This window comes from Microbacterium sp. JAI119 (assembly GCF_013410135.1).
Lineage (GTDB): Bacteria > Actinomycetota > Actinomycetes > Actinomycetales > Microbacteriaceae > Microbacterium > Microbacterium oxydans.
On sequence record NZ_JACCCK010000001.1, the window covers coordinates 561,616 to 672,787 of the forward strand.

The following is a 111,172-nucleotide window of genomic DNA, read 5'->3' on the forward strand; positions in this document are numbered from 1 at the left end:
AGGACACGGGCATGTCGCACATCGGGTTCCGGCTCACCCGCTCCGAGTGAGACCCGCTGGGTTTCCGTGAGGGGAACTGTTTGGCTTCGACCGAGGGTGATCGCCCTCGCCTCACCGGTTGAAGCAAGGAGTCTCCCATGGCTGAGAAGCCCAACATCCTCATCATCTGGGGCGATGACATCGGCATCAGCAACCTGAGCACCTACTCCGATGGTCTGATGGGCTATCGGACCCCCAACATCGACCGGATCGCCGACGAGGGCGTGAAGTTCACCGACTACTACGGCGAGCAGAGCTGCACCGCCGGGCGCGCGGCCTTCATCACGGGGCAGAACCCGTACCGCACCGGACTCACCAAGGTCGGGATGCCGGGGGCGAAGCTGGGACTGCAGCCCGAAGACCCCACGATCGCCGACGCACTCAAGCACCACGGCTACGCGACGGGACAGTTCGGCAAGAACCACCTCGGTGACCGCGACGAGCACCTGCCGACGGCGCACGGCTTCGACGAGTTCTTCGGCAACCTGTATCACCTCAACGCCGAGGAGGAGCCGGAGCACCCGGACTACCCGACCGACGAGGAGTTCCCGGGCTTCAGCGAGCGGTTCCGTCCGCGCGGCGTCATCCATTCCTGGGCGAACGGCGACGGCACCCAGCGCATCGAGGACACCGGCCCCCTGACGAAGAAGCGGATGGAGACGGTCGACGAGGAGTTCCGCGACGCGGCGGCCGACTTCATCCGTACCCAGGCAGAGGACGACACTCCCTTCTTCGTCTGGTTCAACTCCACGCATATGCACTTCCGCACCCACACCAAGGAGGAGAGCAAGGGGCGTGCCGGCCGCTGGCAGTCGAACTACCACGACACGATGCTCGATCACGACGACGTCGTCGGCAGTCTGCTCGACCTTCTCGACGAGCTCGGCCTCGCCGAGAACACCATCGTGATGTACTCCACCGACAACGGACCCCACATGAACAGCTGGCCGGACGCGGGCATGACGCCGTTCCGCAACGAGAAGAACTCCAACTGGGAGGGCGCGTATCGAGTGCCGGCGATGGTCCGCTGGCCCGGACGCATCCCGGCGGGGACGACTCTCAACGGCATCGTGAGCCACAACGACTGGTTCGTGACGCTGCTGGCGGCCGTGGGTGACGGTGACATCGCGGAGAGGCTGGCAGCGGGGACCGAGCTGCACGGCGAGCAGTTCACAGTGCACCTCGATGGTCATGACCAGCTCGACTACATCACCGGCGCCGTCGAGCACAGTCCGCGTCGGCACTTCTTCTACGTCTCCGACGACGGCGATCTCACGGCCCTGCGCTTCGAGAACTGGAAGCTCGTGTTCCTCGAGCAGCGCGCCGCGGGAACGCTGCAGGTCTGGCAGGAACCGTACATCGAGCTGAGATTCCCGAAGTTGTTCAACCTGCGCACCGACCCGTATGAGCGCGCGGACATCACCTCGAACACCTACTGGGACTGGGTGCTCGACCACGTCTTCCTGTTCGTGCCGGCGCAGGCCTACGTGGGCCGGATGCTGCAGTCCCTCGCCGAGTTCCCCGCCCGTCAGAAGTCGGCGTCCTTCACGATCAATCAGGTGATGTCGAAGCTGGAGTCATCGACCGCGGGCGCCTCCTGAGGACTGCTCCCGTCGCGATATGACAGCCAGAAGTCGGACTGGGGCTGTCATATCGCGATGGGAGCAGTGCGCGGTGGGCCGGAGGAGCCCCGCACGATCAGCTCGTGCGTGGTCTCGATCGTGCGCGCCTCATCGCTCGCGGGTCGGAGGATGAGGGACACCGCGTGCTGGCCCATGTCGAACATGGGGATCCGCGCAGTCGTGAGCGCCGGGGCCACATCGGCGGCCACGGCGATGTCGTCGAACCCGACGACGGACATCTCCTCTGGCACGCGGATGCCGTGCTGTCGCAGCTCGCTGAGGATGCCGATGGCCATGGCGTCGTTGAGCCCGACGATGGCCGTGACGTCGCGATCGAGCAGCTCCCTTGCGCCCTCGATGCCGCCTTCGCGGGTGAACGCGCGCGAGATGACGGTGAGCTCCACGCCGGTGCCGTCGGTGCCCTCGCGCAGACCGGCGATGCGGTCGGCGACCGTGTTGAGGTCGAGGGGGCCGGCGACGACGCCGATCCTGCGGTGCCCCAGCCCGGCCAGGTGACGCCCGACGGAGACGCCGGCGCCGTGGTTGTCCGGCAGCACGGCGTCGACGGGGAGGTGGTGTCGACCGATGACCGCGGCGCGTCCGCCGGCGAGGGTGAAGTCGAGGAGCGCTTCGGACATGCCCTGCTCGCGATCGGAGTCGGCGTACCCGGAACCCGCGATGATGATCGAGCCGACGCGCTGACGCAGCAGCGACTTCACCTGGGCGAGCTCGCTGTCGGGTGTGCGGTCGGCCTGCGCGATCTGCACCGAGCGGTTCTCGAGGGTCGCACTGCGGATGACGCCGCTGGCGATGTCGGAGAAGTACGGGTCGCCGATCTCGTGCACCACGAGTCCGATGGTCGGCACGAGCCCGCCGGCCAGGCCCCGTGCGTGCATGTTCGGCTCATAGCCGAGCTGCTTCGCGATCACGCGCACGTGTGCCGCCACCTCGGGGGAGATGCCCGAGCCGCCGGTCATCGCTCGGGAGGCACTCGCCAGGGAGACCCCGGCAGCCTCGGCCACGTCGATGAGTCGTGGCGCGCCCTCACGCTTCACGAAGCCTCCCCCTGAGGAGCAAGATCGACGCTGATTGCGCTGTAGGTTGCTCTTCGTTCTTCCGTCCCACTATAGTGGCGGAAGCGCTTACGAAAGCGCTTTCGCTACGATGACGTAGGAGACTCGGATGACTGCACCCAGACACGGTCGACGGATCGCTGCGGCGATCGGAACGCTCTCGATCGCCGCGCTCACGGTTACGGCCTGTTCCGGAACCGGCGACCAGGGTGGGGGAGGTGGCGCCGACGATCCCATCGTCATCGGCATCTCGCTTCCCCTCACCGGAGACTTCTCGGAGCCGGGGAAGGGCGTCGAGCGCGGGTACGAAGCCTGGCGCGACATCGTCAACGAGAACGGCGGACTGCTCGGGCGGCAGGTCGAGCTGAAGATCCTCGACGACCAGTCCAACGCCGACCGGGTCGTCTCCGACTACGAGTCGCTGATAGCGCAGGACGGCGTCGACCTCGTGTTCGGCCCGTTCTCGACTCGTCTCGTCGTCCCCTCCGCCCGCGTCGCGCAGGAGTACGGCATGTTGTTCGTCGAGCCGGCCGGTGCCGCAGAGGAGGTCTTCGAGCAGGGCTTCGACAACCTCTTCTACGCCGCCCCCGCGATCGCGAACGACCACTACAACAACCTCGCCGAGTACCTGCTGGCCCTTCCCGAGGACCAGCGTCCCGAGACCGCGGCCGTCGCGGCGATGGACGACCCCTTCGCGCAGGGCACCGCCTATGGTCTGCGCGACAAGCTCGAGGATGCGGGCGTCGAGATCCTCGTGAACGAGGTCTATCCGCCCAACACCACCGACTTCTCCACGATCGCCGCGAAGATCGCGCAGTCGAACGCCGACATCGTGATCGGCGGGACGCAGTACCAGGACGCGGTCAACCTGATCATCGCGCTGCAGCAGCTGAACTATCAGCCCGAGCTCGCCGCGTTCTCCACCGCTCCCACCAACCCGGAGTTCGCTTCGGCGATCGGCGGCGCGACCGAGGGGATCCTGGCGCCGACCGGCTACTCGCCGAAGTCGCAGTTCCCGAGCAACGTCGAGTTCGTCGAGAAGTACACCGAGATGCACGGTAACCCGCCATCCGAGGATGAGGCGAACGCCTATACGACCGGTCAGGTCGTCGCGGCGGCGGTGGAGGCCGTGGGCTGCGCCGAGCAGGGCGACTGCCAGCAGAAGCTCATCGACTGGTTGCGCGACAACGAGGTCGAGACGGTCGTCGGTCCCCTCAGCTGGGACGAGACGGGCAAGCCCACCGGCGCCCACCTCATCCAGCAGTGGATCGACGGCGAGATCCTGATCGTCCTCCCCGAGGACGTCAAGGAAGCCGACTTCCTGTACCCGAAGCCGACGTGGTGATCTGCGCGTGAGTGGAGCACTGCTGCTGCAAAGCCTGATCCTCGGCATCCTGCTGGGAGGGCTCTACGCCCTCCTGGCGGCCGGGCTCACGCTGTACTTCGGGATCATGCGCGTCGTCATGATCGCGCACTCGGCCTTCCTCATCCTGGCCGCCTACCTCGCCTGGTGGTTCAACCGGGAGACGGGCATCGATCCGCTGGTGTCGCTCGTGGTCACCGTGCCGCTGTTCTTCGTGACCGGCGTCGTGATGCAGCGTCTGCTGGTGTCGAGGCTCAAGCCCCTGACGCTGACCATGATGTCGGTGCTGCTCACCTTCGCGGTGGCGCTCATCATCGAGGGAGCGCTCGGGTTCTTCTTCTCCGGCACCCAACGCCGCATCCCGCTGCCGTACGCGAGCGCGAGCCTCGAGGTCTTCGGCGCGCAGGTTCCGGTGGTCAAGCTCATCGCCTTCGGTCTCGCGGCCGTGGCCCTCGCCCTCCTGTTCGTGCTGCTCAAGTACACCAAGTTCGGCCAGGCGCTGCGGGCGACGATCCAGCACCCCGAGGCTGCACGGCTGGTCGGCATCAACACCGACCGCGTCGCCGGCTACGGATTCGGGCTCGGACTCGCGACGGCGGCGATCGGGGGCACCGCGCTCTCGCTCGACGCCACGATCTACCCCTCGCTGCACTGGCACTGGATCGGCCCGCTCATGGCGATCATCGTCGTCGGCGGCCTCGGCAGCATCCCCGGTGCCGCCATCGCCGCCCTCGTGCTCGGGGTCGCGCAGAGCCTGCTCCAGCTCCCGCTGGGGCCGACGTGGGCGCAGACGATCTTCTACGTCGCCCTGTTCGCCACGCTCATGTTCCGTCCGCAAGGTTTCTTCGGAGGTCGTCTTGCCCAGCGTTTCTAGCCGAGAGCCGATCGCCACCGAGACGGTCGTGATCGCTCCACCCGCCCCGGTCCGCAGGACCTCCACGAAGTGGGTGAACATCGTCCTCCTGATCGTGGGGGCGGCGCTCGTCCTCTCGTTCCCCACCATCGCCCCGAACCCCTACATCCTGTCGGCGGGCGTGGTGATCCTCAACTACGCCGTGCTGTCGACCGGGTGGAACTTCATGGGCGGCTTCACGGGGTACATCTCCCTCGGCCACGCCGCCTACTTCGGGCTCGGAGCCTATGGCACCGGGCTGCTGATCAAGTACCTCGACCTCCCGGGATTCCTGGCCTGGATCCTGGCCGCGGTCCTCGTGGCGGTCATCGCGATCCCGATCGGTATCGCGGCCCTCCGCGTGCGCGGAGCCTCGTTCGTGATCGTCTCGATCGCCTTCGTGCTGATCATGCTCCTGGTGTTCCAGAGCTGGCGGGATGTGACCGGCGGATCGGAGGGACTGAACGTCCCGCGTCCTTTCGACGTGCTGCGGCCGGAGCACCACCGCATCTTCTACTATCTGTTCGCCGGCCTCCTCGCGGTGGCCCTCGTGGCGTGGTGGATCATCGACCGGTCGAAGTTCGGCACGGCGCTGAAGTCCATCCGCGAAGACGAGGACAAAGCCCAGGCGCTGGGCGTGCCGACGACGAGGTACAAGCTGATCGCCTACGTGCTGTCGGCCCTGTTCGTCTCGCTCGGCGGCGGACTCTACGCCCTCTGGTTCGGCGACCTGGATCCGATCTTCCAGTTCTCGATCCTGATCGGCTCGTACATGGTGCTGATGGCGCTGCTCGGCGGGGTGCGGAACCTCCTCGGTCCCCTGCTCGGAGCGGTCGTCGTCGGCATCGCGCTGGAGTACTTCAAGCTCGAGTTCGGCGACACGCAGTTCCACCTGATCGCGACGGGCATCCTGCTCGGCATCGTCGTGCTCTTCATGCCGGACGGCATCATCCCGGCGGTGAAGGGCCTCTTCACCCGGTCGTCGAGCGCCGCCTCGATCCGTGAGGTGACCGCGGGCGAGCTGCTGGAGCAGAACAGGACGGGAACAGCGGATGCCTCGACGAAGGAGACGTCGTCATGAATGCCCCCACGGCTCAGCACACAGCCGCCCAGCCCACAGCCACGCTCGAGAGCCTCAGCACCGTCGCGATGACGAAGTCGTTCGGCGGCGTCACAGCGGTCGACGGCGCCACGGTCACGTTCCAGGAGGGCAAGGTCAACGGCCTGATCGGGCCGAACGGCTCCGGGAAGACCACCTTCTTCAACTGCGTGACCGGCATGATCAAGCCGGACTCCGGAGAAGTGCGCTATCGAGGACAGGCGATCACGCGCAAGTCACCCGACCGCATCGCACGCGCGGGCATCGGACGCAGCTTCCAGCTGTGCCGGGTGTTCCCCCGCATGACGGTGATGGAGAACCTGCTCGTGGCCGTGCGCAGCACGAGCATCCGTCAGCAGCTGCGCTCGGCCCACGACCCCGATGAGCTGGAGCGGGCGCGCGGTTGGCTGCGGCGCGTCGGCATCGACCACCTCGAGCACGCCGAGGCGCGCAACCTCAGCTACGGCCAGCAGAAGCTGCTCGAACTGGCCGGCGTGCTCATGGGCGAACCCGACACGATCATGCTCGACGAGCCGGCCGGAGGTGTGAACCCCGCCCTCATCGGACGCATCGCCACCCTGGTGCGCGAGCTCAACGACGAGGGCAAGACGTTCATCATCGTCGAGCACAACATGGAGATGGTCATGAGCCTGTGCGATCACGTCGTGGTGTTCGACCGCGGTCGCCAGATCGCCGAGGGAACGCCGGAGATCATCCAGCAAGACCCGCGAGTCCTGGAGGCCTACCTTGGAGTCTGAAACGAAGAACCTGCTCGAGCTGCGTGACATCGAGGCGGGCTACGGACGTGCCGCTCTTGTGCTCAGGGGTCTCACGGTCGAAGTGCCACCGGGATCGGTGGTGTGCCTGGTCGGCCCGAACGGCGCCGGCAAGTCGACCGTGCTCAAGGTGGCCAGCGGCATGCTCAAGCCCCGATCCGGACACATCACCGTCGACGGCCGGGACATCACGGGCGAGGGACCGCAGTCCATGCTGCGTCACGGACTCGCGCACGTCTTGCAGGGGCACAGCGTCTTCCGCGAGATGACGGTCGGCGAGAACGTGATGCTGGGTGCCTTCACCCTGAAGGACCAGAAGGTCATCCAGGAGCGCGTCGAGTTCGTGCAGAACCTCTTCCCCATCGTGGGGGAGCGGTGGAAGCAGCTCGCGGGCCTCCTGTCCGGCGGTCAGCAGAAGCAGGTGGAGTTCGCGCGGTCGCTCATGGTCAGCCCCAAGGTGGTTCTGCTCGATGAGCCGTCGATGGGGCTCGACCCGAAGACGACCGAGAAGGTGTTTGAGCAGATCGTGCGGATGCGCGACGCAGGGACCGCCGTGCTGCTCGTGGAGCAGAATGCGCGGCGGGCCCTCGAGACCGCCGACATCGGGTGCGTCCTCGACCTCGGCCGGGTGCACATCTCGGGCCCCGCGTCCGAGCTGCTCGCCGACCCGACCCTGGCCGCACTGTATCTCGGCGGCAAACCTTCGGTCGCCGACGCGGGCTGATCCTCGGCGGAAGGAGGCAGTCGCTGCCTCCTTCCGCCTTTCTCGTCCATTCGGCGGAAGCGCTTGCGAGAGCGCTTCCGCCCCGAACTGCATTACTGCTTCACGTCTTCCCCGCTGCAGTGCCGCCCCGGGGAAGGGGCACGAACCATCGGCACGACACCGCACGACGACGACGTTGAGAGGTTTCTGATGCACGAACGAATCATGCGACCCGCAAGCTCGAGCACCCGGTCGGCGGCACCACCCCCTCGATCCTTCGGGGTGCGACGAACAGGTGCGCTGGTCGCTGCAGCGGCCGTCGTCGGAGCCCTGCTGACCGCGACGCCCGCGACCGCAGCGGAGCCTTTCACCGAGCTGATCGACTTCGAGACGTACGAGCGCGTGGCGCTGAACGGCCAGGACGGATGGGCGGCGTCGGGCGCCCCTCGCGTGATCGCCGACCCGTTGAACGGCAACAATCAGGTCGTCGAGTCCGTCGGGGGAGGGCAGCAGTCGTACCGCGCCATCCCCGCCATCGCGGAAGGAGACACCGGCACGCTGTTCTTCCGGTTCCTGCGCACCGGCAGCGTCGACACCTCGTTCGGGCTCACCGACGTGGATGCCCCGAACGACTACGCGCACAGCCGGGCCTACGTGAACAACCAGAACGACGACGTGCTGCGCGTGCGCGACGGCGGCGCCTTCAAGCCCGCCGGCGTGTGGTCGAAGGACGCCTGGCAGTGCGTGTGGATCGTCGCCGACAACGCGACCGACAAGGTCACCGTGTACAGCCAGGGTGGCGCGTACGAGGCGCAGACCCGCCTCCCGGAGGGGACAGAGCAGCAGTTCGGCTTCCGGCAGGCCGTGAACGGCGCGCTCGACCGGTTCTTCTGGAAGAACGGCGCCACGAGCACGGGGCGCCTGCTCCTCGACGACGTCGCGGTCGACAACACCGGGGAGAACCTTGCGATCGCGACGGGCAACCCCGGCGACTGCGCGCCCGGCGACACGGCGAGCGAGCCACTGCTCAACCCGCTTCCCGACCCCGCACTCGCCGACCTCGGCATCGAGGTGACCGAGCTCGCGCAGCTGCCGAAGTCGCAGACGACGCCGGCCACGCAGGACCAGCGCCTGGTGCGCCACAACCGCATCACGCACCTCGATGAGGTGCCGGACGACTCCGGTCGGCTGATGGTCCCCGACAACAACGACATCCTCTACCTGGTCGACAAGGAATCGGGCGAGTACGTGCCGTACCTCAACGTCCGCAACGAGTTCATCGACAACTTCCACAACAGCGCGGGGCTCGGAACGGGTCTCGGATCCGCCGAGTTCCACCCCGACTTCGCCGAGAACGGGCTGTTCTACACCGTTCACACCGAGGGCGGCACGGCGCTGACCGAAGACACTCCCGACTTCCCGGCCTTCGGCACCACGGCATTCCACAGCGTGATCACCGAATGGAAGGCGAGCGATCCCTCCGCTGAGACCTTCTCGGGAACGCACCGCGAGGTCATGCGGATCCCCTTCGCCGGACGCGTGCACACCGTGCAGCAGATCGCGTTCAACCCGACCGTTTCCGCGGGCGACGCCGACTACGGCAACCTGTACATCCTCGTCGGCGACGGCGGCAACGGTGTAGGCAACGGCAACCCGCAGGACCTGGCGACGCCGCAGGGGAAGATCCTGCGCGTGAATCCGACAGGCGACGACAGCGAGAACGGCGAGTACGGCGTGCCGGGGGACAACCCGTTCGTCGACGAGTCCGGTGCTCTTCCCGAGATCTACGCCGTCGGCATGCGCGACCCGCACCGCATCAGCTGGGACACCGAGGGCGATCACACCATGTACCTCGCGCACATCGGCGAATGGCAGGTCGAGTCGATCTATGCCGTCGAACCGGGAGACAACTTCGGCTGGTCGGTGCGCGAAGGCTCCTTCCTGGCGGAGAACCGACAGATCTTCCCGCTGCCGGAGGACGATGCCGAGAACGGCTACACCTACCCGGTGGCCGCCTACGACCACAACCGCGACCCCGGTCAGACCGGCGATGCGGGAGTGGCCGTGAACGGCGGGTTCGTCTACCGCGGCGAGATCCCCGAGCTGCAGGGGCGCTACCTCTTCACCGATCTGGTGCGCGGCTGGGTGCTGTCCACCGATGCGGAGGAGATGGTGCGAGGTGACGGCGACATCGCCGACCTCGCCACGATCGAGGAGCTGCGGGTCTTCGCCGACGGCGTCGAGACCACGTTCCAGGAGCTGGTGGGCGACAAGCGTGTCGACCTGCGGTTCGGCTCCGATGCCGACGGCGAGCTCTACCTGGTGTCCAAGGCGAACGGCAAGATCTGGAAGGTGACGGGTGCGCGTTCGGTCGATGAGCCGGCCAACCCGTTCGTCCTCCCGGCGCTCGCGCCGAACCTCGTCACGCATCACGACTTCGATCACCCGGATGCCGCGAAGCCGACGGTCGAGCTCGACCAGGGACGCTCCGGCACCCCCATCTCGCTGATCAACGGCGGGGTGGAGATGCGGGTCGCGGATCGCGCCTACCCGGGTGCGGGCGAGGCGCTGCAGACGCAGCAGATGAGTCCGCGCACCGCCTCGAACGACGACTGGAAGGCGGGCATCTACGACGCGAAGGGTGTGGAGTCGCTCGACCGATTCGCCGATACCGACAAGGCGTCCGTCATGGGCTGGTTCAAACCGACCGGTGACCACCCGGCCCTGAACTCGGGGACCGCGAATCCCGACGACGTGTACAACGCCATCGGCCTCGCGGGCGTGCTCACCGGCACCTCCGACGGACATGCCGTGCGGGCGCTGCTCGAGGTCATCACCGTCGACGGCGAACTCAAGCTCGTGGCACTCGGGCGCCGCGTCGACGGTGCCGGCTCCTGGACGTTCGCGGCTGACCTGCCCTGGAACGAGATCCTCAAGAAGGGGCAGTGGGTGCATCTCGCCGCGACCTTCGACTTCGCCGCGGGTGAGATGAAGCTGTTCATGAACGGCGAGGAACTCGCGGGGAAGTACACCGCGGCGAATCCGTGGGGAGAGGGGTCCACGTCAGACACCGCGCCGGCCGGCATCAAGATCGGCGGGAGCTTCCCGCAGAACACGAAGGAGGCCAACCCGTTCAACGGACGGATGGATGACATCATGCTGCTCGACACGGTGCCGACGCCGGAACAGGTCGCCGCGCAGTACGCGCTGTACGCGGTGCCGCCCGTCGTGCCGCCGGCCCCGCCCGCGTGCACTCCGGACGGGGAGACCCTCACCGATGTGATGGCGAAGGACGACTGGGCGCCGCGGACTCCGGCCAAGTGGAGTTTCCCCGGTGACGAGGTCGTGCTCACCGAGGCGGGAACCAACCCGAACGACGGGATCCGCCGACCGTTCGAGTACGCCGTGCTCACGCAGGGTGAAGAGCTCGGCTCGTTCGACCTCACCGGGCAGGTGCGGCTGGACGAGAAGGCATCGGTCAACAACCGCGACGTCATCATCGTCTTCGGGTGGAAGTCGGACACGGAGTACTACTACGCGCACCTCTCGCAGGACAACTCGATCTACCCGCACAACGGCATCTTCAAGGTGGACAAGGCCGACCGGGAGCGGATCGACGACCAGTGGGACGGCGCTGTCGGTGCACCGCCGGCGGTCACCGACGAGGAGTGGCACGACGTGCGCGTGCTCCGTTGTGCCGACAGCGGCGACATCGCCGTCTACGTCGACGGGCTCGACACCCCGCTGATGACCGCGAACGACAAGACCTTCCCCGAGGGGCGGGTGGGCTTCGGCTCGTTCGACAACTTCGGGCGTCTTCGCGACCTCTCGGTCACGGCCGCTGCCGAGGACACCACCGCACCCATCGCGACCGTCAAGAGCGGGCCCGACTTCACGGTCGGACGTGACGGCGTCTACAGCAAGGTGTCGTTCAAGCTCCAGGATGCCGGCAAGATCGATCGGCTGACGCTCAACGGCGTCGAGAAGGATCTGACGAACGATGTCTGGTCCGACCTGAACGGCGTCGTGCCAGGGGCGTTCGGCGCAGTGGAAGGCTCGAACACGCTCGTTGTGCACGACGTGGCCGGCAACACGACCACCGTGAACTTCACGCTCGATGTCACCGCCCCCACGGTCACGGTCAAGGACGGCGGACAGTTCACCGTCGGGGCCGACGGCGCCCACAGTCTGGTGTCGTACAAGCTCCACGACGCAGGCAAGGTGGATCGACTGACCCTCAACGGGGTGGCGAAGGATCTGACGGACAACGTCTGGTCCGACCTCAACTTCGTGAAGCCCGGAGCCTTCGGAGCCGTCGCCGGGGCGAACACCCTGGTCGTGTACGACGTCGCGGGAAACGCCGCGACCGTCCCGTTCACGCTCACGGCCGCAGCCGGATAGCGGGCGTCCGGACAGCAGCAGTCCGGACAGCGGCAGTGGAGACTCGAGCCGGCACCGCCGGCTCGAGTCTCCACGCGCTCCGTCCTCGATAGCATGGCCGTTCCCCCCTTTCGCACGGCACACGAGGATGGTTCTGCGTGGCATCTCGGCTTTCGGAGACCGCGGAATCGTCGAGCAGACCGCTGTCCGCGTCGCGCTACATCCTCCGCTCCCGGCTCCTGCGCGGAGTCTTCATCAGCCTGGTCATCTCCGGTATCGGGATCTCCGTCACCGTCCCGCAGATCACGCTGTTCCTCGTGGGGGAGCTGCATCTGTCCACGGCTCAGGCCGGCCTCTACTTCCTGACCAACCTCACCGCGCCGATCGCCGGATACCTCGTGGGCTCACTGTCCGACCGCGCCGGCTCGCGACTGCTGGTCTTCCGGCTCTCCGCCATCGCGGGGTTCCTCGGATGGGTCCTGATGGCGGTCGCCATGCAGGCGTGGATGCCGTTCGCCATCAACATGCTGCTGCTGAGCACAGCCGGAGCGGGGGCGGCGCAGTTGCAGGCCGCGGTGCGGGACGAGCTCAACCGCAGGCCGACGCCCGCCGACAACGAGGTCGTCGCCGTGATGCGGATGGCCATGGCGTTCGGGTGGATCGTCGGGCCGGTCATCGGCGCCGTCCTTGGCGCTGTCATCGGTCTGCGTCCCCTGCTGCTCGTGACCGGCCTCTGCGTGCTGCTCTCGCTCGTGCCGCTCATCGGTGTGAAGTCCGACTCGGCCGCGGCACGGCGGGCGCTGTCCACGCCGATCCGTGAGCCAGGCCAGGCCGTCTCCTCGCCCACCGAGCCGCCCGTTCCGCACCCGCGCTCCATGTTGCCGCTCCTGGTCTTCACCGCGATCTACGTGCTCATCATGTGCGGTGAGACCGTGAAGCTCGCCTACCTGCCGCTGTACATGGACGGCGAGCTGCGCGTCGACGCCGGCGTGCGCGGGGCGATCATCGGCTTCCAGCCCCTCGTCGAGCTCCTCCTCATGCCGTTCGCCGCACGACTCGCGACGCGCTTCGGCCTCGCCCGCGTGCTCACGGCCGGTGCGCTGATGGCGGTCGCCGCGCACATCTCCTATGCTGCGGCGGGCCAGATCACGCCGCACATCGTCCCGCTCCTCGTGGGGCAGGTGCTGATGGCAGGCGTGATCGCGACCTTCGGAGTGCTGGGCATCACCGTGGCCCAACGCTTGGTCCCCACCCGCGTCGGCATGGCCACGAGCGTCTTCATGAGCTCCTATGCGATCAACGCCGCCGTCGGAGGCTTCGTGGGAAGCATCGGCTCGCTGTGGCTCGGCCTTCCCCAGTTGTTCTGGATCCCCGCCGCGATCTCCGCCGTCGGGGGCGTCGCGCTGCTCATCCTGAACTCCCGCGTCCCGCTCGATCCACCCGCACGCGACCACTGACCTGTCGCGGCGGCGCTATCTGACGTTCGGACGCACGCAGGTGTCCTGGGCCGCGCTCTGCCCGTCGACGTTCGACGGCAGGGTGTTCGCATCGGGGTGTGTCGTATCGTGCGGTGTCGTATCGGGCGGTGTCGTATCGGGCTTTGTCGTCTCCGGTGGCGTCGTCTCCGCGTCCTCGGAGTCGGCGGACGGCGGGGTGGCCGGCGGGGAGAGCTCGCTGCCACGGCCGGTGTGGTCGGAGCTGATGCTCACCGTCTCACCGGAGATCACCCGCTCCATCAGCGCGGCGGCCGACTGCTCGTCGGGGACGACGCGGTCACCCGCGGGAAGGTGCGGGTACGACACGAACGCGATGTTCTCGAGCGGCAGGTCGCTGAACACCTTCGCCATCGAGGCGAGCGTGCCGAGGTCGGCGAGCGGGGTCGACAGCGTCATATTCCTGGTCGCCGCGTCTGCGATGCCGTACAGCTTCACCGGGTCGGTCAGGGTCGACTGGTCACGGAGCGTCCGCACGAGCGAGGAGAGGAACACCTGCTGGGTCGAGATGCGAGCCAGATCGCTCCCGTCCCCGATGCCGTAGCGCGAACGCAGAAGCGCCAGGGCCTGCTCGCCGCTGAGGTCGTAGGTCCCGGCCTCGGGGATCTCCAGTCCGGAGTGGCGATCGTGGACGGGGCCGGCGAAGCAGATCGGCACGCCGCCGACGGCGTTCGAGGCATCGATCACGCCCGTGAAGCTGATCTCCGCCGCGTAGGCGAGATCGATACCGGTGAGGGCCGTGACCGTCGAGGCGACGCAGCCCAGCCCGCCGCGGGAGAGCGACTCGTTGAACTGCACCCGGTGCCCCGCAGCCCACGTCTTCCCGGTGTCAGGATCGCTGCAGGAGGGCATGTCGACGAGCAGATCGCGGGGGAAGGAGATCACGGTCGCCGCGTCGTGAGCGTCGTTCACGTGCAGCAGCAGGGTGACGTCGTTCCGGCTGCCTTCGACGTCTCCGCCCTCTCCGTACTGGGCTCCCTGCCCCGCGCGGCCGTCCGAGCCGACGAGCAGCACATCGAATGCGCCGTCGAAATCCGCCACGACGGGAGGCTCATCCGTACGGGCGGGGTGCAGTTCGACCGTGGTGACGTTCTGGGACAGCCGGAGCGCCGCGACGGCCACCGTGCCCCCGCCGATGACCAGGACCGCGACGGCGGCCAGGGTGAGGAAGCGCCGGAGGCGCCTCCGGCGCCGTCGGCTCAGAGCTGGAAGCGGGGGAAGACTCATGGGGAAGACCTCTCGGCATCGGCGAGCAGCCAGTGTCGAGCACGAATGTCACACGAGTGTCACAGCCGAGGAACGGTCACCCGGAAGGTCGCGCCCGGGGATCCGGACAGCAGCGCGAGATCACCGCCGAGGAGGCGGGCGTTGTCACGAGCGATCGCGAGTCCGAGTCCGGTCCCGGCGCCGTCTGAGCGCGACCGATCCGTCGTGACGAACCGGTCGAACACCCGCTCGCTGTCGGCGCCGGCGATGCCGGGCCCGTGGTCGCCGACGTCGATGTGCAGCACGTCACCGTCCTCCCGCACGCGGATGACGACCGGCGGGCGCCCGTGGCGGGAGGCGTTCGTGAGCAGATTGGCCACCACGGTGTGCAGTCGTGCCGCATCGGTACGCAGTCGCAGGCTCGGCGCGACCGACAGCTCGTCGACGTCGACTCCCGTCGTGTCGACCACATCGGCGAGCAGGTCGTGCAGCACCACGGTCGTGCGGTGCACGCGTGCGACTCCGGCGTCGAGGCGGGAGAGCTCGAGCAGGTGCTCGATCAGGGTGTGCAGTCGGCGCGTCCCCGTGCGCACGACCGCTGTGGCGACCGCTCGCTCCTCGGCCGTCGTCTGCTCGTCGTCGTCGAGCATCTCGTCGACCGCCATCATCGAGGTGAGGGGGGTGCGCAGCTCGTGGGCGACGTCGCTCACGAGCTGCCTCGACTCCGCCTCGCGCTGTCGAAGCCGCCTGATGGTGTCGCCCAGGCGTTCTGAAGAGAGGCGGAGTGCGTCGGCCACACGGTCGACGTCGTCGAACGACGGCTTCCACGCCGGAGGGCCCTCGCCGGAGCCCACAGCCCGCGCCGTGTCGACGAGGCGGCGGAGCGGACGCGTCAGCGCACCGCCCAGCAGGCGCTCGAGCAGGACGACGAGGACCACGACGCCCGCGCTGAGGAGCACCCCGGAGACGACCAGCTCCCGCACCTGCTCCTGCTGCGGCTGCATCGAGTACGCGGTGACCACGGCGAGGCGGCCGCTCGGGTCCTGGGGGAGGTCGTCGCGGACGACGGAGACGAAGAACACCTCTCGGTCGTCGAGCGTGGTCATCAGCGAGGTCACCTCGCCGGAGCGGCGGCTGTCGTCGATGCGCAGGGCGCCCGGCACCTGATCCGGTCGGAGTTCGCCCGCGCTGCGGCCACTGCCGAGGTCGATGATGACCGTCTCGCCGGGGAGGATCTCGGCATAGTAGCTCCACGTGTCTTCGGGAGACACCGTGGAGATGGACGTGAACAGGGCATCCGCCGTCGTCGAGAACTCATCGAGCAGACCCTGCTGCCTGGACTCGTAGACGATCCTGCCCGCGGTGAAGACGACGACGCCGGTGACGAGGACGGAGACGGCGACCGTGCTGCCGATGAGGGCGAGGGCGATGGCGGTGCGGAGCGTGAGCCGGCGACGGGCCGTCATCGCAGCCGGTATCCGATCCCGCGCACGGTCTCCAGCTGCGGAGTCGCGACGTTCGCAGCGGTCAGCTTCGCACGCAGCCGCTGGATGGCGGTGTCGACGACGCGGGAGGTGTCGGGCGGTGACTGCGCCCAGACGGCGTCGATCAGGCGCGAACGGCTGAGGGTGTGCCCGTCGTTCAGCGCCAGCTCATGCAGCAGGCGGAACTCGGTCGCGCTCAGCGGCAGGGCCTCGCCCCCCGCCAGGGCTTCCGCCGAGTCCTCGTGCAGCTCGAGGGATCCGACCCGCAGCGGCTCCGCGGTGAGCCGGGAGCTGCGACGCAGAACCGTCCGAAGACGTGCCTCGAGCACGGCCACGCTGACCGGCTTGGCGATGTAATCGTCCGCTCCCGCGTCGAGACCGACGACGACGTCGGCATCCTCGTCACGGGCGGTCAGCATCACGGTGGGGAAGCCCCAGCGCGCCCGGATCTCCCGACACAGCGAGAACCCGTCGCCGTCGGGGAGCATGACGTCGATGATCGCGACGTCGGGGGTCGTGCGTTCCGCGAGCAGGCGTGCGGAGGCGACGTCCTCGGCGGTCTCGACGGTGTGACCGCGACGTCGCAGCGCGGTGGTGAAACCGAGACGGATCTCCGCGTCGTCGTCCACGAGCATGATCTTCATCCCACCCCACCTCCCGGACACCGCGCGCTTGCGATGATAGACGGCGGCGCCCGTGCATAGGCTCCGAGCAGAGGCGCCGAGGCGGGTCGCAGGGGCTCGTCAGGTCGAGCGGCTACCCTCGTGCCATGCGCCGAATCGTGGTCCTTCCTCTCGTCCTCGCTGCCGGACTCGGTGCCGGGGCGCTCGCCGGCTGCTCGCAGGTCACGCAGATGGCGGGCGACGCCGTCGGGATCGACGTGCAGGCGACCTGCACCACGATCGACGATGCCTACGGGCAGTACCAGGCGCTGCTCGATCAGGGCGCGGTCTCGGCCGAGCAGGCCGACGCCGCACGCGACGACCTCGTCGCCTCGCTCGAGGGGATCGCGGCGAACGTCGACGGACAGCTGGGCGATCTGATCCGCTCCGGCGTCACGCAGATCGGCGGCATGACAGACCTGCAGGCTCCGGAGACGGTCGAAGCGATCGAACAGCTCAAGGACTCGGCCTCGGCGTTCTGCGGCTGAGCTCCGCCGTGTGAGACGATGCCGGAGATGAGCACTGCGGCTGATGAAGAGCTTCGCGCCCTCCGGGCCCGCGCCTATGGTCCGACGGCGGACATCGAGGACGATCCCGCCGCACTCCGACGGCTCCAGCAGCTGGAGGCACGGAGACAGCCGAGGCCCAGGGCCGAGGACGTCGTCCCGCCCGCACCGGCGATGGAGACCATCGACTCGGAGCCGACGCGCGCTGCGGAACCGGTGAGCCGCGCCAGACGGTCGAGGCGACAGCCCGAGGACGCGGAAGGCGATGCGCTCGGCGTCTTCGACACCTCGGCCGACGACGCCGATGCGGCCCCGCCGACGGCGGAACCCGCCGAGCGTCTGGCGGCGTGGTTCTCGGTGCGCACGACGAGGATCCTGTGGGTGGTCGCGATCGTCGCGGCGGCAGCGATGTCGGCTGCCGTCACGTTCGCCCTGGTGAAGGTCACCCCCGTCGCCTCCTCCGCCGGCGCTCCGCAGATCGCCACGCTCGACGCGACCTCCGACGTGGTGATCCCGGCCGGATGGATGGGGGTGGGTCCGAGCTCCGCGGTGTTCGACTTCTACGGGTTGGTCATCGTGGAGAGCTCAGGCGGTTACTACAACGGTTCGGTCGGCTCGGACTGCCTCACGGTGGCCAGAGCGGATCAGGTGCCGGACAAGGACGACTTCGACTCGTCCAACGGCTGGACCTACGACGGGCCCATGTACACGGGGTGCGCCGTCGGCGCGTTCCCCGCGACCGTCGAGGTGCCGTTCGACACCAACATGCCCAAGGAGCTGACCGAGCGCTTCCCCGACGGGACGGCGCTGCAGTTCGTGTACGAGGCCGATCGCGTCGGGGTTTTCCTCGACAGCGAGTGACCGGCCCCCGCTAACCCACCCCGCGAACTCACACCGCGGGCTCAGGAGACGGTCGTCGCAGCGCGCTGCTGCTCGGCGTACTGCGTGCCCCACCGCGTCAACTCGACGAGCAGGGGCGTCGCGCTCGTGCCCAGCTCGCTGAGGCGGTACTCGACCTTCGGCGGCACCTGCCGGTAGACGGTGCGGGTGATGAGGCCGTCTTCCTCCAGCTCGCGCAGCTGTCGGGTGAGCACGCGGGCTGTCGGGTTCTCCAACAGGCGGCCGAGTTCCCCGAACCGCAGCACCTCGTGCTCGCCCAGCAGCGTGAGGATGCTCGGTTTCCAGGCGCCGCCGAGCACAGCGATGGACACTTCCGCATCGCATGACTCCGACCACTCGCGCACGATCCGCTCGGTCTTCTCCCGCATCGCACGCTCCTCTGTCGTCCTTCTCGGTATCCGAAGTGTCAGTACATGACAGAAATGACAGTACTTGCAGCTTCTGTCTGTACTTTACAGACTGAGCACGTGACTTCCACCCCCACTCAGTCCCCGTCGCGTTCGACCCTCCGTCTCTGGTTCGCGATGGTGCCCCTGCTCCTCGGAATACTCATCGGCGCCCTCGCCATCAGCAGCGTCTCCACGGCGCTCCCGGCCATCCGCGGCGAGCTGGCACTCAGCGACACCGAGGGGCTCTGGCTGGCCGACGTTTATGCACTCTCCCTCGCCGCCACCCTCATCCTCGCTGCGCGGATCGGCGACGCCTTCGGGCGCAAACGGATCGTGCTGATCGGTCTCGGCGGATTCGCCGTGCTCAACGCGGTGGGCGGATTCGCGCAGAGCGGTCTGCTGCTCATCGTGATCCGGGCGCTCCTCGGTGTGGCCGAGGCGTTCGTCGTCGCCGGGGTGGTCGCCACGATCGGGGCCAAGTATCACGCCAGGGAGCGGGTGCTCGCCTATGGGCTGTGGACCGCGACCTTCGGAGTGGGCAGCGCGCTCGGTCCCGTTCTCGGCGGACTCCTGGCGGAGGGTCCAGGGTGGCGCTGGCTGCTGCTGGGGAGCGTCCCGCTGGCGGCGCTCGCCGGAGTGCTGGCCGTGTGGCTGGTGCCCGACTCCCGCAGCTCGCGGACGCCGTCGTGGGATCTCCCGAGCATCGTCACGTCGATCGTGGCCCTCGGCGCACTCGCCTTCGCACTGCATGAGGCGCTCGCCGCCCCCGTGCCGGCGGTGATCGCCGCGGTGGTCGCTGTCGGCAGCCTCGTGTACTTCATCCTGCGCCAGCGCCGACTGCCCGAACCGCTCATCGACATGCGCCTGTTCGCGATCCCCGGCTTCAGTCCCGCGATCACCCGCATCCTCGTCGCCAGCGGGGTGTCCTCGGCGTCCGTCCTGCTCGTCAGCCTGCATCTGCAGGACACGAGGGGCTGGACCGCGGCGGAGGCCGGCCTCGCGATCCTGCCGCAGGCCGCCGCGATCGCCATCGGCGGGGTGATCGCCCCGATCGCGCTCCGCTGGCTGCGGACCGAGACCCTGACCGTGGGTGCGCTCCTGCTGCAGGCGGTCGGGATGCTGTGGCTGTTCACCGACCCCGAGGTCGTGGCTGCTCCGCTGGTGCTCGTCGGTCTGGGGTTCGGCATCGGTGCGACGCTCGCCGCGACGGCGCTGTTCGACGTCACCGTCGAAGACGACGCCGGACAGGTCGGAGCGATCCAGGAGGTCGGCTTCGCCCTCGGTGGAGGTCTCGGCATCGCGGTGCTCGGAACGATCGCCGTCGTCGCGACGGGCGGTTTCGGCACGGCTGCGCTCGCCGCCGCGATCGTCGTGGTGGCGTCCGCCGTCGTGCCGCTCCTGCGTCGCAGGGTTCCTCGCCCCTCGAACAGCTGAGGGGGCGGGTCAGCCTCGATCCTGCTCCACCAGGGTCGAGCGCGCGAGTCGCCGTGCGACGACGAACGGCTCGCTGAACGTCTCCATGCCGACCGTGACGATCGCGCCCTCGTAGAGCAGCATCATCGCCTTCGACATCAGCTCGGGTTCGGTGACCCCGGCCTCGCGGCACAGCTCGAGGAAGAGGTCGAGCAGCCACGCCTTCTGGCGCGACACCTCGGGGAAGACCGGGTGACCGTCGTGGCCGTCGCCGATCTCCGCCCTCGCGTTGATGGCGCTGCACCCTTTCGGGCTGTACTCGTCGGACCAGGTGATCGCGGCGTCGAACACGGCGAGCACCCGCTCGACCCCGGGTCCGGAGACGGATTCCAGGTGTCGTGCGACGTGGGCGCGCCACAGGGCGTCGCGGTGCTGCAGGTAGGAGACGACCAGGGCCTCCTTCGACCCGAACCGGTCGTAGAGCGTCTTCTTCGTGACCCCGGCCGCCTCTGCGATCGTGTCGACACCGACGGCGTGGATGCCGCGCTCGTAGAAGAGGCGAGACGCCGCGTCGAGCACGCGTGTGGCGCCCGGCGTGAGCGGGGCGAGTTCGGGTACCGGGACGGCCATGCCTCCACTATAGCCGTTGAGTAAACAGACCTGTATAGTCGCACAGATGAGTAAACAGATCGGTCTACTTCACGGCATGGCGACGGTTCTGGCGGCCGCGGCGTTCGTGGTGACCTGGAGCTCCGGATTCCTCGTGCCCGCGATCGCCGTCGACGCCGTCTCTCCCCTGACACTGCTCGTCTGGCGATTCGTGCCGCTGGCCGTGGTCCTGCTCGTGGCCGTCGCCGCCACAGGGGCAGCGCGAGGCGTGAGCCGGGCGGATCTCGGGCGGCAGGCGCTCATCGGCCTGTTCGCGCAGTTCGGGTACTGCGTGTCGGTCTACGCGGCGATCGCCGCGGGGGTCGCGACCGGAACGACCGCGCTGATCGATGCGGTGCAGCCGCTCATCGTCGCGGTCCTCGTCGGGCCGCTGCTCGGGTTGCGTGTGCGCGGTGCGCAGTGGCTCGGACTCGTGGTCGGAGCCGGCGGTGTCCTGCTGGTGGTGCGGTCGCAGCTCGACGATTCAGAGGCGCATCCCGCCGCTTACGTCTGGCCCGCTCTCGCGATGGCGTGCCTGATCGTCGGCACCTTCCTGCAACGGCGCTCGGCTCCGCGCACCGGAACCCTCCTGACCCTGGCCATCCACGTGACGGTGACGACCGTGGCGCTCGTGCCGATCGCCGCGGTGTCCGGGGCTCTCGTTCCTCCGGCGTCGGTGTCGTTCTGGCTGGCAGCAGGGTTCGCGGCCGCCTCTCCGACGCTCGCCGCGTACGGGCTGTACTGGTGGCTGCTCCGCCGGGTGGGCATCACAGCGCTCAACGCGCTGCTGTTCCTCGTCGCACCGACCACCGCGGCAGCGGGGGCGCTCCTCCTCGGCGAGCCGCTCACCGGCGTCACCCTCCTCGGATTCGGACTCTGCGCGGCGGGTGTCGCGGCCGTGCTGGTGAGCGAGACGCGAGGCGGGAGCGATGTGAGCGAGCCGGAGCCCGATGCTACGCTGGCGGCGGCAGCTGCGAGGAGTGACGACCCTCGGCCTCTCGGGGCGAGCGGCTCCCGCGCGTCCGGCGTATCGACGAGAGGCCGATGAGCGATCGGCGAAGGTGTGGTGGCACCGCGATCTAGCCCCCGCCCGCACCTCCAGGGCTTTCGCCACCTGGAGGAATCATGTCGCCATCCGACCCCGCCCGCACGCTCGCCACGGAACTCTCCACCATGCCCGATGGTGCCCGGATCACGCTCCTGGGTCACGTTCATCGGCGCAGGGAACTCGCCACCGTGTCGTTCCTGATCCTGCGCGACCGCACGGGGCTCGCGCAGATCGTGTTCCGACCCGAACAGCTGCCGGTGGATGGTCTGCCCGGTGAGGAGACGATCGTGCGCATCGAAGGCACGGCCACCGCGAACGCCCATGCCCCCGGCGGGATCGAGGTGACGGCGCCGGAGATCACCCTGCTCTCCGAACCTGCGCACACGCCGGTCGTCGAGCTCTGGCGTCCCACGCTCGACGCGGCGCTGCCGACCGTGCTCGACCATGCCGCCGTCACCTGGCGCCACCCTGCGCAGCGGGCGAAGTGGGAGCTGACTGCGGCGAGCCTGCGCGGATTCCGTCGCACGCTCGACGCCGAGGGGTTCACCGAGATCCAGACGCCGAAGCTCGTCGACTCCGTGACGGAGTCGGGGGCGAACGTGTTCCCGGTCGACTACTTCGGCTCGACCGCGTACCTCGCGCAGAGCCCGCAGTTCTTCAAGCAGCAACTCGTCGGCGTCTTCGAGCGCGTCTACGAGACAGGCCCGGTGTTCCGTGCGGAGCCGCACGACACGGTGAGGCACCTCGCCGAGTACGTGTCGCTCGACGCCGAGCTGGGCTTCATCGACGACCACCGCGACGTGCTCGCGCTGCTGCATCGGGTGCTGGCGGGCATGATCGACGGCATCCGCACCGAGAGCGGCGACGCCGTCGAGCGCCTCGACATCGCGCTCCCCGCGATCCCCGACGAGATCCCGGTGATCCACTTCCAGGACGCGCTTCGACGGGTCGGCGCCCCGGAAGACGAGCCCGACCTCGCGCCGGCGCACGAGCGCGCGCTGGGGGAGTGGGCGCGGGAGCGGTACGGCAGCGACGTGCTCGCCGTCGAGGGGTACCCGATGCGCAAACGCCCGTTCTACACGCACCCCCAGACCGACGACCCGCGCTGGAGCAACAGCTTCGACCTGATCTTCCGTGGGCTCGAACTCGTCACCGGCGGACAGCGACTGCACCGGCACTCCGACTACGTCGCCGCCATCGAGGCGCGCGGTGAGTCGCCCGATGCCTACGCCTCCTACCTCTCCGCGTTCGCGCACGGCATGCCCCCGCACGGCGGCTTCGCGATCGGGCTGGAGCGCTGGGTATCGCGGCTCATCGAGGCGTCGAACATCCGGGAGGTGACGCTGTTCCCGCGCGACCTGCACCGGCTCACGCCCTGAGCGGTCACCGGGGGCTCGCTCCGTGAACTCGTGGTCGCGGTGCGCGATAGCATCTGTTCCATGACGATCAACCGCTCTGCATGGTGGTGGCTGCGATAGCAGCCGGTTGACGTATGTTCATGGGCTGCACGGCAGTTCGTGAACAGCACCCGTGAACTCCGTGCGGCTCCCGATTCAGGGAGAGACAGATGGATTCGTTCACCGCGACCGCACGCCGTTCGACGGAGGTCGCCGACGCCGTGGCCCGGCATCCGGAGAGGTTCCGTGTGCTCACGGGGGAGCGCCCCACCGGGGCGCTGCACCTCGGGCACTACTTCGGCACGATCCGGGAGCGGGTACGGCTGCAGGATGCCGGGGTCGAGACGTTCCTCGTGCTCGCCGACTACCAGGTCATCACCGATCGGGATACGACGGCGCACGTGCGCGACAACGTGCACGGCGCCGTGCTCGACTACCTCGCCGCGGGGATCGATCCAGAGCGGACGACGATCTTCACGCACTCGTCGATCCCTGCGCTGAACCAGCTGCTGTTGCCGTTCCTCAGCCTCGTCACCGAAGCCGAACTGCACCGGAACCCCACGGTCAAGTCCGAGCTCGAGGCGTCGGGTCGCGCCCTGAGCGGGTTGCTGCTGACCTACCCGGTGCATCAGGCCGCCGACATCCTCTTCTGCAAGGGGAACTTGGTGCCGGTGGGGAAGGACAACCTGCCGCACGTGGAGATGACGCGGGTGATCGCCCCGGAGGTTCAACGAACGCTACGGGGCGATCTTCCCCGTTCCGGATGCGCTGATCACCGCGACCCCAGAGGTTCCAGGGCTGGACGGTCGGAAGATGTCGAAGAGCTACGGGAACGCGATCGCCCTGTCGATGACCGCGGATGAGACGGTCGCCGTGATCCGACGCACGCGGACGGACCAGGAGCGGCGGATCACGTTCGACCCGGAGCGTCGGCCCGGCGTCTCGGCGCTGCTGTCGACGGCCGCTCTGTGCCTGGGCGCCGTGCCCGAGGAACTGGCCGCTGCCGTCGGAGACGGTGGCAGCGGCGAGCTGAAGGCGCTGACCGCGACGGCGGTGAACGACTTCCTGGCGCCTCTGCGGGCCCGACGGCGAGAACTCGCGGCGGACGGGGACCTCGTGCGCTCCGTTCTGCAGCGCGGCAACGAGCACGCCCGTGCGATCGCGGACGTCACCCTCGACGAGGTGCGTGCGGCGATGGGGACCGTGTACTGACGCGGCGCCGGCAGCGGAGCGCAAGTCCGCTAAGGGCGGCGGGCCTCGATGAGGTGACGGGTCGAGTGCGCGACGAACGGTCCACCCTCCTGGATGAGGTCGTGCAGATCGCGGAGCCGGTCGAGATTGTCGTCGACGGTGAAGCCCGGCACCCACCAGATCACCTTGCGCAGCAGATAGACGACGGCGGCGACGTCATGGATCTCGATGCGCAGGCGAGCGGTGCGCACATCGACGACCTGGAGACCGGCGGCCTCTGCGGCGGAGAGCTCGTCGTCGGGATGACGACCCCGCCGCGCGTCGGGCTGCGGCCCCAGGAAGAACTCGATCAGCTCGAACGCGCTCGCCGGACCCACGTGCTGGGCGAAGTACGTGCCGCCGTGCGTCAGCACCCGGGCGATCTCCGACCACCAGATCGTCGCGGGGTGCCGGCTGGTCACCAGGTCGAAGGCCTCCCCCGCGAAGGGGAGCGGCGGCTCATCGGGGTCGGCGACGACCACCACGCCACGAGGGTGCAGCAGCCGCGTCGCCCGGTCCACATTGGGAGGCCACGACTCTGTCGCCGCGGCGACAGGCGGGAACGACGCGGCTTCGGCGAGCACCTCACCGCCCCCGGTCTGGATGTCGAGCGAGGCCGACGCTCCGGCGAGGCGGTCGGACAGCAACCGGGCGTACCCCCAGGGCGGCCGTTCTTCGGTCGCCCGTCCGTCCAGCCACGCGAAGTCCCACCCTGTGACGTCTGCGGTGCGTCCGGCTTCGATCAGCGTCTCGAAGGATTCCGTCATGCGTCGATTCTCCCAGCCTCGCCTTCAGCGGGTGAGATGACGGGCTTCCTCTTCCCTTCGTCGCGGCGCTCCTGTCTACTGGTCGCGAATCGACCGGTGGGTGGGAAGGAAGATCGGCATGTATCGAAGCAACGGCAACTACGAGGCGTTCGCGCGGCCACGCAAGCCCGAGGGTGCTGACGACAAGACCGTATGGCTGGTCGGGGGAGGGCTCGCCGCGATGGCTGCGGCGATCTTCATGATCCGCGACGGCCAGATCGCCGGGGAGCGGATCACGATCCTCGAGGAACTCGGCCTTCCCGGCGGAGCGCTCGACGGCATCAAGTATCCGGAGAAGGGCTTCGTGATCCGTGGCGGGCGCGAGCTCGAGGACCACATGGAGTGCCTCTGGGACCTTTTCCGCTCGGTACCGTCTCTCGAGATCGAGGACGCCAGCGTGCTCGACGAGTTCTACTGGCTGAACAAGGACGATCCGAACTTCTCGCTCTGTCGGGTGACCGAGAAGCAGGGGCAGGATGCCCACACGAACAAGCTGTTCACGCTGTCGGAGAAGGCGCAGAAGGACATCATCGATGTGATTCTCGCCACGCGCGAGCAGATGGAGGGCAAGCGCATCGACGAGGTGTTCGGCGAGGACTTCCTCGCGAGCAACTTCTGGCTGTACTGGCGCACGATGTTCGCGTTCGAGGAGTGGCACTCCGCGCTGGAGATGAAGCTGTATCTGCACCGGTTCATGCATCACATCGGCGGGCTGCCGGATCTGTCTGCGCTCAAGTTCACCAAGTACAACCAGTACGAGTCGCTCGTGCTGCCGATGCAGAAGTTCCTCGACGATCACGGTGTGAAGTTCCGCTTCCACCACACGGTCACCGACGTGCGCTTCGACATCACGGACGACCGCAAGCAGGCCACGCGCATCGACTGGATCGCCGACGGAGAGGCGGGCGGGGTCGACCTCGGCCCCGACGACCTGTGTCTGATGACGATCGGCTCGCTCACCGAGAACTCCGACAACGGCGACCAGCACACGCCCGCGAAGCTCAAGGACGGTCCGGCTCCGGCGTGGGACTTCTGGAAGAAGGTCGCCGCGAAGTCGCCCGACTTCGGGCGCCCCGAGGTGTTCTGCAACGACATCCCCAAGACCAAGTGGGAGTCGGCGACCGTCACCACGATCGACGAGCGCATCCCCGCCTACATCGAGCGGATCGCCCAGCGGGACCCGTTCTCCGGCAAGGTCGTCACGGGCGGCATCGTCACGGCGAAGGACTCCTCCTGGCTGCTGAGCTGGACGGTCAACCGGCAGCCGCATTTCAAGTCGCAGAAACCGAACGAGATCGTGGTGTGGGTGTACGCGCTGTTCGTCGAGACGCCGGGCGACTTCGTCAAGAAGCCGATGCAGGACTGCACGGGTGAGGAGATCGCACAGGAGTGGCTATACCATCTGGGGGTTCCTGTCGAAGACATCCCGGAACTGGCGGCGTCGGGGGCGAAGACGGTGCCGGTGATGATGCCGTATGTCACCTCGTTCTTCTTGCCGCGCAAGGCCGGAGATCGCCCGGAGGTCGTGCCGGAGGGCAGCGTGAACTTCGCATTCCTCGGGCAGTTCGCCGAGACCACCCGTGACACGATCTTCACCACCGAGTACTCGGTGCGAACCGCGATGGAGGCGACCTACGAACTGCTCGACATCGAGCGCGGGGTGCCGGAGGTGTTCAACTCGACGTACGACATCCGATATCTGCTGAAGGCGACCGCACGATTGCGCGATGGCGAAGCGGTGCACATCCCCGGTCCGAACTTCGTCAAGGGCAAGCTGCTCGACCGACTCGACAACACGCAGATGGGAGAGCTTCTGACCGACTTCGGTCTGATCCCGGAGCACGGCGGCACGACGAGGCGCGAGCGAGCGGATGACGCCGTCGAGTGAGGCGCGTACGATTCACCCGGCCGTGACGTCCACGCCCGCCTGGACGAGTCGAGCGCGCAGGTCGTCGACTCCCCGGTAGTGATGAGTGTGCATCGAGAGGGTTTGTGCTCCGACGAGCTTCGACGCCGAATCGTCGGTGAAGAAGACCTCGGCCGCCTTCACGTCGAGCGCGTCGAGCACGTGACGGAACGTCCGGGTGTCGGGCTTCGCGTATCCGATCTCGGCGGAGTTGAAGACCGCGTCGAACCGGGAGGCGATGCCGTGGGCCGCGATCTCGGCCGGGATCGTGTCCGTGCCGTTGGTGAGTACGGCGGTGCGGATTCCTGTCTCCCGGACGTCGTCGATCAGCTCCAGGACGCCGTCGTCGATCATCGCGGGCTGCGCGCTCCACTCTTCGGCAGCAGCCGTCCCGACCCGCGCGCCGATACGGCGCACCCACTCGGCTCGGGTGATCCGCCCGGTCGTGACCTCGTCGATCAGCGGGCGGGCGAAGGCGATGCGCTCGATGTCTCCGGGGGCGAGATCGTAGCGGCGCTCGATCGTCGCCGTGTTCCTGGCGTCGAAGTGCCGGATCACGCCATCGAGGTCGAACAGGACGACACGGATCATCCGACCATCCTCGCTCAATCGCCGCGCTCGGCCGTCCACAGAGGAGACTGTGTCTGGAAACCGCCGGTCCAGGGGGAGGAGAACGATGGTGTCCGTGTTCCCGCGCTCCGTCTCGGTGGTCATCCCCGTGCGCGACGACGCCCGGCTGCTCGAGGTGTGTCTCGCCGCTCTCGCGCGGCAGACCCGGCACGCCGACGAGATCGTCATCGTCGACAACGGCAGCAGCGATGACACGGTCGACGTGGCCGAGAGGTTCGGCGCGCGGGTGGTGAGCGAGCCGATCCCGGGGATACCCCGAGCATCGGCGGCCGGTTATGACGCAGCCACGGGCGACATCATCGCGAGGCTCGACGCCGACTCCCGCCCCCACCCTGACTGGGTGGAGCGTATCGAGCGGACGTTCCGTGAGCGCCCGGACGTCGACTTCCTCACCGGCGATCCGCGCTTCTACGGATCGACGCCGCTCGTGCACTGGATGGGGGAGCACCTCTACATCGGCGGCATGTACGCGACCATGGCGCCCGTCCTCGGGCATGCGCCGCTCTACGGGTCGAACATGGCGATGCGCGCCGCGGTCTGGCGCACGCTGAGCGCCGAGGTGCACCGCGAGGAGACTAACATCCACGATGATTTCGATCTGTCGTTCCACGTGCGGCCGGAGATGACGGTGCTGCGGGACCGTGACCTCGTCGTCGAGGTGTCGGCCCGACCGTTCCAGGATTGGGCGTCGCTCCGGCGGCGGTTGAGCTACGTCGTGCCCACCGTGCGCCTGCATCTGTCGCCGGAGTCGTTGCGCCTTCGACGGCAGGCGCGTCGCGAGGTCGACCGATCGGGTGGATCGTCCGTCGGCCGGTGAAGCGGGCGGTGACGCGTGCGGCGAGTCAGTCGCGCGCGCGGGAGTACAGATCGAGCAGGTCGGCGGTGAGCTGATGCGGCGTCGTCTCGCTCGGGCTGTGCCCCGTCGCATACGCGCGGAACTCCGCGTCGATGTCGTGCGCGTACCGTTCATGCGCGGCCAGGGGCCACAGGTCGTGCGAGCCCGCGACGACGAGCTTGGGCACGGGCAGCGCCCGCACGCGGTCGCGCAGGTCGGGCGCGACCATCATGAGTCCCACGATCTCGTCGACACTGCGACGGCTCGTCAGGGCGAACCGTGAGCGCACGAACTCGAGTCGCCGCGGCGGGACGCGGTTCTTGTTCGTCACGATCCCCCAGATCATGAGTCCAGCGCCGCGCCGAGGACTCGCGATGGGCGCCAGCGGCCCCAGCCACTTCATGCTCGCGAACACGTTGCCGGAACCGGGGGGAGTGGTGAGCAGGGTGAGGGATCGGACGAGGTCAGGACGGCGGACGGCGACGACCTGGGCGATCGTGCCGGCGAAGGAGTACCCCAGCAGGTGCGCTCGAGTCCCTGCCTCGAGGAAGGCGATCAGATCGCCCGTGAACAGCTCATAGGTGTACCTCGCATTCGCACCGGCGGCGTGCGACTCGTACTGCCCCGCCAGGTCGAACGACTGCACGAAGTACCCCGCCTCCGCCAGCAGGGGGAGCATCAGGGCGAAGTCCTCCTTCGATCCCGTCGCTCCCGGCACCAGCACCACGCGCGGATTCGCGGGGTCGCCGAGGGAGATCACCGACAAGTCTCCGCTCGGTGCGGAGAACGTCGACCGCTGCGAGCCCGCAGGTGGCACCGTCCAATCGACGTCGCCGATGGCCGCGTCGAGGTCTGCCGGGGCACCGAGCGCCCGCCCACTCCTCGAATCCGTCGACACGCTCACAAGGTACTCCCCGGCGTGTTCGCGGGGGAGGTGCGCTCGCCGCAGCGTCGCATACGCCTTTAGTTGCACTTTGGCAACTAAAGGCGTATGGTTGACCTCGATCAACTTTCTACGCAGGAGCGTTACCCCGTGACACAGACCCCCATCCCCGCTTCCGAGACACGCTCGGCTCGCGAGGTCTTCACCGCGATCTCCGGCCTCGTCGTCGGCATGTTCGTCGCCGTGCTCTCCGGCACGGTCGTGTCGACCTCGATGCCCGTCATCATCGCCGACCTCGGCGGCACCCAGTCCCAGTACACCTGGGTCATCACCGCGAGCCTTCTCGCCACCGCCGTCTCGACCCCGATCTGGGGCAAGCTGGCCGACCTTGTGGACCGCAAGGTGCTCGTCCAGATCTCCCTCATCCTCTTCACGGTCGGAACCGTGATCGCCGGCTTCTCGACCGACACGAACATGCTCATCGCCGTTCGCGTCATCCAGGGCATCGGCGTGGGCGGCCTCATGTCGCTCGTGATGATCGCCGTCGCGCTCATCATCTCCCCGCGCGAGCGCGGCAAGTACATGGGCGTCGTCGGCGGCATCATGGCCCTCGGCACGATCGGCGGCCCGCTGCTCGGCGGACTCCTCACCGACGTGTGGGGCTGGCGCTCCAACTTCTTCGTCGGCGTGCCGTTCGCGATCCTCGCCCTCGTGCTGCTGCAGTTCACGCTGCACCTGCCGAAGCCGCAGCGTGACACCAAGGTGTCGATCGACTACTTCGGCATCGTGCTGCTCGCCGTCGGCGTCTCGACCCTGCTCATCTGGGTCTCCATGGGCGGCAACCAGTTCGACTGGGACTCCTCGACGAGCATCATGCTCATCGTCACCGCGGCGGTCGCGATCGCGGCGTTCATCACGGTCGAGTTCTTCGTCAAGGAACCGATCGTGCCGATGTCGCTGTTCCGCAACCGCACCTTCACCCTGTCGGTCATCGCCTCGATCGCGATCGGCGTCTCGATGTTCGCCACCTCGGTGTTCCTCGCGCAGTACTTCCAGCTCGCCCGCGGTGCCACGCCCACCGAGTCCGGCCTCATGACCATCCCGATGATCATCGGCCAGATGGGTGCGTCGATCATCATCGGACAGCTCGTCAGCCGTTTCGGCAAGTGGAAGGGCTGGATGCTCACGGGCTCGGTCCTCGCCACCATCGGCGTCAGCCTGATGGCCACCCTGCGCTACGACACGCCGTTCCCGCTCGTCGCCGTCTACATGTTCGTGCTCGGTGCCGGACTCGGCATGGTCATGCAGAACCTCACGCTGATCGTGCAGAACGACACTGCGCCGCAGCAGCTGGGCGCTGCGTCGTCGAACGTGAACTTCTTCCGCACGATCGCCGGCACGATCGGCGTCACCGTGATGGGGTCGCTGCTGTCCACGAGCGTCGCGAACTACATCACCGATGCGCTCGACGGTTTCGTGCCGACGACACCTGCCGAGATCGAGGCGCTCAAGCACCTCGCCTCCGGAGACGTGCCGAAGGTCGGCCAGCTGCCCGACACCATCCGCGCGATGGTCGAGGGTGCATACGGGCACGGCATCGCGGATGCGTTCATCATCGCGATTCCGCTCGCCGTGATCGCCATCATCGCGATCGCGTTCATCAAGAACAAGCCGCTGTCGACGAAGAACGCCGCGGAGCAGATGCTCGAGCAGGCCGAGGAATCGGTGATCGAGGTCTCCGAGGCCGAGGTCGGCGCGTCACTCGCCACCGGATCCATCCGGATCGACGGCGCGGAGTCGGCGTCCCCCACCACCGGGTCGGTACGCGTGCTCGAGCGCGAAGATCGGGACCAGGAGCGCTGAGATGCTCGCCCCCGGAGCGGTGGAGTCGGCGGACGTCGACAGTGCGCTCGGTGACCTCCAGGCGCATCTGAACCTCATCTTCGCGAGGACCCGGTCGCTGTGGAGGGAGTCTGCGGCCCGGGTCCACCCGGAGTTGCAGGTGGCCGGCTACAAGCTGCTCACCTTCATCGACCGGGCGGGAACCGCGAATGCGCACGAGATCGCGGAGCGGTTCGAGATGGACAAGTCGGTCATCAGCCGGCAGGTGCGGATGCTGGAGGAGCTCGGGCTGCTCGAGTCCCGCCCTGATGAGCGGGATGGGCGCCTCCGGGTGCTGAGCGCGACCCCCGTGGCATGCACCGCGCTGGCCGAGGTCCGCCGCGAGTACGGCACCCGCCTTCAGGCCGTGATCGACGAGTTGACTCCCGAGGAGATCCGGGCGGCGTCCAAGGCCTTCCGGTTGCTCGCCGAAGTCTGAGGCGAAGTCTGAGCCGAGGCCCCGCTGTCACGATCGACAGCGGGGCTTCGCCGTACACTGGCGAGCATGAGCGCCTCTCCCGACGCCCCTGCCGATCGCCCTGCATCCGCCTCGACGACGGATCGGCTCGGCGACGAAGATCTCGATCAGGCCGTCACCAGGGTCGAGCAGGAGCTGGGCCGTCTGTTCGCGCGGATCCGCATCGGCTGGCGCGAGGCGGCGGCGACCGTCCACCCCGATCTGCAGCCCCTGGGATATCAGGTCCTCACCTCCATCGCGACGGGCAAGGCGACCTCGGCTGGTGCGATCATCGAGCGCCTGCAGACCGACAAATCCGCGGTGAGTCGTCAGGTGCGCCAGCTCGAACAGCTGGGACTCGTCGAGAGCGTGCCGGACCCGGACGACCGCAGGGCTCGCGTCCTCGTCGCGACCGATCTCGCCCAGGAGCGCGTGGCCCTCGCCCGCTCGCAGTATGAAGGACGCATCGGAGAGCGGCTGCGCAACTGGACCGCGGCCGACCTCGACCACTTCGCCGACCTGCTCGCCGGGCTCGGGGGCGGAGAGGCACCGTCGGCGAGGTGAGACGGCCGGCGAGGTGAGATGCCGCAGGGAATACAGCGCTCCGCCCGTGCCTTGTCTCCCACTGTGACTCTCTACGAACCCGCCCTCTTCGGCGCCCTGCAGCTGTCCAACCGCGTCGTGATGGCGCCCCTCACGCGCACCCGCGCAGACGACGAGGGTGTGCCGACCGAGACCATGGCGGAGTACTACCGCCAGCGTGCGGGGCAGGGCCTGATCATCTCCGAAGGCACCTGGCCGGCTGCGGAGGGCAAGTCGTACCCTGGTCAGCCCGGCATCGTCACCCCGGCGCAGATCGACGGATGGAAGCAGATCGCCGACGCCGTGCACGACGAGGGCGGAACCATCGTCATGCAGCTCATGCACGGGGGACGCGTGGGGCACCCCGCGATCTCGGGCGAGGCGCGCGTCGTGGCCCCGAGCGCGCTCGCCGCCCCCGGACAGACGCGCACGCCGCAGGGCAAGGCCGATCTCCCGGTCGCGCATGCGCTCACCCTCGAGGAGATCCCCGTCGTCGTCGAGCAGTTCGCCCAGGCGGCGCGCAACGCGATCGCCGCGGGCTTCGACGGCGTCGAGGTGCACGGTGCGAACGGGTACCTCGTGCACGAGTTCCTGTCTCCGGTGTCGAACACGCGTGACGACGGCTACGGCGGATCACCCGCGAACCGGGCACGCTTCGCGATCGAGGTCACGGAGGCCGTCGCTGCGGCGATCGGAGCCGATCGCACCGGCATCCGCCTTTCGCCGCAGCACAACATCCAGGGTGTGCTGGAAGAGGACGCCGCAGACGTCCACGCGACCTACACCGCGGTCGCCGAAGGGCTCGCACCTCTCGGTCTCGCGTTCGTCGACGTGCTCCACGTAGACCCCGCCGGCGAGCTCGTGCAGCACATCCGCCGCACGGCCGGTGCGCCGCTGATCGTCAACACCGGCTTCGGGATCGACACGACCAGGGATGCCGCCGAGAGCCTCGTGGACGACGGGTGGGCGGATGCCGTCGCCGCCGGCCGTCCCGTGATCGCCAACCCCGACCTGGTGGAGCGCTGGACCCAGGGGGCCGAGCTCAACCCTCCGCGCCCCGAGCTGTTCTACGGTCGCACGGCCGAGGGGTACACCGACTACCCGTCGCTGGAGTCGGTCCGCGCCGGAGTCTGAGGCGGCGCGCTCGCCTCAGAGCACGATGTCCTTCGCCGTGTCGAGGGGCAGCCATCCCGTCTCACGGGCGCCCGGTCGCGCGAGCACGTCGGCCTCGGTCAGTGCGTCGAGGTCGACGCCGGTGAGGGCGGCGATGTCGATGATCGGCACCTGGAACGTGCGGAAGCCGCCGAGCAGCGGGACGGCTTTCTGCTCCTCGCGGGTGTCGACCAGGTCGGACTGATCGAGGACGAAGCCGGCTGCGGCGAGCCCATCCGGTCCTCGCCAGGCCGCCACCTTCCAGAACCGGAGCGGCACTCGGATGCCGCGGTAGGGAGGGTCGCTGTCCTCGAGCACCGGCGCGGTGAACACCGACACCCGCTGGTCGGTGCTCTCCGCATAGGCGAGCACGTGATCCTCCAGGCCGAGCCAGAGCTCCTTGGACTGGTTGAACCCGGCCGCCTGCGGAGCCGCGTTCGGGTAGAAGAAGGTCGCTTCGCTGGCCGCGCGGGCGGGGGCGGGCGGTCCCCAGCCCGGATCGCGTCGGCGCACGAGGTGTCCGCGGTCGAGATCGTTGCGGGCGTACACCTCGGGCCCGGTCTGCTCGTCGGGCCGCAGGCGTTCGTCCAGCCGCCAGTCGCCGGTGCGGGGGAGGCTCTGCAACGTGGCGCCGTCGATGTTCACGGCCGTGACCGCTGCCAGGCGCCGCTCAGGGTCGAGCAGCACCGTGAACCGGGGGTAAGGGAGTGTGCGCACGTCGTGCGCAGGGCGCGGGAGGGGGAGGGGCGTCCCGAGGAACTCCGCGTCGTAGCCGTCGCTCATGGTCCCATCGTGCACCGGGCCTCCGACGCGCACCCGTTCGATCTCGAAAACAACGGGTCGAGTTTTGACATAGGTCAAACGATCCCCTACGGTCGAAGCATGGCTCAGGCACCCGATCGTGAAGAAGTCTCGGAGGCGATCGTGGGCTCGACCGCTGCGGAGATCTCCGAGAGCGTGCGCGACCTCGTCGAGCGCGGGGCCTATGCTCCGGGCGATCAGCTGCCGCCCGTGCGTTCCCTCGCGGCCCGCCTCGGCGTGAACCGGAACACGGTGCTGGCCGCCTATCGATCGCTGGTCACCGCGCGCATCGCCGCCACGGGCGGTCGCACCGGGACCACCGTGCTCGGGCCGGCGGAGAATCATGACGAGGGGTTCACCCCGGGCTCGGTGCTGCGCGACATCGGCAGCGGCAACCCCGATGCCGCGCGTCTTCCCGACCTCGCGGCCGCGTTCGCCACGGTCACCCCGGGGCACGTGCTCTACGGCGAATCGGTGATAGACCCCGACCTGGCCGAATGGGCGACCGACTGGATCGCCGCCGATCACCCGCGTCCGTTCCGGCTGTCGATCACCGCAGGAGCGGTGGACGCCGTCGAGCGTCTCCTCGCGCAGACGCTCGTGCAGGGCGACCGGGTCGGCCTCGAGGATCCGTGCTTCCTCTCCAGCATCCATACGGCGCGGCTCGCCGGATATGTGCCGGTCGCCATCCCGGTCGATCGCGAGGGCATGACCGTCGCGGGCCTGAGGGCTGCACTCGAGAGCGGTGCGCGCGCGATCGTCTGCACCCCTCGCGCGCACAACCCCACGGGCGTCGGCACCAGCGCGACCAGGGCTCTCGCGCTGCGCGAAGTCCTCGCCGACCATCCTCATGTCCTGGTCATCGAAGACGACCACTTCTCGCTGCTCGACCCCACGCCCTACGCCAGCATCATCGCGCCGACGCAGCAGCGATGGGCGCTGGTGCGTTCGGTGTCGAAGTTCCTGGGGCCGGACATGCGCCTGGCGGTCACGGCATCCGATCCGGTGACCGCGCGACGTCTCGCGTTGCGGCTCAGCCCCGGAACGATGTGGGTGAGTCATGTGATGCAGCGGCTTGCGGCAGCGATGCTGCGCGATGACGAGGTGCAGCGGTCGATCGTCGCAGCGGGCGAGCACTATGCCGGACGGAACGAGGCCTTCGTGTCGAAGCTCGATGCGCGCGGAGTCCAGGCGCAGGCGGACAGTGGCCTCAACGTGTGGGTCGATGTCCGCGACGATGCGACCAAGGTCGGTCGACGTCTCGCGTCGCGCGGGTGGCTCGTGCGGCCCGGCTCCGAGTTCGCCCTGGACACCGAGAGCGCGCAGGGCTCCACGCATCTCCGTCTGACCGTGCACGCCCTCGATGATGCCGAGGCTCAGCGACTCGTGGACGATCTCGTGGCTGTGGCCGGCGGGTCGCACTCGTCCGGAGCGGACGCATGATGGCCGGCCGGCCTCGGGGCGCCGAATCGCGCATCGGCCGCTCTTCGCGCCTGGAAGGTGTGCTGTACGACCTGCGTGGCCCGGTCGCCGACCGGGCGGCCGAGCTGGAGAAGCGCGGGGAGTCCATCCTCCGTCTCAACATCGGCAACCCGGCACCGTTCGGGTTCGATGCTCCTCCGGCCATCGTCGAGGCGCTCCGCTCAGCCCTGCCCCATGCGCACGGCTACTCCGAGTCCGCGGGGCTTCCGGAGACGCGCGAGGCGATCAGCGCGCACTATGCCCTCCGCCCGGGCTTCCCCGCGCTTGCCATCGATGACATCACCGTCGGCAACGGTGTCTCGGAACTCGTGGGCCTCACGCTGCAGGCGTTGCTCGAGCCCGGCGACGAGGTGCTGATCCCGAGTCCCGACTACCCGCTATGGACGGCATCGACGGTGCTGGCCGGTGGGCGGGCGGTGCACTACCCGTGCATCGAAGCCGAGGGGTGGGCGCCGGACCTCGCGGCGATGGAGGCATCGATCGGTCCTCGGACTGCGGCCATCGTCGTGATCAACCCGAACAACCCGACCGGCGCGGTGTACGGGCGACAGGTTCTCGAGCAGATCGCCGAGCTCGCGCGGCGGCATGGCCTGCTGCTGCTCTCCGACGAGATCTACGACCGCGTCGTCTACCCGGGGTTCGAGCACGTCTCGACTGCACAGGTCGCTCCTGACGTGCCCTGCGTCACCTTCGCGGGACTCTCGAAGACGCACCGGGTCGCGGGCTATCGCGCCGCGTGGATGACCGCGACCGGATTCCACTCCGACGATCCCTTCCTCTCCGGGGTGCGTCTGCTCGCCTCGATGCGCATGTGCGCCTCCGTTCCGGCGCAGCACGCGATCACCGCGGCGCTGACCCATGATGCCTCGCTCGACGAGCTGGTCGCGCAGGACGGACGGCTCACCCGGCAGCGGGATGCCGCACTCGACGCACTCGGCGGGATTGCCGGGTTGGACGTGCAGGTGGCGGGCGGGGGACTGTACCTGTTCCCCCGCCTCGACCCGGAGGTGCACGGCATCGTCGACGACGAGCGGCTGGTGCTGGACTTCCTCGACGCCGAGCGGATCCTCCTCGTGCATGGGCGGGCCTTCAATCTGCAGACTCCCGATCACCTCCGCATCGCCTTCCTCCCGGAGGCCGATGTGCTCACCGATGCACTCCGACGTCTCGGTGCCTTCCTGGACGGGTACTCACCGCCTCAGCGCTGAGCTCGTCCGACCCGGTGGAGTGACCGAGTGGCCAGGTCGCGGTCCGCAAGACCGTGCACGCAGGTTCGATTCCTGCCTCCACCTCTCAACGGCCCGGCGCCGGAACGCACACCCTCAGGCGGCCAGCGTCAGCCACGTCCTCGGCGAGTGTCCGATGCGCTGGGCGAAGACCCGAGAAAAGGCGGAGGAGCTCGCGTAGCCGAGCTGCGCCGCGACCGCGCTCACCGACATGCCGCCACGCAGCTGCTCCTGTGCGATCGTGAGCCGCCACTCGGTGAGGTAGTCGCCGGGCGAGCGTCCGAGCACCTCCTTGAATCGCGCGGCGAACGCGCTGCGCGACATGTTCGCCGTGCGGGCGAGGGACTCCAGGCTCCACGCTTCCCCCGGTTCCTCGTGCATGGCGACGAGCGCGGGGGCGAGCCGCTCGTCGGCGAGGCCGGGGATGAGCCCCGGTGCGAGGTCGAGCTGCTCTGCGTGATCGAGCATCCATCGAAGCAGCTGGATGAGCACGACCTCGAACATGCGGTCCGCCACCAGCGGGCGTCCGCACCGCACATTGTCGACCTCAGAGAACATCAGGTCGAGTGCGGGGCCGAGAGTCTCGACCTCATCGAGGGGCAGCACGATCGACGATGGCAGTGTGCGGACCAGCGGGTGGGTCGCGCCGCCGTCGAAATCGAGAGTCGCGCAGGCGAAGTCGGACTCCTCGGTCGGCGCGTTCAGGAACGAGTGGTCGACCGGCCGCGGGAAGAACAGCAGGCTCGGCCGTGAGATGAGCGCGCGCTCGCTGCTGCCGTCGGCCCGACGATGCGTCACCTCCATCTCGCCTCGTCGCAGCACGTGCAGGAAACCGTGTCCACCGCTCGCCGGGAACACCGTCGTGCCGCACAGCGGCCCGTTGTGGAACAGCCGCGTGCGCACGCGGAACCGCTCGAGGAGGGGAGAGAGGCGATCGATATCGGACACGCTCCCAGTATCCGGGACGATATGTCATGAAAGCAAGACGTTATGGTGCGCATCGTCCGATCATTGTCGAAAGACTGGAGTCGGCTCGGATCCGGGCCGACTCGACAATCGAAGGAGCATCCCGTGCCCAACGTCCCTCTCATCGACCGCGACAACGCCACCGGAAACGTCAAGGAACAGCTCGATCAGATCGCCGGCGCCTTCGGGGCCGTACCCGCGATGTTCCGCGCCGTCGCCAACTCTCCCGCGGCTCTCACCAGCATGTGGGGGGCGTTCGGCGCCTTCGGCGGCGGCTCGCTCGGTCCGGCCATCGGCGAGCAGATCGCCGTGGCCGTCGCCGACCGGAACTCCTGCCAGTACTGCCTCGCCGCGCACACCGCCCTCGGCAAGAAGGCGGGCCTCAGCCGTGAGGCCCTCACCGCCGCGCAGAGCGGCGAGTCCGACGACCCGCGCACCGCGGCGCTGCTCGCGTTCGCGCTCAAGCTGGTGGAGGAGCGCGGTCAGGTGTCGTCGGCGGATGTCGACGCGGTGCGCGCGCAGGGGTGGACCGACGAGCAGATCGTCGAGACGATCGCCCAGGTCGCGCTGAACCTGTTCACGAACTACGTGAACATCGCCCTCGACGTCCCGATCGACTTCCCGAGCGTGGCTCTTCGTCGCGCGAGCTGAGCGCTGTCGCAGACGAAGGGGCCGGGTCCGCAGGGACCCGGCCCCTTCGTCGTCGCGGTCAGGCGGTGGGAGCGGGCAGTTCGACGGAATCCAACCATGTCGCGATGGCGGAACGGGCTGCCCTCTCGAGTTCCGGTCCGTAGGCCCTGGCGTCCTCGCGGATGATGCGCGGGTCGATGCCGTTGTGATGCAGCTCGTGCGCGTGGCCGATCAGCCAGCTCCCGATCGCGCGGTGGTCGGCCTCGAGGTGGAACTGCAGGGCGAGCACGGTGCCCGTGCTGAACGCCTGGTTCGGGAACCCGGGGGTGGACGCCAGCCGGCGAGATCCGGCCGGGATCGTGAACGCGTCTCCGTGCCAGTGCAGCACGGGCATGCCGTCGAGTGCGCGCAGCGGTGAATCGAGGCCGTCCTCGGTCAGATCGAGCGGTGCGTAGCCGATCTCGACCTGACCGGTCGCGTGCACCTGCGCCCCCAGCGCCTCGGCGATCAGCTGTGCTCCGAGGCATATGCCCAGCAGCGGCCTGCCGGAGCGGAGCCGATGGGCGACGGCCTCCTTCGAGGCGTGCAGGAGCGGATACCCATCGGCGTCGTGCACGCCGATCGGGCCGCCCAGCACGATCATCAGATCGGCATCGTCCACGCGTTCGATGTCGATGGCCTCGGTGCCGAGGTCGACGTACTCCACGCGAAAGCCGCGTTCGCGCAGGAGTGGCCCGAGGATGCCGAGGTCTTCGAAGTGCACGTGGCGGAACGCGAGCGCCGTGCGCTCGCGCGTCTCGGGAATCGTCATGCGGACAGCCCTTCTGCGACGTACTCGGTCAGCTCGGTGAGACGGTGCGAGTATCCCCACTCGTCGTCGTACCAGGCGGAGATCTTCACCTGCGAGCCGATCACGCGGATCAGACCGGCGTCGAGGATCGAGGAATGCGGATCGATCACGGTGCCGGCGACCGCGATCTCATCGTCGGCGCAGCGCAGGATCCCCTTGAGCGGGCCCTCCGCGGCCGTCTCGTAGGCGGTCCTGACCTCATCGGCGGTGACCGGTCGGGACGCCGTGACCGTGAGATGCGTGATCGAACCGCTGATGGCCGGCACCTGCAGGGTGTAGCTGTCGAGTCGGCCGTCGCCGAGATCGGGCAGGACGCGACCGATCGCGGACGCGGCTCCTCCACTGCGCGGCGTGATCTTTCCGCCCTTCGCCTCCTTCCCCATCGCGGACCGCGGGTCCGCGTGGGGGGCGTCCGGCACCTGGAGGTCGGATGACTCGGCACGGATGGTCGTCATCAGTCCGGAGTCGATGCCGAACGCCTCGTGGAAGACCTTGGCGACCGGGGCCAGGCAGTTGGTCGTGCAGGACGCGCTGGAGATGACGTGGTGTCGGGCCGGGTCGTACGTGTGCTCGTTGACGCCGAGCATGATGGTGCCGTCGTCGTCCGGAGTCGGAACCGTCGTGATCACCTTCTTCGCGCCGGCCGTCAGGTGCGTGCGTGCGTCGTCGGCCCCCGCAACGGACGCCGTCGCCTCGATGACGATGTCGACTCCGAGCTCACGCCAGGGCAGCCGCAGCGGATCGCGCTCGGAGAGCATGCGGACCGCGTGTCCGTTGAGGAAGAGGTGGTCGTCGTCGTACCGCACGCCGCGCGTCGACGGCCCGCTGCTGCCGTCGCTGCGCAGGAGATCCGCGATGGCGCGTGGCCCCCGCGGGTCGTTCACGGCGACGAGGTCGAGCTCCGATCGACGCGCGAGCAGAAGTCGGAGCTGATTGCGGCCGATTCGGTCCAGTCCGTTGATGGCGATTCTCTTAGGCATTGGTGTCCCCTCCGCGGCGCGGTCCCCCGTGCCGGTGCTAGCTTTGACCTATGCCAAAATTATCACACGTGCGCAGCGGGGATTCCTGGGAGTTCGGACCGGCCGGACTGCTGTTCGACTGCGATGGCGTCCTCGTGGACTCGGTCCTGGCCGCAGCGCCCGCCTGGGATGCCTGGGCCCGCCGGCATGCTCCCTCCTTCGACTTCCTGCGCGATGCGCCGCACGGCATGCGGCCGAGCGAGGTCGTGGCCGGCCTGGTGGGGCGGGAGGTCGCGGAAGAGGCCACGGCGGAACTGGTCGCGCTGGAGGTCGAGGCGGCCGCGCACACCCGGGAGGTCGGAGGAGCGTCGCGGCTGGTGGGTGCGCTTCCGCGCGACCGCTGGGCGGTGGTGACGAGCAGCAACCGCGCCGTGGCTCTGGCGCGGCTGCGCAGCTCCGGTATCGCGCTTCCACCGGCGTTGGTCGCGGCGGAAGACGTTCCCCGGGGGAAGCCGGAACCCGACCCCTATCTTCTCGGCGCCTACCTGCTGGCGCGCCGCGCTGACGACTGCATCGTGTTCGAGGACTCCGTGCCGGGGATCCGCTCGGCGCGCGCGGCGGGTGCCGGGTTCGTCGTCGGGGTCGGAGCGGCGTCGTCGGGAGGCGACCCCGACCTGGTCGTGCCCGACCTCCACCGTGTGCGCTGGCGGGAGGGCGCACTCGTCATCGACGCGACGGGTGCACCCGGCTGAGTCGTCAGGCGAGTGTCGCCAGTGCTCGGTCGATCACGTCCACCGCGACCTCGATCTGATCGTCGGTGGTCGTGAGAGTCGGCAGGAATCGGATGACGTTCGCGTCGCTGCCGGCCGTCAGCAGCAGGATGCCGTGCTGGGCCGCGTAGGCCGCGATCGCGAAGGCGGCTCCCGCGGCGGGGTGCGAGGTGGCGGGATCGGTGAGTTCGAAGGCGTACATGGCGCCGATCCCGCGCACATCTCCGATCAAGGGGTGGCGCGAGGCGAGCGTGGTGAGGTGCTGCCGGAGGCTGCCTCCGATGCGCAGGGCTTCCGCGAAGAAGGGGCCGTGCTCGAGCTCATCGAACACGGCCAGGGCCGCGGCGATGGAGACGGGGTTGCCGCCGAAGGTTCCGCCGAGGCCGCCGGGGTCGGGGGCGTCCATGATGTCGGCGCGTCCGGTGACGCCAGCGAGCGGGAGTCCTGCCGCGATGCCCTTGGCCGTGAGGACGAGGTCGGGGACGACGTCGAAGTGCTCGCTCGCGAACCACGTCCCCGTGCGTCCGAGCCCGGTCTGGATCTCGTCCGCGATGAACACCACACCGTTGCGCGTGCACCAGTCCTGCAGTGCGGGCAGATAGCCGTCGGCGGGGACCACGAACCCGCCCTCGCCCTGGATCGGCTCTGCGATGACGGCGGCCAGGTCGGAGGTGCCGATGCGCTGCTCGAGGTGGGCGATCGTGCGCTCCGTCGCCTGCTCCCCGGAGAGGCCGTCCCGGTACGGGTAGGAGTTGGGTACGCGGTGGATGTCGGACGAGAAGGGGCCGAATCCGGTGCCGTATGCGGCCTTGTGGTTCATGGCGAGAGTGAGGTTGGTGCGTCCGTGGAAGGCATGGTCGAGGGCGGCGACCGCGCGCCTGCCGGTGTGCCTGCGAGCGATCTTGACCGCGTTCTCGACGGCCTCCGCGCCCGAGTTCACGAACACCGAGCGCTTCTCGTGATCGCCGGGGGTCTTCTCGGAGAGGCGCTCGGCCAGCCTGACGTACCCCTCGTAGGGCGTGACGGTGAAGAGCGTGTGCGTCACCTGCTCGAGCTGCGCGGCGGCGGCCGCGACGGCGGCCGGATTCCCGTGTCCGATCGTGGTGACGCCGATGCCGCTGCCGAGGTCGAGGAGGCGATTGCCGTCCACGTCGGTGACCCAGGGGCCGTCCGCGTGCGCGATGTACACCGGCAGCACGCTGCCGACTCCCCGGGCGACGGTCTGCCTGCGTCGCTCGTGGAGGGCTCGACTGCGCGGTCCCGGCACATCGGTCAGCAGCAACGGGGCGGAGGAGTGATCGGGAAGCACGCGGGGCGCAGACATGGGGGCTCCTTCGGTGAGCAGTGGTGAGCGGCGGACATCGCCGACGAAACGGCCTAAGACTATGTTAGTGTTTGACCTATGTCAAAGTTGGATGCACCGATCGGCGCCGACGAGCGCTACCCCACGGCGGTCACCGTCGACGACTTCCGGCATAACCTCGCGAGCGTCGAATCGCGCATCGCCGAGGCAGCGCGGCGGGCGGGGCGCGATCCGCGTGAGGTGACCCTGCTCCCGGTGAGCAAGACGGTCCCGACCGAGCGCGTCCGCGTCGCGATCCGCTCGGGCATGCGGCTGCTGGGCGAGAACAAGGTGCAGGAGGCGGTGCGCAAGAACGGGGAGACCGCCGACCTCGATGTGTCGTGGTCGATCATCGGGCACCTGCAGACCAACAAGGCCAGAGATGTGGCCGCGTTCGCCACCGAGTTCCAGGCTCTCGATCGGTTGCGGGTGGCCGAGGCGCTCGACCGACGTCTGCAGGCCGCCGGCCGCAGCCTCGACGTCTTCGTGCAGGTGAACACCTCGGCCGAGGATTCCAAGTTCGGGATGCCACCGGAGGAGCTTCCCGCGTTCCTGGAGGCACTGCCCTCCTATGGGACGCTCCGCGTGCGGGGACTGATGACCCTCGCCATCCTCACCCCGGACGACGCCAGGGTGCGCGAGTGCTTCTCGCTGCTGCGCACGCTGCGGGACCAGGCCAGAGAAGACGCGCCCGACCTCATCGGGGCGGGCGAGCTGTCGATGGGGATGTCCGGGGACTACGAGATCGCCGTCGAGGAGGGCGCCACGTGCGTGCGCGTCGGACAGGCGATCTTCGGTGCCCGCGCGCTGCCCGACAGTCACTACTGGCCGGAAGGCTGACGACACGTGCTGCGGACCGTTCGCGCCTACCTCGAACTGACCAAACCCCGCATCCTGGAACTCCTCCTCGTCACCACGATCCCCGTCATGGTGTTCGCCGCCGACGGACGGCCCGACATCGCTCTCCTGGGGGCGGTGCTCGTGGGCGGGGCACTGAGTGCCGGTTCCGCCGGGGCGTTCAACATGTACTTCGAGCGCGAGAGCGATGCGGTCATGGAGCGCGCGGCCCGGCGCCCCCTGGTCACGGGCGTCGTGTCCGCGCGCGCCGGTCTGATCTTCGCGACCGTGCTCGGAATCTCCTCCGTGGGGTGGATGCTCACCTTCGTCGGCCCCCTGCCCGCCGCGTTGTCCACCGCCGGCCTCGTGCTGTACGTGGTCTTCTACACCCTGCTGCTGAAGCGTCGCACCGAGCAGAACATCGTCTGGGGCGGGGTCGCTGGGTGCATGCCCGTGCTCGTCGGCTGGACCGCGGTGCGCGGCGCTCTCGAATGGCCGGCGGTGATCCTGTTCCTGGTGGTGTTCTTCTGGACGCCTGCGCACTACTGGCCGCTCTCGATCCGTTACCGAGACGACTACCGCCGGGCCGGCGTCCCCATGCTCGGTGCCACGCGCCCGCCGTCGTTCGTCGCCATCAGGGTGATCGGCTTCGCGGTGGTGACGGTCGTGTGCTCGCTCATCCTGCCCTGCGTCGCGGAGGTGAGCCTGCTGTACTGGACGGTGGCTCTGGGGGCGGGCGCGGGGTTCGTGGTGTCCGCGTCGCTGATGCGGTCACGGGCTCGGCGGGGTGGCGAGCTGCGCCCGATGCTCGTCTTCCGCGCGTCGATCGTCTACCTCGCCGCACTGTTCCTCGCGGTGGGCGTCGATCCTCTGCTGACGCCCTGAGTGCGCGGCCCCTTCAGTCCTCGGTGCGGAAGCCTGCGGGCTTGTGTGTGCCGTCGCAGAAGGGCTTGAGGGCCGACAGCCCGCAGCGGCACAGCGCGACGGTGCGGCGGTGGGAGGGGATCGGCGTGCCGTCGGCGGCGTGCAGCTCGACGGCACCGCGGACGAGCAGCGGACCGTCCGGGTACGGAGTGATCGTCGCCGGTTCGTGGTCCGCGCTCATGATGACGCCCTCGTGCGCAGCGACGAGGAATCCGCCGACCAGGCCTCCAGGATGTGTGCGCCTCCCCATCCGTCCACCGTCAAGCAGGCGGCTGCACCGAACATGATGTCTGGCAGCAGCTCCGGGTGGTCCTCGGCGAGGCTGCCTGCGAGGTCTCGGGCGGCGATCTGCTCATGCACGGCGTCGGCCTCGACGTGCTCGTCGAAGTACGCCGTGACGTCGGTGGGGAAGTCCAGGCGGCGCAGACCGTCGGCATACAGGCGGCAGGGGATGGACGAGGTCATCTCGTAGGCGGCCAGATGACCGACGATCGATCCGACGAGCCGACGGTTGAGTCCGAACATCGACATCATGTTGAGCGACGCGAGGGTGACGGCGGGGAGATCGTCGACGTACGCGCCATAGGTGTCATCCAGGCCGGCTGCGCGCATGGCGCGCGCGAAGAGGGCGGCGTGCACGCGGTGCGGTCGGCCGCCGCCGTACTCGTCGGACTGGATCTCGACCAGAGCCGCCTTGGCCCGTCCGTCGAGTCGGGGAATCGCCCAGGAGTGCGGGTCCGCCTCGCGGAGCGTGTACGCCGAGCGCTGGATGAGCATCTCCCGCGCCTGGGACTTCGTGGCCTTCTTCACGAAGTAACGAGAGAGGCTCGGGCCGGTGTCCGCTTCGGCGAGTGCGAAGAGCGCCCGCCCGACGGCGTCCACGGTCGGCTCCGGCAGCTCCGGCATCGGGACTCTCGCGCGCAGTTCCCGCTCGAACGCCGACTCGAGCGTGCGGCGGGTCGCGAGGAGCGCCGGGTCCCACTCGAGCTCGGGATCGAGTGCCGACAGTGATCCGTAGGCGGATGCGTAGAGCACGAAGAGGGCGAGCTGGATGTCGTCGTCACGGGAGACGTCAGCGCAGGCCGCTGCGGCTTCTTCGGCGAGAGCGGCGTGGTCGGCGTGACGATCGACTCCGGTGAGATGCGAGATGACGGCGCGGCTCACCGGGCCGCGGTCGGGGAAGGGGAGTCTCGGTGCGGATGCCGGTGCGGGTGACGGTGCGGTCGCCGTGGCGGAAGAGGTCATGTGTCGTGCTCCTGATCGATGCGGACCCTCGTATCCTGCGGGCTCGGATGAGATCGGGCCAGGGACTTGACGAGCGCGCATCGACCGGGCAAGCGGGGCAGGCATGGAAGCCCGCGCGGATGCACGGAGCCGGCTACCGGCAGGACTCGAATGCGTAGCCGTCGTCGTCGGGGGTGACGAGGTCGCGGTCCCGCAGCACCATCGATGCCGGCGAGGCGTCGTCCGTGCACATCTCGGCGAAGGGCCGCGGAAGCTCATCGGTGTACTCGATGTCGATCACGCGCTCGCCGTAGACATCGGTGTACGCCGCGCACTCCTCGTACGCCGCGCACTCCTCGGTCACCGCGAAGTCGAAGCCGGCGTGCTCCTGCAGCGCGGGGGCATCCTCGGCGGCGTTCTTCTGTCCCGCTGCCAGCCCCACATCGTGCGCCGCCTCGACGAGGAGTGCGGCCAGCGCGAGGTTGTCATCGAGCGAGAGGGCTCCCTTCGACCGCGAGTACGAGTCGAGGTTGTCGAACTCGACGGCATCGAACCCGTCATCCGCGCAGTGCTCGATCCAGGGGATCACGGTGTCGGCGATCTGCTCCCGGCGCTGCGCGGTCGACGTGTCGAGCAGCGCCTCGTCGGGCCAGTCCGGGTCGAAGACGACATGTCCGTCGCGCTGCAGCAGCAGATCATCGGGCCAGGTGTCGAGTTCTCCCGGTTGTGTCTGGAATCCGTTGACGTAGCAGACCGAGTACACACCGGCCGCGGGCTCCGCGGTGCGGTCGCGCCCGACCACGCCGACGCCGGAGGACGGATCGTAGGCCCCGCCGAGCTGATAGTCCGGCGTGGCGCCGGAGGGAGGAAGGGCGACGGAGGACGGCGGGTCCGCGGGCGCCGCGCACCAGCCGAGAGCGAGGAGGAGGGCGACGCCGGCCGCTGGCCAGGCACTCCGGAGCAGCCGATTCAGCGTGCCGCTCCGTACAGCTCCGCGATCTCCTTCGACCCCATGCCCTGCGCATAGGTCGGATGCTGGGGCCATCCCTCCGGAACGTCCTGCCATTGCTCCTGTCGACCGTAGGGGAGCAGATCGACAAGACCCTGCAGGTAGCTCAGCCGCTCCGTGCCGCGGCCGTCGGTGTGCCAGGTGCGGTACACGGTGTCGCCGTCGCGCAGGAACACGTTTACGCCGAACCCCGCGTTCGGCGGGGCGTCCACATCGGCCCCGAACGTGCTGTCGGCGCTCGAGTACCACTGCATGCGGTTGCCCACGCGTTCGCGGTAGGCCAGGGCTTCCTCGATCGGACCGTTCGTCACGATCACGAAGCGCGCGTCGTAGTAGCGCTCGAGCACGTCGAGCCGCGTGAACTGCGAGGTGAAGCCGGTGCAGCCGGGACACTGCCATTCGCTGCCGTCCGACCACATGTGGTTGTAGACGATCAGCTGGGATCGTCCGTCGAAGATATCGGCCAGGCGTACCGGACCCTCGGCGCCGACCAAGGTGTAGTCGGGCAGCTCGACCATGGGCAGGCGTCGTCGTTGCGCGGCGATCGCGTCGAGCTCCCTGGTCGCGGCCTTCTCGCGCACGCGCAACTCGTCGAGCTCACGGCGCCAGGTCTCGGCGTCGACGACAGGGGGAAGGGGCTGTGCTGTGCTCACGGTGACCTCCGGATGCTGAGCGATGCGTCCAGTCTGCGCGCGGCCGGGGACACGGTCAATGCGGGAGCGGTCCCGTCGATGCGGTGTCGGCGGGGAGCGCCTCGCTCGGATTGCGGCGGATGCCGATCCACGACACCACGCCGCCGATCACGAGCAGGGTGGCCGTGACCCAGGCGGCGCTGTGGAACCCGTCGAGGTCGAGAGTGCCGCCGACGATGGTCGACAGCATCGCGACGACGAGCAGCCCGGCCACACGAGATACCGCGTTGTTGACGGCCGAGGCGATGCCCGAATGGTTCTCGTCGATGGCACCGAGGATCGCGGCCGTGAGCGGTGCGACCGTGAGCGAGAGGCCGAGACCCATCACGATCATCGCCGGCAGAACCTGCCACCAGTAGTCGAAGTCTGCGGACACGAGGAGCAGCATCAGAGCGCCGACGGCCATCAGCAACGGGCCGACCGTCATGAAGATGCGGGGTCCCCACCTGCCGGCCCACTGACCGGCACGCGAGCTGATCAGGATCATCAGGATCGTCATCGGCAGACTCGCCAGGCCCGCGGCGGTGGCGCTGAGTCCTGCGCCCTGCTGCAGGTAGACCCCGACCACGAAGCCGTTGAGCGACAGTGCTGCGTAGACGAAGAGCGTCGCGAGGTTGCCCCACCCGAAGTCGCGCACCCGGAACAGCCAGAGCGGCATGAGCGGCGAGGCGGAGTGCTGCTGCCGCCACAGGAACAGTCCGAACAATGCGGCGCCGGCGATCGCGGGGATCCAGATCGCGGGCGACTGCCACCCCATGTTGGGCTGCTCGATGAGTGCGAAGACGACGGCCCCGAGCCCGATCGCGCACAGGGCCCCGCTCCACCAGTCGACCTTGACGCCGCGGGGGTGCTCCGGCAGATGCAACCGGGCGAGGAGCAGCAGGGTGATCCCGATCGGGATGACGTTGATGAGGAACACGAAGCGCCACGAGAGGTAGTCGACGAACAGTCCCCCGAGCAGCGGACCGACCAGCTGCGCCCCCGTGGTGAAGGCCGTCCAGACGCCGATGGCGCGCGATTGCACGTCGGCCCGCATGGTGGCCGTGATGAGGGCGAGCGAGCTCGGTACGAGCAGGGCACCGGCGGCGCCCTGCGCGGCGCGGGCGACGATCAGCATGAGCGGATCGACAGCCGCCGCCACGGCGATCGAGGCGATCCCGAAGGCGATGAGTCCGATGCGCATGACGAGCACCCGGCCATAGGCGTCGGACACCGATCCGGCCAGCAGGATCAGGGCGCTCAACGTGATCAGGTAGGCGTCGACGACCCACTGCTGGGTGGTGATGCCGCCGCCGAGCTCGCGACTGATCGCCGGGAGTGCGACGTTCACGACCGTGCCGTCGAGGAAGGTCACGAACGACGCGAGCACCGCGATCGAGATGACGAGTCTTTGGAGCGGGGCGAAGGTGGCCACAGGCCGACACTACTCCCGGTGGCCGACGTCGGGGCCGGGCGCCTCATGGTGTGGGCGTGGAGACCGTGAGTCCAGGGGGATCCGCCGGGAGCGGCGACGGCGTCCCTGCGCGCAGGAGCTCGGCGAGCTTCGACGGCCCGCCATCCGCGGCGGCCCGGCGTTGGCGATCAGCGCCCGTGCCGGACGCACGCAGCCGGGCGATCCCGTCGCGGACCCTGTCCTCGTCGTCGAGCTCGCGGAGCGCGGGAGCGATCGCTGCCAGCAGCTGGTCGGCAAGCAGCCACGCGTCCTCCGCCTTCCCGGTCGCCGGATCGAGCAGACGGGCGGCCATGCCGTGCCGCGCGGCCGTCCACATCGAGGCGTCGATGCCGTCCACGCCGATGTCCGCGTGCGGCAGATCGTCGGTGAGCACGATCGCGCGGGAGAGGAGCGCTGCGAACACCGCGTCCTGGGCGGAGAGCTGCGCGTCGAAGACCCTGAGCTCGACCGTCGGATACCGCTCCGACAACCGCGCCGACCACGACAGCGAGGCCGCATCGGCGATGGCACCCACGTCGATGAGTCGCTGCACATCCGCGCGGTAGGCGTCGTAGTCGCGGAAGTGCGGGGGCGTCCACGACGAGGGCAGCCGACGGATCAGGATGCTGCGCCAGCTGGCGAAGCCGGAGTCGCGGCCGTGCACGAACGGGCTGTTGCCGGTGAGGGCCAGCAGCACGGGGAGCCACCCGCGCACGCGGTCGAGCGCACGCACCCTCTCCTCGTCGTCGGTGACCTCGACGTGCACATGGAGACCGTTGACCTCGTGGTCGCGCGTGAGGTGTCCGAGGTGCGCGGCGACCTTGTCGTAGTGCGGTGAGGGCGACACCGCTGAGGAGCGCGTCGTGGCGAACGGTGTGCCGGTGCCGGCGGCGATGGCGTGCTGGTCGCCGGCGTGCCACCCGATGAGTCCGCGCAGGTGCGACAGTTGCTCCGTGGCGGCCTCAGCCGTCGATACCGGTTCGGTGAGGCACTCGATCTGCGAGGTCAGGTACTCCTGCGTGACCTCGCCTCCCGTGCTGAGGCGGGTGATGCGCTCGCGTGTGCCGGCGGCGAGACTCACGGGCGCCAGCGCGTGCTCATCGAGGAAGAGGAACTCCTCCTCGATGCCGAAGCGGGGCATCCCCGTCCTCAGTGATTCCTGAGCGCGGAGATCAGCTCGGACTTCCGCTTGCCGCTGTAACCGGTCAGACCGAGCTCCTTCGCCCGCGCGCGCAGCTCCTTGACCGTCCAGTCCTCGTAGTCGCCGTGCTCCCCGCCGCGTCGGCCGACCGCGCTGCGACCTTCCTTCGCCGCGGCGTTCGAGATGCGCGCCGCCTTCTCCTTCGAAGCGCCGTCGTCCCTGAGCTCCTCATACAGCTCCGGATCCTTCAGCGAGTTGTTGCGTCGTCCTGGCATGAAATCTTCTCCTTCGCGCACTCGGGGGGCCGAAGTCAACCCCCTCTGACAGAAGTCCCTCCGCGGATAGCGTGAAGGCACCACAGTCTGGCGTCCGCGCCTGCCGAAAGAAGGGAAAGACCGATGAACATCCTCCTGATCATCGTCATCGTCGTCGCCGTGATCCTCGCGATCACCGGAGGACTGGTGCAGTCGCTCCAGTTCCTCCTGTGGGTCGGACTCGTCCTCCTCGCGATCGCGGTGATCGCCTGGTTGATCCGAGCGATCAGCGGCAGCCGCAAGGTCTGACAACGCAGTAGGTCTGACCCCATCGAGGTGAGGCCCGCCCATCGGCGGACCTCACCTCTTCGGTGTCCGGGGCCTGTTACTTCTCGAACGCGTCCCGGACGTTCTCGCCCGTCTTCTGGGCGGCGTCCTTCACGTTCTCCCCGGCCTGCTTCGCGGAAGCCTTGACCTGGTCGGCCTTGCCCTCCGCTTCGAGCTTCTCGTTGTCGGTGAGCTTTCCGACGCCTTCCTTGACCTTTCCGGCGGCCTTCTCGGCGGCGTTCTTGATGTCGTCTGCAGCACTCATGCGGTGCTCCTCTCCTCGTCGGATCGATTGACTCCGAGGCTCTCATGTCCCGAGGGAAGCGGCCACGGGATTGACAATCCGCCGCGCACATGACAATGTTCCGACGCCATCGACGCACGGGCGTCGAAGGACTAGCCTGGCGCCAGGCGGGTGGTCCTGCCCGCGGACTCGACCAGGAAGCGGTGTGCGATGGACTCGATGATGATGGGCGCCATGTCGAAGAACATGGAGTCGATGCCCGACATGCAGATGATGGACATGGCGGTCATGCAGGCGTGCATGGATGCGTGCGCCGCCTGCGAGCAGGCCTGCACGGTGTGCTCGACGCAGCTGATGGACTGCGCACCGGCCTGCATGAACTGCGCCGACATGTGCAACACCATGATGCGGTCGATGATGCGGATGCAGGGGATGACCCCTGCCTCGATGATGGCGATGCTGAACGCCTGCATCGCGATGTGCAAGGCGTGCATGGATGCCTGCGCTCGGCACGCGGACGACAGCGAGGTGTGCCGGATGTGTGCTCAGGCGTGCGAGGCGTGCATGGACGCCTGCTCCGCCATGAAGGACATGCTGATGGCGAGCGCCTGAGACGAGCCGGTCCGGCGGTGACGCCGTCGCAGGTGGGTGCGAGTGATCAGACGGTCGCGACGTTGAACTGCGTGCCGCCGACGGCCAGCACTCCATAGCGCTGGTGCAACGCGACCGGGGTTCCCGCGGCAGCTTCGAGTGCCGCACCTGCCCCGTTCCACAGCGTGTGCGTTTCGCCGTCGAGCGTGCGCACGACGAGGTCGCCGGAGACGGCGTCGGCCTGCTCGACGAGCGCATCGATCCATTCGGACGGCGTCGCCGAGGCGATCCGCGCCTGGATGAGGTGCAGGGCGTGGCCGGGGGCGAAGGACGAGCACCGGCCGCCGTGACTGCACATGCACGCTGCACGCTCGCGCACCGGGAGGGGCGAAAGGCGGTTCAGCGGCGTGGACACGGGGGACTCCTTCTCGTTCGTCGTTCCGGAAAGACTAGGTCGGTCGTCCTGCGACGCCCAGAGGAGCCGACACGGACGGAAACAAACGGGTGTAAGCTCGCCGGGTGCTGTCGTCGATGAGCGCCCTCGCGGCGCAGAGCGGAGCTGCAGGCGCCTTCCGCGCCGCAGACAGAGGCTGAGGACCCACCGGAGGCGGAATCCCCGTCCCCGGTGCCGTGTCGTACCCGGTGGTCACTGCCGGGCCTTCCTCCTGTCGATTCGCCTTCGCGGCGACCTCTCTGAAAGCACTCACCCTCATGCGTCCCATCGACGAGCGCGCAATCCGCGCCTCCTTCCTCAACGCCTCCCGCAAAGAGGTGTCCGACCTGACCCTGCCGCCCGGTTTCGCCGAGATCGACTTCGACCTTCTCGACTTCCTCGGCTGGGCCGACCCGAAGATGCCCCGCCGTGCCTACGTCGTCACCTGGATCGACGACGCACCCGTCGGCGTCTTCCTGCAGCGCGCTGAGCAGCGTGTGATCGCCAGGGCACAGTGCTCCTGGTGCGAAGACGTGACGCTCCGCAATGATGTGCAGCTGTACGTGGCCCGGAAGGCGGGACCCGCCGGGCGCAAGGGCGACACCGTCGGCGTGCTCACCTGTGCCGAGTTCGGCTGCAACCGCAACGTGCGGATCCTGCCGCCGCTGGCCTATCAGGGGTTCGACCGGGAGTTCGCCCGCGACCTGCGCATCCTCCGGCTGCAGGAGCACGTGGCAGGCTTCCTCGCCGCAGTGGCGGGCTGAACGGGCTAGGACACCCTCGATCGCACGTGCGCCCAGGCGGGTGCCGCCAGCTCCGCCGACCGACGCGCGAACTCGTCGAAGCTGCGACGGCCGGGCCAGCCGGGCGGCAGCATCGACGGGGGAAGCCCCGGGTCGGTGTATGGCAGCACCCGCCAGCGGTCGATCAGCTGCACGTACGCGGCGAACGGCTCGCGGGGCAGCGTCGTGAGGGAGTTCTGGAAGGCGAGGTGCTCCTCGCGCAGCGCCTCCAGATCCCACCACTGCGCTGCCGCGTCGACCAGGGTGCCGGCGGGCAGCGGAGCCGATGCGGGGAACAGCGTCGCCCACCGACGCGCGTCGAGGTCGTCGAGGATCTGCTCCACCTCGGCCTGAAGGTGGCCGGGGCAGATCCACAGGGCGGGGGACACGATGCCCGCTCCGATCCACTGCAGTCTTCGCCGCAACTGGTGGCGCACGCTCCTGGCGCTCTCCGGGATCGAGAACGACACCAGGCACCAGGGGTCGGCGTCGGTCATCTCCTGCATCTCGAAGATGCGCCTGTCGCCGCGCTCCAGCATCGGGATCGCCGCCGGGTTGAGCCGGTAGCCGATCTGCCCCTCCCGTGCGCCGAGCAGCAGCCCCTTCTGCTTCAGGCGTGCGATACCCGTGCGCGCCGCGGCAGCGTCGATGCCGAGGTCACCGGCGAACGCGACCAGGTCGGCAGCGGAGATCCACCCACCGAGCGGACGGAGGAAGACGCCGATGAAGGTCCGCAGCAACGAGGCGATGCTGCCGGGGCGTGCGTCGATGTCGTCGAGCACGGGGGTGGGAGCGATGTCAGAGGTCACCGGACTCCAGCGCATCGCGTACGGCGAGCACACCGGTGACGGTCTCGACGTGCGAGGTGCTCAGGGGGGAGAGACCCAGGCGGATGCCGTCCGGGAACCGGAAGTCGGGGATGATGCCGTCGGACCACAGCCGCCGCGTGACCTCGCGGAAGTCCGGGTGACCGATCGTCACGTGGCCACCCCGCTGCTCGGCGTCGCGAGGGCTGAGCAGGCGGACGCCGAGGGGAGCGAGCACCTCGTCGTAGGCGCGGACCGCGAGATCCGTCAACGACTGCGACTTGGCCCGGACGCCCGCGATCGTGGACTGCTCGATGAGGTCGAGCATTCCCTGCATGGCCAGCATCGAGATGACGGGAGGGGTGCCGCTGAGCAGCTGGCGGATGTCGCCGGAAGGCACGTACTCCGGTCCCATCGCGAAGATGTCCGCCGCACTCCACCATCCCTGGATCGGCTGACGCAGCACGCCCTGGAGACCGCGGCGCAGGTAGGCGAAGGCGGGCGAGCCCGGCCCGCCGTTCAGGTACTTGTAGGTGCAGCCCACGGCCATGTCGACACCCCACTCGTCGAGCTGCATCGGGATCACGCCGGCCGAGTGGCACAGGTCCCACATCATCAGGGCGCCGACGCCGTGCGCAGCCGCGGTGATGCCCGGCATGTCGGCCAGAGCCCCGGAGCGGTAGTCGACGTGGCTCAGCGACACCAGGGCGGTGCGCTCGGAGAGGACGGCCTCGACATCGGTGACCGACACCCCGTGCACGGGGTCGGGCTCGATCCAGCGCAGCGTCATCCCGGTCTCCGCCGCGACGCCTTCGGCGAGGAAGCGGTCGGTGGGGAAGTTGCCCGCCTCGATCACGAGCTCGGTGCGCGCGGGGTCGGCGGCAGCGGCGGCACGCATGAGCTTGTAGATCAGCACGCTCGTCGAGTCGGCCACCACGGTCTGGCCGGCCGCGGCGCCCAGCGCGACGTGTCCGATGCGGTCCCCCAGCTCCATCGGCAGCGCCATCCACTGCTCGTCCCAGGACCGGATCAACCGCGTGCCCCAGTCGTCGCGCACGAAGGTCGCGAGCTTCTCCGGCATGTCGCGCAGCGGGCGCCCGAGCGAGTTGCCGTCGAGATACGCGTCGACGCCCGGTGCCTCTGAGAAGGCGTCGAGGTGAGCGCGCAGCGGGTCGTTCCCATCGAGGGCGCGAGCGTGATCGAGCAGGGAGGCGTCGGGAGTCGTGGTCATGTCACACCTTCAGGTCGGCGGGGGTGAGGGGGCGGGCGTCGAGGGGGTCGAACGACGAGGAGCTGCTGACGGGGAAGAGCAGGAGCACCGATCCGGAGTCGAGCGGATCCACGGGGGCGAGCGCTCGCAGGAGGGCCGCGTCGTCGACTCCGGCCTCGCGAAGGGCACCGACCTCGTGCGGGTTCAGGTCGACAGGCATCGGTCCGTTGCCCAGGTCGGTGCCGTAGAGCACGGTGCCGCCCGCGGCGTGGAACCGGCGCACGTTGTCGATCGCGGTCGCACGCTCGGGGTCGTCGTGGATCGCAAGCGTCGAGATCCACGAGGCGGAGGCCGCCTGACGCACGATCTCGTCATCGTCGAGGCGCTCCGTGAACGGGGCGTGGGCGAGCCCGGCTGCGCCGAGAGCGACCACCCGCTGCGCTTCACCCGCACCTTCGGCGTGCGCGACGACGGGGAGGTCGTGGTCGGCCGCGACCCGGACGATCGCGCGGAACAGCTCGTCGGTGAAGACCGGCCCTGCGCCGCTGTTGCTGGTGACCTTGATGCAGGTGGCACCCGCATCCGCCATCCCGGAGACCGTGGCTGCGGCAGAGTCCGCGTCCGTGATCTCGCGGACCGATCCCTCCGGCGCCCAGTCCCGGTCGGAGGGATAGCCACCAGGAGCGGTCAGGAACGCCCCGGCGAAGTCGATCTCGACGTGGCGCCGGGCGGTGGGCGTGAGCTGACGCAGCACCTCGGGGTTTCCGCCGAGGTCGACCACGCGGCCGAGGCGAGACCCTGCCAGCAGAGTGTGGTCCACCAGCTGCAGGTGCACGTGGTGGTCGGTGAATCCGCCCGTGATGACACCTCCGATGCGGGGGAGTCCGGGGGCGGGGCGCTCATCACGCAGGCGCACACGCCCGTCGACGAGCTCGACGACGCCCTCGCGCCACGCGCTCCCGTCGAAGAACGTCGCAGCGTGCATCAGCTGCCGATCTCCGTGCGCACGGTGTAGAGCTCGGGGAAGAACGTCAGATCCAGGGCGCGCTGCAGGAAGCCGACGCCGCTGGAGCCGCCGGTGCCGACCTTCATGCCGATCGTGCGAGCGACGGTCTTGAGGTGTCGGAACCGCCAGAACTGGAAGTTGTCCTCGAGGTCGACCAGGTCTTCGCAGGCCTCGTACAGATCCCAGTAACGGCTCGGGTCCTGGTAGATCTCGCGGATCGCCGGCACCAGTGCCGGTGTCTCCCGATAGGGCTCCCGCACGTCACGCTCGAGGATCTCCGTCGGGACCGGCAGTCCGCGGCGGGCGGCGAAGCGCAGGAACTCGTCGTACAGCGTCGGCTTCTCCCACTCGGCGGTGAGCAGCGCGAGGTTGGCCGGGTGGTCGGCGAACACACTCAACATCTTCGCGTTCTTGTTGCCGAGGGCGAACTCCACGGCGCGGTACTGCACGGACTGGAATCCGGAAGAGTTGCCGAGCGCCCCACGGAACTGCGCGTACTCGGTGGGCGTCAGCGTCGCGAGCACCGACCACTGCTGCGTCATCACGTCCTGGATGCGTTTCACGCGGGCGATGCGCTTCAGGGCTTCGCGCAGGTCGTCCCTGGCCAGCAGCTGACGCGCGGACGACAGCTCGTGCAGCAGCTGCTTGAGCCACAGCTCCGTGGTCTGGTGCTGGATGATGAACAGCATCTCGTCGTGGTGTTCGGGTTCGCTCACCGGGTGCTGCGCGGTGAGCAGCTGGTCGAGTGCCAGGTACGAGCCGTACGTCATGCGCCCAGACAGATCGGTGACGATGCCGGATTCGAGGGCGCGTTCGTTCTCGGTGTGCATCTGCCGAACATATCACTTTCGTGGCGAGCGTCACAGGAGTGTTATGTCATGCCTCCGGGATTCAGAGCGCGGGAGTGCGGGGCGGCGGCGTGCGCCGTGTGCCCGGTCGGCCGAGAGCCTCGAATGCCGCGGCGAAGCGCAGCAGCCTCGTGTCGTCGTAGGCCCGTCCCGCGAACGTCAGCCCGATCGGCATGCCGATATCGCCCATCAGCCCCATCGGCACCGTGACCGTCGGGATGCCGAGGTGCCGTATCGCGAGGTTGCCGTTCGCGATCCACACGCCGTTGCGCCACCCGAGGTCGGCCGATTCCGGGTTCACGTCCATGTCAGCCGGGCCCACATCCGCGACCGCGGGGAACACGACGGCATCGAGCCGCAGCACGTCCATCCAGACTTCGAGGTCGCGGCGACGCGTCTCCTCCAGGCCGCGCAGACCGCTTTCGAGCTCGGGCATGTCCGCGATCCCGACGCCGGGGTTGTCGCGCACCCAACCGGGGTACTCGGCGATGTCGTCGTCGAAGCCCGTGTAGCGGTCGGGGAGTGCGCCGTCCGGATGCGGGAAGATCGTCGCCCCGTCGATCTCGGTGAGCGAGTGCAGGGCCGGATCGCCGTTCGCCCGGAGGAAGTCCTCCCACGCCCATGCCGAGAGGTCGACGATCTCGCGGTGCAGGTATTCGGGTGACACGAGGCCGCGGGTGGCGATAATGTGTGCGCCCGGTCGGTCGCCCTCGTAATTCGAGACGACGGGGAAGTCCACCTCGACCACGGTCGCTCCCGCGGCGGTGAGATCGTGGCGCGCCGCCTCCCAGCGTTCGATGATGCTCGCCCGTGTCTCGATGCGCCGGCCCGTCGGGCCGCCGACTCCGGGATTCTCGGCACTGCCGGCATCCGGGTCGGCGTTGATGTACATCCGGGGGATGCCGATGCGGGCGCCGACGAGGGGGAGGGCGGATTCCGTCGCGAGCGCCGGATACGACTCCGGCCGGAGGGAGGATGCGGCGGGCAGCTGCACCCACGGCTGCGCGCGCCAGAAGTCGCCACGGACCTCCGCATCGTCGGCCACGATCACGTCGAGCACCTCGAGGAGGTCCGCCATGGTGCGGGTGTGCGGCACCACGACGTCCATGGTCGGCACGAGAGGCCAATTGCCGCGGGTCGAGATCACCCCGCGGGAGGGTGTGTAGGCGCACAGCGCATTGTTGGTGGCCGGCCCGCGTCCGCTCGACCAGGTCTCCTCGCCGAGTCCGAAGGCCGCGAAGCTCGCCGCCGTCGCCGTGCCTGATCCGTTCGACGACCCCGAGGCGAAGGGGGCCGTGAGGAAGGCGGCGTTGTAGGGGCTCTCGGCTCGGCCGTAGACACCGCGCTGCATGCCGCCGTTCGCCATCGGGGGCATGTTCGTCAGCCCGAGGCAGATCGCTCCCCCCGCGCGCAGTCGTTCGATCGTGAAGGCGTCGCGCTGAGCGACGAGCTGTGCGAATGCCGGGCTCCCTGCGGCGGCCGTGAGCCCGCGTACGAGGTAGCTGTCCTTCGCGGTGTACGGGATGCCGTCGAGGGGACCGCGAGCCTCGCCCCTGGCGCGGCGTGCGTCAGAGGCCGCGGCCTCGTCCCGTGCATCCGCGTTCGTGACGACGACCGCGTTCAGGGCGGTCTCGGTGGCGGGGGCGTCGTACGCGGCGATGCGTGCGAGATACGCGTCGACCAGCGCGACGGCCGTCGTCTCCCCTGTCTCGAGGGCGCGGCGCAGGTCGGCGATGGACGCCTCGACCACGTCGACCATCAGCGGAGTCCGTCGAGCGCCGGCTGCTGCTGGGTGATGCAGTGGATGCCACCGCCGCGGTCGAACAGCGGACGTGCATCCACCGTGACCACCCGGCGTCCGGGGTAGGCGTCGGCGAGGATCTCACGTGCTGCGGCATCGGCCTTGTCATCGCCGAAGCCGCACGCCACCACGCCGTCGTTCGTGACGAGGTGGTTGACGTAGCTCCAGTCGACGGGACCCTCGTCGTCGCTCAGCATCGACGGAGCGGGCAGCCCGATCACCTCGAAGCGGCGCCCGGCGGCATCCGTCTGCTCCGAGAGCAGGGCACGCAGCTCGCGGGTGACGGCGTGGTCGGGGTGGTCGGGGTTCTGCTGGTCGTGCAGCAGCAGTCGCCCGGGGCAGGCGATGGTGGCGACGATGTCGACATGGCCGTTGGTGCCGAAGTCGTCGTAGTCGCGCGTGAGCCCCCGGGGGAGCCAGATCGCTTTCGTGGCGCCGAGCGTGCGGGACATCTCGGCCTCCACCCGCTGCTTGTCGGCGTAAGGATTGCGGCGGGGGTCGAGCTGCACGGTCTCGGTGAGGAGCACAGTGCCCTCTCCGTCGACGTGGATGCCGCCCCCCTCGTTCACCAGGGCGGAGCTCACCAGCTCGGCCCCGACGGCGCCGGCCACGATGCGTGCGTGCTGTGCGGCCTTCCGCCACTCCGCCCATTCCGGGGCGCCCCACCCGTTGAAGATCCAGTCGACCGCTCCGAGGACACCAGGACGCTCGTCGTCGACCACGAACGTGGGCCCTGAGTCGCGCATCCAGAACTCGTCGACGGGTGCTTCCACGATGTCGATGCCGCTGCTGAGCATGCGCCGCGCCCTGGCGAGCTCGCTCGGGTCGACCAGCATCGAGACGGGCTCGAACTCGGCGACGGCATGAGCGACAGCGGTCCAGGTGGCATAGCCCTCTTCGCGCGCCGCTGCGGTGTCGCCGAGAGTCTCTCCCTCCGCGGGGAACGCCATCCACGTGCGCTCGTGACGTGCGGTCTCGGTGGGCATGCGCCAGCTCATCGTGGTCTCCTCGTGCGGCCGGTCCGACTATTGAACATGCGATCAACAGGTGTTACGGTAACCCCTGATGAAGACGACGTCAACAGGTGCGACCGCTCGGCGGATGTCGCCGCAGGAGCGCGATCACTCGATCCTCGAGGGGGCGCTCGGCCTTGCCCGCGAAAGCGGTCTGGAGAGCCTGACCGTCCGTGCGATCGCCGCCAGAGTGGGTGTCACCCCCGCCCTCGTCGCGCACTACCGACCGGGGATGGACGCCTTCGTCGCCGACGTCTTCGGATCGATCGTGGCGGCCGAGCGCGAAGAGGTGATCTCCGCCTTCGACGACCGCCCGTTCCACGACGCCGCTGAGCTGGACGCCGCTGAGTTGCGCGGTGGTCTGCTGCGCCTGATCGAGACCCTTCTCGACGCCGACCGCGACGACGTCACCCTCATCTGGGTGCAGGCGTGGGCGCTCGGTGCCCGCAACGAGGCGCTCGCCGCCCGTGTGCGGCAGGAGATGGACGGATGGCAGAGCGCGCTCGAGGGGATCTTCGCCCGCGCAGCCGCCGACGGGGCGATCGAAGCGGGTCGCGCCGACACGGCCGCATGGCTGCTGCTCGCGATGGTCGACGGCATGAACGCGCACTCGCTGGTGAAGTGGGCCCCACGCGACCGTGCCGACCTCGCCAGGCGCGCACTGTCCGCCGTGCTGGACAGTGCCGCCCCCGATGCCCTCGTCGGTGCTCGATCCTCTGACTCCCGACCTGCTGACTCCTGACCTGATGACTCCTGACCTGATGACAAGTAAAGGAACGCCCATGGATGCTGTGCGCATGCACGCGGCCTCGCCCGAATCGACCGCGATCGTCGATGCCGTGCTCGACTACTCGCGTCGTCGCATGCTCGCCGCCGATGTGCCGCTCGACAAGCCGCAGTCCGAGGCCGAGCTGAACCGCCTCGTCGGGCCGACCATCACGGACGCGGGGTTGGGGGCGGCGCGGGCGCTCAGCGTGTTCGAGCATGTGCTCGCCCCGGCCTGCCTGACGACGAGTCATCCGCTGTACCTGTCGTTCATCCCGACGGCGCCGACCATGGCCGCCATCGCCTTCGACCTCGTCGTGTCGGCCTCCGGGCTCTACGGCGGCAGCTGGCTCGAAGGGGCCGGGGCCGTGCACGCCGAGAACGAGGTGCTGTCGTGGTTGGCCGGCGAGTTCGGGCTCCCCGACACGGCCGGTGGCGTCTTCGTGCAGGGCGGCACGATCGGGAACCTCTCGGCGCTGGTGGCCGCCCGTGAGGCGGCGAAAGCCCGTCTGGTCGCGGCGGGGAGGGAACTGCCGAGCCGGTGGAAGATCCTCTGCAGCGTCGAGGCGCACTCCTCGAACAAGTCGGCCGCGCGCGTGATGGATGCCGACGTGCTGCTGGTGCCGGCGGGAGAGGACGGCGTGCTGCGTGCCGAGGGCGTCCGCGAGGCGCTGGCCGAGCACGGGGACGAGATCTGCGCGGTGGTCGCGACCGGGGGATCGACGAACTTCGGCATCGTCGACGACATCGCCGGCATCGCTGCACTCAAGGACGAGTTCGACTTCTGGCTGCACATCGACGGCGCCTACGGCCTCACGGCCATGCTGGCCCCGGAGGCTCGGCACCTGTTCGCGGGTGTGGAGCGCGCCGACTCGGTCATCGTCGACCCGCACAAGTGGCTGTTCGCTCCGTTCGACTGCTGTGCCCTGATCTACCGCGACCCCGACAGCGGACGTCGGGCGCACACGCAGCACGCCGAGTACCTCGACATCCTGACCGACGTCGACGAGTTCAGTCCCTCGGACTATTCGATCCAGCTCACTCGTCGACCGCGCGGTCTGCCGATGTGGTTCTCGGTCGCGACGTACGGCGTGACGGCATACCGCGAGGCCGTGAGCGCCGGTCTCGCTCTGACCCGGCGGATCGCCGACGAGATCGCCCGACGCTCCGAACTGAAGCTGGTGCGCGACCCGCAGCTGTCGATCGTGGTGTTCGAGCGCGAGGGATGGGAGCGCGCCGACTACGACCGCTGGTCGGCCGCCCTGCTCGACTCGCAGCGGGCCTTCGTGGTGCCCAGCTCCCACGCCGGTCGTCCGAACACGCGCTTCGCGATCCTGAATCCGCTCACCACGTTCGAAGACCTCGTCGGCATCCTCGACACCATGAGGTAGGCGAGGCGGACTCGACCTGCAGCGTGGGCAGGTCAGGCGGTGATTCCGGCCAGCAGACGGTGCAGGCCGTACTCGAAGGCACGATCGACGTCGCCGCCGAGGCGGAACGCCCCGGACAGCTCCATCTGCAGGAAACCCGTGGCCCACGCCGTGAAGAAGCGCGCGGCGTCGAGGGCGTCTTCCTGCCCGACCAGGGCGGAGGCGGTGCGGATCAGGGGCGCGGCTGACCGTTCGAGGGCATCGTGCGGGGCCGCGATCGTGAACATGAGGCGGAAGCCCTCCGGATGCCGGTGCGCGAAGTCGCGATAGGCGTGCGCGAGCGCACCGATGTCGTCGCCCGCGGCTTCGAGACGTGCGGTGAGCGCGTCGATCGAGGCTGCGGCGACGGCGGAATGCAGTGCGTCACGGTCTCGCACGCGCTTGTACAGCGAGGGGGCGCGGACCCCCACCCGTTCTGCGACGGCCTGCATCGTGAGCCCGGAGGGACCGGCGACCTCGAGGATCTCCCGCCCGGCGGCGACGATCTCCTCGGTGGATGTGCGTTCGGGTGTCGGCATCGATCCTCCTGTGACGGCTGCTGACAGCCATGGCTATTGACATTAGCCATGATAGCTACGTATCGTAGCCATCGCAATCATCCCGAGAGGATCAGCCATGAAGCTCGCACCGCACCTGCACCGACTGGGCAACGACATCGTCGCCTCCTACCTCATCGACCTGCCGGAGGGGATCACGCTGATCGACGCCGGTCTCCCCGGGCACTGGCACGATCTGCAGCGCGAGCTCTCGACGATCGGGCGCCCTCTGTCCGATATCCGCGGTCTCGTGTTGACGCACGGCGACGGCGACCACATCGGCTTCGCCGAACGGCTGCGGAAGGAGGTCGGGGCACCGGTGTTCATCCACGAGGCCGACAGCCATCGGGTGCGCACCGGCGAGAAGCCCAAGACCCCCATGGGGCCGGCCAAGATCGGACCGACGCTCGGGTTCCTCACGTACGGGCTCCGCAAGAACGCGCTGCGCACGCCACACGTGTCGGTCGTGACCGAGGTGACAGACGGCGATGTGATCGACCTTCCGGGCGCGCCGGTCGTGCTCGGGATGCCCGGCCATTCGCCGGGGAGCATCGCGGTGCACGTCCCCGCCGTCGACGCGGTGTTCGTCGGCGATGCTCTGACGACCCGTCACGTGCTCACCGGTCGCACCGGCGCCCAACCCGCACCGTTCACCGACGAGCCCGCGGAGGCGCTGGCCTCGCTCGACCGTCTCGCCGACGTGTCGGCGGCGTGGGTGCTGCCGGGGCACGGAGCGCCCTGGCACGGTTCCCCCTCCGACATCGCCGCAGCGGTCCGCGCTTCCGCCTGAGGCGCCGCGGTCAGGTCGGCGCGGGTCAGTGAGCCGCGAGCACCGTCGCGGTGTCACTCATCGTGATCTGCGGGGGGTAGAGACTCATCACCCGCAGGGCGGCGGCGTGATTCTCCGCGGTCGAACCGGCACAGGCGTCGGCCGCTATCGTCACGTGTGCGCCCGCGTCGGCGGCGGCCAGCGCGGTCGAGATCACGCAGCAGTCGGTCGAGACGCCAGCGAGCACGACGTGCCCGCCGCGTCCGATGGTCCCCTCGAGCTCCGGACCCCACTTGCCGAACGTCGGCAGGTCGATGCTCGGGTGCGGCGAGAGCGCCTCGGCGTCGGGGACGAGGGCGAACAGGGGATCGCTCGGCGGTTGGTCCGCGAAGGGCCAGGCGTCGAAGTACGCACCCCACGACGTCGTCCGGTCGGCGGTCGGCATCCAGCGGGTCACGAGCACGCGATCGCCGAACGCGTCGGCCAGGGCGCGGATGCGGGGCATCACCTCGGGGAAGAACGGCGACCCCCAGGCGGAATCCGGCGCGGCGAAGATGGTCTGCGGATCGATCACCACGAGCCAGGTGTCGGTGGTCGCGGACGCATTCACGCGGCCTCCTGCTGCCGGATCTTCGCCGCCCTCGCGAAGTACGTCACGAGGAACGAGAGCACCAGCGCGAAGAACACTCCGAGGTTCGCATAGGCCCACTCGCCGTCGCGGCCGCCGATGAGGAACAGCAGGTAGCCCTGCCAGTTGTTCCAGGCTGCGTCCTCGGCGAAGTTGTTCACGACCAGGCCCCAGCCGATCACGCTGGTGACGACCATCGTGCCGATCGAGGTCCAGTCCCACGCGCCGTAGCGTCCGCGCTGGTCGAACAGTGCCTCTTCGTCGTAGTCCTTCCGGCGGCGCAGGATGTCGGCGATGAGGATGCCGGCCCACGAGGCGAGGGGCACGCCGAGCGTGATCAGGAAGCTCTGGAACGGTCCGAGGAAGTCGGTCGCGAAGAACACCACGAAGATCGTGCCGACCGTGAGGATGACCCCGTCGATCGCTGCGGCGGACGGGCGGGGGATCCGGATGCCGAGGCTGAGCAGCGTGAGCCCGGAGGAGTAGATGCCCAGCACCGCGCCCGAGACGAGGGCGAGTACCGCGGTGAGCAGGAACGGGACGAGCACCCATACGGGCAGGATCGAGGCGAGCGCGCCGATGGGGTCGGCGGCGATCGCGTTCATGAGGTCTTCGTCGGAGCCGCCCAGGAGCAGGCCGAACACCACGAGGATCACCGGTGCCACCGATCCGCCGATCGTGTTCCAGGCGACGATCGCCCCGTCCGATGCGGTGCGCTTCTGATAGCGCGACCAGTCGGCGGCGATGTTGATCCAGCCGAGACCGAACCCGGTCATCACCATGACGAGCGCGCCGATCACCTGGCCGACGCCGCCGTCGGGTCGGGCCAGCACGACCGCGAGGTCCACCTGCGGAGCGGCGAGCACGATGTAGAGCACGGTCACGACACCGGTGATCCACGTGAGCACCGACTGCAGCTTCATGATCGTGTGATAGCCGAGCACGGACGCCGTGACGATCAGCGCTGCGACGATCACGGTGGCGACGATCTTGAGCGCGATGCTGTCTCCATCACCTCCGAGCTGGGTGATCACGGTGGCGGTGGCGAGCACGGCCATGATCGCGAGGAACGTCTCCCAGCCGATCGAGGTGAGCCACGAGACGATGCCCGGCACCTTCTGACCCTGCACGCCGAAGGCCGCCCGCGAGAGCACCATCGTCGGCGCGGAGCCGCGCTTGCCGGCGATCGCGATGAGCCCGCAGAGCAGGAACGACACGACGATGCCGATGACCGAGACGATCGTCGCCTGCCAGAACGAGATGCCGAAGCCGAGGACGAACGACCCGTACGACATGCCGAACACCGACACGTTCGCGGCGAACCACGGCCAGAACAGGTCTCGCGGCTTCGCTGTCCGCTCGGATTCGGGGATGATCTCGATGCCCGCACGCTCGATGAGGGCCGGCTTGATGTCCGTCATGCTCACATCCTGGCACTGCCGAGGCGGTCGCAGGCGGTTTCGGCGGCGGCCCCGCCGCGGTGTGCAGCCGGCGGGGGCCTAGCCGGCGAAGAAGGACTGCGCTGTGCGGGTCAGATCGTGCAGGTCCGAGACCCCTGCGAGCTCTCGCGCGGAGTGCATGGACAGGATGGGGATGCCCACGTCGACCGTACGGATGCCGAGCCTGGTCGCCGTGATCGGGCCGATGGTCGAACCGCACGGCACGCTGTTGTTGGATACGAACTCCTGCGTCGTGACCCCGGCGCGCTCGCACCAGGAACGCCACGATGCCGTGCCGACCGCATCCGTGGCGTAGCGCTGGTTGGCGTTGATCTTCAGGATCGGTCCCGATCCGAGCACCGGCTGCACCACGGGGTCGTGCTTGGCGGCGTAGTTCGGGTGCACCGAGTGTCCGACATCGCTCGACAGGCACCACGACGACGCGTAGGCCTGGCGGCGTGCGGATCCGTCGGCGCCGAGGCCGGCGTACACGCGTTCGAGCACGTCTTCGAGGAAGGGGCCCGCCGCGCCGGAGCGCGACTCCGAACCCAGTTCCTCGTGGTCGAAGGCGGCGAGCACCGCGATGGGTGCTCCGGCGGCAGGGGCGTGCGCCTCGAGGGCCACCACGCCGGCGTGCACCGAGGCGAGGTCGTCGAGGCGCCCCGACGCGAAGAACGCGTTGTCCTTGCCGAACACCGCACCGCGGGCGGAATCGGCGATCACCACGTCGTAGCCGCGGACGTCGGAGGCCGAGACGCCGGCGGAGGAGGCGAGCTCGGCGAGGATGTCGGCCTCGGTCGGGTCGCCGAGTCCCCACACCGGCTGGGTCTCGGTCTGCTTGTCGAGGGCGAGGCCGTTGTTCACACCGCGGTCGAGGTGGATCGCCAGCTGCGGCAGACGCAGCAGAGCTCCGGTGTCCGCCAGCACGACACGGCCGTCGGCCAGTGCCAGTCGCCCGGCGAGGCGCAGCTCGCGGTCGAGCCAGGAGTTCAGCAGCGGTCCGCCGTACACCTCGACGGCGGCCTGCAGCCAGCCCCGTGAGCCGGTCGTCGGCTGCGGCTTGAGCTTGAAGCCCGGGGAGTCGGTGTGCGCGCCGAAGATCTGCACGGGCGTCGTGGCCGCAGCATCCTCGGGGACGACCCAGGCGATCGCCGCCCCGTCGCGCACGACGACGAAGCGTCCACCGGTCGTCGGCCAGGCGTCCTCCTCGTGCAGCCGGTGGAAGCCCGCAGCCTCGAGCCGTCGGGCGACTTCCGCCGCCGCGTGGTAGCTCGACGGGGAGGTGGCGACGAAATCGGCGAGGTCCTCGGCGTGGGCGAGAGCGGCGGGGGTGACGGGCATGTCGTGACCTTCCTGGAGAGCGCGGTCCTTCGAGCGTAGTCGGGGTCTCCGTGCGTCCTCCACGACGGCGGCCCGCGCCCGCGCTGTTTCCCGGCCGTTCATCCCGGCGGGTTAGGGTGGTCCCGATAGCGCCTAGGGTTCCGGGGTTCGCGCCCGTCTGGTCCGAGCGGCGCCACGGCTCTCCTCCGCAGGAGAGCCGTCATCTGACAGGACAAAAGCCCGGAGGACCCTGTTCGTCGCGCCGTGCGCCGGACGGAAGGGTCTGTTTTGTCTCCTCTCGCCTTCGTCCTCGTCTTCGGTGCGGCCATCGCCCACGCGGCGTGGAACATCATCGCGCACGGCATCAGCAGAGCGGGCGCGCCGTTCCTGTGGTGGGGCGCCGTCGCCAGCACCGTGGTCTGGATCGGCGCGGTGCCGTTCACGGGAGGTCTCGGCACCGACGATCTGTGGTCGTTCGCCCTCGGTGTCGTCGTCTCGTCGGTGCTCCACGTCGGCTACATGGCGGTGCTCCAGCGCGGCTATCGCGAGGGCAACCTCTCCACGGTGTACGCGACGGCCCGCGGCACCGGACCCTTCCTCTCGGTGATCGTGGCCGTGCTGCTGCTGGGCGAGCGCCCGTCGGTGCTCGCGCTGATCGGGGTGGCGGCCGTGATCGCAGGCGTCGTCGCCATCGGACTCGTCGACCGGGGCAGAGGATCCGGCACCCGGCGGATGGATCCCGGCATCGTCTTCGGCGTGCTCACCGGCGTCGCGATCGCCGTCTACACGATCTGGGATGCGCACGCGGTGCGCACGTGGAACCTCTCGCCGGTCGCCTTCATGGTGGGCACGACGCTGTTGCAGGTGCCGTTCTACTCGATCGCGGTGCGTCGGCGCTGGGACGCGGTCGGGGCGCTCTGGCGCACGCAGTGGCGCCGCATCCTCGCGTTCGGCGCCCTGTCACCGCTGTCGTACATCCTGGTGCTGACCGCGATCCAGATCGCCCCGGTGGCGCTGGTGGCGCCCCTCCGCGAGGTCAGCGTGGTGCTGGTGAGTCTGTTCGGGGTGTTCGTGCTGCGGGAGTCGCGCGGGGGCTGGCGGATCGCGGCATCCCTCGTCGTGGTGACCGGGATCGTCCTCCTCGCCGTGTGAGCCGTTGAACGCGGGATCGACGGGTGGTGTCGAGCGTATTCCGGAATGCCAGGAAAGTAGCTCTGAACGGGACTGTTCCGACCCTGCAATGTCGGTGGTGGGGTGTGGGATGGACGTATGAACCCCCTCGCGGAAGCTATGGATCGGGTCGTCGCCGACCTCGACGCCGTGCTGTCCGCCGCACAGCTCGCCGGACTCGACGATGCCGCGCGACTGGATGTGCTCCGCGGCGCTGGCGAGGCGCTTCGTCGCGTGGAGGCCATCGTTGTGGAGACGACCGCCTCAGCCGAGCCCCGCTTCGCCGAGGCGACCGGATGCCGATCGATGAACGAGCTCCTGCAGCGGGTGCTGCGGGTGGATGCACCCGGAGCGTCTCGGGTGGTGAAGGCGGCCGAGGCGGTTCGGCGCGAGATGGCGCTGACGACGGGGGAGCGGCTCCCGGCGCGCTTCCCCGCGATCCGCGAGGCGATGCTCGACGGCGTGATCGGGGTGGCCGGTGTGCTCGCGGCGTCCGGGCCGGTCCTGCAGGCCGGCGATCGGATCGGGTCGGAGGAACGGGTGGCGGCCGATGCTGCGCTGGCCGATCTGGCACGCGGACTCCCCGAGGCGGACGGGGGTACCGAAGGTGGAGGGCCGCCCGCCACCCCTGACGACCTCCGGCAGTACGCGATGCTGCTCGCGCAGCTGCTCGATCCGGATGGTGCCGAACCGACGGACGCGAAGGCGCGGAATCGGAGATTCCTCACCATCGGACGCCTGCGCAACGGGGTGCATCCGCTCCGGGGCAACCTCCTTCCCGACGTGGCCGCTCAGCTGCAGCTCATCATCGACGCTCAGAACAATCCGAAGACCGATGGCCCGCCAGAGCCGGGCGTGTCCTTCCGGTCGGAGAGCGAGCGATCGGGCGATGGAGCCGAGTCCGGTGCAGACGTCGCCGACGCCGATCCGTGGAACTCCGACCCGCGCAACGTGATCGAACAGCGCACCGCCGCGCAGAAGCGGCACGACGCCATGGCGGCAGCACTGGCGATCGCCGCGCGTCACGAAGACATGCCCCGACTGGCCGGAGCATCCCCGACGCTCGTGGTGCACGCCGACGCGGACGACCTCGTCTCGGGCTCCGGGTGGGCGACCGTGGCCGGCTCGCAGTCGCCGGTGCCGATCGGGGTCGCGACCCAGGCCGCGTGCACGGGCGCCATTCAGCGGGTGCTGTTCGACGACGGTCGGATCGTCGGCACGACCGTCACTGATCGGGTGTTCACGGTTCACCAGCGGCGCGCGATCATCGCTCGCGATGGAGAGTGTCTGATCCCCGGGTGCCATGTGCCGGCGTCATGGTGCGAGATCCACCACGTCGTCGAGCACGCCAGGGGAGGGCCGACCGATACGGACAACGGCGTGCCCCTGTGCTGGTGGCATCACCGTTCACTGAACCGATCGGGGTGGGAGATCCGGATGGCGGGAGGTACCCCGCAGGTCCGCGGCCCGGCATGGTGGGATCCCGAGCGTCGCTGGCGTGTTCCGCGGCAGCGCGAGACCGCAGCTGCGTGATAGCGCTGAAACGCGGTGGGTGATCAGCGGAAGCTGACGAGTCCGGCGTGTGCGGCCGTCACGAGGATCTGCACGCGGTCGCGCAGGTGCCACTTCGACATCATGCGCCCGAGGTGTGCCTTCACCGTCCCCTCGGAGACGATGAGTGCCTTCGCGATCTCTGCGTTCGACATCCCCTGCGCGAGGCAGTTCAGCACCTCGACCTCGCGCTCGGTGAGCGGTTCGAGCGCGGCGGCGTCGGCGGCGACGGGCGTCGAATCGCGGACGTGCTTGATCAGCATCGAAGCGATCCGCGGCGACAGCGAGCTGGCCCCGCTGTGCACCTCGCGCACACCGGTGACGATGTCCTCCGCGCTGGAGTCCTTGAGCAGGTAGCCGGAAGCGCCGGCGCTCAGCATGGGGAGCACCGTGTCGCTGCCGTCGAGCGTGGTGACAGCGAGCACGCGCACGTGCGGCCATCGCTCGGCGATGACACCCGTCGCCTCGATGCCGTCCATCTCGGGCATCTGCACGTCCATCATCACGACGTCGGGCTGTTCGCGCTCGACAGTGGAGATCGCCTCGAGACCGTCCTCTGCCTGCGCGATCACGCTGATCTCCGGGTCGCGTGAAACGAAGTGCGACAACGCCGAACGGACGAGGGGATCGTCATCGACGATCACGACACGGATTTCCTGCATAGGGGGAAGCCTAACGGCGCGGGCGCCTGATGGACGTCATGTAGACCTTTGGCCAAAAAGGTCTAGACCTGAGACAGATGTGCGCCGCTCCTGTCGCCGAGAAGATGAATACAGACATCGACGAACGACTACAAACTGGAGGTGAACGTTATGACTTTCTGGCAGCAGGTTGGCAAGTTCTTTGGTCTCCACAACTAGAATAGTTGGCAAATAGGAGATAGTGAAGCATGGCCTTCGACCACTCGAACCGGAAAACCGCGGACACTCTCCGCCTGGCCCGAGGCGAGAAGCTCAGCGCGATCGAGCGCATCGTCGTGCTGGCGATCCTCGCTATCACCGTTGCCGCAGATCTCATCGGCTTCTTCACCACTCCGGGTGTGAACCCGGCAGCTCTTCTGGTGAGCATCGCGACCACGTCAGTGTTCGCGCTCTACCTCTGGAAGCCGCTCCTCGCGACATGCGCTCTCGGCGTCGTGTTCGCGCTCTCCTTCATCCCCGGATCAGAGCTCCAGGTTCTGACCGCCGCCGCTGTCGCGGCCGGCCTGGTCATGAGGCTGGGGTGGACGTCACTGATCCTCTCCTACACCGGCGGATTCCTGGTCGCCGCGGCGATCGTCCCGTTCGCCGCCGAGCCGGGCGTCACCGTCAACGTCGGTCTCTATCTCGTCTTCGCCACCGTGGCGGGAGCCGTCGGGTTCGCTCTGCGGCTGGCGTTCGCCCGTGGCAGTCGCCTCGAACGCGAGCTCGAGGCGCGGGCTGAACAAGAACGACAGGCAGTGCTCGCCGAGCGACGTTGGATCGCCGGTGAGCTGCACGACAGCATCGCGCACCACCTCACGGTGGTGTCGCTGCACGTGCAGATGCTCGAAGACCCCGAGATGAGCACCGACTCTCGAGAGGCGATCCGCGTCGCCGCTCGCAAGGCCATGACCGATCTCCGTTTCGTGATCGAGCTCGCCGACGACGGTCCGCAGTCGTCGAGCGTGCAGACGGGCGACCTCGCCGATGCCGTCGACGAGGCGCAGAGCGAGTTCGAAGCGGCGGGCCACTCCGTGGCCCGCGTGGGCGATCCCAGCGACGAGCGTATCCCGCGTGCCGTCGAGATCGTCCTCGCGCGCATCGTGCGCGAGTCCGCCACCAACATCCTCAAATACGCAGGCCCCGGCGAGGTGCTGATCGACCTCGCCGTGGACGACGATGTCGCGCACCTCACGCTGCGCAGCCCCCTCCCCACGACCCCGCGCCGTGAACTCTCGTCGAGTCGAACAGGACTCGGCCGGATGGCGGAGCGCGTGATGGGAGCGAGTGGCGAGTTCAGCGCCGGCGAAGTCGACGGGTTCTGGGTCGTGTCGGCCCGACTTCCGGTCGTCTGATGCCCTAGAGTGTGTGAGCACCCTCTCCACGCTCCGCGAGAACCTAGACGAAGGTCTAGCGAGGTCTCGACGTTCGACACTGTGGAACGAGTTGCAGTCCGCCATATCCTGAGGGTTCCCCAGATAAAGCGTCCCCAGCGCTGCGATCGCGAGCGCGGTCTTTCTGGCTTCTGAAACACTTTGCGCGCTCGCGATCGCCTTCTGCGTTAACGGCTGTCTTCCGGGCCTTCCGCGCGACGCTCCGTACCGCGCGACTACCCGCCCACTGCGCGCATGTAGTGGCCATCGGTGGAGATCCCCGATGCGGCGACGGTGAACCGCACGACCTCGCTCAGGTACCGGTCCTCCGAGGCCTCGAAGATCCGCCCCTCCGCGTCACGCGAGGTGCGGGTGAGACGCAGGATGGGCGTCCCGCGCGGCACGCGCAGCAACTCCGCGTCCTGGTCGTCAGCGGCCACGGCGTCGATCACGTGCTGCAGAGTGACGATGGGGTGCCCGACCGACGAGAGGTACTCCGTGATCGACACCTCGTCCAGATCCACCTCGAACAGCCTCCGGCCCGCGACCTCGGTGTAGTTGAGCCGCTCCAGCATGGTGGGGCGCCCGTCGAGCAGGCGCAGCCTGACCACGCTCACGATCGTGTCCCCGGCGTCGACGCCGAGTGCCGCTCCGAGCTCTCCGGCGCGTCTCAGGCTCAGCTCCTGCGTCTCGGCCCCCGGCGTGACGCCCAGCTCGCGGGCCCAGCGGGTGAACGGCACCGACATGTCGACCGCCTGGCTCGCCTTCCTGGCGACGACCCGCGCCGGCCGACCGCGACTGGTCTCGATCAGGCCTTCGCCACGGAGCGCGGCCAGGGCGTTGCGGATCGGCCCCCGCGATGTGTGCCATCTCTCCGCGAGCTCCGCTTCGGTGGGTACGTCATCCCCGGGGCGCAGGGCACCCGCGGCGATCTGGGCGCGCAGGTCGTCGGCGATCTGGGTGTACACAGCTTCGGCCACATAGGTACATTACTTGGTCCGCCCGAACGGCGTTGCCTCGTTCCGGGAGTGTTCACTCAGGCGAATCCCCGGTAAACGCGGCCTGAACTCTTCCGAGTTAGGTACATATCTGCGCTCATCACCTGCCAGAGTCTTCCGTGGATCACCCCTCACACCCTGAAAGGTCCTCATGAAGCTTCGCGCTCTCCCCGCCCTCGCCGGCGTCGCGCTCCTCGCCCTCGGCCTCGCCGCCTGTTCCGGCTCGGCGGACGCCGCCGGCACTCCCGGCGCCGACGAGTCGTCTTCCGCCAGCGGATTCGCGGTCGACGAGAACACCCTGGTCTTCGGTGTCGTGCCCGACTCCGTCGACACCGAGACCAACTACCAGCCGCTCATGGACTACATCGCCGAGATCACCGGCAAGACGGTCGAATACCACGAGTCGACCGACTATGCCGCACTGATCGAAGCCGCCGTCGCCGGCAAGGTCGACGTCGCGTCGTTCTCCGGCTTCACGTACGTCACCGCCACGAACAACGGCGCCAAGCTCACCCCGATCTCCTCGATCGTCACGGAAGAGGGCCAGGAGCCCGGCTACTTCTCGCAGGCGATCGTCCCCGCGGGCAGCGACATCAAGAGCATCGATGACTTCAAGGGCAAGAAGGTCTGCTTCGTCGACCCGTCCTCCACCTCGGGCTACCTGTTCCCGTCCTACAACCTGCTGAAGGCCGGCATCGACCCCAAGACCGACATCACGCCGGTCTTCGCGGGCAAGCACGACGTCAGCGTCACCAAGGTCGGCGAGGGCGTGGAGTGCGAGGCGGGCTTTGCCGAGGACTCCGAGGTCGAGAAGTCGGACAAGGTGAAGGTCGTCGACGAGACCATGGTTCCCGGCGCGCCGCTGGTCTACTCGTCCACGCTGCCCGACGACGTCTCGAAGAAGCTCATCGACGGCCTCTCCGAGATCACGATCGACGACATCATCGCCGCCGGCATCGACGGTGCGGACACCGACGCGTTCCGCAGCGTCTTCTACGCCACGAAGCCGGTCGACGACGCGTACTACGACCTGATCCGCGACATCTGCAAGGAGACCGAAGCGGAGCAGTGCCAGGGCTGAGCCCGGCCTGACCTTTCGCTTCACCCGGCGCCCTCCGTCTCGTCCGCCTCACCCGGACGAGACGGAGGGCACCACCGCACGACTCACGACAACACAGGAGCTACGACATGACCGCCTCGGCATCCGACGCCCTCATCCGCCTCGACGGCGTGACGAAGACCTTCGGGACGACCACCGCGCTGAAGGATGCCTCGCTCGAGGTGTCCCGCGGAGAGATCGTCGTGCTCCTGGGCCTCTCCGGCTCGGGGAAGTCGACCCTGCTGCGCCACCTCGACGGCCTCGAGATCCCCACCGCGGGCTCTGTTGAGGTGCTGGGCGCCCAGGTCCCGTCGCTGAAGGGGAGGGCGCTGCGCGACCTCCGCAGCCGCGTGGGCTTCATCTTCCAGCAGTTCGAGCTGGTTCCCTCTCTCACCGTGCTCGAGAACGTGCTCACCGGCTCTCTGTCGGGTGTGCGCGGGCCGCGTCTCGGTCTCTGGGGCTACTCGCGGGCGGCAAAGCTCACCGCGCTCGAGCACCTCGACCGCGTCGGGCTCCTCGACCGCGCCTACCAGCGCAGCGACACCCTCTCGGGCGGACAGCAGCAGCGTGTGGCCATCGCTCGCGCTCTCATGCAGAAGCCCGCGATCCTGCTCGCCGACGAGCCGGTCGCCTCTCTCGACCCCGAGTCGAGCGAACAGGTCATGGCGCTGATCCGCGAGATCGCCGCCGACGAAGGACTCACGGTCGTCTGCAGCCTGCACCAGGTCGACCTCGCGATCTCGTGGGCCGACCGCATCGTCGGGCTGCGTCACGGCGAAGTGGTGCTCGACACCCCGACCGGTGACCTCACCAAGGCCGAGGTCATGGAGATCTACGGCCGTGTCGCCACCACGACCGCCGAGATCCGCGCCGTGGCCGAGGAGCTCGTGGAGGCGGCTGCGCAGGTGGCCGCATCATGACGGCCCTCGACTCCGCGACGGATGCAGCCACCCGCGGCGGTGGGCCGGTGCCTCGGGACGGCGGGCAGACGGTCGCCGAGCGCGCTCCGAAGCGCCCGATCTCGCCCGAGCGGATCGCGGCATCGCTCACCCTGGTCGCGCTCGTGGTGCTCGGCATCCTCGCCGTCCGCGACGTCGACATCTCGATCCCGGCGATGGTGCAGAGCTGGGGCAACGCCGAGAACTTCATGGCCCGTGTCGGGGGACTCACGTTCCCGGCGCCCGGCGACCTCGCCTGGCTGATCGCCCTCACCGTTGGCCTGGTGCTCGTCGGCACCCTCCTCGCTGCCGTGCTGTCGGTGCCGATCGCCTATCTCGCCGCATCCAACACCACTCCAGGCAACGGTTGGCGCGCGGCCGCGCGCTTCATCGGCGTCCTCACCCGCGCCCTGCCCGACGTCGTCCTCGCGATGGCGTTCGTGCTGATGTTCTCTCTCGGCACGCTTCCCGGCATCCTCGCCATCGGCATCCACTCGATCGGCATGATCTCGAAGATGTTCGCCGATGCGATCGAGCAGATCGACGAAGGGCCGCGTCTCGCCGTCCGTGCCGCTGGCGGCTCGAAGATGCAGGAGTTCACGTCGGGCATCCTGCCGCAGGTACTGCCCAGCTGGGTGGCCACCGTGCTGCACCGCAACGACATCAACCTGCGCGGCAGTGTGGTGCTCGGCTACGTCGGCGTCGCCGGCCTCGGCCTCGAGATGTCCTACGCGTTCAAGTCGCTCAACTACGGCAAGGGCCTCGGCATCGCACTGGTGATCTTCATCCTGTGCGTCGCGATGGAGATCGTCTCGAGCATGGTCCGCGGAGCGATGCTCGGCGAGCAGAAGCACACCCGCTCGTGGATCGACCGGATCCTGCATCCGCGCCTCGGTGCGCACGCCGCATCCACCCAGGTCGAGCGCCCCGCCTGGGCGGCCAGCCCGGAGACCGCCGTGCGTCGCCCCTGGACCGCGCAGCGCATCCGGCACACCATCGCCGGCGTCGTCGCCGTGCTCGTGGTGATCGGAAGCGTGCTGGTCAGCCAGATCAACTGGATGGACCTCATCACATTCTGGGCCAAGCTGCCCGAGGTCGCGGCGCGCTTCTGGCCGCCCTCGTTCGGCAACTACGACGCGAGCGCCATGTTCCAGGCGATGCGGGAGACGGTCGCGATCGCCCTGGCCGCGACCGTGCTCACCCTGCTCCCGTCGCTGCTGCTCGGCTCGCTCGCGGCCCGCAACGTCGCTCCGAGCTCGGGAGCGCGGGGGACCGCACGGCTCCTGCTCGTGGGCATCCGCGGCATCCCGGAGCTGATCCTCGCGATCGTGCTCGTCGTCATCACCGGACTCGGTGCGCAGGCGGGTGTCATCGCCCTCGCGATCGGCGGCATCGGACTGCTCGGCAAGCTCATCGCCGACTCGTTCGAGGAGGTGGATCGCGGACCGGAACGCGCACTGCGCGCCGTCGGTGCGACACGCCTGCAGACCTACACCTCGGCGACCGTGCCGCAGGGCATGCAGGCGCTCATCGGCCACAGCTTCTACATGCTCGACACGAACATCCGTGCGGCGACGATCCTCGGCATCGTCGGCGGTGGCGGGGTCGGCTACTACCTGCTCAACGCCAGCCAGGGGTCCCGCTACGAGACCGTGACGGCCATCGTGCTGATGATCCTCGCCACGGTGCTCGTGGTCGAAGGTCTCGCCATGTGGATGCGGAAGGTGTTCCGATGAATCGCGCTCTCGACACGGCGGATGTGGTCGTCGTCGGCTCCGGCATCGTCGGCCTCGGTGCGGCGTACGCGGCGGTCCGGCGTGGGCTGCGGGCGATCGTCGTCGACCGCACGGATGGGCCGGTCGGTGCGACGATCCGCAACTTCGGACACCTCTGCATCGGCGCGCAGGGTGGCGAGGCGCGGCGCTACGCCGATCTCTCGCGCGACCTGTGGCTGCGCCTCTCGCGGGATGCGGGATTCTGGCTGCGAGAGTCGGGCACGCTGGTCGCCGCCAGACACGACGACGAGCTCGCCGTGCTGGAGGCGGCATCCCGTGAGGGAGGCATCCGCATGCTCGAAGCCTCGGAACTCCTGCGGTCGGCCCCGCTCCGCGCCGAGGGACTCGTCGGCGGCGCGCACATCGAGACCGACCTGCAGACGGATCCGCGCACCGCGGCGGACGCGATCGTGCGCCACCTGGTCGCCCTCGGCGTCGAATTCCGCTTCCGCACCGCGGTCACCGCTGTGGGGGCCGGGCGGGTGGACACGACTCGGGGGCCGATCGCCTGCGGGAGCGTCGTCGTCGCCGTGAATCACGACATCGACCAGCTGCTCCCGGAGGTCGCCGAAAGGCACGGGGTCGTGCGGTGCGCGCTCGACATGATGCGGGCGGCCGTGTCGTTCCCGCGTCCGCTCGCGGCCCCCCTGCTCACCGGCTGGTCGCTCGTGCGCTACGGCCGCTTCGCGGACGGACCGGAGGCCCGTGCGGTGCGCGAGCGTCTGCACACCGAGCGGCCCGATCTCGCAGCGATCGACCTCAACCAGATGTACACGCAGCTCCCCGACGGCACGCTCATCATCGGGGACTCGCACGCCACGGCGCTCTCCCCGGCGCCGTTCCAGCCCGAGGCCGCATTCACCGCGTTCCTCGACGAGGCCGAGGCGCTGTTCGACGCACCCGCACCGCGGGTGATCGAGCGCTGGCAGGGCGTGTACGCGAAGGGCCCGCAGGAGTTCCTGATCGACCGGGGCGACGACGGTGTGCTGGTGCTCGCCGCGACGACCGGCATCGGGATGACCACGGGCCTCGGACTCGCCGAAGAGAACCTCGCCGCCGCCTTCGGGTGGACGGCAGCAATGGAAGGAACATCATGACCACTCCTCTCGAACTCGCCGTCCTCGACATGGCGGGGACCACGGTGCTCGACGACGGCGTCGTGGAGCAGGCCTTCCAGCGCGCCGCCGAGCGCACCGGCGTCGCCGACCGGATGCCGTGGGACGAGGCGCTCGACTACGTGCGCGTGACCATGGGGCAGTCGAAGATCGACGTCTTCACGCACCTCTCCGGCGGCGACGCAGAGGCCGCGGCACGTGCCACTGCCGCGTTCGAGGGCGCGTACGCCGAGATCGTCGCCGAGCAGGGCGTCTCCGAGATCCCCGGTGCCGCCGATGCGATCCAGGGATTGAAGGACGCCGGGCTGAAGGTCGTGCTCACCACCGGCTTCGCCCCGGTGACCCGAGACGCCCTGATCGACGGACTCGGCTGGCGAGACCTCGTCGACCTCGCGCTGTCGCCGATCGACGCCGGACGCGGACGCCCGGCGCCCGACCTCGTGCTGGCGGCCCTGCTGCGCACGCAGGCGTCATCCGTCCAGTCGATCGCGGTCGTCGGCGACACCGTCAGCGATGTCGAGTCGGGTCGTCGAGCCGGCGCCGGATTCGTCGCGGGCGTGCTCACCGGCGCCCACGATCGTCCGGCGCTGAGCGCCGCCGGAGCCGATGCCGTGCTGAGCGATGTGAGCGCGTTGCGGGATGTGCTCGTCCAGCGCGAGCTGCTGCCGCTCGTCGCCACCTCCTGAGGGATCGCTCCATGGGAACGCTGCTGATCCGTCCGCCCGGCCACCGCCGAGACGTCGCGCTGCGCCCGGCGGCCACCGCGATGGTCTGGGTCGGCGAAGGCCACCCGCACGAGACGATCGCGGTACCGGGAGTGGCTCTCGCGGACGGGGACGCGCTCGTGGCGGTCGAGATGTCGACGATCTGCGGATCCGACGTGCACACGGTGCGGGGACGACGATCCGCTCCGACGCCCCTGGTGCTCGGACACGAGAGCGTCGGACGGGTGATCGCCATCGGCGACGCCGGCGCGCGCACCGTGGACGGCACTCCGCTGCGGATCGGCGATCGGGTGGTGTGGTCGGTGACCATATCCTGCGCGAGCTGCGATCGCTGCCTGCGGGGGCTGCCGCAGAAATGCCGTGATCTGGGGAAGTACGGGCACGATCGCGTCGGCGCGCACGGCGACCTCACCGGAGCGTTCGCGAGTCACGTGCAGCTGAGGGAGGGGACGGCCATCGTCAGGGTGCCCGAGGCGCTCCCCGCCGCGGTGCTCGCGCCCGCCTCGTGCGCCACGGCCACCGCGTGGGCGGCGGTCGCTCGAGCGGCGAAGGACCACGACCTCGACGGGGCCTCCGTGCGGATCCACGGCGCGGGTCTCGTGGGGCTGTCCGCCGCAGCCATCGCCGCCGAACAGGGCGCGACCGTGGAGGTGCGGGACCCGAACGTCGACAGGCAGGGTCTGGCCGCACGGTTCGGAGCGACGCGTCTCGACCGGGATCCCGATGTCGTGATCGAGGCGTCGGGGCATGCCGTGCAGGAAGCACTCGCCGGCGTGGCGGTCGGGGGGACGGTCGTGCTGGTCGGGAGCGTGTTCCCCGCTGACCCGGTTCCGTTCGACGCCGAGAGCATCGTGCGCCGGCTCGTCACCGTCGCGGGCATCCACAACTACACGGGCGCAGAGCTGGCTGAAGCGGTGGCGTTCCTCGCGGGCCGGGGGAGGGCGTATCCCTTCGCCGATGCCGTTGGCGCGGTGCGGCCGCTCTCCGAGATCGATGCGGCGCTGCGCGAGGCGACCACCCCACAGGCGCCGCTGCGGATAGGGCTCGTGCCCGGCCAGTGAAGCTGCGGCCAACGCGCCGGCGAGGGTGCTGCGGCCTGTGACGATGCGCGACTCGTGGCGATGCCGTGGTCAGCGCGGACGACGGTCTTCGCCGTCGTTCTCCTGACCGCGCCGCGGACCCAGCGGTCGCAGCCCCTCGGCGTGGAACGCCAGCAGGCCGACGGCCGCACCAACGGTCGACGCGAGCACCTCTTCCGGGTCGCCGACAAGTGCCAGTCGACGGTGGCCCACGTCGCCATCGGCCGTGGCCCAGCCCAGATAGACGGTTCCCGCCGCGTGCCCGCCCTGGGGTTCCGGGCCGCCCACACCGGTGGTCGAGACCGCAAGGTCGACATCGAACAGGGTCCGTGCACCGGCGGCGAGCTGCTCCGCGCAGGCGGCAGAGCACGGATCCGTTCCCGGCGTCAGTCCCAGCACGCGCTCCTTGACGTCGGTGAAGTAGGCCACGATGCCCCCGGCGAACCAGCCGGAGGCACCGTCGCCGGCACCGATCGTCTCCGCGAGCATGCCCGAGGTCAGCGACTCGGCCACTCCGATGCGGAGCTCCCGCTCCGCGGCGAGTTCGCTCAACCGTGCGATGTGGCTCTGCGTGTCCGAGTCGAGAGCGTCGAGAGCGGTCACCGTGCGGAGCGTCCGTTCTCGAGCGTCATCGCTCTTCGCTCTCGTCGTAGTCCGGACGAGGGGGCTGCAGCGGCTGGTCCGAGTACTCTCCGCCCGCGCGGCCGCCGTAGGGGCGTCCGTGATCGGCGAACTCGTCGCGGGCGAATACCAGGGTCCACGGACCCGCCGTGAAGTGCGCGCCCGTGCGCAGGGTCTCGGAGTTCTCATCCACGTGCGTCGCGTCCACGCCGAGGCTCGCGTTCGTCTCGCCCTCGCCGTGCAGGGTCAGCACGTACTCGTCGCGGTCGTCGTGCGTGATCGTGGCGTGCACCGGGTCGGTGTCGGCGAGGCGCAGTTCGTTGCCCTCGGCCGAGCCGACGCGGACGACATCGTCTTCGAGCGCGAACTCGGTGCGCTCGTCGTCCCTGGTGATGCGCAGACGGGGGTTTCCCGCGCCCCACGACGCGTGCGTCGTGCCCGGGGTGTTGCCCTCGTCCGGGCGGTCATCGATGTGTCGGTCGTTCATGGCAGTGCCCTCCTCGGGGTCGAGTGGAATGAGGCTATGCGTCCCTCCAGATCTCGCCGAGGGGGTTGACTTCGCTGTGGCGACCCGGCATCGGATCCACCCGCCGAGGGACTGTGTGGCCGTCGGCTGTTTGAGGAACAATGGGTCGCAACCGTCGTCCCCACCGCCACGAGCGAGGAGCAGTGCATGGGAAAGTTCGTCTATGAAGGCAGCGTGAAGACCGAGATCGAGGACCGGGCGCTCACGCATCTGCAGCTCGTCATCACCGCCAAGCTGCGTCGCGGTGAGCCCTTCCCGTTCAGCTGGCGAGAAGACACCAGCGTGGGCGGTGGGCGCACCACCGTCTGGATCCAGCCCGGCAGCGCGCTGGTCTTCAAGTACTTCGGCAGCAGGCAGCCGTCCATCAACCGCGCCTGGATCGAGGCCCTCGCCTTCACGGCGAACGCTCCGAGCGGGCTCTACCTCGTTCCCGAGCCCGCGGAATCGGGAACCGAGCCGGGCACCGAGGAAGTACCGGTGACCCCGCCCGTCTGATCCTCTCGACCCCTCGCACAGGGCGGACCTGTCAACCCCCCTGACGGGAGGGCGGCCCTCGGGGAGAGTCGCTCGTACGACGACACGTTCCACGAGACGACACGTTCCACGAGATGAGGAGGATCGCCATGACAGACGACACCACCGACCCCCGGCACGCGCATCGCGAGGAGGGCTTCCCCTCGCAGCACCAGGATCAGCCGGGGCTGACGGAGCGGACCCGGCCGGAGCCCGACCACGGCGAGCAGACCTACGCAGGCCACGGTCGCCTGGGAGGACGCCGTGCTCTGATCACGGGCGGGGACTCGGGCATCGGCCGCGCCGTCGCGATCGCCTTCGCCCGAGAGGGCGCGGACGTCGCCATCGCGCACATGCCCGAGGAACAGGACGACGCGGAGGACACCCTCGCCCTGGTCCGCGAGGCCGGCCGGATCGGAGTGGGATTCGCGGGCGATCTGCGCGACGAGGGGTTCGCGACCGACATCGTCGCGAAGACCCGGAGCGAGCTGGGTGGACTCGACGTGCTCGTGCTCAACGCCGGCTACCAGCACGACATCGACGGTTTCGCGTCGCTGGAGACGGAGCGGATGCGCCGGGTCTTCGACACGAACCTGGCCGGAATGCTGTTCTCGGCACGTGCGGCCTATCCCGACCTCGAACCCGGTGCGAGCATCATCGTGACCGCGTCGGTGCAGGCCTACAACCCCTCGCCGGGTCTGATCGACTACGCCATGACCAAGGCGGCACAGGTGGCGTTCGTGAAGGCGCTCGCCGAGGAGGCAGGGCCCAAGGGCATCCGAGTGAACGCCGTGGCCCCCGGCCCGATCTGGACACCGCTGATCCCCGCGACGGGCTGGGACGCCGAGCGCCTGGCGACCTTCGGTGCCGACACCCCGCTCGGGCGGGCAGGGCAACCCGCGGAACTCGCCGGGGCATATGTGTACCTGGCGTCGGACGAGTCCTCCTACACCTCGGGATCGGTCATCGCGGTCACGGGCGGTAAACACCTCTGACCCCTACGAGCATCCGTCGAGACCCATCGTCTTCGTCGACACCCACGCGCCGTCGCGCATTCGACGGTGGGTCTCGACAGGGACGGTGGGTCTCGACAGCAGGGTGGGTCTCGACAGCACGGTGGGTCTCGACAGTCGCCGCCTAAGCTTGTCTGGTGCAGAAGCCCACCGCATCCGGTCCCCTCGTGGGGGTCGTGCTCGTCATCGGCTCCTGCCTCTCACTTCCCTTCGGCGCTGCTGTCGCGGCCCAGCTCTTCCCGGTGCTCGGACCGTGGGGGGTCACCTCGCTGCGCGTGGCGATCGCCGCGGTGCTGCTCGTCGTCATCGTGCGGCCGCGACCGGGGAAGTGGACCCGCTCGCAGTGGCTTGCCGCCGTGCTCTTCGGTGTCTCGCTGGCGGCGATGAACGGCTTCTTCTACGCCGCGATCGATCGCATCCCGCTGGGGCCCGCCGTCGCGATCGAGTTCCTCGGACCGCTCGTCCTCGCCGCCGTGCTCACCCGGAAGCTCAGAGATTTCGCCTGGGTCGGCATCGCCCTGCTGGGCATGGTCGTCCTCGGCATCGACGGGCTGATCGGGGCCGAGCCGCTCGATCCGCTCGGGGTTGTGTTCATCCTCATCGCCGCCGGATTCTGGGCCATGTACATCCGGATGAGCGCCCGCGTCGGCGCCCTCATCCCCGGCAGCAGCGGCCTGGCGATGGGACTCGTGGTCGCGGCCGTGCTGCTGATCCCGGTCGGCGTTCCCGCTGTGTCGACCGTGGCGATGGACCCGCAGCTCCTGCTGCTCGCGGCGATCACCGCGGTGCTGTCGTCGGTCATCCCGTACAGCTTCGAGCTCGCGGCGCTGCGGCGGCTTCCGCAGCGCGTCTTCGGGGTGTTGCTGAGCCTGGAGCCGGCGTTCGCCACCCTCGCCGGCTGGCTCATCCTCGGTCAGGATGCGACGCCGTTGCGCATGCTCGCCATCGCTCTCGTGATCGCCGCGAGCGTCGGCACCACGCTCGGCGTGCGGAGGGACCGTCGCGACGGCGGCCCCTCCGGTCCCTTCACCGCGCCGATACCGCTGCCCGATTGACCGTCGGAGTCGGCAGCGGGAAGCGCCGACGCAGGATGACGCGCTGGACGAGCGTCCACACCACCGTGACGGTGAGGTAGAGCGCAGCGGCGAGGGGCACGAATGCGGCGAATACCGCTGTGAGGTAGTGCGTCGCCGAGACGACGCGCAGCATCGTGGGCGAGTTCAACGGGGAGTCGTCACCCTCGATCGGAGTGGGACGGAACACGCGGCGGGTGACCTCGGCGACCGCGACCATGACCGCCAGCAGCACTCCGAACACCAGGAACGTGGCGGGCGTCGCCGTGCCGCCGAAGAGCGCGGAGACCAGGCTCGTCCCCAGCGGGGCGCCGAACAGGTCGTGCGCGAGCAGTTCGTTCGGATGACCGGCGATCTCGGGACGGAGGAACAGCGTGTACAGGATGCCGACGACGGGGGCCTGCGCCAGCACCGGGAGCATCCCCGCGAACGGCGACGTGTTCTCGGCCTTGTAGAGCGCCAACGTCTCCTTCTGCAGGCGCTCGGGGTTCTTCTTGTGGCGGCGCTGCAGCTCACGCAGCTTCGGGGCGAGACGCGCCCTGGTCTGTTCGGCCTTGGCCTGGGATATGCCCACCGGGATGAGCAGCGCCCGCACCAGCAGGGTGACGAGCACCACGGCGAGTGCTGCGGCCGCGGCGCCGGCGAGAGGGGTGAGGAGGTCGGAGAGCCCGGTCATGGCGCCGTAGGCGGCGTCGAGGAGGGCGGCGAGAGGAGGGAAAGCGAAGATGTCCAAGAGAGTGTCCGTTCGTGGCGTCGGGAAGGGTCGGCGAAGGCCGCGCTGTCCCGTCGTGCGAACGGACTACGCGGCGGTCGCGACTCCCGGCGCCCGAGGGCGCGGATGCCCGGCGGCATCGGGGTCACTCTGCGTGAGGAGGGTGCCGACGTCGATGGCCCGGAGCGGATGCGGGGCGTCGGCTGTGGCCTCGGGGTGCACGCTCAGCACGATGGCGAGCGTGAGGGCGGTCACGGCGAGCAGCGCGATCGCGAGGCCGAGGGCCGTTGCGTCGGGCATCGACACGAGGCCGATCGCGGTCGCGACGAAGCTCAGCATCTGCCCGAACCACTCGCTCATGTGCGCACCCCTTCCTGCGACGAGGGTATCACCGCGGCCTCGGGGTCGCCCGCGGGCGTAACGTCGAAGCATGAGTGACCTTCGCACCCTGCTCGGGATCGAGCATCCGATCGTTCTCGGCCCGTTCGGCGGGCTCTCCTCGACCGCGCTCACCGCCGCGGTCAGCAACGCGGGTGGACTGGGGTCGTTCGGACTCTACGGTTACGACGGCGATCGCATCCGTGCGACCGGGGCCGAGCTGCGTGCCCTGACCGACCGGCCCTATGCGGTGAACGTCTGGCTTCCGATGGGAGACGAGGCCGAGCCGAACCCGCAGCACACCGTGTTCGCGCAGGCCCTGCAGCCGTTCTACGAAGCCGTGGGCGTGGACGTCCCCGCGCGGCCGGAGCGGTACGCCCCGACCCTGGACGAACAGCTCGAGGCCGTCTGGGAGATCGAGCCCGCCGTGCTCAGCGTGGTGTTCGGCGTGCCGTCGGACGACCTGATCGAGGAGGCGCATCGCCGCGGCATCCTCATCGTCGGCACGGCGACCACGGTGGCTGAGGCCGTCGCGCTCGACGCAGCGGGCGTGGACGCCGTGGTCGCGAGCGGCGGCGAGGCCGCGGGTCATCGGGTCGCATTCCTGCGTTCAGCGGAGGAGTCGCTGGTCGGGACGTTCGCGCTGGTGCCTCAGATGGTCGACGCGGTCGGGGTGCCCGTGATCGCGGCAGGAGGTGTCGCCGATCGTCGCGGGGTGGCGGCGGCGTTCGCCCTGGGCGCGGCGGGAGTGCAGGTGGGGACGGCGTTCCTCGCCACCGCGGAGTCGGCCGCGAACGAAGCGCACCGCGACGCGATCCGATCCACCGCCGCCGACGAGACCGTGCTCACACGTGCGATGAGCGGACGCCTGGCTCGCGGCGCCCGCAACCGTGTGGTGCGGGCGATCGAGGCGAGCGGCACGATCGCGCCGTTCCCGATGCAGAACTGGCTGACAGGACGCTTCCGCACCGCGGCGGGGGAGCAGAACCTGGGCGCGCTGCAGTCGCTGTGGATGGGGCAGGCCGCGCCGCTGGTGCGTCATGGCTCGGCTGCCGAGGTCTTCGCCGAGCTGATGGCAGGGCTCCCGGCGACGCCGTGACCCTCGCTGCGGCCCGGATCGCGGGCTGCTCCGCGCTGTGGACGAATGACCGACGCCTGGCAGCGGCCTCCCACGGGCTCGCGGTCGATATCCTGAGCGACCGCGACTGGACCCGCGTCCTCCCGGGTTCGACCGGGCTAGAGGATCACGGTGGATTTGCCGTGCACGATCACGCGATCCTCGGCGTGCCACTGCACGGCGCGGGCGAGCACGAGGCGCTCGACGTCGGCACCGCGACTCTGCAGCTCGGCGGCCGACTCGGAGTGGGTGACGCGCGTGACGTCCTGTTCGATGATCGGTCCCTCGTCGAGATCGGCCGTCGCGTAGTGCGCGGTCGCGCCGATCAGCTTGACGCCACGGTCCTTGGCGCGAGCGTACGGGTTCGCTCCGATGAACGCGGGCAGGAACGAGTGGTGGATGTTGATGACCGGAGCTTCGAGGCGCGTGATGAAGTCGTCGGAGAGGATCTGCATGTAGCGGGCGAGCACGACGAGGTCGACGTTCCCGCGCAGCAGTTCGAGCTGACGATCCTCCATGGCGGCCTTGTCGCCGGAGGGGATGTGCACGAACGGCACACCGAACGAGCGGACGGCCTCGGCCAGGTCGGGGTGGTTGGACACGACCATGGTGATGTCGATGTCGAGCTGTCCGCGCTGCGTACGCCACAGCAGCTCCATGAGGCAGTGATCGTACTTCGAGACGAAGATCGCGACGCGCTTGCGGCGGGCCACGTCGTGCAGCGACCACTCCATGCCGAAGCGCTCGGCGACGGCCGCGATGTCGGCTTCGAGTGCCGGGCGCGCCGCTGCCAGACCGTCGAGGTGGATGACCGTGCGCTGGAAGAAGCGTCCGCCCTCGGAGTCGGTCGAGTGCTGATCGAGCGAGATGATGTTCGCGCCGTGATGAGCGAGCACGCCGGCGACGGCGGCGACGATGCCGGGCTGGTCGTCGCAGGCGATGAGCAGGCGGGCGGTATCGGGCTGAGACATGGGGGCTCCTCGAGGGTGTGCATCGATTCTGCCGTGGATGCGCCGAGCGGGCGAATCGCGAAAGATCACCCGCTGCACTGCCTGCGCACTGCACCGCTCTCACCTACCCTGAGAGCATGAATGCGAGTGACCTCGGCCTCGTGCTGATCCCGCTGCTCGCCGTGGCGGCGCCGCTTCTCGCACGCGGCGTGCGACCGGTGGTCCGGGTGCCCATCGTGGTGTTCGAGCTCGTGCTCGGCATCCTCGTCGGTCCCGCTGTCTTCGGCTGGGTCGAACCGGGACCGCTGCTGGAGAAGCTCAGCGATTTCGGCCTCGCGCTGCTGTTCTTCGTCGCCGGAACCGAGATCGACTTCAAGATGGTGGCGGGCAAGCCGCTCGCGCGCGCCTCTCTGGGCTGGCTGCTCAGCGTGCTCCTGGGCATAGGCCTGGGCTTCTTCTTCGCGCCGGGAGAGGGGATGGTGGTGGTCGGCATCGCGCTCAGTTCCACGGCGCTGGGCACCCTGATGCCGATCCTGCGCGATGCCCGCGAGCTCGACACCCCCTTCGGCCGTGCCATCAGCGCGATCGGCGCGGTGGGCGAGTTCCTCCCGTTGATCGCGATCTCGATCTTCCTCAGCACGCGGACCACGCCGATCGCCACGGCCGTGCTGCTGACCTTCGTGGTGCTCGCCGGGCTCGCGGTGCTGCTGGCGCACCGCGTCCCGCACGGGCGGCTGCACGGCATCGTGCGGGCGACACTGCACACCTCGGATCAGTTCGGCGTGCGCTTCGTGATCCTGCTCATCGCCGCTCTCGTCGGGCTGAGCGTCATGCTCGATCTCGACATGCTGCTCGGGGCTTTCGTGGCCGGGGCGGTCTGGCGCATCATCATGGCGCGTGCACCGAAGAAGGACGCGGAAGAGGTCGAGAGCAAGATCGAGGCGATCGCCTTCGGTTTCCTCGTGCCGATCTTCTTCCTCTACACCGGGGTCACGTTCGATCTGCAGGCATTGCTGTCTTCGCCGACGGCGCTGGGGCTGGTGCCCGTCTTCCTGATCGCTCTGCTCGTGATCCGCGGATCCGCGGCGCAGCTCTCGGCGCCGGCGGGGATGAGCGTGCGCGACCGCGCGGCCCTCGGACTGCTCGCCGCGACGGGCCTGCCGATCATCGTGGCTGTCACCGCCATCGGTGTGGATCAGAAGATGCTCGACACCGGCACGGCTGCGGCGCTCGTCGGAGCCGGAATGCTGTCCGTGCTGCTGTATCCCCTGATCGGGATGACGCTCCGTGGCGACCGCGCGGAGGTCGTGGGCCCGCGACTGGCCGACAAGACACGACAGGGAGAGCTGTGACCACCGCATCCGCGCTGCTGACACAGGCCGTGCACGACCTGAAGGGCGCTCCGAAGGAAGGGCTCGGCGAACAGCGCGATTCGCGCTGGCGCGGGCGTCGCATCGTCAGGGTCGGTGAGGCGTGGCACCTGGGTGTGCTGCTGCTGACCGAGACACATGCGCTGGCGACGGCCGAGGTCCTGCGCGCGGCGGACCCGGGGCGTCGCGGCTACACGGCCGAGTCGGCCAGGGAGCGGGCGGAGCGCAGGGCCGAGGCGCTGCGCGGCGGCTTCGACGAGGGCGATGTCGTGCATGTGGGATGGAGTGTCGTCGACGTCGACGCCGTGGACGCCGGAGGTTCATCCGGTCCGCTCGCTCAGGTCGACGGCGTGCCCTCCGTGCGCTGGAGCACCGCGGGAGGATTCATGCCGTTGGAGGCATACCTGCGCGAGCGCGTACCGCTGCTCCGCGACTCGGCGTCGAGCTGATTCAGGCGAAGGTCTCGGCGAAGCGTCGCAGCAGGGCCGCACCCTCGGTGACCGAGGCTGCGAGAACCTGCTGCTGCACGGCGTCGAACTCGTCGGGGTCGAAGTAGCCGGTGGTGCGGTAGAACGTCATCCGGTCGGCGAAATCGCGAGGCGTGGGCTCTGGGTGGAACTGAGCGGCGTAGAGATGCGTGCCCACGCGGTACGCCTGCACGGGGCAGGCCTCGTTCGTGGCCAGCAGCACGGCGCCGGGCGGGGTCGCCGCCGCGCTCTCCTTATGGGCCGTGAAGACCGTCAGAGCGGAGCCGCTGGGTCCGAACACCGGATCGGCCGCGCCCGCCTGCGTGGTCTCGATGACCGTGGCGCTCGCGGGCTCCGGAGTATCGGTCACCACCTCGCCGCCGAGCATGCGGGTGACGACACCGATGCTGAAGCAGGTGAAGAACACCGCGACCTCGGCGGCCATCGCCGCGTCGGCCAGCATGCGGAGGTCGGCCTCGACGCGAAGCTGCTCGGCGGACTTCACCGCATCGGAGACGTTGAACGGCGAGCCCCCGACGACGATGCCGCGATATCCCCGCAGGCGTTCCATCGGCAACGCCGCGTGCAGCAGATCGAGCCGGTCGACCACGTCGACGCCCAGCGCCCGACGGAAGGAGGCATGCTCGGCATCCGCCGCCCCGGTCTCGGGTCGCACGCAGACGTAGAGAAGCGAGGCCATCAGGAGATTCTAGCGAGCGCGCGTGGCCCAGCAGACGCGGTCACCGCGAGGAGTTCGCCGTGCGACCGCGGACGATGCCCACGAATGTCTCGACGTCGGCCGTGGTGCGCTCTCGCGGCCACACCAGCGCGACGGTCGAGGTCGGTCCGTGCGCGAGGACGCGGTGATCGGCGTCCTTGCGATGGTGCAGACGCGCGAGAGACATCGGGACGACGACGATGCCGACGCCGGATGCCGCCGTCGCGATCGCCTCGTCGGTGGGAAGGGGATCGAAGGTCGCCGGGACAGTCCCCGGGAACACGGGAGAACCCAGGACATCGTCGGTCAGCGCGATCACGACCTCGCCTTCGAGGTCGGCCGCGGTGAGCTGCTCCGCGGCCATCAGATGCGAATCGACCGCTGCGACGACGACCGGGACCTCGTCGTACAGGGGGATGATGTGCAGCGACTCGTCGGTGAGGGGCAGACGAAGGAGCGCCGCATCGACGCGGTCGAGTGCATCGCGCTGGGCGGCCGGGTCGATCGTCACGAGCTCGAGCGGCACACGCGGCATCCGCTGCTTCCAGGCGTCGATCCACTTGCCGGGGGTCGCGCCGGGCACAGCGCCGAGGCGGAAGGTGCGCGGCGCTTCCGGTTCGGGCTGCGGGGCATCGAAGACGACCTTGGAGGTGGGCTTCTTCGGCTTCTGCGGGGGATACCGCTCCGCGGGCGCTGCCTTGTTTCGGCGTACCGGTGTTCCGCGGCCTGTGCCCTTCGCGGGGCGTCTTCCCTGGTTCGCCATGCGGTCAAGGCTACTCGGCGGGAGTGCCCGGCACCTCCGTCGGCGCAGCAGGGCTCTTGGTGGAGAGCTTCCGCTGCGCGCGACGGACGAGTCCGGCGGCTCCGCCGACCAGGAGCAGCACGCCGACGGTCAGGAGCGCGACCGTGACGGCGGCCGTCGGGGTGAGGGCCAGCAGGGCGTCGGCGGCTGCATCGCGGCGGTCGGCGTCTGCCAGCATCCAGAGGGCTGTCGCCGAGATCGCGGCGAACAGGAGCCCCCAGATGATGGCCGCCCAGCGGGTGCGGGGCACGGCGGTGGTCTCGGTGATCGACGGAACGCTCATCACTGGTCTTCCTTCGCGGGCTCGGCGACGGTGATGGAGATGTCACCGCTGTTCTGATCGAGGGTGATCGGTTGGATGGTCGTCGGGGAGGCGGTGTCGGCCGAGATGCTCTGCACGATCACCGCCTCCTCTCCTGCGCGCTCGTCTCCGTCACGCGTGCCGAGCCATGTGCCGGAGTCGACGATCGTTCCCGAGTCGCCCTCCACGCGGGTCCAGGTCACGGATGCCGTGTCCACCGTCGCTCGGAGCTGCAGCTCGACGCCGGGATCGACATAGATGTACGTCCCCCCGGAGGACTTCTCGATCACGATCGGTCGCGGCGCGCCGTCGTGCTGATAGAGGGTGACGGAGAGGTCGCCGAACGGCTGACGGATGTGCTGCTCGCGGCTGTTGGTGATCGAGGCCCATCCGAAGGTCAGGCCCTGCAGCGTGGAGAACGCCCCGGCCACGAGTCCGCCGACGAGGGTGATGACCGTCACGAAGGCCAGGAAACCGCTGCGCCGACGGAACGCCCCGGCGACGATCATCCCGAGCGCGAGGATCAGGGCTGCGGCGAGGAGGCCGAGAGCTCCACCGAGCTGGGCTGCGCCGGTCGCCAGTCCCACGGCAGCACCGGTGATGATCGCGAGCCCCACCATCGTCGCCACGAACGCGAATCCGGCGCGCGGGTTCGACTCCCGGCGGATGCGACGGCGTTCGGCGGCTTCGGCGGCGAACACGGCGGCCTCGGCCTGGCGCTCACGGCGCAGCTGGTCGCGGGCGGCGCGCTCGACGTCCTGCTGCTGGCGCCGCCACGCCTGATCCTGTTCCTTCCACGCGGCATGCTGGGCGCGCCAGGCTTCGAGGGCTGCGGGATCCTGCGAACCGGGCGGCAGAGGGGCCGGCGGTGCCGGCGGGATCGCGCCGAGTGCGGGATCCGGTGACATCGGCTCTGCTGCGATGCCGGCGTCGGATTCCGCGGCGGCGGAGATAGTGGCGTCCGCCCCCTCGGCGGTACCCGAACCGGCGAGGGGGGCGGACGCGGCCGGGGCCGTCTGATCTGCGGAAGCCGTCGGCAGATCAGACGCGGAAGCGCCCGGGGTGCGGCTGGCAGCACGCACGATCAGGAAGAGCAGGCCGGCGACGAGCACGAGCCCGACGATCCAGCTGAGGAGGGAGAGGGCCGACCAGTCGCCGTAACCGAGCCCGAACAGGCGGCCAGCGAGCGGAGCGGTCGGGAACAGCCCGATGACGGCCATCGCCAGGATGCCCCACTGCACGGGCTGGTAGTCGCGACGCAGCAGGTCGCGCAGGTGCACCCGTCCATCGATGTCGGGCAGCAGCGCCCACGCGGCGGCGTACAGGAAGATCACCGGCAGTCCGAAGAGCGCGGCCACCACCAGCACCCCTCGCACGATGAGCGGGTCGATCCGCAGGCGTGCGGCGATACCGGCGGCGACGCCACCCAGCCAGCCCTCGGAGCGGGCGACGCCGAGACCGGCGACCCAGAGCAGGAAGCGGTCGGCGCCGCGCGGGGTGCCCGTGCCGGGACCGCCGACGGCCGGAGCGTCTGGATCGGCAGGGGGCGGAGGCGCAGTCGGAATCGTCATGCTTCGATCCTGGCGGTGGCGCGGGGCGCTGTGCCATGGGGGGAACCCCTGAGCGACCCCTGATTCTCGCCGGGGGAGCCCCCGGAGCATCGGCGCGGATGATTGGATGGCGACATGTCCTCTTCGGCGCACGCTCCCGCGCGACCTCCGCGCGTCGCCGCTCCACCGCGCCCGTCGTTGACCCGCGATCGCGACTGCCTGGTCGCCGGCGTCAGTGCCGGACTCGCACGCCACCTGGGCGCACGGCCGTGGATGGTGCGCGCTCTGTTCATCGCCCTCGCGCTGTGCGGCGGTGCAGGGGTGCTGCTCTACGCCTGGTGCTGGATGTTCACGCCGTGGGCGGAGGGTGAGGACGCACCGACCAGACGGATGCCCGTGGCGTGGCTGCTGCTGGCTCCCGCGGCCGTGGGGGTCCTCGTCGTGCTGGTGTGGCGTGGCGGCAGCGACTGGCTGACCGGGTCGATCCCTCCCGATGTCGCGGCGGTCGTCGTCGGCGGAACGGTGGTCTTCGCGACCGGCGCCGGGCTCTGGGCGACGCTGATCGACAGCACCGACACCGCACGGGGGCCACGGCACACGCTGAGCATCCGGATCCCCTCGATCGTCCTGCTGGCCCTGCTGTTCACGATCCTGCTGTCCTGGCCGGTGGCCCGGTCGGGCGTGGCGCTGGTGCTGCTCCCGCTGGTCGGGCTCGCGGCCGTGGTGTCCTCGTCGTTGATACCCCGATGGCGCGAGCTGTCCGGTGAGCGGGTGCGCCGCATCCGCGAGGAGCAGCGCAGCCAGATGGCCGCCCACCTGCACGACTCGGTGCTGCAGACACTGGCGCTGATCCAGAACAGGGCGGGAGCTTCCAGCGAAGCTGCGCGCCTCGCCAGGGCGCAGGAGCGCGAGCTGCGTGCCTGGTTGTACGACGGCGATGCTCCGGCCGACAGTGATCTTCCGACCGACCTGCGCGACTATGCCGGAGCGTTGGAGCTCGACTACCCGGTGCGCATCGACGTGGTCTCCGCCGGCCTGTCGACAGAGCGGGCGAGCGGAGAGCTCGCCGCCGCCGCCAGGGAGGCGATCCTGAACGCGGCCCGCCACGCAGGAGGCGAGATCTCGGTGTACATCGAGGGAAGCGTGTCAGGCGTCGATGTGTTCATCCGCGATCGGGGCCCGGGATTCCAGCTCGATGAGGTGCCCAGCGATCGGTTGGGCGTGCGCGAGTCGATCATCGGACGGATGCGCCGTGCGGGTGGCAGCGGAGGGGTTCGCAGCGACGAGAGCGGCACAGAGGTGCATCTGCGCATCATGACACCGTCCAACCAGGAGCGGCCGGTACCGCGTGCGACGGCTCGGGAGGAGCACCATGCCTGAGATCATCCGTGTCGTGATCGTCGACGATCACTCGATCTTCCGCTCCGGCCTGCGCGCAGACCTCGATGCGAGCGTCGATGTGGTGGGCGAAGCGGCAGACGTGCCGTCGGCGATCTCGGTGATCGGCGAGACGCGACCGGATGTCGTGCTCCTCGACGTGCATCTCCCGGGCGGCGACGGCGAGGACGCGGCCGGAGGTGAGGCGGTGATCCGCGGGTCGTCTCCGACCGATGCCCGCTTCCTCGCGTTGAGCGTGTCCGACGCCGCGGCCGACGTGGTGCGGGTGATCCGCGCCGGCGCGCGGGGTTACATCACGAAGGGCTCATCCGGCGTCGAGGTCAGCAGCGCGGTGCGGGCCGTGGCCGAGGGTGATGCGGTCTTCTCGCCGAGGCTTGCCGGCTTCGTGCTCGACGCCTTCGGGGCGGTCGCCGGTGAGACCGCGACAGCGACCGACGAACTCGACCGGCTCTCGGCACGCGAGCAGGAGGTCATGCGGCTGATCGCTCGGGGCTACGCGTACAAAGAGGTCGCGTCGGAGCTGTTCATCTCGATCAAGACGGTCGAGACGCATGTGTCGTCGGTGCTGCGCAAGCTTCAACTCTCCTCACGACACGAACTCACGGCATGGGCCTCCGAGCGGCGGCTGTTGTGAGCGCACCGCTCGGGTGAGGTCGCTCAGGCCGCGAGCCACAGACCTTTCTGATCCGTCGCGATGGTGAGTCCGGCCGCGACCGTCTCGTCGTCGCCGATCCTGGCACCGCGGACGATGCGCGCTCCGGCACCGATGTCGGTGCGGACGCCCACGTAGGCGTGATCGCCGATCGCCGCGCCATGGCCGACGTGCGCGTGCGCGTCCACGAACGCGCCTTCGCCGATCACGGCGTCTTCGTCGATCCAGGCACCGCGGGCGATGGTCGCGCCGGCACCGACGCGCGCCCCCGGTTCGATATAGGCACCCGCCTCGATGTGTGCCTTCGGGTGCACCTTCGCGCCATGCGCGACGAGACCCCGGCCGTTCGCGTGCTTGCGATACCGCAGCGTCGCGCCCTGGTCGTTCTCGATGTCGACGTAGTTCTTGCCCACGATTCCTCCCGTGCTCCGGAGTTCTCCGGATATATCAACAACCACGACAGGGGCGGATTCATTCCCGCGGATGGATGTGGTCAGTGCTGACAGGAGGGGCACCAGAAGGTGATGCGTTCGCGGGTCGGATCGGCGCCCTGCTCGCCCCGCCGGATCAAGGTGCCGCAGCGTCGGCACGGACGTCCGGCGCGGCCGTACACCCAGGTGCCCTGGCCGGGCCGATCGACGCCGGTGAAGGTGCGGTGACGGCGGTCCCGGTTGGCGCGGATCGTGCGCACACCGAGGTCGAGGAGGGCAGCGACATCGACCTCCGGCGTCGGTCTGGTCGGCAGGATTCCTCGGAGGAACAGGAGTTCTGCGGCGTACTCGTTGCCGAATCCCGCGACGTTGCGCTGATCGAGGAGGGCGACGTGGATGCTGCGGGCGTCGGCCTCGAGACGTCGGACTGCCTCTGCCGCATCCCAGTCGTCGGCGAGCGGATCAGGTCCGAGGTAGCCGACGAGCTGATCCTCGTCACGGGTGGGGACGACCTCGATCTCGGCGATGTCGACGCCCACGGCTTCGCCCCGCGGCGTACCGACGACCGCACGCACCTTGAACGCCGGATGCCGCCACTTCTCGCCGGGGCGATAGGTGAACCACGCGCCGTCCATACGCAGATGCGAATGCAGGGTGCTGTCACCGATGCGCATGAGCAGATGCTTGCCGCGGGGGATCACGGCATGCACCGGCTGGCCGGTCAGGTCGAGCGTGGCGAATCGGGGCACGCGCAGGTCGAATCGGGTGACCTCCGCGCCGGCCAGAGCTTCGTCGAGTCGTCGTGCCGTGCGGAAGACGGTGTCGCCCTCGGGCATCAGGGGGCGCCGATGGGAGTGGGCGGCGGCGGGGTGCGCGGCGACGCGGTGGGCGGCGCGACGGGCGGTGTGGTGGGCAGCGTGGTGGGGGACGTGGCGAATCCGGCTCGCGCGAGCATGTCTCGCGCGAGCATCGTGCTTCCGGCCACGGCGGCCGGCATGATCGCGACGGCCCCGCCAGGGATCAGGAAGCAGAGCTGTGTCGCCACTCCGAAGCCGAGAACCCGCGCCCGGCTGCCCGAGAACAGGGCAGCGCGCTGGGCGGGGCTGAGATCGCGGGCATCGAAGGCTCGACCTGTGAGCTCTCGGGCCAGCAGTCGACCGGTCAGGACGACTCCGGCGATGGGGCCGAAGAACCCGCCGACGGCAGGGATCAGACCGATGAGGAGCACGACGATCGCGATCAGGATGCCGAGCAGAACCAGGCGGAGTCCCTCGCCGAGAGTGGTCCAGAAGCTGCCACCGTCGGCTGGGGGAGCGTCGCCGAGGTCGGCCTCGACCGCATGCCAGATGCGCTGGTAGAACGGATCGCCGATGGTCAGGGTGAGGGCGCTGAAGACCACGCTGGCCAGGGCGAGCGCGGCCGCGACGATCACGAAGCTCACCGCAGACCGCAGCAGGCCGCGCCACGGTTCCAGCCACCCCTCGGCGAACGGCGTCAGCCACGTGGAGACCGACGGCAGACCGATGATCAGCGGTACGAGCGCGGCAGCGAGCAGGAGCAATGCGATGATCGCGGGGACCAGTCCGAGCAGCATGAGTCCCGGCCGGGTGCGCCACAGCCCGAAGCCGCGCAGCAGTGTGCGGATACCGGTGGCGAACTCGCGGATCATGGCTTCCAGCGTAGGCGTAGTGCTCAGACGACCTTGCGGAGCGTGTATCCGCGAGGGGTTGCCACGAAGCCGGACTCCTGCAGTGCGAGGGCGAGTTCAGTGCCGTAGACGCCCTCGCCGTTGATCTTCTCGACGGTGAGCGTGTCGAGGCGACGGGCGCGCGCGGTGGCCGCGAGGTCGGAGGCCGCGGCGCGCAGCACCTCGGCGTCGTCGCTGAACGACAGCACGGTGCGTCCGCCGCGTTCGAGGGACAGCACCAGTGCACCGTCGACGAGCACGACCAGACCGCCCGCTTTGCGCCCTGGACGATGCGAGACCCCGTCGAGCTTGGGCCAGCCGAGGGCGGCGCCGTACGGGTTCGCCGGATCGGTCGACGCGAGGGTCACGGTCTTGCGCGGCGGCGGATCCGCGAGGCCCGCATAGGTGCGCAACCGGTCGACGGTGCCGGACGCGGCGAACTGCGCAGCTCCGAGCTTCTCGATCACGTAGCCCCGGCGGCAATGCCCCGCCTCTTCGAAGCCCGCGAGCACCCGATAGGCCTGGGCGAAGCCGCCGGGAACACCCTCAGCCTGCACGGCGCCGCGCGTGACGACGCCGTAGCGGTCGAGCAGGAGCCCTGCGGTGACGGTCGCCCGGCGGGCAGGATCGATCTCGAGCGCCGGCAGCAGCGACCAGCGGCCGCCGATCGAGGGCGGGCGGGGTGCCGCGGTCCCGGTGAAGGACACCCCGCGGTAGGTGCGGGCGCGGGGCGCACGGCGTTTGACCTTGTGCGCCTGCGAGCCGCCGGTGAGGAGCGAGCGGATGGGGGCGAAGGTGTCGTTGGTGACGTAGCCCGCCCAGGTCAGAGACCACAGCGCTTCGAGCACCGACTGCTCGTTCTCGGCCGCCGCCATGTCTTTCAGCTGTCCGGCGAAGTAGGCACCCCCGACGTCGAGCGCGATGAGGATGCGCGACTCCAGGGAGTCGGACGCGATCTCGGTGTCGCGCTCCGGGAGGGTGAAGGGCGCGATGTCGGACGGATGCAGCGACACCCAGCCGTCCCGTCCCGGGAGGGTGCCGTGTCCGGACCAGATGACCTCGCCCGATGCCGTCAGTTCGTCGAGCATCGCCGGGGAGTAGTCGCGCACGCGGGAGGGCAGGATCAGCGACTCCCACGCACTCGCGGGGATCGGTACACCGGCGAACTGCTCGATCACGTTCAGCACGCCGTCGACGCCTTCGAGCGGACGACCGATGTGCTGCCAATCCGGGAGGAACCGTGCGTACGCCTCGGGAGAGACCGGCTCGACCGAACCGCGGATGGCCGCCAGCGAGCGCATCCGGAGCCGACGCAGCACCTCGGAGTCGCACCACTCGACCGCGTCGCCGCTGCCTGCCGCCTCGGGCAGGAAGTACCCGCTCGTGAGCCGTCCTGCCGTCTCGAGCCGCTGCAGCGTGTGCCGCGCGACGGCGGCACCGAGCCCGAATCGGGAGGCGACGGCATCTGTCGTGAACGGCCCGTGCGTGCGGGCATGGCGAGCCACGAGGTCGCCGAGCGGATCCGCGACCGGTTCGAGGAACGCCACCGGGATTCCCGTGGGCAGCGCTGCGCCGAGCGCATCGCGCAGCCGACCGGCATCCTCGATCGCTGCCACCCTGGTCTCCCCGGCGATCGTGACGGGGATCGCCCGTCGCGCGGTGACGAGGTCGTCCAGCAGAGCGGCTGCCGAGGCACCTGCTGTCGATTCGGGGTCGAGGCGCGCAGCGACCTCTTCGGCGTCGAGCGGGCCGAGCATCCGGAGCAGGTCCGCGACGCCCTCGAGGCCTCGTGCGCGGCGGTCGGGATCGAGACGCTGGGCCTCGCGTTCGAACTGCGCGATCACGTCGGGGTCGAGCAGTTCCCGCAGTTCGACCGTGCCCACCAGCTCCCCGAGCAGAGCGGGGTCGACCGAGAGCGCGGCCGCCCTCCGTTCGGCGAGCGGAGAGTCTCCTTCGTACATGAACGCGCCCACGTAGCCGAACAGCAGGTCGCGGGCGTACGGCGACGGCTGGCCCGGCTCGGTCTCGACCAGGCGGATGCGTCGGTCGGCGATCGATGTCGCGAGCTTGCGCAGCGACGGCAGATCGTAGACATCCTGCAGCACCTCGCGCAGGGTCTCCAGGATCACCGGGAACGTCGGATGACGCCTGGCGACCTCGAGCAGTTGGGCCGACCGCTGCCGCTGCTGCCACAGCGGTGTGCGCTTGTTCGGGTTCATGCGGGGCATGAGCAGCGCCCTGGCCGCGCATTCGCGGAAGCGGGAGGCGAACAGCGCGGAGCCGCCGACCTCCTGGGTGACCAGGAGTTCCAGCTCCTCGGGGTCGAACACGAACAGTTCGGCACCGGGCGGCTCCGCCTCGGCATCGGGAATGCGCACGATGATGCCGTCGTCGCTCGCGACCGCCGATCCTTCGACGCCGAGACGTTCGCGCACCCGGGCGTTGATCGCCAGGGCCCAGGGCGCGTGCACCTTCATCCCGTAGGGCGAGTGCAGGATCACCCGCCAATCGCCGACCTCGTCGCGGCCGCGCTCGACGGTGAGGGTGCGGTCGGTGGGGAGCGTGCCCGTCGCCTCGCGCTGTTCGGTCAGATGGGCCATGAGGTTCGTCCGTGCCTGCTCGTCGAGCCCCGCATCGATGAGCCGCTGTGCCGCCTTCTCGGGCGTCGCCGCCGAGACCTCGCGCGAGAAAGCCCCCAGCGCCTCGCCCAGTTCGAACGGCCGACCGATGCCGTCGCCGTGCCAGAACGGCACCTTGCCCGGCTGCCCGTAAGCGGGGATCACGTTCACGCGGTCGTGCGTGATCTCGGCGATCCGCCAGCTCGTCGTGCCGAGCGTGAACACATCGCCAACCCGCGACTCGTAGACCATCTCCTCGTCGAGCTCGCCGACCCTGGCGCCGGTCGTCTCGCCCGCGACGAACACGCCGAACAGGCCGCGATCGGGGATCGTGCCGCCGCTGGTCACCGCGATGCGTTGTGCCCCCGGCCTTCCCGTCAGCGTGCCGGCGTCACGATCCCACACGAGGCGTGGCCGCAGTTCGGCGAACTCGTCCGAGGGGAAGCGGCCCGCCAGCAGATCGAGCGTCGCCTCGTACGCCGAACGCGGAAGCGCCTGGAACGGCGCCGATCGGCGAACGGTCTCGAACCACTCCTCGACGCCGATGGCTCCCAGCGCGCTCGCCGCGACGGTCTGCTGGGCGAGGATGTCGAGCGGGTTGCGCGGCACCTGGATCGCCTCGATCTTGCCCGCCAGCATGCGCTCGGTCACGATCGCGGTGTGCAGCACGTCGCCGCGGTGCTTCGGGAAGAGGGCCGCCCGGCTGATCTCGCCCACCTGGTGCCCGGCGCGGCCGACCCGCTGCAGACCCGAGGCCGCAGACGGCGGAGCCTCGACCTGGATCACGAGGTCGACGGCACCCATGTCGATGCCGAGCTCGAGACTGCTCGTCGCCACGACGCAGCGCAGCACTCCCGACTTGAGCTCCTCTTCGACCTGTGCCCGTTGCTCTTTCGACACCGATCCGTGGTGCGCCTTCGCGAGCACGGGATCGGCCCCCGCGGTGGCTCCGGCCTGGGCCATCATCGCGGCGGGCACGGTCGTATCGGGGAGGGGCACGCCGATCCGCTCGGAGTAGATCTCGTTCAGTCGCCCGGTGAGGCGCTCGGCCAGCCGACGGGAATTGGCGAACACGATCGTCGAGTTGTTCTGCAGGATGCGGTCGACGATCGCTTCCTCGACGTGCGGCCATACCGAACCGGTGACCTCGGAGTATTCGGCTCCGTCGGCGTCTCCCGGAACTCCGGGCGGTGGAGGCGGATTCGTCATGTCGTCCATCGGGACGACCACACCGAGCTCGAAGGTCTTGGAGGCGGGAGGTGCCACGATCTCGACCGGGGCAGAGCCGCCGAGGAACCGGGCCACCTCGTCGATCGGCCGCACCGTGGCGGAGAGGCCGATGCGCTGAGCCGGTGTCTCGACGCCGTTCGCGCGGCGCAGGGCGTCGAGCCGTTCGAGGCTGACGGCGAGGTGCGCTCCGCGCTTGGTGGCGGCGACGGCATGCACCTCGTCGATGATCACGGTGTGCACGCCACGCAGCGTCTCGCCCGCGCGGCTCGTGAGCATGAGATACAGCGACTCGGGGGTCGTGATGAGGATGTCGGGCGGATCGGACACCAGCTTTCGCCGGTCGCTCGATGTCGTGTCGCCGGAGCGCACCCCGACGGTGACCGCAGGGGCCGTCACCCCGAGCCGTCTGGCCGACTGGCCGATGCCGATCAGCGGGGAGCGGAGATTGCGCTCGACGTCGACGCCGAGCGCCTTCAGGGGGGAGATGTAGAGGATGCGCGTTCGGGGCTCGCCCTTCGCCGACGGCGTGGTCTCGCCCATGCGCTCGCGGAACACGCTGTCGATCGCCCACAGGAACGCGGACAGCGTCTTGCCCGATCCGGTCGGGGCGACCACGAGGGCGTGCTTGCCGGCGGAGATCGCGTTCCAGGCACCCGCCTGCGCGGGAGTGGGCGCGGGGAACGCCCCCCGGAACCAGTCCTGCGTGGCGGGAGTGAAGCGGTCGAGCACGTCGCTCATCCCTCCATCATCGTCGAGGCCGCAGACATCGGGGCGTGACGATGTCGGCGGGAGGGAGGATGCTGGGGGAATGGCGCACACCACGAACTACGTCGACACGTTCATCGAGGTCGCCGACGACTGCCCGATCGCGCACGCGACCGAGCCGCCGGTCGCCGAGAAGCCCTCGATCGCGGCGATGCATTACCGTCTGATCGCCGAGCAGCCCTACGCGCGCACCTCCGACGACGTGATCTTCGAGACGTATGCGCTGCGCAACGGCATCGCCGTGGACGACAGTGCCGCACGGGCGTCGTTCTTCTCGAAGGGACAGCCCTGCCTGCGCTCCTCGCCGCTGGGAAAGCGCTACGGATGGGGCGTCCACCACGACGCGGAGGGTCGGGTCGCTCTGGTTCCGCGGGACTCGGCGGAGTACACGGCGCTCGCCGCAGACCCCGCGCTCGCGCACACTCGGGCGATGCGGAGTCGGCGGGCGTGACACCTGCTCACGCTCGCCGAGGAGGCGGCAGAGGCCCACGCCGGCGAAGCTGACGAGCAGGGTGTCTCGTACTGAGGTACGACGACCCCTGACAGTGGGCACTTCGGGCCGACGCGACGGGGTGGCCTGCGCTTTTACCGTCGCCCTATGCCCGTCGAGAACACCCTTCCCCACCCCGCCGCCAGCGCTCTCCGTGTCATCGCCTCGATTGTCGGAAGCGTGCTCGTCGCCGCCGCTCTGAGCATCATCTGGGTCGCCCGTCTGAGCATCGACCGGGTCCTGTACGTGAGCGGCCTCGGAGCCGACGGAGAGCCGACGGCCGGATGGTTCGAGCTCGCCCTGCTGCTCCTCGTCGTGGGTGGTCTCTCGGTCGCGTGGACGGCACGCGGACTGCGGTCGACGGTGCCCTGGCTGAGCATCTGGACGCCGTCCTTCTCGGTGGCGATGGCGTCCGCGCTGTTCCTGGTGGCCTCCCAGGTCACATGCACGACGGGATGCCCGCTTCCCGTCGGCCCGGCCTTCACCTGGCAGGACCTCGTGCACACGACCGTCGCCGTCCTCGCCTTCGCGCTGGCCGCGTTCGCGATGCTCCAGGTGTCGTTCGTCGAGGGGAGGCGCACACTGCGGATCCTCTCCTTGGTGGCGGGTATCTCGACCGCGGTGATCGCGGCGGCCGGTGGCCTCCTCTCGCTGCTGCAGTTCCGCACCGATATCGGCAGCATCCTCGAGCTCGTCGCGACCACGATCGGCATGGGCTGGCTCGCGATCCTCGGGATGGACACCGCGTTCGCCCAGCGTGCAGGTGCGGCGCGCAGACAGACGTGGGTGCGAGCCTCGAAGGAGAAGGCCGGCGCTCTGGTGGGGGAGCGTCGCACCGCGACCGCATCGCTCCTCGTCGTCTCTCGCTGACGGAGTCCACGATGCGGTGCGTAGAGTCGACCCATGCGAGAGCCAGCACCCGTCGCCGCCGGAGAGGCCAGAGCGATGGGTCTGCCTCGGCCTCCCGGTGCGCTGGGGCGGTTCTGGAAGACGCACCCCTGGCTCTTCGACGTGCTCCTCGCCGCCGGCTACCTGGTCGTGAGTGCGTTCTGGTCCCTGGTCACTCCGCTGTCCTCCGGCGTATGGTCGCCCGCGTGGCCGTACATGATCCCGCTGTTCGTGAGCGTGGTGACCTCCGCCTCCCTGATGTTGCGCTCCCATCGACCCTGGCTCACGTACCTGGTGTTCGGGGCGGGTGCGGTCGTCGCGTTCGTCACCGACACCGTCGTCGAGACGTTCGGGGTCGGCCTCGCGGTCTACGCGCTGTTCGTCTACCGGTCGAATCGCAGCGGCTGGATCGCGTTCGGCATCACCGTGGTGGGAGGGGTTCTCGTCCTCCCTGCCCTGGACTGGCTGCGCGAACCCGATCCGGAACGTCTCTTCGTCTCGGTGCCCACGAGCGTGCTGTTCCTCGCCGTGATGCTGATCGCTGCCCTCCTCGGAGTCAACGTGGGTGACCGGCGGCGGTACATCGGGGCGATCCTCGATCGTGCCAACCAGCTCGCGCGCGAACGCGACCAGCAGGCACGGATCGCGACTCTGGCCGAGCGCGCCAGGATCACGCGCGAGATCCACGATGTCGTGGCGCACAGCGTGTCGGTGATGGTGTCGCTCGCAGACGGTGCGGATGCCCTGGCCGAGAAGGACCCGCAGCGGTCGAGGGACGCCGTGCAGGAGATCGGCGAGATCGGGCGGCAGTCGCTCGTCGAGATGCGGCAGCTGCTCGGTGCTCTGGGCGACGACACGGCGGAGAGCGAAGAAGACGGTTCGTTGCGACCGAATCCGGGACTTGCCGAGCTCGTGCCGCTCGTCGAGACCTTCCGCACGGCGGGGCTCCCCGTGTCGGTGCGCACGGAGGGGAGTTCGCCTTCGTCGCCCGCTCTGCAGAACACGATCCACCGCATCGTGCAGGAGGCGCTCACGAACGCGCTGCGCTACGCGAAGGATCCGCGTGAGGTGCGGGTGCTGCTCGACTTCCGCGACGACGTCCTCGTGATCGAGGTCACCGACGACGGGCAGCCGGGACCACCCGCCGCCTCGGTGGGGTCCGGTCGCGGGCTCGTCGGCGTGCGTGAGCGGGCGCGGCTGGCCGGCGGAACAGTGCAGACCGGACCTCTGCCCGACGGCGGATGGCGCGTGCGGGTGGAGATCCCCGAACAGGAGGACCAGCGATGACCGAGGAACCGACCCCGATCCGGGTGCTCATCGTCGACGATCACGAGTTGATCCGGCGAGGGATGAGGATGGTGCTCGACGCCGAAGACGACATGAAGGTCGTCGGCGAGGCAGCATCAGGAGCCGAGGCTGTGCACACGGCCGCGGATCTGCGCCCCGACGTGATCCTGATGGACATCCGGATGCCGGAGATGGACGGCATCGAGGCGACCAGGCGCATCGTCAGGGGCACTCCGTCGAGCAGGGTGCTGGTGCTCACGACCTTCGACCTCGACGAGTACGCGTTCGGGAGCCTTCGTGCGGGAGCGAGTGGTTTCCTGTTGAAGAACACTCCGCCCGCGCAGCTGACGGCGGCGATCAGGGCGATCGCCGCCGGTGATGCTCTGGTCTCGCCGCGTGTCACCCGGTCGATGCTCGATCTGTTCGCCACACGCCTGCCCCGACAGGCGGAGCGTGGCGATGCGCGCCTGGACGTGCTGACCGAGCGGGAGCGCGACGTGTTCCTCGCCATCGCCAAGGGGTACAACAACACCGAGATCGGTGAGAGCCTCTTCGTGTCCGAGTCGACTGTGAAGACCCATGTCGGCAGGGTGCTGCTGAAACTCGATCTGCGTGACCGCGTGCAGGCCGTCATTCTCGCGTACGAGATCGGTCTGGTCTGACGGGTGCGTCGTCGGCGAGCCGCCTCCCCGACGACGCAGGTCCGCCTCACGGCTCCAGCGTCACCTCCTGCAGTGCGCCTTCGCCGTCGATCTCGAGCGTCAGATCGAGGTCGAGGCGACGCAGGAATGCGTCGTCGTGGCTCACGACGAGCACGGCGCCTCGGTAGGCGCGGAGGGCTTCGACGAGCTGGTCGACCGTGTCGAGGTCGAGGTTGTTCGTCGGCTCGTCGAGCACCACGAGGTGCGGTGCGGGGTCGGCGAGCAGCAGCGTCGCCAGCGCGACGCGGAACCGCTCACCGCCGGAGAGGGACGCCACAGGGCGCTCGGCCGTGGCTCCTCGGATGAGGAACCGGGCGAGCCGGTTGCGCAGCTCCTTCTCCGGCACGTGGGGTGCTGCGGCGGCGATGTTCTCGAACACCGAGCGCTGCTCGTCGAGTCCGTCGACCCGCTGCGGCAGGTAGCCGATCAGGTCGGTGTGGGCCTCGGCGTGCAGCGGATGCTCATCCGGAGCCGAGCCGCCGGCGACCAATCGCTCCAGCAGCGTGGTCTTGCCCGCCCCGTTCCGGCCGATCAGTGCGACCCGCTCCGGACCCTGGATCACCCAGGCTCGTTCGTCATCGCCGACCGTCGCGATGCGGCGGCTGCGGGACACCTGCGGGTCGGGCAGTTCGATCTTCATCGATGCATCAGAGCGCACACGGCGCCCCGCTTCATCGAGGAGCGACCGCGCCGCATCCTCCTTCGCTCCGACCTCGGTGCGCAGTCGGCCCGCCGAGACCTCAGCGGCCATCTTGCGCCCGTGGGCCACGATCTTCGGGACGCGCTTATCGATCTCCGCCTTCTTCGCGGTGCGTGCGCGGTGGGCGAGCTTCACTTCGGCTTCGATACGCTGACGTCTCTCCTTGCGGAGCACCTGGGCGGCGGTGACCTCGGCTTGCTTCGCCGCATCCTGCTCGGCGTCCAGCCACGCCCGCCACTCGGAGTACGGGCCGCCGAACACGCTCAGCGTCTGGGCGTAGAGCTCGGCGGTGTCGTCCATCAGCTCGAGCAGAGACAGGTCGTGGCTCACGACGATGAGCGTGCCCTTCCAGGCGCGCACCATCGCCGCGAGCTTCGCTCTGGCGTCGCGGTCGAGGTTGTTGGTCGGCTCGTCGAGGACCGTGATGGGCGCGCGGCGCAGACGGATGCCGGCGATCGCGACGAGCACCGCCTCCCCTCCCGAGAGCTCGCCGACCGTGCGGTCGAGGAAGTCCGGGGCCAGTCCGGCCTCGGCCAGCGACGCCTCCGCGCGCGCTTCGATGTCCCAGTCGTCCCCGACCGCATCGAAGTGGGCCGGGTCGACGTCGCCCGTGCCGATCGCCCGCACGGCATCGAGGGCTTCGGACACCCCGAGGAGGTCGCTGACGCGGCGGTCGACATCGAGTGTCAGCTGCTGCGGAAGGTACGCGACCTCGCCGGATGCGGTGACGACGCCCGAGGTGGAGTCGAGCTCGCCGGCGATCAGTCGCAGCAGCGTGGACTTGCCGGCGCCGTTGCGTCCGACGAGCCCGGTGCGTCCCGAGCCGAAGGACCCGGAGATGCCGTCGAGCGCGATCGAGCCGTCGGGCCAGGTGAAGGTGAGCCGGTCGAGGACGACCGAGGCGTGAAGAGTTGTGGGGGTTGACATGAGTGTCTCCTGTCGAGTGCGAGGGTGCACTGACACCGAGCCCCTGCCGGGCCGTGACACGCGTCACGGGATGGGGAGGAGTGGGTCTGCCGTGGAGTCGGCGATCGTCGGGTCAGCGCGCGGAAAGATGAGCGCGGAGGCGACGGATCAGATCAAAGGACTTCCAGACACGGCGGACAGGACTCCCCGACGATACCCGGGCGTGTCGCGATCGCGCAACCCCGGGCGTGTCGGATTGTCCGTCGCGCGGGGGATGCCGTCGCCTCCACCGGTGCGTAGCGTGGAGGCATGGCAGATCACGATCCGAGTCCGCAGGAGTCGCGTTCGCGTATGGGCCTGGGCGTCGGGCTCGCGCTCGGAGTGGCGATCGGGGCGTCGCTGGGCGCCGCCCTGCAGAACTGGGCCCTCGGAATCGGAATCGGAGTGGCGATCGGCGTCGCCCTCTCCGTCGCCATCACCTCGGGCGGCGGATCCGGTTCCCGCGAGCGCGAGGATGGGGACCAACGCGAGGCCGGCGACGAGACCGACGGGCGCCCTGGTGACGACTCCGGTGCGTCCGAGGAGCCGGAGCGCTGATCAGCTCGCGGCGATCCCCTCGACCCACTTGGTGAGGAAGCGGTGCACGTCGGTCAGTTCCTCCTCCGAGATGCTGTGCGTGAGTCCGGTGTACACCCGACCGGACAGCTCGGAGTGCGTCGGCAGCCATTGGGCCGTGTGGTCGACCAGCGCGGGCGGGATGACGTCGTCGTGCGTGCCCCGACCCCAGAACACCGGTGGGCGCAGCTCGGCCAGTGCCTCGTCGTTCGGAAGGTCTCCCGGTGCGGCGTATCCGCTCAGCGCCGCCACCGCGCCGAAGCGTTCCGGAGCCAGACGGAGGGCCTGCAGCGCCACCGCCGCGCCCTGAGAGAAGCCGAGCAGCGCCACCGAGGGGGCATCGGCGGCTGCGGAGTCGAGCCAGCGCAGGAAGGCGTCTGCCGCGGCGGTGACCGCCTCCGAGCTGCGTCCGTCGAGTCCTTCGATCGGGTACCAGGAGCGCCCCGGCATGGGCCACGGAGGGGCGAGCGGAGCGGCGACGGAGGCCACGGCGATGCCCTCGGGAAGGTAGGGGATGAGTCCGAAGAGGTCGTGTTCGTCCGCCCCGTAACCGTGCAGGAGGACCAGCAGAGGCGCCCCTGCGCGGTCGGTGGACGACCATCGGGTCGCGGAGTCGTCGATCGTCAGGTTGTCGCTCACACCGTCATCCTGCCAGGGGCCACCCTCATCGTCTGCTCAGCCGTCGCGCGGCGGCCGTCCACTCGAGGTGCACGGCCGGGCGCGGTGTCGGTTCTGAGGGACGGCTGGTAGAAAGGACACATGGCGGTCCGCACACCTGATCCTGATCCGGAACCCGACGACGACGGTCTCGGCGAGTTCCCGGATTCGAATCGCCCCGCGCCCGATGCGAACCCCGGCTGGTTGAGCGAGTTCGAGCTCGAAGAGGCTCGGCGTCGGCTGCCGTTGCTCTATGTGGAGGCGATCCCGGTGCGCACCGACGGCTCCGGCCAGGTGATCGAGATCGGCATCCTGCTGCGCTCCACCCCGATGGGGGAGATGACCCGCACGATCGTTTCCGGGCGCGTCCGCTTCGGCGAGACGATCCGCGACGCCCTCTTCCGCCACGTCGAGAACGACCTGGGCCCGATGGCCTTCCCGCTGCTTCCGCCCCAGCCGCTGCCGTTCACCGTGGCCGAGTACTTCCCGATCCCCGGCGTGAGTGCCTTCCACGACGACAGGCAGCATGCGGTGTCGCTGGCCTTCGTCGTGCCGGTGACCGGCACGTGCGAGCCACGGCAGGATGCGCTCGAGGTCACCTGGTTCTCGCCGGAGGCCGCCGGGTCCGACGCGGTCGCCGCCGAGATGGAGAACGGTCGAGGCACTCTCATCCGCCAGGCTCTCGCGAGCCTCGGTCTGCTGCGCTGATACCTCCGGTGCTCAGGCTCCGGCTGTGGTGAGGCGCGAGAGCTCGGCGACGAAGGCGTCGACGTCGGCTTCTTCGGTGTCGAAACCGCACATCCAGCGCACCTCCTTGCGCGCCGCGTCCCAGTCGTAGAAGCGGAACGAGTCGCGCAGCCGGTCGGCGACGCCGTCCGGGAGCGTGGCGAAGACGCCGTTGGACTGCGTCGGCTGGGTGAAGTCGACGCCGCGGATGGAGCCGTCGGCGATGCCCGCCTCGATCTCCGAACGCAGACGCGCCGCCATGGCGTTCGCGTGCTTCGCGTTGCGCAGCCACAGGTCGGTCTCGAGCAGAGCGATCAGCTGCGCCGACACGAACCGCATCTTCGACGACAGCTGCATGTTGAACTTGCGCGAGTACTTCAGGCCGTCGGCGGCGTCGGGGTTCAGCACGACGATGGCCTCGCCGAGCATGGCGCCGTTCTTGGTGCCGCCGAAGGTCAGCACATCGACGCCGGCGTCGCGGGTGAACGCACGCAGCGGCAGGTCGAGGGCCGCTGCCGCGTTCGAGAGGCGCGCACCGTCGAGGTGCAGCTTCATGCCGCGCTCGTGCGCGTGGTCGGCGATCGTGCGGATCTCCTCGGCCGTGTACAGCGTGCCGAGCTCGGTGGTCTGGGTGATCGAGACGACCAGCGGCTGTGCGCGGTGCTCGTCGCCCCAGCCCCAGGCTTCGCGGTCGATCAGCTCGGGCGTGAGCTTGCCGTCGTCGGTGGGGACGGTCAGCAGCTTGAAGCCGCCGATCTTCTCCGGGGCCGCGGCCTCGTCGACGTTGATGTGGGCGGTCGAAGCGGCGATCACCGCCCCCCAACGCGGCAGCATGGACTGCAGGCCGGTGACGTTCGCGCCGGTGCCGTTGAACACCGGGAACGCCTGCACGCCCTCGCCGAAGTGCTCCTGGAAGACCTCCTGCAGGCGCGCGGTGTACGCGTCCTCGCCGTAGGCGCTCTGGTGGCCTCCGTTCGCCGCGGCGATGGCCGCGAGGACGTCGGGGTGGATACCGGAGTAGTTGTCACTGGCGAAGCCCCGGATCGCGGGGTCATGCTGGATGCTCACCGCTCAAGCCTAATCGCCCTACCGGATGTCCCCGCCCCGCTCTACCCTCGAATCCATGGAGCGCACCGTAGCGAAGCGAGCCTTCGCCAACGTCCTCGTCAACACGCTCATCGCGAACGTGACGACGAGTTTCCTGTGGTTCGCGCTGACGTTCTGGGTCTACATCGAGACGCAGTCGGTGCTGGCCACGGGCATCATCGGCGGCGCCTACATGCTGTTCGTCGCGTTCTTCGCGATGGCGTTCGGCACGATCGTCGACCGCAACCGCAAGCACACCGTCATGGTGATCTCGAGCATCATCTCCGCGGTCTCCTTCCTCGTCGCCGGGGTGCTCTACCTCTGGCAGCCCGAGGCGGCGCTGCTCGATCTGGGAGGGCCGTGGTTCTGGCTGTTCTCCGGCATCATCCTGTTCGGCGGCGTGATCGAGCAGCTGCGCAACATCGCGCTGTCCACGACCGTGACCCTGCTCATCCCCGAGGAGAAGCGCGCGAACGCGAACGGTCTGGTCGGCACGGTGCAGGGCATCGCCTTCCTGGTCACCAGTGTGTTCTCGGGATTGTCGATCGGCTTCCTCGGCATGGGATGGACCCTGGCGATCGCCATCGCCGCCATGGCGCTCACCTTCGCGCACCTGCTGTTCATCCGCATCCCTGAGGGCGCTCCGGAGCCCGACCCGAACGCCTCCAGCGCCCTCGACTTCCGGGGAAGCGTGCAGGCCATCCGACTGGCGCCCGGGCTGTTCGCCCTGATCATCTTCTCCACGTTCAACAACCTCATCGGCGGCGTCTACATGGCGCTCATGGACCCCTACGGGCTCACGCTCTTCGATGCCCAGACCTGGGGGTTCGCTTTGGCCTTCGCCTCGACCGGCTTCCTCGTCGGCGGCGGGCTGGTGGCCAAGTTCGGCCTCGGCCCCAAGCCCATGCGCACGATGCTGCTCGTGGTCATCGCGATGGGACTGCTCGGGTCGGTGTTCATGCTGCGAGAGTGGTGGCCGCTCTACGTGGTCGGCATGTGGGTGTACATGGCACTGGTGCCTCCGGTCGAGGCCGCGGAGCAGACCGTGATCCAGAAGGTCGTGCCGTTCCAGCGTCAGGGGCGTGTGTTCGGGGTGGCCGCAGCGATGGAAGCGGCGGCGGCTCCGCTCACGGCCTTCCTGATCGCCCCGATCGCCGAATTCCTGATCATCCCCTACATGAGGACCGCCCAGGGGCAGCAGCAGTGGGGGTGGCTGCTCGGAGAAGGCGAGGCGCGAGGCATCGCGCTGATCTGCCTGTTCGCCGGACTGATCATGGTCGTCGCCGCCACGCTGGCCTTCTTCACGCGCTCCTATCGCAAACTCACCGAGCTCTACGCCGAGGCTCCCGAGCAGGAGATCGACGCGCCGGAACCGGAGGGGGCGGATGCTCCACCCGTGGTTCCGGGGATGCCTCCGGATTCCCGCTGACGCTGACCGCCGCGCAGGAGCGGACAGGGGGCATCGAGACGGCATCGAGGGAGCCTCGGTGCCGTGCCAGGCCGGGGATCAGCCCAGGTCCAGCACCCGGTCGTTGAGCGCGGTCGCGTCCTCGTCCCACAGCGCGACGATCCGGGCGGCCAGCGCATCGGGATCGAGTGCCTTGGCGCGGAACACCACGGACGCCGTGCGCAGGGGCTCGTCGGCTTCGCGTGCGGCCTTGGCGTAGCCCTGGGCCACCGCTCGCGTCCAGGCCTCGCTCGCAGCCTTGACCGCGGCGTAGTTCGCCCCGCCGGCGAGGGGGCGCGCGACGGCGGTGGATGAGACGATCGCGAAGCGTCCGGCGTCTGAGGCGCGCACCACATCGTCGAACGCCCGGCTCGTGGCTCGCACGGCGTCGAGCGCGGGGAGCAGCGCGGCGAAGTCCTCATCGGACTGTCCGGCCAGGCCCCCGCCTCCTCTCCACCCTCCGACCAGCGGAACCACTGCATCCACGGGGCCGAGCCGCGAGGCCAGGGTGGTCATCTCATCGAGAGAGGTCGCATCGGCGACCTCGACCTGAGCCCCGGCACGCGCCAGCTCCTGCAGGCGCTCCTCCGAGCGGCCGGTCGCGAAGACCCGTGCGTTCGCGGCGACCAGCGCCCGCGTCACGGCGAGGCCGGCCGCACTGGTGGCCCCGGCGAGCAGGACGATGCGTCCGGAAGCCGTCGATTCGGTGCGCTCGGCCTCTTGTGCCACGTGTTCAGCCATGTCGTCCACTCTCCCGGATCGGAGGGGCTTCTGCGGCCGGAACCTGCGGGAGATCCCGCACGAGAGGTTCCGGCCGCAGCGCGGTGCGCCCCAGCGTCACACTCGGAACGCGCGCGGTGCGCGCGTGGTCATCAGTCGTCCGTGCCGCGGATGCCGACGGTCGACTCGATGACCGGCTTCATCTTCTTGTCGAGGGTCTCGAAGAACATCGACAGCGGGAACTCGTCGTCCATCACGGCGTCGGTGTAGCCCTTCGGCGCGCCGGCGAGGATCTCGTCGGACAAGCCGCGGGCCCACTGAGACGCCGGGTGCGGGGTGAGCGTGCCGCGGACGAGCTCGTATGCGGCGAGCCAGTGCGCGACCTTCGGACGGTCGATCGAGTGCCAGTACAGGTCGTCGATCGCATCTCCCAGAGCCACCACGGCATCCGGCACGGCGTCCCAATCGAACGCGAGAGCGGTGTCGGTCCAGTGCAGCACGCCACGCTGGTGCAGCCACGCGAACAGGAGCTGTCCGCCGACCGCGTCGTAGTTGCGCGTGCGAGTGCCCGTGATCGAGAAGCGGAAGATGCGATCGAAGATCACCGCGTACTGCACGAGGTGCGCGTAGTCGTGCGTCTCCTGCTCGATCTCGGTGAGCTCTTCGCCGGCTTCGATGCGGGCAGCGAGAGCACGCTCGATCTTCACCGACTCGCGGAACGCCGTCATGTCGCAGCGCATCTCCTCCAGCGAGTAGAGGAAGAACGGCATCCGCTGCTTGATCATGAACGGGTCGAAGGGCAGATCGCCGCGCATGTGGGTGCGGTCGTGGATGATGTCCCACATGACGAAGGTCTTCTCGGTCATCTGCTGGTCGTCGAGCATCGCGGCCGCGCGCTCCGGCAGGTCGAGGTTGGTGATCTCGGCAGCGGCACGGGTGACACGACGGTAGCGGGCCGCCTCGCGGTCCTGGAAGATCGCGCCCCACGTGAAGGTCGGGATCTCGCGCATCGCGACGGTCTCGGGGAACAGCACGGCCGAGTTCGTGTCGTAGCCGGGGGTGAAATCGACCAGACGCAGCGAGACGAACAGCTTGTTGCCGTAGTCGCCGGCTTCGAGTGCCGCGATGAACTCCGGCCAGATCGTCTCGACGATCAGCGCCTCGACCAGGCGGTCGCTCGAGCCGTTCTGCGTGTACATCGGGAAGACGACGAGGTGGCGGATGCCGTCGACGCGGTGCTGCTGCGGCTGGAAGGCCACGAGCGAGTCGAGGAAGTCCGGCACACCGAAGTCTTCCGAGACCCAGCGCTCGAAGTCGACCACGGAGGCGGCGAGGTATTCGGCGTCGTGCGGGAAGGCGGGGGCGAGTGCGCGGATCGCGGCGGTGATCGCACCGACGAGTTCACGGGCGGCGGCGTGGTGCGCGGCATCCGGGATCGAGCCGTCCTTGATCTGCATCTCGCGGATCGCGATCGCGGCGTCCTTGAGCTGAGCCCACGCGGCGGACTGCTCGGCGATCGATGCGTCCTCGACGACCTCAGGTTCGCCGACGATGGCCTGGACAGCGGAACTGTTGGCGGAAAGAAGGGACATCGGGACCTCCGATCGGAGAG

General features: G+C 69.2%; 109 protein-coding genes, 1 tRNA gene and 1 pseudogene (1 of these 111 cut by a window edge). 57 read left to right on the forward strand and 54 right to left on the reverse strand.

Annotated features, from left to right (window positions below; all coding sequences use genetic code 11):
- Positions 1-50, forward strand: the 3' end of a protein-coding gene (locus HDC31_RS02650; protein ID WP_179516081.1) for a formylglycine-generating enzyme family protein. It extends 844 nt beyond the left edge of the window; only the last 50 of its 894 coding nucleotides appear in the window; its start codon lies off the left edge, out of view; it ends in the stop codon at positions 48-50.
- A gap of 87 nt (positions 51-137) precedes the next feature.
- Positions 138-1,640, forward strand: a complete 1,503-nt coding sequence (locus tag HDC31_RS02655) for an arylsulfatase (protein ID WP_113681074.1) — start codon at positions 138-140, stop codon at positions 1,638-1,640.
- A gap of 47 nt (positions 1,641-1,687) precedes the next feature.
- On the opposite strand, the gene HDC31_RS02660 is transcribed toward HDC31_RS02655, so the two are convergent.
- Positions 1,688-2,716 carry a LacI family DNA-binding transcriptional regulator gene (locus HDC31_RS02660; protein WP_113681073.1) on the reverse strand — a complete coding sequence of 343 codons (1,029 nt, stop codon included), beginning with the start codon at positions 2,714-2,716 and terminating at the stop codon, positions 1,688-1,690.
- Between the two features lie 127 nt (positions 2,717-2,843).
- Here HDC31_RS02660 and HDC31_RS02665 point away from each other — a divergent pair, with 127 nt between their 5' ends.
- The 7 genes from HDC31_RS02665 to HDC31_RS02695 all read left to right on the forward strand — a co-directional run bounded on the left by HDC31_RS02665 (position 2,844) and on the right by HDC31_RS02695 (position 13,404).
- Positions 2,844-4,079 (forward strand): amino acid ABC transporter substrate-binding protein, encoded by a 1,236-nt coding sequence (locus tag HDC31_RS02665; RefSeq protein ID WP_058630709.1) that lies wholly within the window; start codon positions 2,844-2,846, stop codon positions 4,077-4,079.
- 7 nt (positions 4,080-4,086) lie between these two features.
- Positions 4,087-4,971, forward strand: a complete 885-nt coding sequence (locus HDC31_RS02670) for a branched-chain amino acid ABC transporter permease (RefSeq protein WP_046747637.1) — start codon at positions 4,087-4,089, stop codon at positions 4,969-4,971.
- Entirely contained in the window at positions 4,955-6,070 is a 1,116-nt protein-coding gene (locus HDC31_RS02675; RefSeq protein ID WP_257021918.1) for a branched-chain amino acid ABC transporter permease, read from the forward strand. Before HDC31_RS02670 ends, HDC31_RS02675 begins: the two co-directional genes overlap by 17 nt.
- Positions 6,067-6,846, forward strand: a complete 780-nt coding sequence (locus HDC31_RS02680) for an ABC transporter ATP-binding protein (protein WP_046747638.1) — start codon at positions 6,067-6,069, stop codon at positions 6,844-6,846. Before HDC31_RS02675 ends, HDC31_RS02680 begins: the two co-directional genes overlap by 4 nt.
- Entirely contained in the window at positions 6,836-7,588 is a 753-nt protein-coding gene (locus HDC31_RS02685) for an ABC transporter ATP-binding protein (protein WP_046747639.1), read from the forward strand. Before HDC31_RS02680 ends, HDC31_RS02685 begins: the two co-directional genes overlap by 11 nt.
- 261 nt (positions 7,589-7,849) lie before the next feature.
- Complete coding sequence (locus tag HDC31_RS02690) at positions 7,850-11,968, forward strand: PQQ-dependent sugar dehydrogenase (protein WP_308472268.1); 4,119 nt, start codon at positions 7,850-7,852, stop codon at positions 11,966-11,968.
- A 137-nt stretch (positions 11,969-12,105) separates the two neighbouring features.
- Positions 12,106-13,404 carry an MFS transporter gene (locus HDC31_RS02695; RefSeq protein WP_113681071.1) on the forward strand — a complete coding sequence of 433 codons (1,299 nt, stop codon included), beginning with the start codon at positions 12,106-12,108 and terminating at the stop codon, positions 13,402-13,404.
- A gap of 15 nt (positions 13,405-13,419) precedes the next feature.
- Here the strand turns inward: HDC31_RS02695 and HDC31_RS02700 are convergent, their stop codons facing one another.
- From HDC31_RS02700 to HDC31_RS02710, 3 genes are read right to left on the reverse strand one after another with little or no spacing between them, the layout of a single operon-like run.
- Positions 13,420-14,667: an LCP family protein gene (locus tag HDC31_RS02700; protein ID WP_113681070.1), complete on the reverse strand. Its 1,248-nt coding sequence runs from the start codon at positions 14,665-14,667 to the stop codon at positions 13,420-13,422.
- A gap of 59 nt (positions 14,668-14,726) precedes the next feature.
- Positions 14,727-16,112: a HAMP domain-containing sensor histidine kinase gene (locus HDC31_RS02705; RefSeq protein ID WP_113681069.1), complete on the reverse strand. Its 1,386-nt coding sequence runs from the start codon at positions 16,110-16,112 to the stop codon at positions 14,727-14,729.
- Positions 16,109-16,774, reverse strand: a complete 666-nt coding sequence (locus tag HDC31_RS02710; RefSeq protein ID WP_061016657.1) for a response regulator transcription factor — start codon at positions 16,772-16,774, stop codon at positions 16,109-16,111. The genes HDC31_RS02705 and HDC31_RS02710 overlap by 4 nt, the downstream gene beginning before the upstream one ends.
- A gap of 125 nt (positions 16,775-16,899) precedes the next feature.
- Here HDC31_RS02710 and HDC31_RS02715 point away from each other — a divergent pair, with 125 nt between their 5' ends.
- A complete protein-coding gene (locus tag HDC31_RS02715; RefSeq protein WP_113681068.1) occupies positions 16,900-17,280 on the forward strand; it encodes a hypothetical protein in 381 nt (126 codons plus the stop codon).
- Between the two features lie 27 nt (positions 17,281-17,307).
- Entirely contained in the window at positions 17,308-18,159 is an 852-nt protein-coding gene (locus HDC31_RS02720) for a hypothetical protein (protein WP_113681067.1), read from the forward strand.
- 41 nt (positions 18,160-18,200) lie between these two features.
- Here the strand turns inward: HDC31_RS02720 and HDC31_RS02725 are convergent, their stop codons facing one another.
- Positions 18,201-18,566 (reverse strand): helix-turn-helix domain-containing protein, encoded by a 366-nt coding sequence (locus HDC31_RS02725; RefSeq protein WP_046747643.1) that lies wholly within the window; start codon positions 18,564-18,566, stop codon positions 18,201-18,203.
- 99 nt (positions 18,567-18,665) lie between these two features.
- Between HDC31_RS02725 and HDC31_RS02730 the strand changes: the two genes are divergently transcribed.
- Positions 18,666-20,021 (forward strand): MFS transporter, encoded by a 1,356-nt coding sequence (locus HDC31_RS02730; RefSeq protein WP_164734117.1) that lies wholly within the window; start codon positions 18,666-18,668, stop codon positions 20,019-20,021.
- A gap of 9 nt (positions 20,022-20,030) precedes the next feature.
- Here HDC31_RS02730 and HDC31_RS02735 read toward each other — a convergent pair whose 3' ends face one another.
- Positions 20,031-20,630 (reverse strand): TetR/AcrR family transcriptional regulator, encoded by a 600-nt coding sequence (locus tag HDC31_RS02735; protein WP_113681065.1) that lies wholly within the window; start codon positions 20,628-20,630, stop codon positions 20,031-20,033.
- 46 nt (positions 20,631-20,676) lie between these two features.
- Here HDC31_RS02735 and HDC31_RS02740 point away from each other — a divergent pair, with 46 nt between their 5' ends.
- The 3 genes and pseudogenes from HDC31_RS02740 (at position 20,677) to trpS (ending at position 24,305) form a co-directional block, all read left to right on the forward strand.
- Positions 20,677-21,696: a DMT family transporter gene (locus HDC31_RS02740; protein WP_257021919.1), complete on the forward strand. Its 1,020-nt coding sequence runs from the start codon at positions 20,677-20,679 to the stop codon at positions 21,694-21,696.
- A 77-nt stretch (positions 21,697-21,773) separates the two neighbouring features.
- Positions 21,774-23,075 (forward strand): aspartate--tRNA(Asn) ligase, encoded by a 1,302-nt coding sequence (aspS, locus tag HDC31_RS02745; RefSeq protein ID WP_113681064.1) that lies wholly within the window; start codon positions 21,774-21,776, stop codon positions 23,073-23,075.
- A 188-nt stretch (positions 23,076-23,263) separates the two neighbouring features.
- A pseudogene (gene trpS, locus HDC31_RS02750) lies at positions 23,264-24,305 on the forward strand (tryptophan--tRNA ligase).
- A gap of 29 nt (positions 24,306-24,334) precedes the next feature.
- Here the strand turns inward: trpS and HDC31_RS02755 are convergent.
- Entirely contained in the window at positions 24,335-25,090 is a 756-nt protein-coding gene (locus tag HDC31_RS02755; RefSeq protein ID WP_113681063.1) for a methyltransferase domain-containing protein, read from the reverse strand.
- A 118-nt stretch (positions 25,091-25,208) separates the two neighbouring features.
- Between HDC31_RS02755 and HDC31_RS02760 the strand changes: the two genes are divergently transcribed.
- A complete protein-coding gene (locus tag HDC31_RS02760) occupies positions 25,209-27,017 on the forward strand; it encodes an oleate hydratase (RefSeq protein WP_113681062.1) in 1,809 nt (602 codons plus the stop codon).
- A gap of 12 nt (positions 27,018-27,029) precedes the next feature.
- Here HDC31_RS02760 and HDC31_RS02765 read toward each other — a convergent pair whose 3' ends face one another.
- Entirely contained in the window at positions 27,030-27,626 is a 597-nt protein-coding gene (locus HDC31_RS02765; protein WP_113681061.1) for an HAD family phosphatase, read from the reverse strand.
- Positions 27,627-27,711: 85 nt separating this feature from the next.
- Here HDC31_RS02765 and HDC31_RS02770 point away from each other — a divergent pair, with 85 nt between their 5' ends.
- On the forward strand, positions 27,712-28,482 hold the full coding sequence (locus tag HDC31_RS02770; RefSeq protein WP_061015414.1) for a glycosyltransferase family 2 protein: 771 nt from the start codon (positions 27,712-27,714) through the stop codon (positions 28,480-28,482).
- Between the two features lie 25 nt (positions 28,483-28,507).
- Here HDC31_RS02770 and HDC31_RS02775 read toward each other — a convergent pair whose 3' ends face one another.
- Positions 28,508-29,398, reverse strand: a complete 891-nt coding sequence (locus tag HDC31_RS02775) for an alpha/beta fold hydrolase (protein ID WP_231728730.1) — start codon at positions 29,396-29,398, stop codon at positions 28,508-28,510.
- A 93-nt stretch (positions 29,399-29,491) separates the two neighbouring features.
- Between HDC31_RS02775 and HDC31_RS02780 the strand changes: the two genes are divergently transcribed.
- The 4 genes from HDC31_RS02780 (at position 29,492) to HDC31_RS02795 (ending at position 33,437) form a co-directional block, all read left to right on the forward strand.
- Positions 29,492-31,246, forward strand: a complete 1,755-nt coding sequence (locus HDC31_RS02780) for an MDR family MFS transporter (protein ID WP_218867287.1) — start codon at positions 29,492-29,494, stop codon at positions 31,244-31,246.
- A gap of 1 nt (position 31,247) precedes the next feature.
- On the forward strand, positions 31,248-31,703 hold the full coding sequence (locus tag HDC31_RS02785) for a MarR family winged helix-turn-helix transcriptional regulator (RefSeq protein ID WP_046747651.1): 456 nt from the start codon (positions 31,248-31,250) through the stop codon (positions 31,701-31,703).
- A gap of 66 nt (positions 31,704-31,769) precedes the next feature.
- The gene (locus HDC31_RS02790) at positions 31,770-32,285 is read left to right on the forward strand and encodes a MarR family winged helix-turn-helix transcriptional regulator (protein WP_113681060.1); all 516 of its coding nucleotides are present in this window, start codon (positions 31,770-31,772) and stop codon (positions 32,283-32,285) included.
- Positions 32,286-32,348: 63 nt separating this feature from the next.
- Positions 32,349-33,437: an alkene reductase gene (locus tag HDC31_RS02795; RefSeq protein ID WP_258546371.1), complete on the forward strand. Its 1,089-nt coding sequence runs from the start codon at positions 32,349-32,351 to the stop codon at positions 33,435-33,437.
- Between the two features lie 15 nt (positions 33,438-33,452).
- On the opposite strand, the gene HDC31_RS02800 is transcribed toward HDC31_RS02795, so the two are convergent.
- The gene (locus HDC31_RS02800; protein WP_113681080.1) at positions 33,453-34,238 is read right to left on the reverse strand and encodes a DNA/RNA non-specific endonuclease; all 786 of its coding nucleotides are present in this window, start codon (positions 34,236-34,238) and stop codon (positions 33,453-33,455) included.
- A gap of 99 nt (positions 34,239-34,337) precedes the next feature.
- Here HDC31_RS02800 and HDC31_RS02805 point away from each other — a divergent pair, with 99 nt between their 5' ends.
- From HDC31_RS02805 to HDC31_RS02815, 3 genes are all read left to right on the forward strand, one after another.
- Positions 34,338-35,699, forward strand: a complete 1,362-nt coding sequence (locus HDC31_RS02805) for an aminotransferase class I/II-fold pyridoxal phosphate-dependent enzyme (protein WP_113681058.1) — start codon at positions 34,338-34,340, stop codon at positions 35,697-35,699.
- Positions 35,696-36,946, forward strand: coding sequence for an aminotransferase class I/II-fold pyridoxal phosphate-dependent enzyme (locus HDC31_RS02810; RefSeq protein ID WP_233437328.1), 1,251 nt, complete (start codon positions 35,696-35,698; stop codon positions 36,944-36,946). The genes HDC31_RS02805 and HDC31_RS02810 overlap by 4 nt, the downstream gene beginning before the upstream one ends.
- A gap of 13 nt (positions 36,947-36,959) precedes the next feature.
- Positions 36,960-37,030 (forward strand) — tRNA-Cys (locus HDC31_RS02815).
- Positions 37,031-37,060: 30 nt separating this feature from the next.
- Here the strand turns inward: HDC31_RS02815 and HDC31_RS20470 are convergent.
- Positions 37,061-37,912 carry an AraC family transcriptional regulator gene (locus HDC31_RS20470; RefSeq protein ID WP_046747657.1) on the reverse strand — a complete coding sequence of 284 codons (852 nt, stop codon included), beginning with the start codon at positions 37,910-37,912 and terminating at the stop codon, positions 37,061-37,063.
- Positions 37,913-38,035: 123 nt separating this feature from the next.
- Here HDC31_RS20470 and HDC31_RS02825 point away from each other — a divergent pair, with 123 nt between their 5' ends.
- Positions 38,036-38,581, forward strand: coding sequence for a carboxymuconolactone decarboxylase family protein (locus HDC31_RS02825; RefSeq protein WP_046747658.1), 546 nt, complete (start codon positions 38,036-38,038; stop codon positions 38,579-38,581).
- Positions 38,582-38,639: 58 nt separating this feature from the next.
- Here the strand turns inward: HDC31_RS02825 and HDC31_RS02830 are convergent, their stop codons facing one another.
- Positions 38,640-39,371, reverse strand: a complete 732-nt coding sequence (locus HDC31_RS02830) for a glutamine amidotransferase (RefSeq protein ID WP_113681057.1) — start codon at positions 39,369-39,371, stop codon at positions 38,640-38,642.
- Positions 39,368-40,390 (reverse strand): type I glyceraldehyde-3-phosphate dehydrogenase, encoded by a 1,023-nt coding sequence (locus HDC31_RS02835; protein ID WP_113681056.1) that lies wholly within the window; start codon positions 40,388-40,390, stop codon positions 39,368-39,370. Before HDC31_RS02835 ends, HDC31_RS02830 begins: the two co-directional genes overlap by 4 nt.
- Before the next feature lie 50 nt (positions 40,391-40,440).
- Here HDC31_RS02835 and HDC31_RS02840 point away from each other — a divergent pair, with 50 nt between their 5' ends.
- Positions 40,441-41,121, forward strand: coding sequence for an HAD-IA family hydrolase (locus HDC31_RS02840; protein WP_179515798.1), 681 nt, complete (start codon positions 40,441-40,443; stop codon positions 41,119-41,121).
- Positions 41,122-41,125: 4 nt separating this feature from the next.
- On the opposite strand, the gene gabT is transcribed toward HDC31_RS02840, so the two are convergent.
- Positions 41,126-42,463 carry a 4-aminobutyrate--2-oxoglutarate transaminase gene (gabT, locus tag HDC31_RS02845; RefSeq protein ID WP_179515799.1) on the reverse strand — a complete coding sequence of 446 codons (1,338 nt, stop codon included), beginning with the start codon at positions 42,461-42,463 and terminating at the stop codon, positions 41,126-41,128.
- A 78-nt stretch (positions 42,464-42,541) separates the two neighbouring features.
- Here gabT and HDC31_RS02850 point away from each other — a divergent pair, with 78 nt between their 5' ends.
- Both HDC31_RS02850 and HDC31_RS02855 read left to right on the forward strand, forming a co-directional pair.
- Entirely contained in the window at positions 42,542-43,321 is a 780-nt protein-coding gene (locus HDC31_RS02850) for a YggS family pyridoxal phosphate-dependent enzyme (RefSeq protein WP_058630683.1), read from the forward strand.
- Positions 43,322-43,327: 6 nt separating this feature from the next.
- Positions 43,328-44,203, forward strand: coding sequence for a heme o synthase (locus HDC31_RS02855; RefSeq protein ID WP_113680860.1), 876 nt, complete (start codon positions 43,328-43,330; stop codon positions 44,201-44,203).
- Positions 44,204-44,216: 13 nt separating this feature from the next.
- Here the strand turns inward: HDC31_RS02855 and HDC31_RS02860 are convergent, their stop codons facing one another.
- The 7 genes from HDC31_RS02860 to HDC31_RS02890 form a co-directional block, all read right to left on the reverse strand.
- On the reverse strand, positions 44,217-44,423 hold the full coding sequence (locus tag HDC31_RS02860; RefSeq protein WP_061015425.1) for a CDGSH iron-sulfur domain-containing protein: 207 nt from the start codon (positions 44,421-44,423) through the stop codon (positions 44,217-44,219).
- Positions 44,420-45,487, reverse strand: a complete 1,068-nt coding sequence (locus tag HDC31_RS02865) for an iron-containing redox enzyme family protein (RefSeq protein WP_113680862.1) — start codon at positions 45,485-45,487, stop codon at positions 44,420-44,422. Before HDC31_RS02865 ends, HDC31_RS02860 begins: the two co-directional genes overlap by 4 nt.
- Before the next feature lie 133 nt (positions 45,488-45,620).
- Positions 45,621-46,511, reverse strand: coding sequence for an endo alpha-1,4 polygalactosaminidase (locus HDC31_RS02870; protein WP_179515800.1), 891 nt, complete (start codon positions 46,509-46,511; stop codon positions 45,621-45,623).
- Entirely contained in the window at positions 46,436-47,128 is a 693-nt protein-coding gene (locus HDC31_RS02875; protein WP_061015427.1) for a DUF899 family protein, read from the reverse strand. Before HDC31_RS02875 ends, HDC31_RS02870 begins: the two co-directional genes overlap by 76 nt.
- Positions 47,129-47,183: 55 nt before the next feature.
- A complete protein-coding gene (locus HDC31_RS02880) occupies positions 47,184-48,581 on the reverse strand; it encodes an MFS transporter (protein WP_179515801.1) in 1,398 nt (465 codons plus the stop codon).
- A gap of 43 nt (positions 48,582-48,624) precedes the next feature.
- Positions 48,625-49,740 (reverse strand): YbdK family carboxylate-amine ligase, encoded by a 1,116-nt coding sequence (locus tag HDC31_RS02885; RefSeq protein WP_179515802.1) that lies wholly within the window; start codon positions 49,738-49,740, stop codon positions 48,625-48,627.
- A gap of 8 nt (positions 49,741-49,748) precedes the next feature.
- The gene (locus HDC31_RS02890) at positions 49,749-50,015 is read right to left on the reverse strand and encodes a Rho termination factor N-terminal domain-containing protein (protein ID WP_046747713.1); all 267 of its coding nucleotides are present in this window, start codon (positions 50,013-50,015) and stop codon (positions 49,749-49,751) included.
- Positions 50,016-50,138: 123 nt separating this feature from the next.
- Here HDC31_RS02890 and HDC31_RS02895 point away from each other — a divergent pair, with 123 nt between their 5' ends.
- Entirely contained in the window at positions 50,139-50,303 is a 165-nt protein-coding gene (locus HDC31_RS02895; protein ID WP_017201713.1) for a hypothetical protein, read from the forward strand.
- 76 nt (positions 50,304-50,379) lie between these two features.
- Here the strand turns inward: HDC31_RS02895 and HDC31_RS02900 are convergent, their stop codons facing one another.
- The 3 genes from HDC31_RS02900 to HDC31_RS02910 form a co-directional block, all read right to left on the reverse strand.
- Positions 50,380-50,586: a CsbD family protein gene (locus HDC31_RS02900; protein ID WP_046747714.1), complete on the reverse strand. Its 207-nt coding sequence runs from the start codon at positions 50,584-50,586 to the stop codon at positions 50,380-50,382.
- A 131-nt stretch (positions 50,587-50,717) separates the two neighbouring features.
- Positions 50,718-51,059, reverse strand: coding sequence for a hypothetical protein (locus HDC31_RS02905; RefSeq protein WP_174799750.1), 342 nt, complete (start codon positions 51,057-51,059; stop codon positions 50,718-50,720).
- A 164-nt stretch (positions 51,060-51,223) separates the two neighbouring features.
- Positions 51,224-51,571, reverse strand: a complete 348-nt coding sequence (locus HDC31_RS02910) for a hypothetical protein (RefSeq protein WP_046747716.1) — start codon at positions 51,569-51,571, stop codon at positions 51,224-51,226.
- Positions 51,572-51,867: 296 nt separating this feature from the next.
- Here HDC31_RS02910 and HDC31_RS02915 point away from each other — a divergent pair, with 296 nt between their 5' ends.
- Positions 51,868-52,353, forward strand: a complete 486-nt coding sequence (locus tag HDC31_RS02915; RefSeq protein ID WP_179515803.1) for an FBP domain-containing protein — start codon at positions 51,868-51,870, stop codon at positions 52,351-52,353.
- Positions 52,354-52,358: 5 nt separating this feature from the next.
- On the opposite strand, the gene HDC31_RS02920 is transcribed toward HDC31_RS02915, so the two are convergent.
- The 6 genes from HDC31_RS02920 to HDC31_RS02945 form a co-directional block, all read right to left on the reverse strand.
- On the reverse strand, positions 52,359-53,180 hold the full coding sequence (locus HDC31_RS02920; protein ID WP_113680951.1) for a PaaX family transcriptional regulator C-terminal domain-containing protein: 822 nt from the start codon (positions 53,178-53,180) through the stop codon (positions 52,359-52,361).
- The gene (locus tag HDC31_RS02925; RefSeq protein ID WP_179515804.1) at positions 53,170-54,408 is read right to left on the reverse strand and encodes a kynureninase; all 1,239 of its coding nucleotides are present in this window, start codon (positions 54,406-54,408) and stop codon (positions 53,170-53,172) included. Before HDC31_RS02925 ends, HDC31_RS02920 begins: the two co-directional genes overlap by 11 nt.
- A 1-nt stretch (position 54,409) precedes the next feature.
- Positions 54,410-55,372, reverse strand: coding sequence for a hydrolase (locus HDC31_RS02930; RefSeq protein WP_113680950.1), 963 nt, complete (start codon positions 55,370-55,372; stop codon positions 54,410-54,412).
- Positions 55,372-56,223 (reverse strand): tryptophan 2,3-dioxygenase, encoded by an 852-nt coding sequence (locus tag HDC31_RS02935; RefSeq protein WP_058632347.1) that lies wholly within the window; start codon positions 56,221-56,223, stop codon positions 55,372-55,374. The genes HDC31_RS02930 and HDC31_RS02935 overlap by 1 nt, the downstream gene beginning before the upstream one ends.
- A 61-nt stretch (positions 56,224-56,284) precedes the next feature.
- Positions 56,285-58,000, reverse strand: a complete 1,716-nt coding sequence (locus HDC31_RS02940; RefSeq protein ID WP_113680949.1) for an amidase — start codon at positions 57,998-58,000, stop codon at positions 56,285-56,287.
- On the reverse strand, positions 58,000-59,040 hold the full coding sequence (locus HDC31_RS02945; protein WP_179515805.1) for an agmatine/peptidylarginine deiminase: 1,041 nt from the start codon (positions 59,038-59,040) through the stop codon (positions 58,000-58,002). Before HDC31_RS02945 ends, HDC31_RS02940 begins: the two co-directional genes overlap by 1 nt.
- A gap of 67 nt (positions 59,041-59,107) precedes the next feature.
- Here HDC31_RS02945 and HDC31_RS02950 point away from each other — a divergent pair, with 67 nt between their 5' ends.
- Both HDC31_RS02950 and HDC31_RS02955 read left to right on the forward strand, forming a co-directional pair.
- Complete coding sequence (locus tag HDC31_RS02950; RefSeq protein WP_113680948.1) at positions 59,108-59,797, forward strand: TetR/AcrR family transcriptional regulator; 690 nt, start codon at positions 59,108-59,110, stop codon at positions 59,795-59,797.
- A 40-nt stretch (positions 59,798-59,837) separates the two neighbouring features.
- Positions 59,838-61,211, forward strand: a complete 1,374-nt coding sequence (locus tag HDC31_RS02955; RefSeq protein ID WP_179515806.1) for a pyridoxal-dependent decarboxylase — start codon at positions 59,838-59,840, stop codon at positions 61,209-61,211.
- Positions 61,212-61,243: 32 nt separating this feature from the next.
- Here HDC31_RS02955 and HDC31_RS02960 read toward each other — a convergent pair whose 3' ends face one another.
- Positions 61,244-61,768, reverse strand: coding sequence for a TetR/AcrR family transcriptional regulator (locus HDC31_RS02960; RefSeq protein WP_058632351.1), 525 nt, complete (start codon positions 61,766-61,768; stop codon positions 61,244-61,246).
- Between the two features lie 97 nt (positions 61,769-61,865).
- Between HDC31_RS02960 and HDC31_RS02965 the strand changes: the two genes are divergently transcribed.
- Positions 61,866-62,576 (forward strand): MBL fold metallo-hydrolase, encoded by a 711-nt coding sequence (locus HDC31_RS02965; RefSeq protein WP_046747725.1) that lies wholly within the window; start codon positions 61,866-61,868, stop codon positions 62,574-62,576.
- Between the two features lie 25 nt (positions 62,577-62,601).
- Here HDC31_RS02965 and HDC31_RS02970 read toward each other — a convergent pair whose 3' ends face one another.
- The 3 genes from HDC31_RS02970 to HDC31_RS02980 all read right to left on the reverse strand — a co-directional run bounded on the left by HDC31_RS02970 (position 62,602) and on the right by HDC31_RS02980 (position 65,963).
- The gene (locus HDC31_RS02970) at positions 62,602-63,165 is read right to left on the reverse strand and encodes a cysteine hydrolase family protein (RefSeq protein WP_113680647.1); all 564 of its coding nucleotides are present in this window, start codon (positions 63,163-63,165) and stop codon (positions 62,602-62,604) included.
- Positions 63,162-64,604 (reverse strand): cytosine permease, encoded by a 1,443-nt coding sequence (locus tag HDC31_RS02975; RefSeq protein ID WP_061015727.1) that lies wholly within the window; start codon positions 64,602-64,604, stop codon positions 63,162-63,164. The genes HDC31_RS02970 and HDC31_RS02975 overlap by 4 nt, the downstream gene beginning before the upstream one ends.
- Positions 64,605-64,682: 78 nt before the next feature.
- Entirely contained in the window at positions 64,683-65,963 is a 1,281-nt protein-coding gene (locus tag HDC31_RS02980) for a M18 family aminopeptidase (RefSeq protein ID WP_179515807.1), read from the reverse strand.
- A gap of 267 nt (positions 65,964-66,230) precedes the next feature.
- Here HDC31_RS02980 and HDC31_RS02985 point away from each other — a divergent pair, with 267 nt between their 5' ends.
- Positions 66,231-67,094, forward strand: coding sequence for an EamA family transporter (locus HDC31_RS02985; RefSeq protein WP_113681489.1), 864 nt, complete (start codon positions 66,231-66,233; stop codon positions 67,092-67,094).
- Positions 67,095-67,211: 117 nt separating this feature from the next.
- Positions 67,212-68,645 (forward strand): HNH endonuclease signature motif containing protein, encoded by a 1,434-nt coding sequence (locus HDC31_RS02990; RefSeq protein ID WP_113681488.1) that lies wholly within the window; start codon positions 67,212-67,214, stop codon positions 68,643-68,645.
- 23 nt (positions 68,646-68,668) lie between these two features.
- Here HDC31_RS02990 and HDC31_RS02995 read toward each other — a convergent pair whose 3' ends face one another.
- Positions 68,669-69,325, reverse strand: coding sequence for a response regulator transcription factor (locus HDC31_RS02995; protein WP_218867291.1), 657 nt, complete (start codon positions 69,323-69,325; stop codon positions 68,669-68,671).
- Positions 69,326-69,552: 227 nt separating this feature from the next.
- On the opposite strand from HDC31_RS02995, the gene HDC31_RS03000 reads away from it, so the two are divergent.
- Complete coding sequence (locus HDC31_RS03000) at positions 69,553-70,698, forward strand: sensor histidine kinase (protein WP_113681487.1); 1,146 nt, start codon at positions 69,553-69,555, stop codon at positions 70,696-70,698.
- Between the two features lie 254 nt (positions 70,699-70,952).
- Here the strand turns inward: HDC31_RS03000 and HDC31_RS03005 are convergent, their stop codons facing one another.
- The gene (locus HDC31_RS03005; RefSeq protein WP_046747733.1) at positions 70,953-71,696 is read right to left on the reverse strand and encodes a GntR family transcriptional regulator; all 744 of its coding nucleotides are present in this window, start codon (positions 71,694-71,696) and stop codon (positions 70,953-70,955) included.
- A gap of 169 nt (positions 71,697-71,865) precedes the next feature.
- Between HDC31_RS03005 and HDC31_RS03010 the strand changes: the two genes are divergently transcribed.
- The 6 genes from HDC31_RS03010 (at position 71,866) to HDC31_RS03035 (ending at position 78,427) form a co-directional block, all read left to right on the forward strand.
- A complete protein-coding gene (locus HDC31_RS03010) occupies positions 71,866-72,795 on the forward strand; it encodes a phosphate/phosphite/phosphonate ABC transporter substrate-binding protein (protein ID WP_046747734.1) in 930 nt (309 codons plus the stop codon).
- A gap of 107 nt (positions 72,796-72,902) precedes the next feature.
- Complete coding sequence (gene phnC / locus HDC31_RS03015; protein WP_061015714.1) at positions 72,903-73,733, forward strand: phosphonate ABC transporter ATP-binding protein; 831 nt, start codon at positions 72,903-72,905, stop codon at positions 73,731-73,733.
- Complete coding sequence (gene phnE, locus HDC31_RS03020) at positions 73,730-75,487, forward strand: phosphonate ABC transporter, permease protein PhnE (protein WP_179515808.1); 1,758 nt, start codon at positions 73,730-73,732, stop codon at positions 75,485-75,487. The genes phnC and phnE overlap by 4 nt, the downstream gene beginning before the upstream one ends.
- Complete coding sequence (locus HDC31_RS03025) at positions 75,484-76,623, forward strand: TIGR03364 family FAD-dependent oxidoreductase (RefSeq protein ID WP_113681485.1); 1,140 nt, start codon at positions 75,484-75,486, stop codon at positions 76,621-76,623. Before phnE ends, HDC31_RS03025 begins: the two co-directional genes overlap by 4 nt.
- A complete protein-coding gene (locus HDC31_RS03030; RefSeq protein WP_046747737.1) occupies positions 76,620-77,327 on the forward strand; it encodes a phosphonatase-like hydrolase in 708 nt (235 codons plus the stop codon). Before HDC31_RS03025 ends, HDC31_RS03030 begins: the two co-directional genes overlap by 4 nt.
- An 11-nt stretch (positions 77,328-77,338) precedes the next feature.
- Positions 77,339-78,427, forward strand: coding sequence for an alcohol dehydrogenase catalytic domain-containing protein (locus tag HDC31_RS03035; protein ID WP_179515809.1), 1,089 nt, complete (start codon positions 77,339-77,341; stop codon positions 78,425-78,427).
- 69 nt (positions 78,428-78,496) lie between these two features.
- On the opposite strand, the gene HDC31_RS03040 is transcribed toward HDC31_RS03035, so the two are convergent.
- Both HDC31_RS03040 and HDC31_RS03045 read right to left on the reverse strand, forming a co-directional pair.
- Positions 78,497-79,048: a CinA family protein gene (locus tag HDC31_RS03040; RefSeq protein WP_058632364.1), complete on the reverse strand. Its 552-nt coding sequence runs from the start codon at positions 79,046-79,048 to the stop codon at positions 78,497-78,499.
- 25 nt (positions 79,049-79,073) lie between these two features.
- A complete protein-coding gene (locus tag HDC31_RS03045) occupies positions 79,074-79,553 on the reverse strand; it encodes a hypothetical protein (RefSeq protein ID WP_046747739.1) in 480 nt (159 codons plus the stop codon).
- Between the two features lie 186 nt (positions 79,554-79,739).
- On the opposite strand from HDC31_RS03045, the gene HDC31_RS03050 reads away from it, so the two are divergent.
- The 3 genes from HDC31_RS03050 to HDC31_RS03060 all read left to right on the forward strand — a co-directional run bounded on the left by HDC31_RS03050 (position 79,740) and on the right by HDC31_RS03060 (position 82,173).
- On the forward strand, positions 79,740-80,087 hold the full coding sequence (locus tag HDC31_RS03050; protein ID WP_058632365.1) for a hypothetical protein: 348 nt from the start codon (positions 79,740-79,742) through the stop codon (positions 80,085-80,087).
- Positions 80,088-80,215: 128 nt separating this feature from the next.
- A complete protein-coding gene (locus HDC31_RS03055) occupies positions 80,216-81,100 on the forward strand; it encodes an SDR family oxidoreductase (RefSeq protein ID WP_113680064.1) in 885 nt (294 codons plus the stop codon).
- Positions 81,101-81,255: 155 nt separating this feature from the next.
- Positions 81,256-82,173 carry a DMT family transporter gene (locus tag HDC31_RS03060; protein ID WP_113680065.1) on the forward strand — a complete coding sequence of 306 codons (918 nt, stop codon included), beginning with the start codon at positions 81,256-81,258 and terminating at the stop codon, positions 82,171-82,173.
- Here HDC31_RS03060 and HDC31_RS03065 read toward each other — a convergent pair.
- Complete coding sequence (locus HDC31_RS03065) at positions 82,145-82,924, reverse strand: membrane protein insertase YidC (protein WP_113680066.1); 780 nt, start codon at positions 82,922-82,924, stop codon at positions 82,145-82,147. The genes HDC31_RS03060 and HDC31_RS03065 overlap by 29 nt on opposite strands.
- 66 nt (positions 82,925-82,990) lie before the next feature.
- Positions 82,991-83,263 carry a DUF6412 domain-containing protein gene (locus HDC31_RS03070; protein ID WP_046747744.1) on the reverse strand — a complete coding sequence of 91 codons (273 nt, stop codon included), beginning with the start codon at positions 83,261-83,263 and terminating at the stop codon, positions 82,991-82,993.
- 70 nt (positions 83,264-83,333) lie between these two features.
- Here HDC31_RS03070 and HDC31_RS03075 point away from each other — a divergent pair, with 70 nt between their 5' ends.
- Positions 83,334-84,380: a nitronate monooxygenase family protein gene (locus HDC31_RS03075; protein WP_179515810.1), complete on the forward strand. Its 1,047-nt coding sequence runs from the start codon at positions 83,334-83,336 to the stop codon at positions 84,378-84,380.
- A gap of 137 nt (positions 84,381-84,517) precedes the next feature.
- On the opposite strand, the gene purU is transcribed toward HDC31_RS03075, so the two are convergent.
- Positions 84,518-85,369: a formyltetrahydrofolate deformylase gene (purU, locus tag HDC31_RS03080; RefSeq protein WP_046747746.1), complete on the reverse strand. Its 852-nt coding sequence runs from the start codon at positions 85,367-85,369 to the stop codon at positions 84,518-84,520.
- Positions 85,370-85,485: 116 nt separating this feature from the next.
- Here purU and HDC31_RS03085 point away from each other — a divergent pair, with 116 nt between their 5' ends.
- Positions 85,486-86,700 (forward strand): cation:proton antiporter, encoded by a 1,215-nt coding sequence (locus HDC31_RS03085; RefSeq protein ID WP_113680414.1) that lies wholly within the window; start codon positions 85,486-85,488, stop codon positions 86,698-86,700.
- Complete coding sequence (locus HDC31_RS03090) at positions 86,697-87,167, forward strand: hypothetical protein (RefSeq protein WP_046747748.1); 471 nt, start codon at positions 86,697-86,699, stop codon at positions 87,165-87,167. The genes HDC31_RS03085 and HDC31_RS03090 overlap by 4 nt, the downstream gene beginning before the upstream one ends.
- 1 nt (position 87,168) lies before the next feature.
- Here the strand turns inward: HDC31_RS03090 and HDC31_RS03095 are convergent, their stop codons facing one another.
- Genes HDC31_RS03095 through HDC31_RS03110 form a run of 4 tightly spaced genes read right to left on the reverse strand, consistent with a single transcriptional unit; the run spans position 87,169 to position 90,577 of the window.
- The gene (locus HDC31_RS03095) at positions 87,169-87,885 is read right to left on the reverse strand and encodes a GMP synthase (protein ID WP_113680105.1); all 717 of its coding nucleotides are present in this window, start codon (positions 87,883-87,885) and stop codon (positions 87,169-87,171) included.
- 40 nt (positions 87,886-87,925) lie between these two features.
- Positions 87,926-88,666, reverse strand: a complete 741-nt coding sequence (locus HDC31_RS03100; RefSeq protein ID WP_113680106.1) for a substrate-binding domain-containing protein — start codon at positions 88,664-88,666, stop codon at positions 87,926-87,928.
- Positions 88,667-88,676: 10 nt separating this feature from the next.
- A complete protein-coding gene (locus HDC31_RS03105) occupies positions 88,677-88,988 on the reverse strand; it encodes a hypothetical protein (RefSeq protein WP_113680107.1) in 312 nt (103 codons plus the stop codon).
- Positions 88,988-90,577 (reverse strand): PspC domain-containing protein, encoded by a 1,590-nt coding sequence (locus HDC31_RS03110; protein ID WP_179515811.1) that lies wholly within the window; start codon positions 90,575-90,577, stop codon positions 88,988-88,990. Before HDC31_RS03110 ends, HDC31_RS03105 begins: the two co-directional genes overlap by 1 nt.
- Positions 90,578-90,691: 114 nt before the next feature.
- Here HDC31_RS03110 and HDC31_RS03115 point away from each other — a divergent pair, with 114 nt between their 5' ends.
- Both HDC31_RS03115 and HDC31_RS03120 read left to right on the forward strand, forming a co-directional pair.
- Positions 90,692-91,936 carry an ATP-binding protein gene (locus HDC31_RS03115; protein ID WP_179515812.1) on the forward strand — a complete coding sequence of 415 codons (1,245 nt, stop codon included), beginning with the start codon at positions 90,692-90,694 and terminating at the stop codon, positions 91,934-91,936.
- Entirely contained in the window at positions 91,929-92,588 is a 660-nt protein-coding gene (locus HDC31_RS03120; protein ID WP_113681009.1) for a response regulator transcription factor, read from the forward strand. Before HDC31_RS03115 ends, HDC31_RS03120 begins: the two co-directional genes overlap by 8 nt.
- 23 nt (positions 92,589-92,611) lie before the next feature.
- Here the strand turns inward: HDC31_RS03120 and HDC31_RS03125 are convergent, their stop codons facing one another.
- The 4 genes from HDC31_RS03125 to HDC31_RS03140 all read right to left on the reverse strand — a co-directional run bounded on the left by HDC31_RS03125 (position 92,612) and on the right by HDC31_RS03140 (position 99,310).
- On the reverse strand, positions 92,612-93,019 hold the full coding sequence (locus tag HDC31_RS03125) for a DapH/DapD/GlmU-related protein (protein WP_017829277.1): 408 nt from the start codon (positions 93,017-93,019) through the stop codon (positions 92,612-92,614).
- An 80-nt stretch (positions 93,020-93,099) separates the two neighbouring features.
- The gene (locus HDC31_RS03130) at positions 93,100-93,873 is read right to left on the reverse strand and encodes a DNA-formamidopyrimidine glycosylase family protein (protein WP_046747755.1); all 774 of its coding nucleotides are present in this window, start codon (positions 93,871-93,873) and stop codon (positions 93,100-93,102) included.
- Positions 93,873-94,706 carry an EI24 domain-containing protein gene (locus tag HDC31_RS03135; RefSeq protein ID WP_113681010.1) on the reverse strand — a complete coding sequence of 278 codons (834 nt, stop codon included), beginning with the start codon at positions 94,704-94,706 and terminating at the stop codon, positions 93,873-93,875. Before HDC31_RS03135 ends, HDC31_RS03130 begins: the two co-directional genes overlap by 1 nt.
- Positions 94,707-94,729: 23 nt before the next feature.
- The gene (locus HDC31_RS03140) at positions 94,730-99,310 is read right to left on the reverse strand and encodes an ATP-dependent helicase (protein ID WP_179515813.1); all 4,581 of its coding nucleotides are present in this window, start codon (positions 99,308-99,310) and stop codon (positions 94,730-94,732) included.
- A 70-nt stretch (positions 99,311-99,380) separates the two neighbouring features.
- Between HDC31_RS03140 and HDC31_RS03145 the strand changes: the two genes are divergently transcribed.
- From HDC31_RS03145 to HDC31_RS03160, 4 genes are all read left to right on the forward strand, one after another.
- Positions 99,381-99,788, forward strand: coding sequence for a DUF6157 family protein (locus HDC31_RS03145; protein ID WP_113680611.1), 408 nt, complete (start codon positions 99,381-99,383; stop codon positions 99,786-99,788).
- A 147-nt stretch (positions 99,789-99,935) separates the two neighbouring features.
- Positions 99,936-100,697, forward strand: coding sequence for a DUF998 domain-containing protein (locus HDC31_RS03150; protein WP_113680610.1), 762 nt, complete (start codon positions 99,936-99,938; stop codon positions 100,695-100,697).
- 33 nt (positions 100,698-100,730) lie between these two features.
- A complete protein-coding gene (locus HDC31_RS03155; protein WP_113680609.1) occupies positions 100,731-102,002 on the forward strand; it encodes a sensor histidine kinase in 1,272 nt (423 codons plus the stop codon).
- Positions 101,999-102,664, forward strand: a complete 666-nt coding sequence (locus HDC31_RS03160) for a response regulator transcription factor (protein WP_113680608.1) — start codon at positions 101,999-102,001, stop codon at positions 102,662-102,664. The genes HDC31_RS03155 and HDC31_RS03160 overlap by 4 nt, the downstream gene beginning before the upstream one ends.
- Before the next feature lie 46 nt (positions 102,665-102,710).
- Here HDC31_RS03160 and HDC31_RS03165 read toward each other — a convergent pair whose 3' ends face one another.
- A complete protein-coding gene (locus tag HDC31_RS03165) occupies positions 102,711-104,330 on the reverse strand; it encodes an ABC-F family ATP-binding cassette domain-containing protein (RefSeq protein WP_113680607.1) in 1,620 nt (539 codons plus the stop codon).
- A gap of 288 nt (positions 104,331-104,618) precedes the next feature.
- Here HDC31_RS03165 and HDC31_RS03170 point away from each other — a divergent pair, with 288 nt between their 5' ends.
- Positions 104,619-104,906 (forward strand): hypothetical protein, encoded by a 288-nt coding sequence (locus HDC31_RS03170; protein ID WP_058633243.1) that lies wholly within the window; start codon positions 104,619-104,621, stop codon positions 104,904-104,906.
- Here HDC31_RS03170 and HDC31_RS03175 read toward each other — a convergent pair whose 3' ends face one another.
- Positions 104,907-105,563 (reverse strand): alpha/beta hydrolase, encoded by a 657-nt coding sequence (locus HDC31_RS03175; protein WP_113680606.1) that lies wholly within the window; start codon positions 105,561-105,563, stop codon positions 104,907-104,909.
- A 120-nt stretch (positions 105,564-105,683) separates the two neighbouring features.
- On the opposite strand from HDC31_RS03175, the gene HDC31_RS03180 reads away from it, so the two are divergent.
- A complete protein-coding gene (locus HDC31_RS03180) occupies positions 105,684-106,289 on the forward strand; it encodes an NUDIX hydrolase family protein (protein ID WP_113680605.1) in 606 nt (201 codons plus the stop codon).
- Between the two features lie 12 nt (positions 106,290-106,301).
- On the opposite strand, the gene HDC31_RS03185 is transcribed toward HDC31_RS03180, so the two are convergent.
- On the reverse strand, positions 106,302-107,375 hold the full coding sequence (locus HDC31_RS03185; protein ID WP_113680604.1) for a low specificity L-threonine aldolase: 1,074 nt from the start codon (positions 107,373-107,375) through the stop codon (positions 106,302-106,304).
- A 55-nt stretch (positions 107,376-107,430) separates the two neighbouring features.
- Here HDC31_RS03185 and HDC31_RS03190 point away from each other — a divergent pair, with 55 nt between their 5' ends.
- Positions 107,431-108,822 carry an MFS transporter gene (locus HDC31_RS03190; RefSeq protein ID WP_113680603.1) on the forward strand — a complete coding sequence of 464 codons (1,392 nt, stop codon included), beginning with the start codon at positions 107,431-107,433 and terminating at the stop codon, positions 108,820-108,822.
- A 78-nt stretch (positions 108,823-108,900) separates the two neighbouring features.
- Here the strand turns inward: HDC31_RS03190 and HDC31_RS03195 are convergent, their stop codons facing one another.
- Together HDC31_RS03195 and HDC31_RS03200 are read right to left on the reverse strand one after the other, a co-directional pair.
- On the reverse strand, positions 108,901-109,581 hold the full coding sequence (locus HDC31_RS03195; RefSeq protein ID WP_179515814.1) for an SDR family oxidoreductase: 681 nt from the start codon (positions 109,579-109,581) through the stop codon (positions 108,901-108,903).
- Between the two features lie 131 nt (positions 109,582-109,712).
- On the reverse strand, positions 109,713-111,152 hold the full coding sequence (locus tag HDC31_RS03200; protein ID WP_046747767.1) for a DUF6421 family protein: 1,440 nt from the start codon (positions 111,150-111,152) through the stop codon (positions 109,713-109,715).
- Between the last annotated feature and the right edge of the window lie 20 nt (positions 111,153-111,172).

Coding starts and splice junctions, on each gene's coding strand:
- HDC31_RS02655 (WP_113681074.1), top strand. CDS start 138: ATGGCTGAGAAGCCCAACATCCTCATCATCTGGGGCGATGACATCGGC.
- HDC31_RS02665 (WP_058630709.1), top strand. CDS start 2,844: ATGACTGCACCCAGACACGGTCGACGGATCGCTGCGGCGATCGGAACG.
- HDC31_RS02680 (WP_046747638.1), top strand. CDS start 6,067: ATGAATGCCCCCACGGCTCAGCACACAGCCGCCCAGCCCACAGCCACG.
- HDC31_RS02700 (WP_113681070.1), bottom strand. CDS start 14,667: ATGAGTCTTCCCCCGCTTCCAGCTCTGAGCCGACGGCGCCGGAGGCGC.
- HDC31_RS02705 (WP_113681069.1), bottom strand. CDS start 16,112: ATGACGGCCCGTCGCCGGCTCACGCTCCGCACCGCCATCGCCCTCGCC.
- HDC31_RS02710 (WP_061016657.1), bottom strand. CDS start 16,774: ATGAAGATCATGCTCGTGGACGACGACGCGGAGATCCGTCTCGGTTTC.
- HDC31_RS02715 (WP_113681068.1), top strand. CDS start 16,900: ATGCGCCGAATCGTGGTCCTTCCTCTCGTCCTCGCTGCCGGACTCGGT.
- HDC31_RS02720 (WP_113681067.1), top strand. CDS start 17,308: ATGAGCACTGCGGCTGATGAAGAGCTTCGCGCCCTCCGGGCCCGCGCC.
- HDC31_RS02725 (WP_046747643.1), bottom strand. CDS start 18,566: ATGCGGGAGAAGACCGAGCGGATCGTGCGCGAGTGGTCGGAGTCATGC.
- HDC31_RS02735 (WP_113681065.1), bottom strand. CDS start 20,630: ATGGCCGTCCCGGTACCCGAACTCGCCCCGCTCACGCCGGGCGCCACA.
- HDC31_RS02740 (WP_257021919.1), top strand. CDS start 20,677: ATGAGTAAACAGATCGGTCTACTTCACGGCATGGCGACGGTTCTGGCG.
- aspS (WP_113681064.1), top strand. CDS start 21,774: ATGTCGCCATCCGACCCCGCCCGCACGCTCGCCACGGAACTCTCCACC.
- HDC31_RS02755 (WP_113681063.1), bottom strand. CDS start 25,090: ATGACGGAATCCTTCGAGACGCTGATCGAAGCCGGACGCACCGCAGAC.
- HDC31_RS02760 (WP_113681062.1), top strand. CDS start 25,209: ATGTATCGAAGCAACGGCAACTACGAGGCGTTCGCGCGGCCACGCAAG.
- HDC31_RS02765 (WP_113681061.1), bottom strand. CDS start 27,626: ATGATCCGTGTCGTCCTGTTCGACCTCGATGGCGTGATCCGGCACTTC.
- HDC31_RS02770 (WP_061015414.1), top strand. CDS start 27,712: ATGGTGTCCGTGTTCCCGCGCTCCGTCTCGGTGGTCATCCCCGTGCGC.
- HDC31_RS02780 (WP_218867287.1), top strand. CDS start 29,492: ATGGTTGACCTCGATCAACTTTCTACGCAGGAGCGTTACCCCGTGACA.
- HDC31_RS02785 (WP_046747651.1), top strand. CDS start 31,248: ATGCTCGCCCCCGGAGCGGTGGAGTCGGCGGACGTCGACAGTGCGCTC.
- HDC31_RS02790 (WP_113681060.1), top strand. CDS start 31,770: ATGAGCGCCTCTCCCGACGCCCCTGCCGATCGCCCTGCATCCGCCTCG.
- HDC31_RS02800 (WP_113681080.1), bottom strand. CDS start 34,238: ATGAGCGACGGCTACGACGCGGAGTTCCTCGGGACGCCCCTCCCCCTC.
- HDC31_RS02805 (WP_113681058.1), top strand. CDS start 34,338: ATGGCTCAGGCACCCGATCGTGAAGAAGTCTCGGAGGCGATCGTGGGC.
- HDC31_RS02810 (WP_233437328.1), top strand. CDS start 35,696: ATGATGGCCGGCCGGCCTCGGGGCGCCGAATCGCGCATCGGCCGCTCT.
- HDC31_RS02830 (WP_113681057.1), bottom strand. CDS start 39,371: ATGACGATTCCCGAGACGCGCGAGCGCACGGCGCTCGCGTTCCGCCAC.
- HDC31_RS02835 (WP_113681056.1), bottom strand. CDS start 40,390: ATGCCTAAGAGAATCGCCATCAACGGACTGGACCGAATCGGCCGCAAT.
- HDC31_RS02840 (WP_179515798.1), top strand. CDS start 40,441: ATGCCAAAATTATCACACGTGCGCAGCGGGGATTCCTGGGAGTTCGGA.
- gabT (WP_179515799.1), bottom strand. CDS start 42,463: ATGTCTGCGCCCCGCGTGCTTCCCGATCACTCCTCCGCCCCGTTGCTG.
- HDC31_RS02850 (WP_058630683.1), top strand. CDS start 42,542: ATGTCAAAGTTGGATGCACCGATCGGCGCCGACGAGCGCTACCCCACG.
- HDC31_RS02860 (WP_061015425.1), bottom strand. CDS start 44,423: ATGAGCGCGGACCACGAACCGGCGACGATCACTCCGTACCCGGACGGT.
- HDC31_RS02865 (WP_113680862.1), bottom strand. CDS start 45,487: ATGACCTCTTCCGCCACGGCGACCGCACCGTCACCCGCACCGGCATCC.
- HDC31_RS02870 (WP_179515800.1), bottom strand. CDS start 46,511: ATGGCCCCAGCATCCGACCTATGCGCAGGGCATGGGGTCGAAGGAGAT.
- HDC31_RS02885 (WP_179515802.1), bottom strand. CDS start 49,740: ATGCCCCGCTTCGGCATCGAGGAGGAGTTCCTCTTCCTCGATGAGCAC.
- HDC31_RS02890 (WP_046747713.1), bottom strand. CDS start 50,015: ATGCCAGGACGACGCAACAACTCGCTGAAGGATCCGGAGCTGTATGAG.
- HDC31_RS02895 (WP_017201713.1), top strand. CDS start 50,139: ATGAACATCCTCCTGATCATCGTCATCGTCGTCGCCGTGATCCTCGCG.
- HDC31_RS02900 (WP_046747714.1), bottom strand. CDS start 50,586: ATGAGTGCTGCAGACGACATCAAGAACGCCGCCGAGAAGGCCGCCGGA.
- HDC31_RS02905 (WP_174799750.1), bottom strand. CDS start 51,059: ATGCACGCCTTGCACATCGCGATGCAGGCGTTCAGCATCGCCATCATC.
- HDC31_RS02915 (WP_179515803.1), top strand. CDS start 51,868: ATGCGTCCCATCGACGAGCGCGCAATCCGCGCCTCCTTCCTCAACGCC.
- HDC31_RS02925 (WP_179515804.1), bottom strand. CDS start 54,408: ATGACCACGACTCCCGACGCCTCCCTGCTCGATCACGCTCGCGCCCTC.
- HDC31_RS02930 (WP_113680950.1), bottom strand. CDS start 55,372: ATGCACGCTGCGACGTTCTTCGACGGGAGCGCGTGGCGCGAGGGCGTC.
- HDC31_RS02935 (WP_058632347.1), bottom strand. CDS start 56,223: ATGCACACCGAGAACGAACGCGCCCTCGAATCCGGCATCGTCACCGAT.
- HDC31_RS02940 (WP_113680949.1), bottom strand. CDS start 58,000: ATGGTCGACGTGGTCGAGGCGTCCATCGCCGACCTGCGCCGCGCCCTC.
- HDC31_RS02945 (WP_179515805.1), bottom strand. CDS start 59,040: ATGAGCTGGCGCATGCCCACCGAGACCGCACGTCACGAGCGCACGTGG.
- HDC31_RS02950 (WP_113680948.1), top strand. CDS start 59,108: ATGAAGACGACGTCAACAGGTGCGACCGCTCGGCGGATGTCGCCGCAG.
- HDC31_RS02955 (WP_179515806.1), top strand. CDS start 59,838: ATGGATGCTGTGCGCATGCACGCGGCCTCGCCCGAATCGACCGCGATC.
- HDC31_RS02960 (WP_058632351.1), bottom strand. CDS start 61,768: ATGCCGACACCCGAACGCACATCCACCGAGGAGATCGTCGCCGCCGGG.
- HDC31_RS02965 (WP_046747725.1), top strand. CDS start 61,866: ATGAAGCTCGCACCGCACCTGCACCGACTGGGCAACGACATCGTCGCC.
- HDC31_RS02975 (WP_061015727.1), bottom strand. CDS start 64,604: ATGACGGACATCAAGCCGGCCCTCATCGAGCGTGCGGGCATCGAGATC.
- HDC31_RS02980 (WP_179515807.1), bottom strand. CDS start 65,963: ATGCCCGTCACCCCCGCCGCTCTCGCCCACGCCGAGGACCTCGCCGAT.
- HDC31_RS02990 (WP_113681488.1), top strand. CDS start 67,212: ATGAACCCCCTCGCGGAAGCTATGGATCGGGTCGTCGCCGACCTCGAC.
- HDC31_RS02995 (WP_218867291.1), bottom strand. CDS start 69,325: ATGCAGGAAATCCGTGTCGTGATCGTCGATGACGATCCCCTCGTCCGT.
- HDC31_RS03000 (WP_113681487.1), top strand. CDS start 69,553: ATGGCCTTCGACCACTCGAACCGGAAAACCGCGGACACTCTCCGCCTG.
- HDC31_RS03010 (WP_046747734.1), top strand. CDS start 71,866: ATGAAGCTTCGCGCTCTCCCCGCCCTCGCCGGCGTCGCGCTCCTCGCC.
- phnC (WP_061015714.1), top strand. CDS start 72,903: ATGACCGCCTCGGCATCCGACGCCCTCATCCGCCTCGACGGCGTGACG.
- phnE (WP_179515808.1), top strand. CDS start 73,730: ATGACGGCCCTCGACTCCGCGACGGATGCAGCCACCCGCGGCGGTGGG.
- HDC31_RS03025 (WP_113681485.1), top strand. CDS start 75,484: ATGAATCGCGCTCTCGACACGGCGGATGTGGTCGTCGTCGGCTCCGGC.
- HDC31_RS03030 (WP_046747737.1), top strand. CDS start 76,620: ATGACCACTCCTCTCGAACTCGCCGTCCTCGACATGGCGGGGACCACG.
- HDC31_RS03035 (WP_179515809.1), top strand. CDS start 77,339: ATGGGAACGCTGCTGATCCGTCCGCCCGGCCACCGCCGAGACGTCGCG.
- HDC31_RS03045 (WP_046747739.1), bottom strand. CDS start 79,553: ATGAACGACCGACACATCGATGACCGCCCGGACGAGGGCAACACCCCG.
- HDC31_RS03050 (WP_058632365.1), top strand. CDS start 79,740: ATGGGAAAGTTCGTCTATGAAGGCAGCGTGAAGACCGAGATCGAGGAC.
- HDC31_RS03055 (WP_113680064.1), top strand. CDS start 80,216: ATGACAGACGACACCACCGACCCCCGGCACGCGCATCGCGAGGAGGGC.
- HDC31_RS03070 (WP_046747744.1), bottom strand. CDS start 83,263: ATGAGCGAGTGGTTCGGGCAGATGCTGAGCTTCGTCGCGACCGCGATC.
- HDC31_RS03075 (WP_179515810.1), top strand. CDS start 83,334: ATGAGTGACCTTCGCACCCTGCTCGGGATCGAGCATCCGATCGTTCTC.
- purU (WP_046747746.1), bottom strand. CDS start 85,369: ATGTCTCAGCCCGATACCGCCCGCCTGCTCATCGCCTGCGACGACCAG.
- HDC31_RS03085 (WP_113680414.1), top strand. CDS start 85,486: ATGAATGCGAGTGACCTCGGCCTCGTGCTGATCCCGCTGCTCGCCGTG.
- HDC31_RS03095 (WP_113680105.1), bottom strand. CDS start 87,885: ATGGCCTCGCTTCTCTACGTCTGCGTGCGACCCGAGACCGGGGCGGCG.
- HDC31_RS03100 (WP_113680106.1), bottom strand. CDS start 88,666: ATGGCGAACCAGGGAAGACGCCCCGCGAAGGGCACAGGCCGCGGAACA.
- HDC31_RS03105 (WP_113680107.1), bottom strand. CDS start 88,988: ATGAGCGTTCCGTCGATCACCGAGACCACCGCCGTGCCCCGCACCCGC.
- HDC31_RS03110 (WP_179515811.1), bottom strand. CDS start 90,577: ATGACGATTCCGACTGCGCCTCCGCCCCCTGCCGATCCAGACGCTCCG.
- HDC31_RS03115 (WP_179515812.1), top strand. CDS start 90,692: ATGTCCTCTTCGGCGCACGCTCCCGCGCGACCTCCGCGCGTCGCCGCT.
- HDC31_RS03120 (WP_113681009.1), top strand. CDS start 91,929: ATGCCTGAGATCATCCGTGTCGTGATCGTCGACGATCACTCGATCTTC.
- HDC31_RS03130 (WP_046747755.1), bottom strand. CDS start 93,873: ATGCCCGAGGGCGACACCGTCTTCCGCACGGCACGACGACTCGACGAA.
- HDC31_RS03135 (WP_113681010.1), bottom strand. CDS start 94,706: ATGATCCGCGAGTTCGCCACCGGTATCCGCACACTGCTGCGCGGCTTC.
- HDC31_RS03140 (WP_179515813.1), bottom strand. CDS start 99,310: ATGAGCGACGTGCTCGACCGCTTCACTCCCGCCACGCAGGACTGGTTC.
- HDC31_RS03145 (WP_113680611.1), top strand. CDS start 99,381: ATGGCGCACACCACGAACTACGTCGACACGTTCATCGAGGTCGCCGAC.
- HDC31_RS03150 (WP_113680610.1), top strand. CDS start 99,936: ATGCCCGTCGAGAACACCCTTCCCCACCCCGCCGCCAGCGCTCTCCGT.
- HDC31_RS03155 (WP_113680609.1), top strand. CDS start 100,731: ATGCGAGAGCCAGCACCCGTCGCCGCCGGAGAGGCCAGAGCGATGGGT.
- HDC31_RS03160 (WP_113680608.1), top strand. CDS start 101,999: ATGACCGAGGAACCGACCCCGATCCGGGTGCTCATCGTCGACGATCAC.
- HDC31_RS03165 (WP_113680607.1), bottom strand. CDS start 104,330: ATGTCAACCCCCACAACTCTTCACGCCTCGGTCGTCCTCGACCGGCTC.
- HDC31_RS03170 (WP_058633243.1), top strand. CDS start 104,619: ATGGCAGATCACGATCCGAGTCCGCAGGAGTCGCGTTCGCGTATGGGC.
- HDC31_RS03180 (WP_113680605.1), top strand. CDS start 105,684: ATGGCGGTCCGCACACCTGATCCTGATCCGGAACCCGACGACGACGGT.
- HDC31_RS03190 (WP_113680603.1), top strand. CDS start 107,431: ATGGAGCGCACCGTAGCGAAGCGAGCCTTCGCCAACGTCCTCGTCAAC.
- HDC31_RS03195 (WP_179515814.1), bottom strand. CDS start 109,581: ATGGCTGAACACGTGGCACAAGAGGCCGAGCGCACCGAATCGACGGCT.
- HDC31_RS03200 (WP_046747767.1), bottom strand. CDS start 111,152: ATGTCCCTTCTTTCCGCCAACAGTTCCGCTGTCCAGGCCATCGTCGGC.